Below are 109,884 nucleotides of genomic sequence, written 5' to 3'. Positions count from 1 at the left end.
GTCGATCTGCTGTCGACGACACCCGCGGTGGTGGTGGGTTTCGCATCGACGGTCTCGACCGTGGCCGGGACGGGACAACTGGTGACCGCGACGAGCATCTCCCACCCGGGGTTGGTGGCGGCCTGCGCCTGCGTGCTGGGCGCCACGTTCGGTATCGCCTCGGAGTACCTGGCCAATGTGATGACACGTACGGCCCCGGCCAGCCGTACCGGAACAGAAGGTGCACCGGCATGAAACTGCAGCATTATCTGGGTGGTCTGGAGGGCCTGCCCGAACCGCTCAATTTGGAGAAGCGGGTGTTCGTCGAAGAGTGGGAAAAGCGCATCTTCGGCATCCACGTCGCCATGATGGGCCTGAGCGCGCACCTGGGCTCGGCGCTGCCGGAGTACCCGATCGCCGAGGTGCCCACCGAGTTCCGCGACGAGTGGACGTGGGCTTCGCTGCGCACCGGCGCCGAGGCGATGAATCCGTTCGACTATTTCAAGTTCCGCTACTACGAGAAGTGGCTCGGCGGAATCAGCCAGTTCTTCATCGACCAGGGGTACGTGTCTGAGGAGGAGATCAGTGCCCTGATCGCGGCCCCGGCGACGGTCCCGAGCGGCGGTGATCCGGCGATCGATGACCAGGTGATCGATTACCTGCGCCGCGGCGACAGCCCGCGCCGTGACACCGCGCACCCGAAGTTCGCTGTGGGAGAACAGGTCCGCATCGGAAACCTGCCCGCCGGTGCCCACACCCGGCTGCCGGGGTACCTGCGGACCCGGGTGGGCACCGTCACCAGGATCTTCGAGGGCGACTACGGCTACTTCGTCCACACCGGCGACGGAATCGGTGACCCGATGCCGATCTACATCGTCGAGTTCGCCCCCGCGGAACTCTGGGGCGTCCGGGCGGAACCGGGCGCCAACACCCTGTACGCCGAACTGTTCGAGGCCTATCTGCAACCCGTCGAGGAGGACAAGTGACCGAGCAGTTTTCGTACCCGTCCGATCGTGAGCAATCCAGCGCCGATCGGGTCGGGGCCCTGGAGCGGCTGCTGATCGAGAAGGGGGTCATCACCGGCGAGACGGTCGACAAGGTGCTCGCCTACTTCGAGTCCGAGATGACACCGCTGAACGGTCAGAAGATCGTCGTGAAAGCCTGGACGGACCCTGATTTCGCGGCCCGGGTGGTCGTGGACACCCCGGCGGCGCTGGCCGAACTGGACCTGCCCGAGGGGATGGCCGGCGCGGAAGGCGAGCACCTACAGGCGGTGGCCAACGAGCCCGGGGTGCACAACCTTGTCATCTGCACGCTGTGCTCCTGTTTTCCCTGGCCGGTGCTGGGATTGCCCCCGTACTGGTACAAGGACCCGGTGTTCCGGGCACGTGCCGCCCGGGAACCCCGCACGGTGCTGACCGAGGTCGGAGTGGACCTGGCCGAGGACACCGAAATCAAGGTGTGGGATTCCAGCGGGCATTCGCGGTGGTTCGTCATCCCCGAACGGCCCGCGGGAACCGAGGGTTTCACCGAGGAGCAACTCATGGGACTGGTCACCACCGAGTCGATGATGGGCGTCGCACTGGCAGGGCAGCCGGCATGAAACTGCACCAGACCTGCACGACGGATCAGGCCGCGCCGTCGTTCGACCACGATTGGCAACGACGGGCCTTCGGCCTGGCGCTTGCCTTGTCCGAGTTCGGTCACTACCCGTGGGCTGAATTTCAGCAGAGCCTGATCGACACGATCGGCGCGTGGGAGTCGGCGCCCGCACCCGCCCGGGGTGAATGGGAGTACTACGACCACTGGGTCGCAGCACTGGAACACGTTGTGGACCATCGGAAAATCCTCACCGCCCCACTGATCACCGACGACGGCGACCACGTCGTCCACGACGACCACCACTGACCCTCGCGAAAGGAAGCGCAGATGCACATCGAACCAGGAATCGTGGACGGCGCAAAGATCGTCCTGAGTTATGCCACCGCGGGCGGCGCCGGCGCCTACGCGCTGACGATGGCGTGGAAACACCTCAAGGAGCGAGGCCCGGGGTCAATGCTGCTCGGCACGTCCGTGACCACCGCGCTGGTCCTGGTGTTCTTCGAGATCCTCCCGCACTTCCCGGTGGGCGTCTCCGAGGTGCACCTGATCCTCGGCTCGACGCTGTTCCTGCTGTTCGGCGCCGCGCCCGCGGCCTTCGGTCTGGCGCTGGGCCTGCTGATCCAGGGCATGTTCCTGGCCCCCTTCGATCTTCCGCAGTACGGCATGAACCTGACCACGCTGTTGGTGCCGCTGTTCGCGTTGCAGTACGTGGCGGGCCGGACGATCGCACCACAGACGCCCTATACCGCCCTGAAATACCGTCAGGCCCTGACCCTCTCGATGACCTACCAGGCGGGCATCGTGTCGTGGGTGGGGTTCTGGGCGCTCTACGGTGAGGGCCTCAGCGGGCAGACGGTCGCCAGCATCGCGACATTCGGTGCCGCGTACATGCTGGTGATCGTCGTCGAACCACTGGCGGATGTGGCCGTGCTGGCCGGTGCGAAGGCCCTCGAGCGGTACAAGAACGACGCCTGGCTGGAGCCACGCCTGTTCAACCCGGCCTGACCGGTGGTGTGAAGATGGGTCCATGACCGCAACGCTCGTCGCCAAGGATGTGGCCGGCGGACACGCCCATCGCACACTGTTCGAGCACGTCGACCTGACCGTGGCGCCCGGCGATGTCATCGGCGTCGTCGGCGCCAACGGGGCAGGCAAGAGCACCCTGTTGCGCATCCTGGCCGGCGATCTCGACCCGCTCGGCGGCACGGTCAGCGTCGCCCCGGCCGATGCCTTCGTCGGGTGGCTGCCACAGGAGCACGAACGGATCCCGGGGGAAACCGTCGCCGGCTACATCGCCCGGCGCACCGGATGCGCGGCGGCAACATCGGCGATGGAAGCCGCGGCCGAGGGCCTGTCCGATTCCAGTGCCACCGCGGACGCGTACTCGGTGGCACTGGATCACTGGCTGGCCACCGGCGCGGCGGACCTGGAGGAGCGGCTGCCCGCGGTGCTCGCCGACCTGGGTCTGGACTCCGGGTTGGTACCGGACTCGACGCCGATGACCGCGTTGTCGGGTGGGCAGGCGGCACGGGTTGGTCTGGCCGCACTTCTGTTGTCCCGCTTCGATATTGTGCTGCTGGACGAGCCGACCAACGATCTGGACCTGGATGGGCTGGCCCGCCTGGAGCGTTTTGTCGGCGAACTGCGGGGCGGTGTGGTGCTGGTCAGCCATGACCGGGAGTTCCTCGCGCGCTGCGTGACCCGGGTGCTCGAACTGGATCTGGCGCAGAACACCACCACGGTCTTCGGCGGCGGCTACGACAGCTATCTGGAGGAGCGCGCGGTCAACCGGCGGCACAAGCGCGAACAGTACGAGGAGTTCGCCGACAAGAAGGCGGATCTGGTGGCGCGCGCCCGTACCCAACGCGAATGGTCCAGCCAGGGCGTGCGCAACGCGATGCGCAAGGCCCCCGACAACGACAAGAACCGGCGCCGCGCCCAGACCGAATCCAGCGAGAAGCAGGCGCAGAAGGTGCGTCAGATGGAGAGCCGGATCGCCCGCCTGGAGGAGGTCGAGGAGCCCCGCAAGGAATGGTCGCTGCAGTTCACCATCGGATCGGCCCCGCGGTCGAGTTCGGTGGTGGCGACCCTTGACAACGCCGTTGTGCGCCAAGGTGAATTCGTGCTGGGCCCGGTCTCACTACAGGTCGACGCCGGCGAGCGGATCGGCATCACCGGCCCGAACGGCGCGGGCAAGTCGACACTGCTGGGGTTACTGCTGGGCCGCACGCCACCCGACGAGGGCCGGGCCGGTCTGGGCGCGAACATCGCCGTCGGCGAGATCGACCAGACCCGTGCCGAATTCGACGGGCCGGGGCGGCTGATCGATCGTTTCGAACAGCACGTGCCGGACTGGCCGACCGCCGAGGTGCGCACGTTGTTGGCGAAGTTCGGTCTGGGCGCCGACCATGTGGAGCGCGCCGCGCACGAGCTGTCACCCGGTGAGCGCACCCGGGCCGGCCTGGCGCTGCTGCAGGCCCGCGGCGTGAACGTGCTGGTGCTCGACGAACCGACCAATCATCTGGATCTGCCCGCGATCGAGCAACTCGAGCAGGCCCTGGAGAGCTATGATGGTGCGCTGCTGCTGGTCACACACGATCGCCGGATGCTGCAGAATGTGCGGCTGGATCGGACGTGGCGCGTCGACGGTGGCCGGGTTCACGGCGTGTAGCGCGTCACCTTGTCCGGGTGGATGACCAGACGCAACAGGTCGGCGCCCAGCATCTGCTGCAGTTCGGCTGCCCGACCCTCGTCGGTGAGGTCCCAGTACCGATTGGCCAACCGGGTGGCAAGTTGTTGCGCTCCTTCGCTTTCCAGCGTCGTGGCACCGGCGACCGACACCCAGCGCTCACGTTCGCCCACCGGGGCGGCGACCACCAGAGACGCGCGAGGGTCGGTGCGCAGGCGCCGGACCTTCGCCGCGTCGGTGAGGGTGAACAGTTCGATGGTTCCGTGTTCGGTGGCCTCGAACCACACCGGACGGGGCTGCGGCGGGTCGGCGCCGGTGGCCACGGTGAAGAACCCGAACAGCGGGCGGCGCAGGAACTCCAGGTCTCCAGGCGTCAGCTTCACCGCGACCACGCCCCACTGGCCGCTGTCCGCAGCACGTAGTCCTCGAAGGTCCGGGGCTCTCTGCCCAGCACGGATGCCACCCCGCCCGTGGTCGTGGCGAGCGGGCCGCCGTCCATCATCACGAACATCTCGGTGACGTGTTCGGCATCGGGCTCGCCGACGCCCTGTTCCACCAGTAGCGCGGTGTACTCGGCCGGGGTGATCTGCTTGTAGGTGATGGGCTGCCCCGATGCGCGAGAGATCATCTCGACAGCCTCGGCGAAGGTCAGCGAGTCCGGGCCGGTCAGCTCGTAGACCTGCCCGGCGTGACGGCCGGGCTCGGTCAGGACCTTGGCCGCGACATCGGCGACGTCCTCGATGTCGATGAAGGGTTCGGGGGTGTCGCCGGCAGGCAACGCGAGCTCCCCGGCGACCAGCGGCGCGTGGAACAGGTCCTCGTCGAAATTCTGCGCGAAGTTGTTGGGCCGCAGGACGGTCCACTCCGAGGCCGAACCGCGGACGGCTTCTTCGGCCGAACGCATGTCCAGCCCGAAACGCGAGTCGCCCCACGTGTCGGCGCCGCGCCCGGACAGCAGCACCAGCCGTTGCACCCCGGCGGCCTGCGCCCTGGCGACGAACTCGGGTGCGGGGCCCACCGTTGCGGGCGCGACCATGTACACCGCGGTGACGCCCTCCAGCGCCGCATCCCAGCCGGCGGGATCGGACCAGTCGAAGGAGGTCTGACTGGATCGGGAGGCGAGCCGGGCGTTGACGCCGCGCAACCGCAGGCGGGCGGCGACGCGGCGACCGGTCTTCCCGGTCGCGGCCAGGACAAGGATTGTGTCTGTACTCATGGTTCCATTCAATGCCGCCGGATCGGACGATTCCATGGTCGTAACGCCGGGTTCCATGTGAATTCGTCTAACCTCGATGCATGGACGTCTTCGGTGACCTGTGCCGTGGGGTGCGTGCCCACGGCTCGCTGTTCGGCAGCTCGCAGCTGTCCGCGCCCTGGTCGCTGCGCTTCGTGGACGGTGCGCCGCTCACGTTGTGCACCGTTCTCGACGGGCAGGGCTGGTTGGTTCCCGAGCACGGCGCTCCCGTGCAGATGCGGGATCGAGACACCGTCGTGGTGAAGGGGCCGGACACCTTCACCTTCGTCGACGATCTCGACACCGCCGCGGAGCCGATCGCGTGCGGGGAGATGTGCGCGAAACCCGAGTACGGCGGCACCCGGCATCGGATCGGGTGGAATGACGACTGCGCTTCCGGTGCGGGAACCACCACCTTGGTGGTCGGCGCCTACCCGGTGCGCGGTGAGATCAGCCGCCGCCTGCTCGACGCGTTGCCCGCGGTGTTGCACCTGTCCAGTGGTGGCAACGGCGACGCGGTGCTGGACCACCTGGCCGTCGAGGCGGCGCTCGACATCCCCGGTCAACAGGTGGTGCTGGACCGATTGCTGGACTGGATGCTGGTGTGCACGTTGCGGACCTGGTTCGACAGCCCCGAGGGTCACCCGCCGGCCTGGTGGACCGCCCAGCGTGATCCGGTGGTCGGTGACGTGCTGAGACTGTTGCACGCCGACCCCACTGCGCCATGGACGGTGTCGTCGCTGGCGGCGCAAGCGGGCGTGTCCCGGTCGACGCTGGCCAAACGTTTCACCGATCTGGTCGGTGAGCCGCCGCTGACCTACCTCACCGGGTGGCGGATGACCCTGGCGATGGACCTGCTGATCGAGCAGCAGACGGCGACGGTCAGGGAGGTCGCCCGAGCCGTCGGCTACACCGATCCCTTCACCTTCAGCGCGGCGTTCAAGCGGGTGCGTGGCGTCAATCCCAGCGAGTTCCGCCGCATCAACATCGCGTAAGGACCGGCCCCGCGGACGTCAGGGTTGCGTTGGGACAGCGGCGGTACCGCACGGCCCGACGTACACCTGGACACATGACCCTCGCGATAGCCGCTCACAGCCTGCCCGCCACGGCGTTGACCGACCCGGCACTGGCTGATTGGGCTCGCGCGCACTGTGTTTCGGTGACCGCGCACGATGGCCGCGACCTCGACCTGGTGCGCCGCTACCGCATTCGGCCCTTCCAGGTCGTGTACCGGTGCGGACCGGACAGCGCCGCCACTCGCCGTGCCGCCGGTCTCGGGGTACGCCGCTTCATCGTGTGCACCGCACATCAGATGGCCCGCCTCGACGAATGCGCAGCCGGTACCAAGTATCTCTACCTCGACGAACGCGCCCCGTTGATGCTGGGGGACCGGCGGTTGAAGGTCATCGGACTGCACGCCGAAGTCGGCGACGGGCCGGTAATGGCGGAATGGGCGACGGCGGCTGTGGGACTGGTGCATCGCGCCGCGGTCCTGCAAGCCTGCGGATCCACCGTGAAGCGGATCGCGCTCAGCGGCGGATCGACCGCGCTGTGGCTGAACGATCATCGGCGCGCGGCGGCCATCGTCGACGTCGTCGATCGGGCGGTGTGCGAGGAGTGCGACCGCAGCCACCTGCCCCGACCGGTGGTGACCCTGGCGGCGCTGACCGCCGGCCGGGGTGACGCAGCTCACCCCGCGTAACGGTGGGCGGTACCACCGGCGATGTAACCAGCATGTTCATTCGTTTGGGGACGGCGGTCGCGGTAGCTGCGACGGCCTTGGTCGGACTGGCCGGCGGCACCGCCGCGGCCGCGCCCGCGTGCGCGGATTTCCACTGGATCGGCGCCGCCGGTTCGGGTCAGCGTGACGGTGCCAATCTGACCGCCAACGGCGGCATGGGCGACGTGGTCTACCAGTCCTACCAGCAGCTGAGCGCCGAACTGGCCGCCGGCGGGCGGACCATCACGGCCGAGGCCGTGCAGTACCCGGCGGCACCGGTCCCGCTCGGTGACGGGCTCGGCGGCTGGATGGACTTCATGGACAGCGTCGAGGACGGCACCGAGGCCGCCGCCGATCAGCTCGAGGCGTTCACCGAGAGGTGCCCGCAGACCAAGGTCGTGCTCGCCGGCTACTCCCAGGGTGCGATGGTGATCCACCGCAATCTGCACGACCTGGCCGAGGCTCCGAACGTGGCGGCCGCCCTGCTGGTCGCCGACGGAGACCGATTGCCTGCTGACACCACCATCAACCTGGGATCGACAGCGGTGCTGCCGGGCGTAGGCAAGGGTGTCGCGCAGGAGCACTCCTTCCTGGCCTCGACCGACACCTCGCCGCTGCCGCCGGCCATCGGTGCACGCACCGTCAGCGTCTGCGATGTGGGCGATCCGGTGTGTGACTACGACGCCGACGCCGAAGAGTTGCCGGCCTCGGCCATCGCCATCCACACCGCCTACGCCCCCGCGGTCAGCGGGCCGCACGCCTGGGGTGGGCCGTTGTACAACCTGGTGATGAGCTCGAGCCCGGTGCCCGCGGTGGCCGACGCCACGGCGTGAACTTCGGCGAACTCGTCGCCGGCATGCTGCCACCCCGATAGGGTCGGAACAGCATGGACACTTCAGATACGTTGCGCCGCTTGAGTAAAGGCCGCTTGAGTAAAGTAGGCGCCCTCGCCGTCAGTGTGCTGGTGTTTGCTGCCTGTGCAGCACCCGGCGATTCCACCACCACGGACTTGTCCGGTACGCCGGCGGCCAATGTGCCGACCACCACCGTGGCGCCCATCGTGAGCCCGGCCCTGCTCGATGCCGGGACCTACCCGACGGCGCCCAGACCACCCCTGGGCAACGCCGCTGATCCGCGCACCGGCGCGATCACGGATGCCCAGCATCTCGCCGATTTCGTGGTCGGTCCGTGGGAGGCCGACGAAGCCCTGGTCACCCCGTACCTGGCCACCTACTACCTGCTTGACTCCTCGGGGTCGCTGATGCAGTTCGCACCCGAGAACGTCGCACAACAGGCCGAACGTCACGGCATCGTCAACGGGTTCGCCTCGGCCCGGCAGGCCACCGACAAGACGGTGATGATGAATGCGGTCTTCCGGTTTCCCGACGCGGCGGCCGCCACCGCCGCGGCCGCCGACATGAACTCCGGCGCCTCCGCACAAGCCATCCGCGGCGCCACACCCACCCCGGCGGTGATCCCCGGCCATCCCGAAGCGGCCGCCTCGACGTACCCGTTCAGTCCGCACGAATCGGACAGGGAGTGGACGGTGATTCGGTCGTTCGCTCCGCACGGCCCCTACGTGTTCATGCAGCTGGTGCAGTCCGTCGACGGTTTCGATCCGGCCGCGGCGCTGGTGCAGAAGGCCATCGATGTGCAGGGCCCGCGGATCGACGAATTTCGGCCGGCCCCCGCCGATGCGTTGGCCGACGTTCCGCTGGACCCCACCGGTCTGCTGGCCAAGACGTTGCCACTGTCGGGCAGCGCCGCCCCGACGAAGAACGCCGTCTATACCCGCCGCGGCGCGGTGCACTTCCAGAGCAACCCGATCGCCTCCAAGACGCTGTTCACCGACACCGGTGTGACGGCGGTGGCGATGGCGTTGACGAACGTCTACGAGGCGAAGAGCCCCGGTCTGGCATCGATGGTGGTCGGCTCCTTCAGCAAGGAGGTCACCGCGCAGGGCGCGGCGCCCGCCGAGCCGGTGCCTGCGTTGCCCGACAGCCACTGCTCGGAGCGCGGAAAGGCGTTCTACTGCGTCGCCGCGGCGGGTCGCTACGCCGTTGAGGTGAACGCCGAATCGCTGCCGCAAGCCCATCAGCAGATGGCGGCGCAGTACATCCTGCTCACCGCGGGCTGAGCCTTCCCCCGACCGGGGGACATCGTGTTCACCCGTTGTGAGGGCCGGTCGCCCGACAGACGGTGGCCTGCTGCCGGCGGCATGCTGGAGTCATCAAAGCTCCCGCCACACAGAGGATTACGACATGAACGCCCTGACCCGCCGCATCGCCACCGGATTCGCCGTCGCCGCCGCCCCGGCGATCATTGCGGTGGGCGCCGCCACCACCTGCCACGCGCAGGCCACCGCGGCGAACACCTACGGGCTGACCACCAGCCAGGCCGCCGCTGATTACCCCCGTGCGGCTTCGGGTACAGGGTTCGGACAAGGTGACCACCAATCGTGAGGAGCGCGCAATGACAGCTCAGGACCCGAAGCCGGCCGAAGTTCAGGCCGACGAAGAAGAGGTGCTCGCCCCGGCCACACCCGGTGCCCAAGCCCTGCCGACCGAGGACACCGACGCGTCCGACTAGCACCCGGCCCACCCGAAAACCCGTAGTCCCTCCGCGAGAGGGACTACGGGTTTTCCGTGATTCTGGGACCCCTTGCCCGGCTCCTCGGCGGCGGTGTTCCCCCGATCGGGGGACACGTGATTCCCCCGGTGCGGGGGCCGGTCGGCCGACAGACTCCCAGCACGCTGCGGCGCATTGTTGAGTCATCGAAAGCCCAGCAGCAGAGGAGATTACGACATGAAGAGCATCGGCCATCAGTTCGCCACCGGATTCGCACTGCTCGGAGCCGCAGCCATCCTGGCGGTCGGCGCCATGACGACCAACCAGGCCATGGCCGCCACCGCCGTCACCCCCGATGCGAGCACCGTGCACACGGTGTCGACTCACGCCACCGGCGAGCACAACTTCCTCTACGGACGGTGACAGCCACCGTTCAATTCTGGTGCGGCAGAGGCTCGCTGACGTCGAATCTCAGGGTGCGTGCTGGTCTGCCTGCCGGCAGATCTGCAACATGCGCCCGACGTGGGCGCCGGGCACGAGGTTGAACTCGATATCGGCCAATACGCAGCGTGAATCGAGGGTCTTCAACATCCAGTAGCCGTCGCTGGCGAAGAAGCCGACCTGCGAGAGGTCGAGGATCATCCGCCGGCACAGCAGAACCTTGTTCAAGGTGTAGTCGAGCAACCGTTGGGTGTTCGCGGCGTCGATGTCGCCGACCACGGTGATCACCGCCAGATCGATATCGCGCCATTCGGTCGTGAATTCCAGCCCCGCGGATCCGGGACGCGCCTGCGCGCTGTTGGTGAGCATTTCCGTCATGGCAGCCTCCGCTGGGGGTGACGTGATGGCTGCTGCTGAACCAGTACCAACGGTACGCCCGGCGTGGGTCCACAATCCGATTTTTGTGGTCCACTGAACGCATGCTGCACGGGTACTCAGCGGCGCAGCGTTTCGTGTGGGCTTTCGCCGAAGGTGCGCCGGTACAGGACCGCGAAGCGACCCGTGTGGGCAAACCCCCAGCGCGCCGCGGTGGCGGCCACGGTGGTGACGCTGCGATCGCTGGCGATGAGTTCTTCGCGTGCCCGGGCGAGCCTGACTTCGCGCAGATAGGCCGTGGGCGTGGTGTCGAGGTGCCGGCGGAACATGTACTGCACCGTGCGCGGTGACAGGTACAGCGCCGAGGCCACATCCCCGACCCCGATGTCATGGGCGGCGTTGTCCTGGATGAAGTCGATCGCCTGGCGCAGCAGCGCGGGGTGGGCGTTGCCGGAGGTGTCGGCCGTGCCGTCGGCGGGCAGGTCGTTCGGGAATGCGGTGAGGATCGCGCTGGCCAGCATCCGGCCCGCCGAGGCCAACAGGACGCGACTCTCGAGCGGTTCTGGAACGGTGAGTATGCGGTGGAGGAAGCGTTCGGTGGCCTCAAGGGTGCGCCCGGCGGTCCCGGTCGTCGGGGTGAGGCCGGTGAAGCGCGGCACCGAAGCCGCATCGGTATCGATGGCCGCGACCTCGGTCAACAGCGAGCGGGACAGCACCACCGCACGCAGCTCGGCGCCAACGAGGCGGACCTGGACACCACCGACACCGGTGGAGGCGAGCACCCATTCGCCGGGGCCTGCAGTACCGGCGAGCCGGCCGTGCACCACGTCGGCGCGGCCGCTGCGCACGAACAGAGCGACCACCGAGGGCACGCGGTCGGCCCGCAGCGTGACGTCGCCGTCATGCCGGATCTCTTCGATCGCGTAGCTACCGATGTCCATCCGTGAGTGCGTGCACGAACAACCGATGGAGGGGCCACCTGCGCGGGTGATGGTGAAACGGGCGGAATACGCCTGATCGAGATGCTTGTGGATCAGGTCTGAATCGTTGGAGTCGATGTCGGTACGCTCAGGGCGGACATCAACACGGTCGGCTTTCATCACGGCTCCATAAAAGAAAACAGCACCGGATGGGCATCGACCTGAACCCACGTACGCACGATCCTAACCCGTCGGTGCGGGCAAACGAAATTATCGGTCACCTCCTCGGGTGTGGTTCATTCGCCGCAGGTTGGGTAATTCACCCGAACACAGCCAGGTTTCGCAGGAAGGAATGCCGATGGCGCACTCCGACGAGGTCGACAGCGCACTGACCGTGACGCGGGAGACCGCTGCCTCGCGTGAACAGGTATGGGCTGTGATCGCCGACGGCTGGACCTACTCACAGTGGGTGGTGGGCAACAGTCGGATGCGTGCGGTCGATCCACGGTGGCCGGAGGTGTCCAGCACGATCGATCATTCGATCGGGGTGTGGCCGCTGCTGGTGGATGACCAGACGGTGGTCGAGGACTGTGAGCCGCGGCGACAGATTGTTCTCTTGGCGAAGGGCCGTCCGTTCGGCAAGGCGCGGGTCACGCTCCGGCTCTCGGACACCGCTGAGGGCGGGTGCCGTATCGAGATGGCCGAGGTGCCGGTGGGATTCCCGATGGGATGGATACCTGAGCGGCTCGCGCTCGCCGCCGCCGTCCCCCGAAATCGAGAGTGCACTCAGCGCCTCGCCGCCATCGCCGAACGTCGGTCGCCTGAGCGCTGAGTCAGCGCCCCAGGAACTCAAGAATCGCCGGAGCGGCCAGCACCCACGTATCGAAACCGTTGTACCGCGCGACCTTTCCCGATGCGCGCAGCTCGCTGGCACGCTCCCAGGCATCCTCGGGCCACGGCGGGTCGATGAGTTGAGATCCCTTGATGAGGCAGTGAATCTCCAGTGACGTCCGCTTGGGATGGTCCCAGTCGTTCTCGCCGCCACGAATGATCAGGGTGGGAATGGTGATGGCGTCGAACATCTCGTCGTCGACGCCGGGAATGGTCTGCCCAGGCTTCGGCACGAATGCGTTGAGCCAGCAGCGCATGACCCGCAGGAAGTCTCCTGCATCGAGTTCGGTCAGGCGCCGCCGGTTCGCCGGGTTGGCGTCGATGCGGTCCCGCCATTCGGGAACCGTCAGCAGTCCGTCGATTCCCAGGCCCCTGACCGCGAGAATGCTCGGCACCACGTAGTAATGCCCGAGAACGAACCCGCCGTACACGCCACCGACGATGTTCCACACCACCAGTTTGGTGAACTGCTCCGGGTAGAGCATCGCCGCCAGCATCGAATCGCGGGCACCTCCGGAGCCGCCGGCGATAATGCACGGACCGGTGCCCAACGCGGTCAACAGGCGGTGCAGTGTCTCGGCACGCATGTGCGATTCGCTCTGGCCGTAGAACTGAACATCGGAGTGCCCGCAGTTCGGCCGATCCCAGAGCAGCACTCGGTACCCGCCGTCGACCAGTGCTTCGGCTAGCGGCCGCAGGCCTGGGATGTCTTTGCCGAACCGGCCGCCCGGTGTCAGAACGATGAGATCTCCGCTCGCACCGAGGATCTCGTAGACGACGTCACCGCCGTTGATCGCCAGTGCAGCCACCGGCTCACTGTAGGTCAGTGAGCGTGCGCGTGGGCCGTGACGGTGCGCGTCGCGGTGGCGGCGGGTGCGGTGATTCGGCGCAGTTGGCGTTCGACACGTTGGATGCGCCGGTGCAGGCAACGGTCGTCGCGTTTGGTCAGTGTGCGACTGCGCGCTGCGAGCAGATCGAGTTGCTGCCAGCTGAGCCCGTCGAGGTCACCATCGGAATCGTGGGTGGCGACGACGACAGCGCCGCGCAGCAGCGGGACCGTCTTCGCATCCAAATTCGTGGTGGCGAGCAGCAGTTCGGTGGCATTGCGGTTGACCCGGCGTTGGCAGCCGCGGTTGGAGGGGCTGAACCAGAAATCGAACTGCCGGTCGGCACTGGTCAGTGACTGCAGTCCCTGATTGCGCACCAGACGGGTGATGTCGACGGTGCTATATGCGCGGGTTTCGTATGCGGCGCCATTGGCGCTGAAATACAGGACGGTATTCATTCAGATGATCCATTCGGCTCTCTTGTCGCTTACCGGTCACGTGGATCGCACTCCACGCTGTGACCAGAGTTACCCGTGTGACAATCGGGGTAAACCTCGATAACGATTCAGCGTCGAGGAAGATCGCCGGACAACCGCGACGGGCGGCACAAGAGCGCCACCGAGAGCGTGAGCACCGCGGCCACCGCGAACGCCACCTGGACATTTGTGAGATCAGCTGTCCCACCGAGCAGTGCCGCGGCGATGGGTCGCGACCCCAGGAAGCCGACCAGCCACAGGGCCATGATCCGGCCCCGCAACTCCTGGGGTGCGCGTTCCTGGACCACCGTGCTCAGGCCGGTGAGTGCCCAGCCGAATCCCAGACCGGCCAGGGCGAAACCGGCCAGCGCGATCCAGGGCACCACACTCGCCGCCAGCAGCGCACATCCCAAACCGAGCCCGGCCAGACCGACGGAGGAGACCTGCGCCGAGGCCATCCGGCCGCGCATCAGTGCGAGCACGATCATGCCCAGCGCCGCACCGAGGCCGAACACCGCCGAGAGCGTGCCGACCATGCGGGTGTCCCCGCCGAGCGCATCGGCCAGCGAGGGCGCCAGCGTGATCGACGGGTCCGCCGCGACGCCGACCGTCGTCACCGCAACCAGAGCCAACAGCAAGGGCCGGTCCCGCCACACGTACTTGAGTGCGGTGCGCACGCGATAGTCGGTGCCGGACACCTTCTCTGACGCGGCGGGCAGACGGATCACGACCAGGAACAAGGCGAACACCAGATGCAGGCCGGCGCTGACGGCGAATCCGGTGGCGGCGCCGAAGTGCGCGGCCAGATAGGCGCCGGCGGCGGGGCCCAGGATTCGGCCGATCGTCATCGGAATGCTGTTGAGCGCCATCGCCGTCGAGAGTTCACCCTCGCGAATGATGTCCGGCACGATCGACTGCATGGCCGGTCCGCCGACGACGAAGCCGAATCCGACCAGTGTGGAACCGAGCAGCACCGGGACGGCGGCTGAGCTGCCCTGCAGCCCGGGTTCGATGAACATCCATACCGCGACCAAGCCTGACCCGGCCATGCACAGCACGCGGCCGAGCAGGATCTGCCGGCCCGGATCGCCGCTGTCGGCCCACTTGCCGCTGATCGGGCTGAGGATGAGTTGGGGTCCGAACTGCACGACGCCCACCAGGCCGACCATCAGAGCCGAACCGGTCGCGTCGTACATCACGACCGCCGCGATGATGCTGTGCGTCCATACCGCGACGACGGAGAACATCTTGCCCCAGAACAGGGCCCCGAAAACGGGGTCGAACATCAGCGCCAGGGCGCCGCGGGGCCGCGTCAGGACGGTGCTCACCGGCTGGCCGCCGCTTCGATCCGCTCGGTCAGGCGCTCAAGCAGGGTGAGGAGCCGGTCGATATCCGCGGTGTCCCAGTCGGCGACGGTCTCGGCGACCAGATCGCGCCGCCGGTCCGTCACGGTGGCCAGCGCCTTCACCCCGATGTCGGTGAGTACCAGGACGCTACGACGCTGGTCGTCGTCGGCCGGAGATTTGGTGAGCAACCCGGCCGCGACCACCGCCGACACGGTCCTGCTGGCAGTCGAGTGCTCGACGGCCAGGTACTCGGCGACATCGCCGATCGACGCGCCGCCGCCATGGCGCTGGTGGTGCTCGACCGCGCGCAGCGTCCGCAGTGTCGAGACGTTGGTCACCGGATCCGCGCCGTCGAGCAGGCGCCGCCGCCACGAGGGCCGCTGCCGTGCCACATGGATGCGGGTGAGCAGGTCATCCAGGTGGTCGAAGGGCGTCGTGGGCATTAAATATGTTTAGCACATACAAATTTACTCGGTGAGTGCGCCGCCCGCTCCGCGCCAGTGGATGAGCCCGCCGGACATGTTGACTGCCTCGAATCCGTTCTCCACCAATAGATTTGCAGCACCAGCCGAGCGCAGACCGCCGGTACAGAAGGCGATGAGCAGCCGATTCTCGGGAAGCTCCAGACAGCGTTCGGGCAACTGTTCGAGTGGGATGTGGACGGCGCCGGGGATGTGGACCCGATTCCACTCGAATCCGCGGCGGACATCGACGACGAGCGCGCCCTCGGAGACGAGGCGCACTGCCTCGGCCGCGGTGACGGCGGGCGGCCGATGCAGGTAGTGGCGGATTTTCACGCGTAGCTCGATCCGGGCCGGACGATCATCAGTACCACCACGACCGCCCAGAGCAGGTTGAAGGCGCCGGTCAGCATGCCGAGCTGCCGCAATCCGGCGGTGCTGCCGGGAGCCTCGAGAACAGCACGCTGGCGCGGGGTGATCTGCAAGGCGAGCAGGCCCCCAGCGATGGCGGTCAACAGCATGGCCACCAGCACCCACACCTCCGTCGTGCGTCCCTGCGCGAACGCGAGAGCCAGGCCGGCCACCGGCACGATCACGGCAAGCAGTCCGTATACCCGGGTAATGCGGTGTAGCGCCTGCGCCACCTCCCTCTCGTCGGCGGCGTAACGGGGAAACAAACTGGTAGACACGGCGACCGGGCCGACGAACAGGATGCCGGCAACAACGTGCACCGACAGCAGCAGGGCTTCCATAACCTTCAGTCTAACTGAAGGTTATGGAAGCCGGTCCATCATCAGTGCGCGAAGTGCCGTGGTCAGCCCGGGGTGCTGCGCGGAAAAGGCGGCATCAAGGCGCGTCACCTCGTCGGCCGCCTGCGCCAACAGGGACTCACCCTTCTCGGTGACCCGCAGACTGGACGCCGAGCCGGCGTGCGCGGTTCCGTCGTCGACCAGGCCGGCCTCGGCGAACGCCGACACCGCGGCATGCGCACTCTGCACCGTGATCCGCGAGCGTCGGGCCAGTTCACTGAAGGAGATTCCCGGCATACCGCGGATGTGGCCGAGCAGTCCGTACTTCCGTGTCGTCAGGCCGAGCGGCTTCAGCGCGTCGGCGAGTGCGGCGTCCCATATCCGGCTCACCGTCAGCAGCCCGATCGTCGGGCTGAACGGCGGCGGGTCGGACATGCAGGCAGGTTACCCGGCGCCTGCTGCTTTGCTTCAGCAAAATCTGGGTACCCGATCCGGTCAGTGAAATGAACCGGAAGGACCCATGACCGCACCTCGCCTGCACGCCGATCAGGCCACCGGAGCCGACATCAGAGATGTCGTCGGCGCGGTGGCCACCGCGTTCTCCGCCAAGGTGGTCGGTCAGACGCCCCTGCGCGAGTCCATGCTGCTCGTTCTGCTCTCGGGCGGTCACCTGCTCATCGAGAGTGTCCCCGGCCTGGCCAAGACCACGGCGGCGCGCGTCGTCGCCGAGGCCATCGACGGCAGCTTCCGCCGCATCCAGTGCACACCGGATCTGCTGCCCAGTGACATCATCGGCACGCAGATCTACGAGGCGGCCAGCAACACCTTCGCCACTCAGCTCGGGCCGGTGCACGCCAATATCGTGCTCCTCGACGAGATCAACCGCTCGAGCGCCAAAACCCAGAGCGCGATGCTGGAGGCGATGGAGGAACGCCAGACCACCATCGCCGGCGTCGAATACCCGATCCCCGAACCGTTCCTGGTCATCGCCACCCAAAACCCCGTGGACCAGGAGGGCACCTACCCGCTGTCGGAAGCGCAGACCGACCGCTTCATGCTCAAGGACCTCGTGCAATACCCCTCCGTCGAGGAGGAGGTCGAGATCATCGACCGGATGGACGCCGGCCTGTACGACCGTGACCACCGCTCCGCCCCCGTCGTCACGCTTGCCGACGTGCGCCGGGCACGGGCCGCCGTCGGGTCCGTGCACATGGATCGGGCGCTGGTCGAGTACGCCAGCCGACTGGTCGGGGTGACACGCGACCCCGAACGCCACCTGCCCGCCAATCTCGCCCGCCTCATCGAGTACGGGGCGAGCCCGCGCGCGACCATCGCCCTGTGCCGCACCGCACGGGCTTTGGCGGTGCTGCGGGGACGCAACCACGTGCTGCCCGACGACATCGCGCGACTCGCACACCGCGTATTGCGTCACCGACTGGTCCTCGGTTTCGAGGCCGCCAGCGCACGGATCACACCCGACGCCGTGATCGACGCTGTGCTGCACACAGTTCCGGTGCCGTGAGGCCGGTATGGGCAAACACCTCGACGCCGCGAAGGCGCACGTTTCCCGCGATGCCGCGCGACTTCTGGCCGGCGGGCGCTATGCGCTCGTGCACACCCGCAGCCTGGAATTCGACGAACTGCGCCCCTACGTTCCCGGCGATGACGTGCGCGATATCGACTGGAAAGCCTCCGCCCGCTCCGGGCACACGCTGATCAAGCAGTTCGTCTCCGAGAAGCACCACAAGATCCTGATCGTGGCCGATACCGGCCGCAACACGGCCGCCCTCACGCCCACCGGTCAGCCGAAAAGTGAAGTCGCGGCGCACATCATCGGCGCGGTCGGGCTCATCACCCTGCCACGCTCCGACGAGATCGGCATGGTCGCCGGTGACCGCCGGGGCAGCATCGACATCCGGCTGCGCCGGGGCGAAACCCATATCGAGCGCATCCTGCACCGCTTTCTCCAGCAGACGGACGCGAACCCTGACCGCAGCGATATCGTCACCCAGCTCGAATGGGTCGCCCGCCACTACCGGCACCCGATGCTCATCGTGGTCGTCTCGGACGAACCCGAGCTCGACCAACGTCTGCGGGAAGTGTTGCTGCCGTTGACCGGCCGCCACGACGTGCTCTGGGCCATGGTGACCGACATGCCCGCGATCGGCACCGAGGACTCGGGGCTGGGGTACGACGTCGCCGACGGGCGGACGCTGCTGGGCGCGGACATCCTGGGGGAACGGGTCATCATGGCCTACCGGCAGGCCGAAGAGCAGCGCCGCCGGGAGCTGTCGGAGTTCCTGACCGCACGGCGTATTCCGCACGCGCGCATCGCCTCCAGTAGCGGCATCATGCCCGCGCTGGTGGCAATGACGGGGGTGTACGCGCGTGCCGGATGACCTGCTGGGCGGTCTCATCGGCCCGACGCCGTACTCGTCGATCTGGTTGTGGCTCGCGGTGGCGCTGGCCGTGCTGACGGTGCTCTGGTACATCGGGGTGTTCTGGTGGACCGCGCCGGGACGCACCCACAGTGAGCCGTCGGTGATCGGTTCGGCGCGCGTAGCGCTGCAGCGTCGCCGCGCCTTGCGGGCCATACAAGCCATCCAAAACCGTTACCGCACAGGTGAAATAACGGCAACCGCCGCTGCAGCCGCACTCGGTGAGCAAGTCCGCCGTTTTCTGCACGACACCACCGGCGTGCGCGCCGAGTACGTACAGGTTCCGGACATCGCGGCGGTATCCGGGGGTGTGCTGGCGCCTGCCGCGCCGGTGCTGGCAGACCTGGAGGACGCGCAGTTCAATGCAGGTTCACGCGTCGATATCGGTGCCACCGGGCAGGCCGCCGAGGAGTTGGTGCGGCAATGGACGTGATCTATTGGGGCGTGGCGATCGTCGGCTGCGTCGCCCTGGCTGCCTGCATCGCCGCTGCACTGCTGCCGCCCCGGCGCGACCAGCCCGAACGGTTGCGGGCCCTGGCCAACACCACAAGGCTGACCGGACTGCCCCAGTATGCCCGGGCCGTGCGCCGTCACACCGTCATCGCCACCGCGGCCGTTGCCGTACTGGCGTTGTCCTTCGTCGCCGCGGCCCTCGCGGCCGCGAGACCGGCCGGACTACCCGCGTTGAACCGGGCGGCAGACACCGAGCAGCCCGAGGACATCATGGTGTGCGTCGGCGCGCCGGCCGAGGATCCGGCCGTCAACGGCACCCTGCGGTACTTCGCCGAGGCGGTCCGCGGATTCGGCACCGAACGCGTCGGCCTCACGTCGCCGGACCGCAGGCTGATACCGCTGACGCGCGACTACCAGTATGCGGCGGGCCGGTTCGCCGGGTATGCCCAGCCGCAGCCGTTGGTGTCCTCGGTGGCCTACACCGACTACACCGCCACCATCGAAGACGTCCTTGCCATGTGCCTGACCGGGTTTCCCGAGTTCGACACCGAAGCCCCGGTGCGTCGTTCGCTGATCTACGTCGGCCCCGGCACCCTGGGCGGCGACGGCGGGCCTTCGCTGTTCACCGCGCAGCAGGTGCGCGATATGGTCGCCACAGCCGGGGTGCAGGTCAATGCCGTCTCCGACGATGACGGCCTCCCCGCCGAACTCGCACGTCAGACCGGCGGCCGAGTGACCGCCGACGTCGGCGATATCCGCAGTCACCCGCCGGCGCCGCAACCGGGCACCGACGATGCGTCCGTGCAATCACCGGAGACGCCGGATCTGCTGCTGATCGTGGCCCTGCTGGGAGTCGCCACGATGCTGGCCTGGCCGCTGGTGGTGCGCCGATGACGCTCCGCAGATCCGGTTTGGTCGTGGCCGCCGTGCTGCTGCTCATCGCGATGTTCCGTCCCACTCTCGGCGACGGGGAACCATCGGTGACCAGAATCGCCGGCGAGCGGGAGCCCAATGTTTTCCTGATCGTGGACCGCTCTGCCGAAATGTCCGCTCACATGGCGTTGGCGCGCGCCGATGTCAATGCCGTGATCGACCGGTATCCCGACGCCCGGTTCTCGTTGATCACCTTCGATGCGCGTCCATCGCTGGACTGGCCGCTGTCGGCCGACTCGTGGAGCCTGCGTCCGATCATCGCGGCGGCCGACCCTTACCCGCGAGGCGTCGATGTCATGACCAACGCCGGCGCGGCGAGCACCGTGTTGCGATATCAGCTGATCGGCGCGCTGCAACAGTTCCCGAAGGCTGAGAACCTGGTCTTCTACTTCGGTGCCGGGGCGACGGATTCGACGGTGCCACAACGGGAGTTCCAGATCCCGGAGAACGCGGTCGACGGCGGGGCGGTCTTCGGATACCGCCCGGACGGTGCCCCGGTCCTGCAGGCCGTCGCGGATCAACTCGGTGTGGACCGCCTGGAGCGCGAGCAGATCCGGTCGGTGGCCGAGGTGATTCCCGAGGTCGCGGACGTCGAACCGACACCGGAGAATGACTCGGCCTCATCGGGATTCGAGCTGTACTGGGCGCTGGCCGGCATCGCCGCGCTGTTGATCCTTTCCGAGCTCTACCACGCGTTGCGGCACCTGCGCCGCACCCGCCTCGACCGGATAGCGGTGGGACGATGACGCTGCGACGACGGTTGTTGCTCTACTCCGCACCGGTGGTGCTCGTGGCGCTGATCCTGGTGGCCAAGCTGGCGTCGGTGGTGGTGGCGGGAAACGCTGCACTGAACCACTTCTCCGAATCGGATGCGACCGCCTTGGCCGACGATGCCACCACCTTGCAAACCCTCAACATCATCGAACCCGAGAAGGCCCCGTTCGCCGCGGGGACGGCGGCGGTCCTGCGGAACCGGCTGGACGAGGCCGACCGTCAGTTCTCGCTGGCACTCGACCGCACCGACCACGATGAGTCATGCGCCGTGCGAATCAACCTCGAACTGGTCCGGGAGACACGCGGAGACTCGGCGGCGGCGATGTTCCAGGCACAAGCCGCGGCCGCGCACTACCTCGGTGCCAAAGAGGTCATCGCGGGGGCGCCCGCGGACTGTTTCGACGCCGCCGCCGCGGCTCGTCTGGACGCCAAGATCGCCGCGGTGGCGGCACCACCGCCTCCGCCGCCACCGAGCCCGCCACCGGTATCGGCCCCAAACGCACCCGCACCGGGTAGCTCACCGACCGCCGAGCAGGAGATCGTCCTCAATCCCGGCCAGGGTGACCCGCTGGAAAAACTGCAACAGATCCTGCGCGACGCCGCCACCCGCTGACGATTGCTAGATAGGCTTCGTATACCGTCGGACCATGAGTCCAGTGACGGTAATCACAGGCGGTGCCGGCGGAATGGGCGTGGAAACGGCCAAGATCGTCGGCCGGGACCACGCGGTGGTGTTATGCGACGTCCGGCAGGACCGTCTGGACCGGGCGGTCGCGACGCTGAGCGAGCTCGGAATCGCCGCGACGCCGGTGCACTGCGATGTCACCGAACGCGCCGCCGTCAGCGCATTGTTCGACACCGCAGCCGGTCTCGGCGCCGTCCGAGCGGTCGTGCACACCGCGGGGGTGAGCCCTGCCATGGGGGACGCCGAATACGTGATCCGGACGAACGCGCTCGGCACGGTCAACGTCAACGAGGCCTTCTGCGACACGGTCGGCGAGGGCGGCGCCATTGTCAACGTGGCGTCGATGGCCGCCCACATCCTGCCCGAGGAACTGATCCCGGTGGCGGCGTTCCCGCTGGCCCTCACCGACGAAGCGGCCTTTTTGGCGGCCACCTTGGCCGGCTGCGATATCGCCGGTGAGCAGCAGCGCTCGGGTATCGCGTATGCGATCAGCAAGAACTTCGTCAAGTGGTACAGCAGCGCACAGGCCGAGCGTTTCAATGGCCGCGGACTGCGGATCGTTTCGGTGTCGCCGGGCTCGGTGGACACCGAGATGGGCCGACTGGAGGAGGCCGGCGGCGCCGGCGCACTGGTCGCCGATGCCGCGGTACCGCGCTGGGGCAGGCCCGAGGAGATGGCCGAACTGTTTGCCTTCTGCGTCAGCGACAAGGCGGGCTACCTCACCGGGACCGACATCCTCAACGATGGCGGCGTGGTCGCCTCCATCCGAGAACGGGCCAGGTCGGGTTCGAAACCCTAGCCAGCGGGCATAGATACCGGCATGACCGCCACGGTGGCCGAGGTGGGTGGTGTCGCCGACCTCGCACGGTTCTACGCCGATCCGCCCCTCGGCGTGCGCGCCAACATGACCTTCAGCGCCGACGGTGCCGCCGCATTCGCGGGCCGCGCCGGGCCGCCGTCGAATCCCGTCGACCAGGAACTACTGCAGGTGCTGCGGGGCTTCGCCGATGTGGTGCTGATCGGCGCGGGCACCGCGCGTGCCGAGAACTACGGACCGGTCCGCCTCTCCCAGACACAGCAGGCCGAACGCGACGCAGAGGGCAGGCCCGACCCGCCGCCGGTGGCGGTCGTCAGCCGCTCCGGCAAGCTACCGCCCACGCTGTCGAGTGACCCGTACCAACCGCCGATCCTGGTGACCACCGAGCGGGCCGCCCCGCCCCGCCACGGACCCGCCGACCGGCTGTCCCGGGTATTCGCCGCCGGCGCCGACACGGTGGATCTGGTGCGCGTGGTCGCCATGCTGGGCGAGGCCGGGATGCCTCGCATCCTGTGTGAAGGTGGACCGACGCTGCTCGACGAGTTGGTCGAAGCCGGTGCCGTCGACGAGATCTGCGTGACGCTGGCGCCGAAACTCGTTGCGGGTCAACAGATTCGTGCCGACATGCCGCCTTCCCAGTCGACGGTCCCGGTCGGCATGCAACTGGACCACGCGCTTATGCACCAGGACTACGTGTTCTTGAAGTACCGGCGGTGACCGTGCGGTTGCGGCGCAGTGATCTTCACGGTCCCGGCATCACCCGGCGGCGGAACGGAAAGGGGTTCTCCTACCGGGCCGTCGACGGCACCCGCCTCGATGATGCGGATGCCCTGGCACGCATCAAGGATCTGGTCATCCCGCCGGCGTGGCGCAAGGTATGGATCAGCCCGCACGCGAACGCGCACATCCAGGCCGTGGGCACGGATGTCGCAGGGCGCCGCCAGTACATCTATCACCAGGCCTGGCAGGACGACCGCGCAGAAGAGAAGTTCGACCGGGTGCTCGAACTGTCGACAAGGCTGCCCGCTTGGCGGGAGCGTATCGCCGAGGATCTGGAGGGACGCGGACTCACCCGGGACCGGGTCCTGGCGCTGGCCCTGCACCTACTGGACCTCGGGTACTTCCGCGCGGGAGGCGAGCAGTACGCCGACGAACACGAGTCCTACGGGCTGGCCACCCTGCAGTGCGAGCATGTGACGCTGCGCGACGGTGTGGCGGCCTTCGATTACCCCGCGAAGAGCGGTGTCCGTCGAACGATCGAGATCGAGAACCCCGAAGTGGTGCGCGCGGTTCGGGCGCTGCTCCGACGCGATGGCCGAACAGATCGCCTATTGGTGTGCCGCAACGGTTCCGACTGGGCCGACATTCATGCCTCGGATCTGAATGCGCGGTTCAAGGAACTGGTCGGCGCGGAATTCAGCGTCAAGGATCTGCGGACCTGGCATGGCACCGTGCTGGCGGCTGCCGCGTTCGCCGAGGCCGATCCGCCTGAGACAGAGGGCAAGTCCGCACGCGCCGTGTCGGACGTGATGAAACGGGTGTCGGGGGAATTGGGCAACACACCGGCCGTGGCGCGGAACTCATATGTGGACCCTCGGGTTGTCGCCGGTTACCAGCAAGGAATCACCATCGCCGCGGCGGTCAAGCGGGCCGCCAAACAGAAGGACCCTTCGACCGCCGTCGGCACCCTGGAAAAGGCCACGCGGTCGCTGGTCCGCAGGATCGCCAAGGGCTGATCGGGTTTCGACGGCGATCCACCCGGGCACACGATTACCGGAGGTGATGGCGATGCCGAATTCGTCGATCAAGAACGAAAAGATGTACGAGGACCTGCGTGAGGAGGGCGCCTCAAAGGAGAAGGCGGCACGTATCTCCAACGCAGCCGCGGCACGCGGCAAGTCCGCGGTGGGTCGCAAGGGCGGCGAGTCGGGGTCCTACGAGGATTGGAACGTCTCGGACCTCAAGAAACGCGCCAAGGAACTCGGGATGACGGGCTACTCCAACCTGACCAAGGACAAGCTGGTCAACAAGTTGCGCAATCACTGATGCCCAGCCTGTCCGCGAGCACCAGGAAGGCGACAGCGTAATCGTTGTCGGCAGTGGCCCGGCGGACCGCAGCCCAGTCGACTTTCTCACGCACCGCCCGGGCGGCCGGCAGTAGCGAGGTGAAGTCGCAGTAGTGCTCGCCCAGGGCCCGTAGCTTCTGGATGAGCACGAAAGTCACGGGCAGCACCGGCATCCGGATGGCAAGGACATCGTGCTCCTCGGCGCACTCGAGGGTCTCGGGCGTCACGGGAGTGCCGTTGAGCCGATGCAGCACGTCGACGAGTACATCGTCGGCGTGCGCCTTGAACAACCAGTCCTCGGGTGGACGCTCGATCCGGAACCCGGCCTTGCAGAGCGTAGCGGCGGCTGCCTCGGTATCCGCTTCCGCAACCACGAAATCGACATCGTGGATCGGTTCCGGCCCGCCGGACACCCAGATCGCGTAGCTGCCGGCGAGGGCAAACCTCGGTCCGTGCTCCTTGAGCGCCGACGCCGCGGTGCGGAGCGCCACTCCTAGTTCCTCATGTGTCGACATCGCGGCCTCTCCGGTTGTTGCCGTGGCCCGAGTTGGGTACCCAATGAGAATGCGTATTGCGACGTTCAACATTCTGCACGGCCGCACCGTGGGTGACGGTGTGCATCCTGAGCGCTTGGCGGACTGCGTGCGCGAACTCGATCCCGACGTGCTCGCGCTGCAGGAGGTCGATCTCGAACAGCAGCGATCGGGACGGGCGGACCTGACCGCCGTCGCCGCCGAGGCGATGGGTGCGGTGTCGCACCGGTTCGTCGCGGCGATCTCCGGAACTCCCGGGGCGACGTGGATGGCCGCCACCGGTGAGGAACAGCCCGGCACCGCCGCCTACGGGATCGCATTGCTGTCGCGTTATCCGGCCGTCAGCTGGCAGGTCGTGCGGCTGCCCCGGATACCGACGCGCTTCCCCATGTACCTGCCCGGACCGAAGCGGCTGATGATCGTCGATGAGGAGCCGAGGGCCGCCATCATCGCTCAGCTGGACACACCACTGGGCGAGATCTCCGTCGCGAATACCCATCTGTCCTTCGTCCCCGGCTGGAATCGACGCCAGCTGCGCCGGTTGATGAAAGACCTCGACGGACTGCCCGGGCCACACATCCTGGCCGGTGACCTCAACCTGACGCCGTCCGCGGCGGCCCGATGGTCGAAGATGCGGGCGCTGGCCAGCGGCCCGACTTTTCCCGCTACGGAGCCGACGCGGCAGCTCGACCACATCCTCACCGACGATCCGGGCTTGCGGGCCCGGCACTGGGCGGTGCCTGTCGCGGGATTGTCGGATCATCGGCCACTCGTCGTCGATATCGAGCGCGACTAATCGTTCCGTTGTCGTGCTTCGGCACCCGTCTCGCCGGCATCGAAGTCGTCATCGGAGCCCGTGCGGCCGACGTAGGAGCCGCCGTCGTCATCATCCGCGCGAGAACTCGCCACCTTGGGGTCGTCCTCCACGTCGGATTCGCTGGTCTCGGAGTCATGCTTCTCGGAATCTGGCTTGCTCATCCGGGTGGGGTACCCAGGCATGACGCTGTCGACTCCCGATTCTTCGACAGCAGCCGGCTCCCGGCGGCCTTGACCGTGTCCGGCAGCACTCTGTTCACGGTGCCCAACACCTTCGACAAGACGGATCCACCGACGACCTTCTGGTCTCCCTGCATCATTGCCTGGAAACCCTGGCGTGCGACCTCGGCGGGGTCGTCCTTGGGCATCCGGCCTACCGGTGTGTCGGCCAGTCCGGCGCGGCGGAAGAAGTTCGTATCGGTCGGACCGGGCATCAGCGCGGTCACGGTGATCGGCGTGTCACGAAGTTCGTCGCGCACCGCCTCGCTGAACGATTGGATGAACGATTTCGAGGCGTTGTACACGCTCTGATATGACCCTGGCATCATCGACGCCACCGACGAGGTGAACAGCAACTTGCCCGCATCCTGGTTGGCCATGTCGCGCAACACGAGCTTGGCCAGATGCACCGTCGAACGGACATTGAGGTCGATCACCGACATGTCATCGTCGAGATCGGTCTTGAGGAACATGTCGCCGGTTCCGATGCCGGCGTTGAGGGCGGCGGCCGAGATCGTCCGTCCGCCGTCGATCGTTGTGTTGTAGAGGTGTTCGACCTCGGCGGGTATGCGCAAGTCCACCTGCACTGGCTGAACCTGGACACCGTATTCGGCCAATTGCTCTGGCACCCAGTGTATTCCGTCGCCATCGGCAGCCACCACGAGGTCATAGCCATCTTCGGCGAACAGTCTGGCCAACTCGAGGCCGATTCCCTTCGAGGCACCGGTGATCAATGCCAGTTTTGTCTCTGTGTTTGTCATGGAAATGGGCTACCCACGATTAACCGGCGTACACAACGGGAAAGCAGAACCTATGGCTACTTATCGAGTTTTGAATCCGCACGGTGACGTCGTCGACACCAAAGACATCGAGAGCGCCGGCGATGCGCACGCCTGGTTCGTCGACGCGAAGGCCGACAATTCGGAACTCGGCTGGCGTATGGAAGTCAAGTCCGATGATGGGTGGGCGTTCTTCGACGACAGCGAGGGCTCGCCGGATTAGGCGGTCATGTCCACGATCAAACCGACCGCGGCGGCCGCGAATATGAGGATGAAGAACGCCAGCGCGATCAGCGTGACGATCTGAGTGCGCGTGTACCGGTGCCGGGGCCGCGGTTGGGGCTCGGACACCCCCGATGTCTGTGCCGAATCCGGCGGGGTGCTGCCGGGGTTCACTCCACCGCCAGGTTCCAGGTCGGGTGTGTCGATCGGGTCGGGATCAGGCGGTTGAGCTGTCATGCAATCTTGAGTGCCCGTGCCGCAGGGGCGTAAACCCGGGCGACCACGTCCGATTTGCGACGTTTGAGCGGGCCTCCGGCGGGTATCGCCCCGGTATGAAGGCAATCACGTGGCACGGTAAGCGCGACGTCCGGGTAGAGCGGGTGCCCGATCCGAAGATCGAAGAGAGCACCGATGCGATCATCGAGGTGACCTCGACCAACATCTGCGGTTCGGATCTGCATCTCTATGAGGTGCTGGGAGCGTTCATGAACCCGGGCGACATCCTCGGCCACGAGCCCATGGGCATCGTGCGCGAAGTTGGTTCCGGTGTCAGCAATTTGGCAGTGGGGGACCGGGTGGTGATCCCGTTCCAGATTTCGTGCGGCAGCTGCTTCATGTGTGATCACGAGCTGTACACCCAGTGTGAGACCACCCAGGTCCGTGAACAGGGCATAGGTGCAGCACTTTTCGGTTACTCGGAGCTCTATGGCAGCGTGCCGGGCGGGCAGGCGGAGCTGTTGCGAGTACCGCAGGCCCAGTTCACCCACATCAAGGTGCCCGACGGCCCACCCGACTCCCGCTTCGTCTACCTCTCCGATGTACTGCCCACCGCCTGGCAGGCGGTGGCCTACGCAGACATCCCCGACGGCGGATCGGTCACCGTACTGGGGCTGGGCCCCATCGGTGACATGGCCGCCCGCATCGCCGCCCATCTCGGCTATGAGGTCATCGCGGTCGACCGGGTACCCGAGCGCCTCAAGCGGGCGCAGGACCGCGGAATACGCACCATCGACCTCGGCATCCAGGAGAACCCCATCGGGGATGTCATCCGCGAGCTGACCGGCGGCCGCGGCACCGATTCGGTGATCGACGCGGTCGGCATGGAAGCCCACGGATCACCGGTCACCAAGACGGCACAGCAACTCACCGGGTTGCTCCCGGATTTTCTGGCCAAGCCGTTCATGGAAAAGGCGGGGCTGGATCGCCTCGACGCGCTGTACTCGGCCATCGATATCGTGCGGCGCGGCGGCACAATATCCCTGATCGGTGTCTACGGTGGGATGGCGGACCCCTTGCCGATGCTCACCCTGTTCGACAAGCAGGTGCAGATCCGGATGGGCCAGGCGAACGTCAAGAAGTGGGTGCCCGACATCCTGCCCCTGCTGACCGATGAGGACCCGCTCGGGGTGGACGGCTTCGCCACCCACACGCTGCCTCTGGACGAGGCGCCGCTCGCCTATGACATCTTCCAGCGCAAGGCCGATGGAGCGGTGAAGATCGTCCTCACCCCGTAGCGCTGAGCTGGGGGTTCTGTAGCCGTCGCCCGACGCGGGTACCGTGACGAATGTCCGGGGGGTCGATGTCGATGACGTCTACGAATTCGAGGACAACTTGGTACGTGATCTGGGACACGCCAATGGAATTGACCACAAACAATCGGTGCGCCGCAGAACACTTCTCAAACTTCCGCTCCTTGCGCCGCCTGCCGTCGCCGCGCTGTCATTGACCAACGCACCGCGGGCGTCCGCCGCGCCGGGCCGCTGGTCCAATGACCGCGCGCATCGCTGGTTCCGCGGGCAGGGGTGGCTGGTCGGCGCGAACTACATCACGTCGAACGCGGTCAATCAGCTGGAGATGTTTCAGCAGGGTACCTTCGACCCGCAGCGCATCGACGGCGAGCTGCGGATGGCACGATCCATGGGACTGAACACCGTGCGGGTCTTCCTGCACGATCAACTGTGGACCCAGGACCGCGTCGGTTTTCAGCGGCGGCTCGCGCACTTCGTCGACATCGCGGCGCGGCATGACATCAAACCGCTGCTCGTGCTTTTCGATTCGTGCTGGGATCCGCTGCCCAGAAGCGGCCTGCAGCGTGCGCCCCGGCCGGGCATCCACAACTCCGGGTGGGTGCAGAGCCCGGGCGCCGAGCGGCTCGACGACCGGCGCTACCGCCAGGTCCTCCAGGAATACGTGGTGCGCATCCTGACCCAGTTCCGCAACGACCAACGCGTCCTGGGCTGGGACCTGTGGAACGAACCCGACAATCCGGCGGCGGTCTACAAGGCGGTGGAGCGTGACGACAAACCCCAACTCGTCGCCGACCTGTTGCCTCAGGTCTTTCGCTGGGCGCGGACGGTGGACCCGGTCCAGCCGTTGACCACCGGTGTCTGGGAGGGGGAATGGAGGGATGCGTCGCGGCGCAGTGAGATGGCGAGCATTCAGCTCGATCTCGCCGACGTGCTCTCCTTCCACAGCTACGACAACCCGGCCGGCTTCGAGGCCCGCGTCGACGAACTCCAGCCGTGGGGTCGGCCCATCATGTGCACCGAGTACCTGGCCCGCACCGAGGGAAGCACCATCGAAGGGGTGCTACCGGTGGCCAAACGTCGTCACGTCGGCGCCTACACGTGGGGTCTGTTCGCCGGCAAGACGCAGACCTGGCTGCCGTGGGATTCTTGGGACAAGCCCTACCTGAAGCCCCCGAAGGAGTGGTTCCACGATCTGGCGTTCGCCGACGGGCGGCCCTACCGGCCGCACGAGGTCGACATGATCAGGAGGCTGACTGGATCTGGATGAGGTTGCCGCAGGTGTCATCGAACACCGCGGTCACCACCGGACCCATCTCGGTGGGCTGCTGGGTGAACCGCACGCCCAGCCCGCTCAGTCGATCGAATTCGGCGCGCACATCGTCGACCTCGAAGGCAGTGAACGGGATTCCGTCCTGCACCAAGGCGTCCTTGAATGGTTTTGCCGCCGGATGACCGTCGGGTTCCAGCACCAGCTCGGTGCCTTCGGGGCTGTCGGGGGACACCACGGTGATCCAGCGCGCCTCCCCCATCGGGATGTCGTGCTTGGGTCGGAAGCCGAGCGTCTCGGTATAGAAGCGCAGCGCCTTGTCCTGGTCATCGACCATCACGCTGGTCAGGCTGATTCGCATGGTGTTGCCTTCCCGGGCTGCTTGAGCCATCGTGCGATGGCGGGTTCCAGCGGCGCGGTGTCGATGTGGTGGAACTTGTACCGTCCCTCGCGCCGCGTCTGCACAAGACCGGCCGATTCGAGCACGTCCAGGTGCTGCGAGATCGCCTGCCGCGATGAGTTCAGCCCGTGCCTGGTCGTGAGCCGGCCGCAGATCTCGAAGAGTGTCTGTCCATCGCGTTCGGTGAGCTCATCGAGGATGGTGCGGCGCGTGGCATCTGCCAGCGCTTTGAAGACATCACCCACTGGCGCCACGATAGGCAAGTGAACTCTTGCCTGTCAATGCTGGAGGGCGGTCGTCCGGCTCTCAGTCCAGCAGACCGGCATCGACCAACCTGATGACCGCAGCACCCTCTTCATCGGAGGCCTCCAAGTCGACTTCGGCCACGAACGCCCAGTCGTGATCACCGGCGGGGTCGTCCAAGATCTGGCGCACCCGCCATACGCCGGGATCCCGATCGATGATCAGCAGTGCCGGACCCCGCGCGTCGGCCCCGATACCCACATCGTCGTGTTCGGCGAAGTAGTCCTCGCCGATCTCCTGCCAGCGTTCGGACGTCCACCCTGAGGCAGCGTCCAATTCGCCCAGGTCGTACCAGCGCCGGCGGGCGAACAACTCCACCCTGCGGAAGAGTGCGTTGCGCACCATGGCCATGAAGGCCCGCTCGTTACCGGTCAGGGGGCGCGGACGGGCCGGTACCGCCACCGGGACATCGTGTGGCTGGTCGGGGCTGGTCAGCTGCTCCCACTCGTCGAGCAGACTCGAATCAACCTGCCGCACAAGCTCACCGATCCACTCGACGATATCGTTGAGTTCCTCGGTGCGGGCCGCGGCGGGCACCCCCGAGCGCAGCGCCTTGAACGCGTCGGACAGGTAGCGCAGCACCGCGCCTTCGGAGCGGGTCAGGCCGTACTGGCTGACGTACTCGCGGAAGGTCATGGCGCGCTCCCACATCTCGCGCACCACCGATTTCGGTGACAGCTGCCCGTCCGCCGCCCACGGGTTGGTCTGCAGATACACCGCGAACGCGTGACCGAGCAGTTCCTGCAGCGGTTTGGGGTAGGTCACCTCGTCGAGCAGTTCCATCCGCTCGTCGTACTCGATGCCCTCGGCCTTCATCGCCGCCACGGCCTCGCCGCGGGCCTTCTTCAGCTGGGCGGCCATGATCTGCCGGGGATCCTCCAGCGTCGCCTCGATGACCGAAACCACGTCCAGGGCATAGGTTTCCGATGTGGTGTCGAGGGTGTCGACGGCGGCCAGCGCGAATGTGGACAGCGGCTGGTTCAGGGCGAAATCCCGCGGTAGATCCACCGTCAGTTGGTAACGCCGTCCGTCGGCCTCCGGCTCGGACAACCGCTCCAGCACGCCGGCCTGCAGCAGCGAGCGGGCGATGCCGACCGCCTCGCGGATCAGCCGGAGCTGTTTCTTGCGAGGCTCGTGATTCTCGGTGAGCAGCCGCCGCATGGCGATGAAGGGGTCGCCCGGCCGGTCGACGACGTCGAGGATCATCGCCGTGGTCACCTTCATGTTGCTGTGCAGCGGCTCCGGGGTTGCCTCGACCAACCGGGTCATGGTCTTCTCGCTCCAGGGCACCATGCCCTCGGGAACCTTGCGCCGCACCAGTTTCCGCCGCTTCTTCGGATCGTCGGCCACCTTGGCGAACTGCTTGAGATTCTCCACCTCATGGTCGGGGGCCTGCACCACCACGGTGCCTGCGGTGTCATACCCGGCCCGCCCGGCCCGTCCGGCGATCTGATGGAACTCACGGGCATTGAGCAGACGGGTCCGGACGCCGTCGTACTTGGACAGCGCCGAGAACACCACGGTGCGAATCGGCACGTTGATGCCGACGCCGAGGGTGTCGGTGCCGCAGATGACCTTCAGCAGGCCGGCCTGGGCGAGCTGCTCGACGAGCCGCCGGTACTTGGGCAGCATCCCGGCGTGGTGTACGCCGATGCCGTGGCGGACCAGCCGTGACAGGGTGGCGCCGAAGGCCGTGGAGAAGCGGAAGGAACCGATCATGTCGGCGATCGCGGCCTTCTCCTCCTTGGTGCTGACGTTCACACTCATCAGGGCCTGGGCCCGTTCCAGCGCGGAGGCCTGAGTGAAGTGCACGACGTAGATCGGTGCCTGCCTGGTGTTCAGCAGATCGCCGATCGTCTCGTGCATGGCGGTGGTGGCGTAGGAGTAGAACAGCGGCACCGGCCGTTCGGCGCCGGTCACCAGCGCGGTCTCCCGACCGGTCCGGCGGGTCAGATCCGCACGGAGGAACGTCACGTCGCCGAGCGTGGCCGACATCAACAGGAACTGGGCGCGGGGCAGTTCGAGCAGCGGCACCTGCCAGGCCCAGCCGCGGTCCGGGTCGCCGTAGAAGTGGAACTCGTCCATGACCACCAGGCCGATATCGGCGTCCGCGCCTTCGCGCAGCGCGATGTTGGCGAGGATCTCGGCGGTGCAGGCGATGATCGGCGCGTCGGCGTTCACCGCGGCATCTCCGGTGAGCATGCCGACGTTGGCGGCGCCGAACACCTCGCACAGCGCGAAGAACTTCTCGCTGACCAGCGCCTTGATCGGCGCGGTGTAGAAGCTGGTGCGGTCCGCTCCGAGCGCCGCGTAGATGGCGCCGGTGGCCACCAGTGATTTCCCGGAGCCGGTGGGCGTGGCGAGGATGACGTTGGCCCCACTGACCAGCTCGATCAGCGCCTCTTCCTGCGCCGGGTAGAGCACCGTGCCGCCGGCGGCCGCCCATTCGCCGAACGCGGTCAACAACCCGTCGGGGTCGGACCCGACAGCGGGGAGAGGTAAGGCGTCCATGGTGACCTTCAGCCTGCCCGACGCCGCGGGTGCATGCCACGGCGGGCAGTATCAACTACTTGTCATTCACCCCGCGCGGCGATACCGTCGTGGCATGGCGCGTTTCCCGAAACCGGCAGAGGGCAGTTGGACCGAGCACTACCCGGAGCTGGGCACCGGCCCGGTCTCCTACGAGGATTCGATCAACCCGGAGATCTACGAACTGGAACGTCAGGCGATCTTCAAACGGGCCTGGCTGAATGTCGGGCGGGTCGAGTTGCTGCCACGCAAGGGCAGCTACTTCACCAAGGAGGTGAAGGCCGCCAACACCTCGATCATCCTGTGCCGCACCACGAAAGGTGAGGTCAAGGCCTACCACAACGTCTGCAGGCACCGCGGTAACAAGCTCGTCTGGAATGACAAGCCACTGGAGGAAACCAGTGGGACCTGCCGGCAGTTCATCTGCAAGTACCACGCCTGGCGGTATGACCTGGAAGGCACACTGACCTACGTCCAGCAGGAGGAGGAATTCTTCGATCTGGACAAGGAGAGCTACGGCCTGGTGCCGGTGCATTGCGAAGTGTGGGAAGGCTTCATCTTCGTCAACTTCGCCGCTGAGCCGGCACAGACGCTGACCGACTTCCTCGGCCCGATGATCACCGATCTGGCCGGCTACCCGTTCGACAAGATGACCTCGCGGTTCACCTATCGCTCCGAGGTGAAGGCCAACTGGAAGCTCTACATGGACGCCTTCCAGGAGTTCTATCACGCACCGGTGCTGCATGCGAACCAGACACCCACCGCGTACTCCAAGGCCGCCGCACAAGCCGGGTTCGAGGCGCCGCACTACCGCATCGATGGACCGCACCGTCTGGTGAGCACGTCCGGTGTGCGGCCCTGGGAGATGGCCGACGAATTGCGCAAGCCGATCGAGGACATCTGCAAGAGCGGGCTGTTCGGGCCGTGGGACGCTCCCGATCTCGGTGCGATGCCGGTGGGCCTGAATCCTGCCAAATGCGAACCGTGGGGCCTGGATTCGTTCCAGTTGTTCCCCAACTTCGTCATCCTGTTCTGGGGTCAGGGTTGGTACCTGACCTATCACTACTGGCCGACTTCGTACAACACCCACACCTTCGAGTGCACGCTGTACTTCCCGCAGCCACGCACGCCGCGGGAACGTCTGGGCCAGGAACTGGCGGCGGCGACGTTCAAGGAATACGGGCTCCAAGATGCCAACACCCTGGAGGCGACCCAGACCAGCATCGAATCCCGTGCGGTGGAGGAGTTCCTGTACTGCGATCAGGAGATACTGCTGCGGCACCTGCACAAGGAGACCGCATCGTGGATCGACGCCTACCAGCGGGAGAGTGAGCACCGTGCTACCAGTGGAATTCGCTGATCTGGAACAGTTCTCGGACTGGTGCCTGGCCACCGAGGCGCAGCGCTACAGCAAGCGGTTGGGCAGCTCCATGGTCGAGATGCAGCCCTTCTACGACGCGATCACCGCGCGTGCCGAGGAGGCCATCTCCTACTGCGACAAGTTCAGCCTCGACGATATGCCCGAGGATGTACTCAACTTGATGCGCATGTTGTATTCCATGGTGACGGTGTCGTTCCCGGTGGAGTGCTGGAAGCAGCCCCGGGTGCCGGATTCCGGTGCCACCCGGCTGGACTGTGTGTACGAGCCCGTCCCATGAGTGTGACCGTGCTGCGCGCGGCCCGCTGGGCCGATGTCGTCTCCGGTGAGATCCACGCGCCGGCAGTGGTGGTGATCGAGGGTAACCGCATCACCGACGTCAATCCCGAAGGCCCGCTGCCGGATTCGGCAACCGAGATCGATCTGGGCGACGTGACGTTGTTGCCGGGGCTGATGGACATGGAGCTGAACCTACTCATCGGGGGACCCGGAAGCCCCGAGGGTCTGCCGACACCCATGCACGGCGTGCAGGACGACCCGGCGTATCGCACCCTGCGCGGCGCGGTCAATGCGGCCACCACGTTGAACGCGGGGTTCACCACGGTCCGCAATCTGGGCCTCATGGTGAAGACCGGTGGCTATCTGCTCGACGTCGCCTTGCAGCGGGCCATCGACCAGGGCTGGCACCCCGGCCCGCGCATCTGGCCGGCCGGACATGCCGTCACACCCTATGGCGGGCACCTCGATCCGACCGTGTTTCAGCGACTCGCGCCGGGTGTGATGCCGCTGTCGGTGGCCGAGGGCATCGCCAACGGCGTGCCGGACGTCATCGCCTGCGTGCGCTACCAGATCAGGCACGGCGCAAAGCTGATCAAGGTGTCCGCCTCCGGTGGGGTGATGTCGCACAGCACATCGCCGGGTGCGCAACAGTACTCGGATGCCGAGTTCGAAGCCATCGCGGACGAGGCACACCGAGCCGGTGTCCGAGTGGCCGCGCATGCGGTGGGCGACAAAGCAATTCAGGCGTGTATCCGCGCCGGCATCGACTGTATCGAACACGGGTTCCTCGCCAGCGACGAGACGATCCAGATGATGGTCGACCACGGGACTTTTCTGGTGTCGACGACCTACCTCACCGACGCGATGGCGATCGACCGCATCGCGCCGGAGTTGCGCAAGAAGGCCCTTGAGGTGTTCCCGCAGGCGAAGGCGATGCTGCCCAAGGCGATCGCCGCCGGGGTGCGCATCGCGTGCGGCACCGACGCGCCGGCGATCCCGCACGGTCAGAATGCCAAGGAACTCGGTGCGCTGGTGGAACGCGGCATGACCCCGATGCAGGCGATCAGGGCGGCGACCGTGGTCAGCGCCGAACTCATCGACGCCGAGCACGAACTGGGACGGCTCGCCGCGGGCTACCTGGCCGATATCATCGCGGTACCGGGCGACGTGTCCCGGGATATCGCGGCCACGCTGGACGTCCGGTTCGTCATGAAGGACGGTGTGGTGGTCCGGAGCTAGAGGGTGGAGCGGATCATGGGGATCAGATGAGCATCGAACTCACCGACAACATCCTTTGGCTGCTCAAGCAGGCCTTCTACTTCTCGCTCACCTCCGTGAACGACGCGGTCAAGCCGCACGGTGTCAGCACTGCGCAGATCGGCGTGCTGCGTCAGCTCACCAACCAGCCCGGCCTGTCGGGGGCCGAACTCGCGCGCCGGCTCTTGATCACCCCGCAGGGCGTGCAGCTGGCGCTCACCGCTCTGGAGAAGCGCGGCCTCGTGGAGCGCAAGCAGGATCCCCAACACGGTCGCATCCTGCAGGTGTTCCTGTCCGATGAGGGGCGTGCGGTCGCCGCGGCGGTGGTCAGCGACGCCGTCGAGGCGCACGACAAGGTGTTCGGCGTGCTCAACCGCGAGGAGCAGGAACAGCTGCGTGCGCTACTCGGGAAAGTGGTGGAGCAGGGCACCGGTCACACCCTGTACGCCGATCACGTCGATCCCGATGTCTAGTACTTGAGATCTATGACAAGTACTTGATAACCTGGTCGGGATGATCTCCCCGACCGAAGCTGCCGCCGAGACCGCTGACGCGGACGGTTTCACGTCGCTGCGGGTCAAGGAGGTGGTGCGGGAGACCGACGATGCGATCTCGATCGTCTTCGATGTACCCCCACAGCTGGCCGAGCACTTCGCCTATCGCGCCGGGCAGTACCTCGCGCTCCGCGTCGAGGTGGGCGGGCAGGAGTACCGCCGCTGCTATTCCATGTCGTCCTCACCGGTGAAGCACCAGGATCTTCGGGTCACGGTCAAGCGTGACCGTGACGGTGTGGTGTCCAACTGGCTCAATGACCATGCCTCACCGGGAGATCGGATCAGTGTCGCGGCACCCGAAGGTCGCTTCGTCCGCTCCGGCAACGGGCGTGAGCTGGTGGCGTTCGCCGGCGGAAGCGGTATCACGCCGGTGTTCTCGCTGATTCAGACCGAGTTGGCGGAGTCCGCCGGCCGGGCGCGGTTGTTGTACGCCAATCGTGAGGTGAAGTCGGTCATCTTCCGGGAGGCCCTCGACGGCCTCGTCGACGAGCACGGTGACCGCTTCGGACTTCAGCACCACCTCGACGTCGAGCAGGGTGTGGTGACCGCGGACAAGATCGCCGCCTTCATCGCCGAGACCGGCACCGACGCGGACTGTTTCATCTGCGGCCCTGGCCCCTTCATGGATACCGTCGAGCAGGCACTGCTGGCCGCCGGCGTCCCGGCGGAGCAGGTGCATCTGGAGCGTTTCACTGTGGCGCCGGTACCGACCGCGTCGCCCGGCGCCCCGGTGACCGAGACCGTGACGATCGAACTGGACCGGGAAACGGTCACCGTGGACTATCGCGCCGGGCACACCTTGTTGCAGATGGCCCGGATGGCCGGACTCAAGGCGCCCTCATCCTGCGAAACAGGTTCGTGCGGGACGTGTATCGCGCAGGTGACCGAGGGCGAGGCCCGGCTGCTGAACAACGATGCCCTCGACGAGGACGAAGTCGCCGAGGGTCTGGTGGTCACCTGCCAGGCGATCCCCACCAGTCCGACCATTCGGTTCGTCTATGAGTGACAACAGGAGGATGCGATGAGTCGCGTTGCAGTGGTGACCGGCGGAGCATCCGGGATGGGTGAGGCCACCTGTCACGAGCTGGGCAGGCGCGGCCACCAGGTCGCCGTCTTCGATGTGAATGCGCGAGCGGCCCAACGTGTCACCGAAGAGCTGCGTGCCGAGGGAATCACCGCGGTGGCCGTGGCCGGTGACGTCTCCGACCGGGCCGCCGTCGACGACGCCTACGCCAAGATCCGCAGTGAACTGGGCCCGATCGAGATCCTGGTCACCAGTGCGGGGCTGTTCGGATTTGCGCCGTTCGAGGAGATCACTGCCGATTCGTGGACGCGGATCATCGAGGTGAACCTCACCGGCACGTTCCACTGTTGTCAGGCCGCGCTGCCGGACATGGTGGCGGCCAGCTGGGGTCGCATCGTGATGATCTCGTCGTCGAGCGCACAGCGGGGTTCGCCGTTCGCCGCTCACTATGCGGCCTCGAAGGGCGCGCTGCTGACGCTGACCAAGTCGTTGGCCCGCGAGTACGCAGCCCGCGGCATCACGGTCAACAACATCCCCCCTTCGGGCATCGAAACCCCCATGCAGCATGCGGGTCAGGCCGCCGGATACCTCAAGAGCAACGAGGAGATCGCGGCGAACATCCCGGTCGGCCACCTCGGCACCGGGGACGATATCGCCGCGGCGGTGGCCTTCCTGTGCTCCGAGGAGGCCAAGTTCATCACCGGCCAGACGCTCGGTGTCAACGGTGGAGCAGTGATGTGATGAGGAGGAGATTCGCATGACGCAATGGCCGAAACCGGTTGAAGGATCCTGGACCGAGCACTACCCGGAACTCGGGACCGGACCGATATCGTTCAGGGACTCCACGTCGCCCGAGTTCTACGAGCTGGAGAAGGAAGCCGTCTTCAAACGGGCCTGGCTGAACCTGGCCCGCGTCGAAGAGCTGCCGCGGGCGGGCAGTTTCCTCGCCAAGGAGATCGAGGTCGTCAACGCGTCGCTGATCCTGGTGCGCGGCGAGGATGACACGGTGCGGGCCTTCCACAACGTATGCCGGCATCGGGGCAACCGGCTGGTCGGTGAAAAGTCCGGTCAGAGCACGGAATTGATCTGCGCGCAGTGCGGTTGGCGATACTCCCTGGACGGCACCCTGGTGCACGTACCCAACCCCGAGGCGTTCGTCGACTTCGACACCGAGGACTACGGACTGCTCAAGGTGCACTGCGACGTGTGGGCCGGATTCATCTTCGTCAATCTGGATGTCGAACCCCGGCAGAGCCTGCGGGAGTTTTTGGGCCCCATGGTCACCGGGCTTGACGACTACCCCTTCGGGAAGCTGACCGAGACCTACGAATGGGTTGCCCACAACAACAGCAACTGGAAGATCTTCGCCGACGCCTTCCAGGAGTACTACCACGTGCCGTCCCTGCACACCCAGCAGGTTCCCGCCGAAGTGCGTAATCCCAGTGCCGGCTTCACCTGCGGGCACTTCCAACTCGACGGACCGCACCGACTGGTCTCCACGGCCGGGACGCGGCGCTGGCTGCTCGCCGACGAGTACATGTACCCGATCGAGCGGGCCACCCAGAGCGGATTGGTGGGGCCTTGGCGCACACCGGATATCGGCGAGCTACCCGCCGGCCTCAATCCCGGTGGTATCCAACCCTGGGGCATCAGCAATTTTCAGATCTTCCCCAACCTGGAGATCCTGATCTATGGCGGCTGGTACCTGCTCTACCGGTACTGGCCGACCTCGCACAACACCCACCGCTTCGAGGCCTTCACCTATTTCCACCCGGCGCGGTCGGTGCGCGAACGCATCGAGCACGAAGTCGCCGCGGTGGTGCTCAAGGAGTTCGCGCTGCAGGATGCGGGCATGCTGGGCGGGACCCAGGCGGCGTTGGAGTACGACGTCATCGATGAGTTCCCGGTCAACGATCAGGAGATTCTGGTTCGCCACCTGCACAAGGTGGCCGTTGACTGGGTCGAGCGGTACCAGCGCGACTCCGAGCCGGCGAGGGTCTGACCATGGCGAACAAGCAGCTACCGGCCCAATTCGAAGAGCTGGAACCCTTCACCGAAACCTGGTGTCTGGCAACCGAGACGGAGCGTTGGGAGCAGCGGCTGTCGAGCTCCATGCCGACGATGCAGGAGTTCTACGATGCGTTCTTCCCGCGACTGGAAGAGGCCATCGACTACTGCGACAAGTTCCCCCTCGACGATCTGCCCGAGGATGCGACCAATCTGCTGCACCTCATCTACTCCCTGGTGATGGTTGCCATGGCGATCGAGATCATGCACCAACCCGCCCCTGTGGACGCCGCTGACGCGGTGATGATCCGCACCGGCGAACCCACACCCTGAGAGAGGACGCACCATGAGTGTGCTCACCATCAACAAGCTCACCGCTTCGGTGGGAGCCGAAGTAAGCGGTGTCGACCCGGATCGGTTGGCCACCGATGACGGTCTGGCATCGGCGGTGCTGGATGCGTTGGAGGACAACGGGGTCTTGGTCTTCCACAATCTGCATCTCGACGAGGATCCGCAGGCGCAGGTGGCGTTCTGCGAGCGCCTCGGCGAGATCGACCGGACCGCAGATGGCCATCACCCGGTGTCGGGCATCTATCCGATCACGCTGGACAAGAGCAAGAACAAGGCGGCCGAGTACCTGAAGGCGACCTTCGATTGGCATATCGACGGGTGCACGCCGACAGCCGGTGAGTGCCCGCAGAAGGCCACGGTGCTGTCGGCTATCCAGGTTGCCGCCCGCGGCGGGGAGACGGAATTCGCGAACTCCTATGCTGCCTACGAGACGCTCAGCGACGGCGAGAAGGAGCGGTACGCCGCGCTGCGTGTCGTGCATTCCCTGGAGGCCTCGCAGCGCCGGGTGTATCCCGATCCCACGCCGGAGCAGGTGCAGCGGTGGAAATCTCGCCCCACACACGAGAATCCGTTGATCTGGACGCACCGCAGCGGCCGTAAGTCACTGGTGCTCGGCGCGTCCGCGGACTACATCGTGGGCATGGATCGCGATGAGGGCCGCGCGCTGCTCACCGAGTTGCTGGAGCATTCCACGACGCCCGACAAGGTGTACAGCCACAAATGGTCGGTGGGCGACACGGTGATCTGGGACAACCAGGGCGTGCTGCACCGTGCCGCGCCGTACGAGCCGAACTCCCCCCGAGAGATGTTGCGCACCACGGTGCTCGGGGACGAACCCATCGTTTAGAAGGGTGCGGGTTCGTCGTGGGCGGCGAGCCAGGCCTGGTGGTCCTGTTCTTGTTGGTGCAGACGTCGATGGTTGGCGTGGCGCTCGGCGGTGACGCGTCGGCGGGTGTCCTCGTGGCGCGGCCGTTCGCGGGCGGGCATCTTCATGCACCGTTGGGCGAGGGTCGGCACGATAGCCTGCAGGGTGGGTTCGCCGGTGGGGTCTCCGAGACCGGCGAACCATTGTGCGCCTTCGGGTTCGGTGGTGTACACATGACCGGTCGGCGAGGTCCATACGACGGTGCCGTTGGCCAGCTGCACGTCGTTCCAGCCGTCGAAGAACGTCTTCAGAAGATGATGCGTTCGGCATAGGCATTTGAGGTTCGACGGATGGGTGGGACCGGCGGGCCAGGCCACGGTGTGGTCGATATCGGTGTCCCAGGCCGGGACGTCGCAGCCGGGGAAGCGGCAGGTGAGATCGCGGGAGCGGATGAATTCGGCGAGCTTGGCGGACGGGAATCGGCCCTGCTCCACGGTGACGGGACCGGGGTCGACCTCGCGCACAGTGGCGTGTTCGACGGCGGCCGCGAGGGCTTCGGCGTCGATCTGGTCGAGGCTGCCCGTCAGGGCGGTGGTGCCGGCACGGTCGGCGATGAGGTGCACCCCCCGACCTCGCGGTCGCGACGGATCTGTTCGCGGATGCGCACCGCTTCGGGATCTTGCGCGGCGATGACGGCGTTGATCCGGGCCTCGATCTTCGGTTCGGACAGCCGTGCCCATTTCGGCGCTCTCTCGGCCAACCGGTCATCGACACGTTCCAGCACGTCCCCATCGACGATCAGCTCGGTGCGCCACACGATGGCTGCGAGCATGCGGTAGTCCAACCAGCCGCTCTTCGCGGTGCGCAGGACCCGTGGGAGCTTCGTATACAGAGCGATTGCCATCTTGACCTGAGCGGCGGCCCGACAGCGGCTTACCCCCAGTGCGGTGGCGACTTCAGCCACCAGGCTGGTGTGCCCGTCGATGGCCCAGCACAGCTTCTCGGTGTCGTCGTCCGGAGCGCGCGCCTCGTAGAGTTGGCCGATCGCGAACAACCGGCGGGCTCCGCAGGCGTTTTCCTCGCGGGCTTCGGCGCCGATATTGTCGACCGCCAGGGCCGCGCGACGTTCCTCTTCTTCGTATGCCAGTTCTTCGTCCACCATGATTCGAACACTAGTGCGACAGACTGACATGTTCTGGGGCGCCGAGACGTGGTGGCGCCGTCCCCGTCGATTAGTGCGACTAACCGAAAGGGGTTGCGGGGGAGAGATTTTGGTAGGTCACCTAATCGACGACGACTACGTCCGCGCCGGCCCGCCCCGGATCGTGAACGACCCGGCGTCATCGATGGCGTCGATCTCCGCGGCGAAGGCCTCCGCGGTCGGAGCCTCCAGATCCACACCGGCCGTCTCGGCGATGAACACCCGCGACACGTGCTTGCCCCCGACCCGGTAGATGTTGGCGGTCCGCTCGCAACTCTCGTGGGCCAGGTACACGACCACGGGGGTGACGTCCTCGGGATCGAGATCCTTCACCAACTCGGTCATGGTGTTCTCCGTCATCCGCGTCCTGGCGATGGGGGAGATGGCGTTGACCCGAATGTTGTTGCGCTGCCCTTCGATCGCCAGCACATTCATCAACCCGACCAGACCGGTCTTGGCCGCCCCGTAGTTCGACTGCCCGAACGTGCCGAACAGGCCGGACCCGGAGGTGGTCATGACGATGCGTCCGTAGTCCTGCTCCCGGAACACCGGCCATACGGCGCGGGTGACATTGAAGGCGCCCCGCAGGTGCACATCGAGGACGGCATCCACCTGATCGGCGGTCATGTTCTTGAACGCGGCGTCCCGCAGGATGCCGGCATTATTGATCAGCACATCCACCCGGCCGAAGGCCTCGGTCGCGGTGCCGATGATGGCTTTGCCGCCCTCATCGGTGGCCACCGAATCGGTGTTCGCGACCGCCGAGCCGCCGGCGGAGGTGATCTCGTCGACCACGGCCTGCGCCGCCGACGTCGCCGGCCCGGTGCCGTCCACCGCCGCGCCTACGTCGTTGACCACCACATGGGCACCGCGGCGGGCGAACTCCAGCGCGTGACAACGCCCGAGGCCGCCGCCAGCACCGGTCACGACGACAACCCGACCATCGAAATTCAAGGGGGACAAACGATCACGCTCCTGCCGCGACGGCGATTGATTTGGTATCGAGGTAGCCTTCCAGACCCTCGCGGCCGAGCTCGCGGCCGTACCCACTGTCCTTGACGCCACCGAACGGTGCGAAGGGGTCCATCGTGTAGCCCTGGTTGACGCCGAAGGTGCCGGTTTTGATCTGCGCGGCGATGCCCAGCCCACGGTCGGTGTCCGCCGTCCACACCGAGCCCGCGAGGCCGTAGCCGGAGTCGTTGGACAGTGCCACGGCCTCCTGTTCGTCGCGGTAGCCGATGACCGTCAGGACCGGCCCGAAGATCTCCTCCTGCGCGATCCGCATCGAGTTCTGCGCATCGGCGAACAACGTCGGGCGCACATACCAGCCGCGGTCGATACCGGCGGGAGCGTCGGTGCCGCCGATGACCAGCCGAGCACCCTCATCCTGGCCGATCCGGATGTAGTCGAGCACCCGCTGCTGCTGACGCCGATTCACCAGCGGCCCGAGCTGGGTCTGCGGATCGGTCGGATCGCCGACGGTGATCGCGGCGATCTCCGCGGCGAGCGCGTCGACGAACTCCTGCTGCCGGGGCGCCGGCACGAGGATGCGGGTCAGCGCATTGCAGATCTGGCCGCTGTTGGACAGGCTGGCCGAGCGCACCCCGGCCGCGACCGTGGCGGGGTCGGCATCGTCGAGGATGATGGCCGCGGACTTGCCGCCGAGTTCCAGGCTCACCTTGGTGAGGTTGGCCGCACACGCGGCGGCGACCGCCTTGCCGACCGCGGTGGACCCGGTGAAGGAGACCTTGTCGACCCCGGGATGGCCGACCAGGTGCGCGCCCACGGTGTGGTCACCCGGCAGCACCGTCACCACCCCGGGCGGCAGTCCCACCTCCTCGAACAGCTTCACCAGAAAAAGCGCGTCCAATGAGGTTTCCGGCGCCGGCTTCACGATGACCGCGCACCCGGCCAGCAGCGCTGGCACCAGCTTGGCCATGGTCAGGAACTGCGGCATGTTCCACGGCACGATCGCGGCCACCACACCGACGGGTTCCTTGCGGACGTGGATATCGGCGCCGAAGAAGCCGGGCCGGACCTCCTGCCAGTCGTAACCCTGCGCGGTATCGCAGAACGCGCCGATCATCATCGACGGCAGGCCGACCTGGGCGCGCTGCGCGAAGGTGATCGGCGCGCCGATCTCGGCCGTGATCAGCTGGGCGATCTCCTTGCCGTGCGCGCGATAGACATCGGCGAACCGGCGCAGCACCTCGACACGCTCACCCGGTGGCATCCGTGGCCAGGGTCCGGAGTCGACGGCGGCGCGTGCCGCGCGCACGGCGGCGTCGATATCTGCGGGGGTGGAGATCGGGACCTCGGCGAGCAGTTCCTCGGTGTGCGGAGAAACCAGTTCGAGCACGCCAGCCCCCTCGGGTATCAACTACTTGGCATTGACGGCCCCGAGCATACGTCAGCCCAGTTTGATGGCCGACATGTACATCTCCACGATGGGCCGGTACAGGTCGACATCGTCGAGCTGGCTGCCGAGGACCACCGAATCGCTGGTCGCCACCAACACCTGAGCGAAGGTCAGCGGCGGGATGAGCAGCGTGGCGCCCAACCGTTCCATGCCTTCGCTGATGAACGTACTCAGCGCCTCGACGACTTCGGATCGTTTACCGGCGACCCGTTCCCGGGCCTCGGGGTTGCGCAGCAGGTAGAGGGTGAACTCGTGACCCAATGCGCTGTGTTCGGCCCCGCGGTCCAGGCTCAGCTGGCGCCACCGCGCCGCGATGGCGTCGAGTTCGGACGCGCCGACCTCGGTCGCCGAGGACAGCACCTCGGCGAAATTGTCGAAATACCGCCGCCAGTACCGGTCGCTGACCGCGAAGAACAGATCTTCCTTGGTGTCGAAGTGCTTGTAGATCGCGCCCTTCGTGTACCCGGCCGTCCGCGCGATGTCGTCGAGACTTGCCGGCGCGAAGCCCTTGTCCGCGAAGACTTCTTCGGCGGCGTCGAGCAGCAGGGAGCGGGTGCGCTCCAGGCGCTTCTCGCGCGTCCACTGCTCGACCATGCGGACCAGTCTGGCACAGAATCCAAGAAACCCTTGAGTTGCTCAGATACTCATGGGTATCTTGTCGTGGTGAGTACCGAATCGATCAGCGACGCAGCAATACCCAAGGAGCCAGGTCCGCGGACGTCGAACCGGGTCAAGGTTCTGGCGGGTATCGGCGCCGCCATCCTGGCCCTACAGCTGTACGTGTGGATCCGGTGGATCACCGGGCCCTATTTCGAGCGGGTGCCACAGGGGCCGAGCGAGCCTCCGCTCTACATGAAGATCCCGCTCATCGCGAATGCGGTGGTTCTCTGGCTCGCTTTGCCGTTCGCGCTCTATTACTTCTTCATCAAGCCATGGCGGCAAGAGCGCAGGATCACCCTGGACGGCATGCTGCTCATCTCGATGGGCCTGATGTTCTTCCAGGACCCGTTCCTGAACTACTTCAACACCTGGTGTACCTACAACACCTGGCTGTTCAACATGGGCTCGTGGGCGCCGTACCTGCCCGGCACGACGAATGTCGAGAAACCCGGTGCGATGGTCGCCGAGCCGCTGCTCACCAACGCCCCGGGTTATGCCTACGGGGTCCTGCTCATCACCATCATCGGCTGCGTGATCATGCGCAAGATCAAGGCCCGCTGGCCGAGCATCAGCAATTTCCGGCTGATCATGGTGACCTATGCGATCGCCTTCGTCTTCGATTTCGTCATGGAAGCCTTGGTCCTGCTGCCCACCGGGCTGTACACCTATCCCGGTGCCATCCAGGCGGTTTCGTTCAATGCCGGCACCTACTATCAGTGGCCGGTCTACGAAGGTCTGATGTGGGGCGCGGTGCAGACCGCATTGTGCTGTCTGCGCTACTTCACCGATGACCGCGGCCGCACCATCATGGAACGCGGATTGGACAGTGTGCGAGGCGGTTTCGTCCGGCAACAGTTCACCCGGTTCCTGGCCATCTTCGCCGGCGTCAGTGCCTGCTTCTTCTTCTTCTACAACGTGCCGGCGATCTACCTCGGCATGCACGCCGACCCCTGGCCAGAAGACCACCAGAAGCGTTCGTACTTCAACGGCGGGATCTGCGGTGAGGGCACCGACAAACCCTGTCCGCACCCGGACCTCCCGATGCACAAGAACGACTCCGGATACATCAACACCGACGGTGAACTCGTGCTGCCCGAGGGTGCGACCATGCCGCCGGTGGTTCCCTTCGAACGGCCCGGGCAGTGATCGACACCGTCATGCCCGCAACGTTCTACCGATCGGTCGGCGAAGAGCGCGATGTTTTCCGGGCTGCGGCGCGGCGAGGATCGCCGATCCTGTTGAAGGGGCCGACAGGCTGCGGGAAGACCCGCTTCGTCGAAGCCATGGCCCAGGATCTCGGCCGGGAACTGATCACCGTCGCCGGACATGAAGACATGACATCGGCCGATCTGGTCGGCAGATTCCTGCTCAAGGGCGGCGACACCGTCTGGGTGGACGGGCCGCTGACTCGGGCGGTACGTACGGGCGCGGTGTTCTATCTCGACGAGATCGTGGAGGCTCGCCAGGACACCACGGTGGTGATCCACCCGCTGGCCGACCACCGGCGTGAGCTCCCCGTCGACCGGCTCGGCGTGACATTGCCTGCGGCACCGGGCTTTCAGCTGGTGATCTCCTACAACCCGGGCTACCAGAGTGTGCTGAAGAGTCTCAAGGAGTCGACCCGCCAGCGCTTCGTCGCCATCGAGCTCGGTTTCCCGCCGCCGGAGATCGAGACCGAGGTTGTCGCCCACGAGGCCGACATCGATCAGGAGACCGCCCGCACGCTCGTGCGCCTCGCGAACGCCATCCGCAACCTGGACGGCTCACCGCTGCGGGAGGCATCGTCGACCCGGATGTTGATCCTCACCGGCGGACTGATCGCCGAGGGGCTCACTGTGCGCAGCGCGGTGCAGTCGGCGATGGTCCAGGTGTTGACCGATGACGCCGATATCGCGCGCGGGCTGGGCGAACTCGTCGATGCGATGTTGCCCCGGGCGTGACGGAGCCCGACCGGCTCCGGCTGCTCGCCACCTTTGTGGCAGGCGTGTCGCTCGATGTTGCGGAGGCCCCCGGTGGGCAACCGGCCTACACCGACGGGCGCACGGTCTATGTGACGGCGGGCGCTTCCCTCGACCAGATCCGCCGCGAGATGCTGCTGCAGAGTGCACTTCTCGGCGCCGGGAGCCTGGCGCCCGGATACCTGAAGGCGATACGGGCGAGACCGTCGACCGCGCGCCGCTATCTGGCGCTGGAGGGTCGGCGGGTGATCGCCGACCTGGCCGAGCGCCTGCCGATCGCGGCCACGCTGCTGTCCGACGGCGGCCCGCACACCGCCGGTTGCGCCGAGTCGCTGGTGCTGGCACGGAGCAGAGGGCCGGTGCCCGACCCGCCGGACTGGTTCGGTGTCATCAGAGCGCGGACGGTGCTCCCGAATGCGGTCGGTCCGGGTTCTGCTGCCGGCGAGAATGATTCGTCTGCACTGTCCACCGATGACGAGGATTCCGGGGACGAGGACGAACCGGGCGGCAAGAGCAAGATCCTCAAACTGTTCGAGGCGCCGGTCAACTCACAAGCACTGTCGGACTTTCTGCGCAAGCTGTTCGGTGGCGCGAAGTCGAACGACGACGATGCCGCCGGCGGTGATCTGCGGGTGTGCTCGGTTCGCCAGGTGCAGCGGCTGGGGATCAACGCACGCCCGGCCCCGACCCACATCCGCTTCACCGGCACGGAGAAGCCCGGGTCTGCTGTGGGTGTGCGCGGTGCCCTGTTCCCGGAGTGGGACGTGCACCACAACCGGTACCGCCCCGACTGGTGCCGGGTCATCGATTTCCCGCTCGTCAGCGATGTCGACGTCGCGGCCGCCGAGGTACCTCAGGATGCGGTGTTGCGACAGCGGCTCGCGCGAGTAGGGCTGGGGCTGAAAAGGTTACGGGCCCGCGCCGACGGCGATGAGCTCGACACCGAAGCGCTCATCGCGATGTGTGTGGATCTGCGTGCCGGCTTCTCACCGCCGGACAACGTCTACCTCGAACGCCGAAAGCTCGAACGCAACCTGGGCGTCCTGATCCTGGTCGATGCCTCCGGGTCGGCCACCGACGCCGACCCGGACGGCCTGGCCGTGCACGATCACCAGCGCCGGGCCGCTGCGACCATGGCGGCGACGCTGGAGGAACTCGGAGACCGGGTGGCGGTCTACGCCTTTCGATCGCAGGGACGCAACGCCGTGCACCTGCCGGCCATCAAGACGTTCGAGCAGCGGTTCGGTGCGGCCGAACGTGCCCGGTTGAACCAGCTGCAACCGTCCGGGTACACCCGCCTCGGAGCCGCCATCCGAGGTGCCGGGGACATCCTGCAGAACACCGCCGGTACCCCGAACCGGCTGTTGGTCGTCCTGTCGGACGGCTACCCCTACGACAACGGCTACGAGGGGCGATACGCAGAGGCCGATGCGCACACCGCACTCGCCGAGCTCCGGGCCGTCGGGGTGGCCTGTCTGTGTCTGTCGATCGGAGCAGGTAGCGGCGGCGAGGAGTTCCAGCGGGTCTTCGGATCGGCCTGCAATGCGGTCGGCGCGTCGCTGTCCGAGCTGAGTCCCCGGATGGACGAGCTGTTCCTGTCCGCGCTACGGGAGCTCGCCGCACCACGCTGACTACGGACTTTCACGGGTGTGCGCACCGGGCGTGATCGGCTCGAAGGTCCCGGCGGCACCCTACTTCGGAGCCGTCATCGACGACCACAGCATCGTGCCCGCCGGCCCGGCAACCCTGTTCGAGACCGCCTTCGCGGACTGGCTGTCACCCTCGCCGCCGATCAGCAGCAGTTCGTCACCGGTGGCGAAGATGTCCCCGGGTTTCGGGATCAACACGGTGTCACCGCGCAGCAATGTCACCAGCGCGGTGTTGGGTGGCAGCTCCAACTGATCCACCCGCTGTCCGACCAGCGAATTGTCCATGGGCAGAGTCAGTTTGGTGAGACTGGCGCGGCCCTCACGCAGGCCCATCAATCGGATGAGGTGACCGACGTCGATGGCGCCCTCGATGCTGGCGGCCAGGGCGCCCGGCGTCGACACCGCCACGTCGATACCCCAGGCCTGACTGAACAGCCACTGGTTGTCGACATCGTTGATGCGCGCGACCACCCGCCGCACCCCGAACTCGGTCTTGGCGAGCAGCCCGACGACCAGATTGGCCTTGTCGTCACCCGTCGCGGCGATCACCACATCACAGGTCTGCGCCCCCGCCTCCTGCAACGCGGACAGCTCGCAGGCATCGGCGAGCAACCAGTCGGCGCCGGCAACGGTGTGCGGTTCGAATCGCCGCCGCTCGCGTTCGATCAGCAGCACCTTGTGGCCGTATTCGAGCAGTTCGCGCGCGACGGAGCGGCCGACGTTACCGGCGCCCGCTATCCCGATCCGCATCTTGCGTACTGCCACCGGGCTATCTTGACTTAACTCTATGACGTTGCACCAGCTGTACCTGGCGATGCTGATCGGCGGCCTCGTGCTGCTCGCGAGCATCATCGGTACCCGGGTGGCGACGCGGGTCGGCTTTCCCGCCCTGCTGTTCTTCCTGCTGGTCGGGGTGGTACTCGGCGAGGACGGGCTGGGCCTGGACTTCGACAGTGTGGAGCTCGCGCGCAACGTGTGCACCGCTGCGCTGGCGGTGATTCTGGTCGAAGGTGGTCTGACAACCCGGTTTTCCGATATCCGCAAGGTGCTGGCGCCGGCGGCCGCACTGGCCATCGTCGGCGTCGTGGTGAGCACGCTGATCACCGCTGCCGCAGCGCACTTCCTGCTCGGCTTCAACTGGCAGCTGGCGTTGCTGCTGGGTGCGATCGTGTCCTCGACCGACGCGGCGGCGGTGTTCTCGGTGCTGCGGGTGCTACCGCTGCCGCGGCGGCTGGCCGGTCTACTGGAGGCCGAGTCCGGATTCAACGACGCACCCGCGGTGATCCTGGTGCTGATGTTCAGTGTGGTGCCGTTCGTGTTCGAACCGGCCGGAGCCCTCGGCGAGATCGTCTTCGAATTGGTGGCCGGAGCCGTGATCGGTTTGGCCGTCGGGTTTCTCGGCGCGCTCACCTTGCGGCGCATCGCGCTGCCGGCATCGGGTCTGTACCCGATCGCCACCTTCGGGTTGGGGGTGGTGGCGTTCGCCGCCGCGGGCAGCGTGCACGGCAGCGGATTCCTGGCCGCCTACCTCTCGGCGGTGGTGCTCGCCAACTCGGGTCTGCCGCACCGCTCGGCGACCCGGTCCTTCGCCGAAGGGCTCGGCTGGCTTGCCCAGATCGGGCTGTTCGTGCTGCTCGGTCTGCTCGTCGACCCGAGTGAACTGGCCCGTGACGTCGTGCCGGCGATCGTCGTGGGGACGATCCTGCTGTTGGTCGCGCGGCCGGTGTCGGTGGCGGCGTCGCTTGTCGGGTTCGGGATCCCGTTCCGGGAGCAGCTTTTCCTGTCCTGGGCCGGCCTGCGCGGTGCGGTGCCGATCGTGCTGGCGACCTTCCCGATCGTCGCCGGGATCGCGGGCAGCTCGCGGTTGCTCAACATCGTCTTCATCCTGGTGGTGATCTTCACGGTGATCCAGGCGCCGAGCCTGCACCTGATGGCGCGCCTGTTGGGTCTCACCGATGGTGAGGTCACCCGCGAGATCCAGGTGGAGGCCGCACCGTTGGATGTGCTCGACGCCGAGCTGTTGACCATGAAGGTGCAGTCCCCGTCGCGGCTGCACAACGTGACGATCCTGGAGCTGCGGCTGCCCGACCCCGCGGTGATCACGCTGATCATCCGGGACGGGCACACCTTCGTCCCGCTGCCCGATACCCGGCTCGCCACCGGTGACGAGTTGCTGATCGTCACCACCAGCACGATGCGCGCCGCCGCCGAGGCTCGGCTGCGGGCCGTCAGCCGGCGGGGCAAGCTGGCCTACTGGTTCGACGAATACGGCGACGCGGAATAGCGTTGTTGCTCAGTCCAATCCATTGGACAACGTCAGGGTGTCACCGGAGCGCAGGCGGCCCTGGTCGGACACCAGGTAGAGCACCGCGTTGGCGACGTCCTCGGGCTCCAGCAGACCGGGCCGGGGGCGGCCCTTGGCGAAGATCTCCTCGACATCGGCGCGCCCCGCGTCGACCAGGTCGGGCCGGATGGTCCGGTAGGTCATCGGATTGTGGATCATCGGGGTGTCCACGCCGGAGGGCAGCAGGGCATTGACGGTGATGCCGTGCTCGGCAACCTCGAAGGAGAGTGAGCGCACCAACGCCACCACACCGGCCTTGGCGGCCGCGTAATGCGCGGCGTCACGGGCCCCGGTGGTCGCGACGCTGGAGGCCGTGGCGATGAGCCGCCCACCGGTGCCCTGCTCGATCAGCCGCGGCAGCACAGCGCGGAAGGTGTTGAAGACACCGGTGAGGTTGACGTCGATCATGGTGCGCCAGCGCTGTTCGGACATGGTCGTGAGCGGGGAACCGCTGGCGATCCCGGCGTTTGCGATGACGATGTCGAGGCGCCCGAACGCGTCATACGCGGCGTCGGCGACCGACTGCATGGCGTTCAGGTCCCGGACGTCGGCGGTGAGCGCGACACATCGCCCGCCTGCCGCTTCGACGGCCCGAACCGTCTCCTGCATGTCTGCGGGGGTGGGCAGTTCGTAATCCACCTCTTCGATCGGGGCTGCGATATCGCAGAACACGATGTCGGTGCCCGCCTGTGCGAGGGCGATCGCGTGCGCGCGGCCCTGCCCACGCGCCCCGCCGGTGATGAGTGCTGTGCGTCCGGTCATGACGTACAGACTGCGCGACGGGCGCGAAATCATCACGGGTCGGCATCAGCGGTGGCAGAAATGTGCCGTTCCGTGGTCAGCTGAAAGCGATGTCTGCTCCCGAATCTCCCACCGCCCACCCGTCGCGTCGGCTGGTGGTCGGCTTGGCCGTGGCTGCGGTGGCGGGCGCCACCGTGCTGGTGATGTCGGCTTCTGCCGACGCCGCTCCGGAGTCGGACAGCCAGGGCTACCTGGAGTCGACCGCGCGCTGCGCCTCGCCGGCCACCGCCGTCATCTTCGGCAGCACCGAGACATCGCGGGTCGCGATCTGCGAACAGTCCGACGGCAGCTACCAATACCGCGGTGTGCGGGTGCGCGACGGGGCTCGGCTGGTGCTGCCGGCCACCGCCACCGGTGACGGGTATGTCGCCGAGAACGACGGGCTGTCCTACACGGTCACCACCGAATCGCTCGTGGTGAGCTCGGGCGACGAGGTGATCCGGGACGAGTCGCTGCTCGATGTGCACACGCCCGAGGAGTTCAGTGTGGTCACCACGCCGACGTCCTCGGCGACGCGGACCTCGACGACTCAGACCTCGACGACGCCGCTACCGCCGCCGCTACCCGCCGAGGCGGGCGCCGGCTGAGTCCGGTGACCGCAACAGGCTCTGCGCGCAGTCGAGCAGCACACGGTGCAGGTCACTGTCTTCGACGTCCTGCAGATGCGGCTCGGCGGTGCTTCCGAAGACCCCCGCGGTGATCATGGCGATGGCGACGCGGGTCCCGATGTCGTGGGTGGCGCCGATCAGCAGTTCCCGCAGGTTGTTGGCGATGTCCTCGAACTCCTGATGCGACTGCACCAGCGATATCACCGCGGGATCGCCGTAGAACAGCGACCCGATCCGGCGATGACGCACCGCGAGCTCGACGAAACCGCTGATCGTCGCGTCGCGACGGGAATCGGGGGAGGCAATCGACTCGGCGATGCGGACCAGCCGCGCCATATCGTCGAAGACCGGCCGAACCACCGCCAGCACGATGTCGTCCTTGGTGTGGAATTGGTAATAGATGGCGGCCTTGCGGACGCCAAGGTGGTCGGCGATCATCTGCAGCGACGTGCCGTTGACGCCGCGTTCGGCGAAGAGGGACAGCGAGGCCTCGATCACCCGTTCGCGCGCGAACCCGCGCTGCGATACCGGCTTGGCCATCGTCGCCGCTCCTTCCTGAGGTTCTGTGCTCACCGACATGACATCCCGGACACTTTGACATGTCGGGGGCCGCGATGCGGTCGATAAGTTGTCCGCGTCACATTTTCTAGCCGTGCGACTTGTACTAGCTTAGCCGTGTGGCTAACCTGACCGCAGTCGGTTAGCAAGGCTATGCGAAAGGCCCAATAGGCGAATGGCGTCCCAGCGGTGAACGTGCTGAAGCGGATCTGGATCCCCCTGGTCATCGTGGCGGTGGTCCTGGTGGCGACGTTCACCGTGATGCGGGTGCGCACATTTTTCGGGACCGGGCCCGGCTACATCTCGACCGAGAACAGCGCCTCCGATGACACCGAGCCGTTCGACCCGAAGGTCGTCAAGTACGAGGTGTGGGGTGAGCCCGGGGCGACGGCCAATGTGAACTACATGGATCTCGATGCTCGCCCGGTGCGCGCCGACAATGTGACGCTGCCGTGGGAGATCACGCTGAGCACCACCGCGCCGTCGGTGTTCCCGACCATTTCCGGGCAGGGCGATGGCAGCACGCTGTCGTGCCGGATCACCGTCGATGACGAGGTGAAGGATGAGCGCACCGTCGACGGCGTCGGCGCCCACACCTACTGCCTGGTGAAATCGGCATGACCTTCAGCAACGAGCCCCGCACCGACGCCATTGCGGTGGCCACGCCCCAACATCGTGGCGGCATCGCCAAGTGGGTTCGCACGCTGGCCCTGCCGATCATCATCGGCTGGGTGGTGGTGATCGGATTCCTGAACGTCTCCGTCCCGCAGCTCGAAGAGGTCGGGCAGATGCGCTCGGTCTCGATGAGTCCGTCGAATGCGCCGTCGGTGATCGCCACCAAGCGGGTCGGCACCGTATTCGAGGAGTTCACCTCCGACAGCTCGATCATGATCGTGCTGGAGGCCGACCACAAACTCGACGAAGCCGACCGCGATTTCTACAAAGAGATGATCGCGAAGCTCGAGCAGGACCCGATACACGTCCAGCACATCCAGGATTTCTGGGGTGACCCGCTGACGGCCTCGGGCGCGCAGAGTGCCGACGGCCAGTCCACCTACGTGCAGGTCTACACCGCGGGTAACCAGGGCGAGGCGCTGGCCAACGAGTCCATCGATGCCGTCCAGGACATCGTCTACAACATGCAGGCACCGCCGGGCCTGAAGGTCTTCGTCACCGGACCCGCTGCCCTGCAAGCGGATCAGCAGATCGCCAGTGACCGTAGCCTGCGGATCATCGAGGCGCTGACCTTCGCCGTCATCATCGTGATGCTGCTGCTGATCTACCGATCGTTCGTCACGATGCTCATCACCATCGTGATGGTGGTGCTGTGCCTGATGTCCGCGCGCGGTGTGGTGGCCTTCCTGGGCTATCACGAGATCATCGGGCTGTCGGTGTTCGCCACCGGATTGTTGGTGACGCTGGCCATCGCCGCGTCCACGGACTACGCGATCTTCCTCCTGGGCCGATATCAGGAGGCCCGTTCCGAGGGTGAGGACCGAGAGTCCGCGTACTACACCATGTTCCACGGCACCGCGCACGTCGTGCTCGGCTCGGGTCTGACGATCGCGGGTGCGACGTTCTGCCTGCACTTCACGAACATGCCGTACTTCGTGACCTTGGGTATCCCCCTGGCCGTCGGCATGACGGTCGTGGTGCTCGTCGCATTGACGCTGGGTCCGGCGATCATCACCGTGGCCACCCGGTTCGGCAAGATCCTGGAGCCCAAGCGCGCCATGCGCACCCGCGGCTGGCGCAAGATCGGTGCGGCCGTGGTCCGTTGGCCCGGGCCCATCCTGGTCAGCACCATCGCGATCACCATGGTCGGACTTCTCGCATTGCCCGGCTATCACACCAACTACAACGACCGTGAGTACATGCCGGCAGATCTGCCGGCGAACGAGGGTTACGCGGCCGCGGACCGGCACTTCTCGCAGGCCCGGATGAATCCCGAGCTGCTGCTGGTGGAAAGCGACCACGATCTGCGCAACTCCGCGGACTTCCTGGTGATCGACAAGATCGCCAAGGCGATCTTCCGGACCGAAGGTGTGGGCCGCGTGCAGGCCATCACCCGCCCGCAGGGAACCCCGATCGAGCACACCTCGATACCGTTCCAGATCAGCATGCAGGGCACCACGCAGAAAATGAACGAGAAGTACCAGCAGGACATGATGGCCGACATGCTCAAGCAGGCCGACGACATGCTGACGACCATCACCAATATGGAAAAGATGAGCGCCATCACCGTGCAGATGGCCGCGGTGACGAATTCCATGGTCGGCAAGATGAAGACGATGACGCTCGACATCGCCGAATTGCGGGACAACATCTCCAATTTCGACGATTTCTTCCGTCCGATCCGCAACTACTTCTACTGGGAACCGCACTGCTTCAACATTCCCGGCTGCTGGGCGCTGCGCTCGATCTTCGACACCCTCGACGGCATCGACGTGATGACCGACGGTATCCAGGACATCATTCCGGACATGGAGCGGCTCAACGCGCTGATGCCGCAGATGGTCGCGCTGATGCCGTCGATGATCGCGACGATGAAGAACATGCGCACCTACATGCTGACCATGTATCAGACCCAGAAGGGCATCCAGGATCAGATGTCGGCGATGCAGGACAACTCGTCGGCCATGGGTGAGGCGTTCGACGCCGCGCAGAACGACGACTCCTTCTACCTGCCGCCGGAGACGTTCGAGAACGAAGACTTCAAGCGCGGGATGAAGAACTTCCTGTCCCCCAACGGACACGCGGTGCGCTTCATCATCAGTCATGACGGTGATCCGTTGAGCCCGGCCGGCATCGAGCGCATCGATGCGATCAAGTTGGCGGCCAAGGAGGCCATCAAGGGCACCCCGCTGGAGGGTTCCAAGATCTACCTCGGTGGTACCGCGGCAACCTTCAAGGACATGCAGGACGGCGCCAACTGGGATCTGATCATCGCCGGAATCGCCTCCATCGGACTGATTTTCATCATCATGCTGATCATCACCCGCAGTATTGTGGCGGCCGCGGTCATCGTCGGCACGGTGGTGATCTCGCTGGGGTCGGCGTTCGGTATCTCGGTGCTGCTGTGGCAACACCTGATCGGTATCCCGCTGCACTGGATGGTGCTACCGATGGCGGTGATCATCCTGCTGGCCGTCGGCGCGGACTACAACCTGTTGTTGGTCGCGCGCTTGAAGGAAGAGATCCACGCGGGACTGAACACCGGCATCATCCGGGCCATGGGTGGTAGCGGTTCGGTGGTGACCGCCGCGGGTCTGGTGTTCGCGTTCACCATGATCTCGATGGCGGTCAGCGAGCTCACCGTGATGGCACAGGTGGGCACCACGATCGGTCTGGGTCTGCTGTTCGACACCCTGGTGATCCGGGCGTTCATGACACCGTCCATCGCGGCGCTGCTGGGCAAGTGGTTCTGGTGGCCGACGCGGGTGCGTCAGCGCCCGGTCGCGCAGCCGTGGCCCCAGCAGCCGGTCGCCGCCGGAAGCTCCTCGCAGGAAACGAGTTGATGATGTTCAAGAAGACATGTGCCGTGTTGTTCGCCGGGGCGGCTGCCCTCGTCTTCGCGGCGCCGGCCCAGGCCGATCCGGACAGTGACTTCGCCAAGGAGTTGCACACCTACGGGATCTATGGGCAGAAGGACTTCAACGCCTGGATCGGCAAGATCGCCTGCAAACGCCTCGACCGCGGCGTCGACGTCACCGCACAGGACTCGGCGAAGTTCGTCTCCGACCAACTGCTGCGCGGCTCCAGCACCGAACAGGCATACCAATTCCTCGGCGCGGCAATGAATTACTACTGCCCCGACAAACGCGTCCTGCTCACCGCGCAGTAAAGGATCACCGCCATGAAGATCAAGAAGTTCAGCCTGGCCACCCTTGCCGCGGCCGCCGCCCTGACCCTGGCCCCCACCGCGGCGGCCGACGCCACCGAGGACTACCCGATCCCGCGCAAGATCCTGCACACCCCGTGCACCGCCGAGCAGATCCTGGCAGCCACCCGCGACACCAACCCGGTGTACTACGAGCGCTACATGATCGACTACAACAACAAATCCCCCGAGGTGCACCGCGCCGTCCAGGACCGCATCCACTGGTTCTTCGCCATGGACTACGCCGGCCGGCGCCAGTACTCCGAAGACACCGCCACCAACGCCTTCTACGAACAGCTGGCCTGGAACTGGCCCAACTGGGCCAAGATCTTCTTCAACAACAAGGGCGTCGTCGCCGCATCCACCGCGGTCTGCATGAACTACCCACCCGACGACATGTCGGTCTGGGTCTGGTGACGCTATAGATTGACCCGGTGCAGAAGCATCGGAGCGCCGCTCTCGTCCTGACCATCGTCGGCGCCCTGCTGTGTGCTCTGGCCATCGGCGGGATCGTGGGATACCGCTTCTATCTGTTGCGCCCGTGGCTTTTTCACCCGCTGCTGTTCGCCGCGATCGGTGGTGTGGCACTGGGGCTGGCCTGCGTGCTGGGTCTGCGGAAGCCACTGATCCGCTGGGGTGGCGCCGCGGTCTGCGTGCTGGGTGCGGCGTCGGTGGCATTCGCCGGGTGGCTCGCGACGGCTTTCCAGTCCGACCTGACCGTCGAATCGCGGCAGGCGTCGCCCGGCGCCTCACTGGAACTTGTCGTCCTCAGCGGCAGCGCCACCCTCGCGCCGGATCCGGTGTGGGAACTGCGGGTACGCACCCACCAGGGTCTGCTGTCCCGCGAATACGACCTTGGCTGCGTCAACGGCGATCTGTTGTCGCTGAACACCATTGGCTGGAGCGGTCCGACATCGATCCGGGCCGTGCTGTCCAGCGGTGTCGTCGACATCGCCGTCGACGGTGACGGCCGACCGGACCGCACCGTCGACGGCGGCTGCTAGCTGAGGTGGTGTACTTCCTGCAGCCCGTACACCGGCGTCGGCAGACCCTCGTAGCGGGCCTTCAACTGCAGCGCCAGATAGAGCGAATAGTGCCGCGACTGATGGAGATTGCCGCCGTGGAACCACAGATTGGGTTGCTGGGTGGGCTTCCACATGTTGCGCTGCTCGCCCTCCCACGGTCCGGGATCCTTGGTTGTCTCACTGCCCAGGCCCCACACCTTGCCGACCTTGTCGGCGACATCCTGACCGATCAGATCGGCCGCCCAGCCGTTCATCGAACCGAACCCGGTGGCGTACACCACCACATCGGCGGGCAGCTCCGTACCGTCGGCCAGCACGACGCTGTCGGCGGTCAGGTGTGACACATCGCCGTGCGCGAGCTTGATGCTGCCGTCGGCGATCAGATCACACGCGCCGACGTCGATGTAGTAGCCGGAGCCGCGGCGCAGGTACTTCATGAACAACCCCGAGCCGTCATCGCCCCAGTCCAGGTCGAAGCCGGCAGCTTCCAGCCGGTCATAAAAGTCTTTGTCCCGCTCGCGAATCGCGTCGTAGATCGGGATCTGGAACTGGTGCATGATCCGGTACGGCAGGGATGCGAACGTCAGATCGGCCTTCTCGGTGGTCATTCCGGCCGCCAGCGCGCGCTCGGAGTACAGGTCGCCGAGCCCGAGATCCATCAGCGAATCCGATTTCACGATGTGGGTGGATGAGCGCTGCACCATCGTGACGTCGACCCCGTTCTCGACCAGTGCCTTGCAGATGTCGTGCGCGGAGTTGTTGGATCCGATGACCACGGCGCGCTTACCGGCGTACTGATCCGGGCCGGGGTGGTGGCTCGAATGGTGTTGCTCCCCGGTGAATTCGTCCTGTCCGGGGAACGTCGGCACATGCGGCTTCCCCGACATCCCGGTGGCCAGCACGAGCTGCGTCGGGTGCAGGGTGAGCCGCTCGCCGTCACGGTCCACCTCGACGGTCCAGCGCTGTTCGGATTCATCGAAGGATGCGGACAGGCAGGTGGTCTTGGACCAGTAGGGTACCTCCATGACCCGGGTGTAGAACTCCAGCCAGTCACCGATCTTGTCCTTCGGCGCGAACACCGGCCAGTTCTGCGGGAACGGCAGGTAGGGCAGGTGGTCGTACCAGACCGGGTCGTGCAGGCACAGCGACTTGTAGCGTTTGCGCCACTGATCGCCGGGCCGTTCGTGTTTGTCGACCACGATCGCGGGTACGCCGAGCTGACGCAGCCTGGCGCCCAAAGCGATTCCGCCCTGCCCGCCGCCGATGACCAGGATGTAGGGCTGCTCGGAGTAGCCGAGCGCGCGGTCCTCGTCGAGCTTGCGTTCCGCCCAGGACCGGGTGTCCGGGTCGGACCCGTGCACCGCGCCGAGCACCCGGGTGGGGCCCTTGCGCTCCTCATGGTCCTTGAGTTCCTGCAATGCGGTCAGCAGGGTCCACGCTGTATCCGCCCCGTCGTCGCTTGCTTTCAAGCGCAGGTGCCCGGTGCCGCGGCCCACCGCGGTCTCGAAGTCGATGAACGCCGACACGACGCCCTCACCGTCGTCGGTGGCCGGTTCCCGGGTGCGGAACCGGGACGGATCCGTACCGGTGAGTCGGCTCTGCAGCATCTCGCCGATCGCGTCGCGGCCCTCCATCGTCTTCAGGTTCCAGGTGAACGACACCAGGTCGCGCCAGAAGCTGTCGACGGCGAACATCGCGGTGGCCCGCGCGATATCGCGGGTGGCCAGGGCCGTCTCGAACTGGGACAGCCAGGCGTCGACACGTTCTTGCGGCGAAGTGCGGGGGGCGGGGGCAACGTGAAGATCAGCGATCTGTGTCATGTGAGCCAGCACACACCCGGTCTCGACGCGAACGCAAGGGCTGCAACCCCCTGCAACTCTTTCGCGATGTGCGCCAGGTCACATAGAACTGCATGCATGAGAGCAGCTGTGTACTACGGGCCGAACAAAGTCGATGTGACCGATGTACCGGAGCCCGAGCCGAGGCCGGGGACCGTCAAGGTGCAGGTCGGATTCAACGGCATCTGCGGCACGGACCTGCACGAATACTATGCCGGGCCGATCTTCGTGCCGACCACACCGCACCCGCTGACCGGCCGGCAACTTCCCTTGGTGATGGGCCACGAATTCTCCGGCACCATCACCGCGCTCGGCGCCGACGTCCAGGGTTGGGCCGAGGGTGACCGGGTGGCGATCGAGCCGATCTACCGGTGTGGGAAGTGCGGGCCGTGTCAGGCCGGCACCTACAACATCTGCGCCCAGATCGGCTTCCACGGGCTGATGTCCGACGGCGGGATGGCCGAATACACCGTCGTGCCCACCGACATGCTGCACAAGCTTCCCGACAATGTGTCGCTGGAACTGGGCGCCCTGGTGGAGCCGATGTCGGTGGCCTATCACGCGGCCACACTGGGCGATGCGCACCCCGGTGACACCGCGATGGTGTTCGGCGCGGGTCCCATCGGCATCGGACTGTGGTTCGCCCTGCGCGGCAAGGGCATCGAGGACACCTTCGTCGTCGAGCCGTCCGGCACGCGGCGCGCCGCCATCGAGTCGCTCGGCGCCCGAACCCTGGATCCGGCAGCCGTCGACGTACCGTCCTTCATCGCCGACCACACCGGCGGCCGGGGCGCCGGCGCGGTGTATGACGCGGCCGGGGTGGCGCCCGCCGTCGAGACCGCGCTGGCCTGCATCGGTGCGCGCAAGGCCATGGTCAGCGTGGCGATCTATGAGAAACCGCTGACCACCCCGCTGCTGAACCTCGTGATGAACGAATCCCGCATCCAGGGCTCGCTCTGCTACACGGCAGCCGATTTCGAGGCCGTCATCGATCTGATGTCGCGCGGGGCCTATGACACCACCGGCTGGGTGACCGCCATCGGTATCGAGGACGTCATCGACGAGGGCTTCGAGGCCCTACATGCCGGAACCAAGATGAAGGTTCTGGTCGATCCCGCCAACCCGAAGGACCCGTCATGACACGCACGATCCCCGCCCCGCTGCTCGGCAAGGTGGCACTGGTGACCGGTGCCGGCCGCGGTATCGGCCGCGGCATCGCCCATGAGCTGGCCGGCCAGGGCGCCGACCTCGCGCTGGTCGATGTCAGCGCCGATACGCTGGCCGACGTCGCCGACGAGATCACCGAGATCGGCTCCAAGGTCACCACATTCGTCGCCGATGTCTCGGACCGCGCGGCGGTCTTCGAGGCCGTGGAGCACGCGGCGAGCTCGCTCGGCGGGTTCGACATCATGGTGAACAACGCCGGGATCGCCCTGGTGGGTCCGATTGCCGAGGTGACACCGGAACAGTTGTCCCGGCTGTGGGCGATCAACGTCGACGGTGTGCTGTGGGGCATCCAGGCCGCGGTCGCCAAGTTCACCCAGCTCGGCACGAGGGGCAAGGTGATCAACGCCTCGTCCATCGCGGGCCACGAGGGGTTCGCGATGCTCGGCCCCTACAGCGCCACCAAATTCGCGGTCCGGGCACTCACCCAGGCCGCGGCCAAGGAGCACGCCGCGGACGGCATCACCGTCAACGCGTACTGCCCGGGGGTCGTCGGCACCGACATGTGGGTCGAGATCGACAAGCGGTTCGCCGAACTGACCGGCGCCGCCGAGGGGGAGACCTTCGAGAAGTTCTCCGCCACCATCGCACTCGGCAGGCCGGAGACACCGGAGGATGTCGCCGGATTCGTCGCCTACCTGGCCGGGCCTGGCGCGGACTACATGACCGGACAGGCCGGCCTGATCGACGGGGGCATGGTCTACCGGTGACCTGCCCGTGACAGCCCGTGTGACGGGGAGCACAATCGGGACCATGGCCGGCTCCTCGATCCCCGAGCCCGCGGTCGCCGTCGGTGACGACCCGCGTCGGTACGCCATGCTGCTCTCCGAGGTGTACGACGCGACGATGGCCGGATCCCGGTCGCCCGCAAGGCCACGCTCGGTCATCGCGGATTCCTGGAACAGGCTGCTGGGCAGTGGAATTGACCCCGAGCATCACGACCCGCCGGATGTGGACCGCAGCGGGCTGGATCTGCTGCGGCAGTCCTCGGGTCTGACGGCGGTGCTCGAGGACATCTCGCGCGGACTGGAGTCGGTGATCGCCGACGGCAACAACATCCTGGTGGTGGCGGACGCCCGTGGCCGGGTGCTGTGGCGGTCGGGCACGCCGAGGGTGCTGTCGCAGGCCGACCGGCTGGGCTTCGTCGAAGGAGCCAACTGGGGGGAACCCGCGGTGGGGACCAACGCGATCGGCACCGCGCTGGTCTCCCGGCGAGCGGTGCAGATCTTCTCCGCCGAGCACTTCCTGCGCAGCCACCACGCCTGGACGTGCGCCGGCGCGCCCATCCGCGACCCCCGCACCGGGCACGTGATCGGCGCCGTCGACGTGTCCGGACCCGCGTCCACGGTGCACCCCACCACCGTGGCACTGGTGGATCTGGTGGCGCGTCTGGCGGAATCGCGGCTGCGCGAAGCCCACGAACGCACGCTGAACCAGTTGCGGGCGGTCGCCGCTCCGATGCTGGCCCGGATGGGCTCGCCGGCGCTGGCGGTCGACCCGGAGGGCTGGGTGGCGGCAGTGGATTCGCTGCCGCCGCACAACCGGATCCTGTTGCCGCACAATGCCGGAGCTGGCCGGGCATGGATACCGGCCTTGGGTGCCTGTGAGCTGGAGCCGCTGTCGGGCGGCTGGCTGGTGCGCCCGGTCGAGGAAATGGCGGCCGACGGCCCGGCCGGGCGTGCCACGCTGGACCTGCGCAACCACAGCGCGCCGACGCTGTCGATGGTGGGCCAGTCGGGCACCTGGTGCCGCGACATCTCTCCGCGGCACGCCGAGATACTGCTGGTGCTCGCCACCCGCCCCGAAGGGCGCAGCGCACCCGAGCTGGCCGCCGACCTGTACGGCGACCGCTCCCGGGTGGTCACCGTCCGTGCCGAGATGTCCCGGCTGCGACGGCAACTGGTCGGTCTGATCGCCGGCCAGCCGTATCGCTTCACCGATGGCGTCGTGGTGGACGTGTGCCGGCCGGCGGATCCGGGCGCGCTGCTGCCGGGGTCGTCGGCGCCCGCGGTGTGCGCGATCCGCAATCAGAGCCTGTGACCGGGATCTCTGAGGGAAAGTCTTGCGGTACGCGCGTACCAAGTTAGGGTCACCTTACTTACAGTTGAGTGAGGTGCTCATGCGAAAGATTCGGGTTGCTGTCATCGGGGCCGGTCCGGCCGGTATCTATGCGTCCGACATCCTGACCAGCGAATACAAGGATGCTCGCGTCGACCTGTTCGACCGGTTGCCGGCCCCGTACGGGCTGGTTCGGTACGGGGTCGCGCCCGATCATCCACGGATCAAGGAGATCATCAAGGCGCTGCGCCGGGTGCTCTCGCGGGACGAGATCCGCTTCATCGGCAACGTGCACTACGGCACCGACATCACGCTGACCGATCTGCGCCGCCACTACGACGCCGTCATCTTCTCCACCGGCGCGCGTCGCGACCGCCCACTGGATATCCCGGGTATCGACCTGCCCGGCAGCTACGGCGCCGCGGACTTCGTGTCCTGGTACGACGGACATCCCGACGTGCCGCGCACCTGGCCGTTGGAGGCCCGCGAGGTCGCCGTCCTTGGCGCGGGCAATGTGGCCCTCGACATCGCTCGGATGCTGGCCAAACCCGCCGATGAACAGCTCGGCACCGAGATCCCCGGCAATGTCTATCAGGGGCTCGCCCTGAACAAGGCGACCGACATTCATGTCTTCGCCCGCCGCGGCCCGGCCCAGATCAAGTTCTCGCCCATGGAGTTTCGTGAACTGTCGCACTCGCCGAGTGTGGACGTCATCGTGCACCCGGAGGGATTCGAGATCGACGAGGCCAGCCAGAAGGCCATCAACTCGACCAAGTCGATCAAGCTCGTCGTCGACACCATGATGAAGTACATGGACCGTGAGGCGACCGACGCGCCGCACCGGATCCACATCCACCTCTGCCAGTCGCCCGTCGCGGTGCTCGGCACCGATGCGGTGGAGGGGCTGCGCGCCGAACGCACCGAGCTGATCGGCGACGGAACCGTGCGGGGTACCGGGGAATTCACCGACTGGCCGGTGCAGGCCGTCTACCGCGCGGTCGGCTACCTGTCCTCGCATCTGGCCGATCTGCCGTTCGACCACCACGGTGGTGTGGTCCCCAACGACGCGGGACGGGTGCTCGACGCGGACTGGATGGTGGTGGACGCGACCTACGTCACGGGCTGGATCAAGCGCGGACCGATCGGCCTGATCGGTCACACCAAATCCGATGCGGCCGAGACGATTGCCAGCCTGCTGGCGGACCTGCCGGGCCTGCGCGCGCCCGAGGTCGATGATCCGGACGCCATCCTGGGCCACCTGTCCGGCAACGGGGTCGACTACACCACCTGGGCCGAATGGGAACGACTCGATGCCCACGAGGTCGCCCTCGGTGCCGAGCAGGGCCGTGAACGGGTCAAGCTGGTGCCGCGGGCGGACATGATCACCGCAGGTAGGCGTCCGCCCACGCACCGATGATGCGGCCGGCCCGCTTGGCCTGACCGGGCCCGGTGAGCAGGTGCTCGGAACCCTCCAGCGAGACGAAGCTGCGGGGGTGGCGGGCCATCCGGAAGATATCGCTGGCGTTCTCGATGCCGACGGTGTTGTCGGTCGGCGAGTGCAGGATCAGCAGCGGCAACCGGAGACCCTTGATCTTGTCGTCCAGCTTGGCGCGCCGCACGTCCTCGACGAAGGCGCGCTTGAGCGTCAGGGTCTTGCCGCCCGCCATCCACTGCCCGCTGCCCTCGGCGAACACCTGATCCAGACAGGCGTCGTACTGGTGCTCGACATGGGTGGGGTCGAACGGCGCGCCGACGGTGACCACGGCGCGCACCCCGTCGCAGTCACGCGCGCAGGCCAGCACCGCCGCGCCGCCCCACGAATGGCCCACCAGCAGATCGGCGGGGGTACCGCGCGCGGTCATGAAATGGCATGCCGCGATGACATCGTCGACCTTGCAGGTGAACGATCCGTCACCCCAGTCGCCCTCGGAGCCGCCGAGGCCGAGCGCATCGAAGCGGAGCATGCCGATCCCGTCGGCGGCCAACTGCTTACAGATCCGTGCCGCGGCGGGCGAGTCCTTGCCGAGGGTGAATCCGTGCGAGAAGACCCCCCAACCGCGCACCGGACCCTCGGGGAGGTCGATGAGACCGGCCAGGGCGGGTCCGGTCGCGCTGGGGAAGGTGACGCGTTCAGCCATGCCCAGGGTTTACCACGGCGATGCCCCGCACCTTAGGGTGGCGTTCGTGCCGCTCAATACCGTCGCGCTCGAACTCGTCCCACCGAACGTGGAACGGGGTGCGCAGTACGCCGTCGAAGAGGCGATCAAGGTCCGCACGTTGTCGCAGGAGAGGGGCGTCGGGATCGGGCACGTCATGATCCCCGGGATGATCGACGAGGACGACGACCGCCCGATCGAGATGAAGCCCAAGATGGACGTGCTGGAGTACTGGTCGCTGATCCAGCCCGAACTGCCCGGATCCCGCGGACTGTGCACGCAGGTCACGTCCTTCCTGGACGAGCCGGCGCTGCGCGGCAGGCTCACCGAGCTGAACGGGGCGAACTTCGACGGCATCGCCTTCGTCGGGGTGCCGCGCACGCTCAGCGACGGCGAGGGCGGCGGTGTCGCCCCCACCGATGCGCTGTCCACGTTCGAGAGCCTGGTGCCCAACCGCGGGGTCATCCTGATCCCGACCCGCGACGGTGAGCAGGGCCGCTTCAACTTCAAGTGCAACCAGGGCGCCACCTACGGGATGACCCAGCTGCTGTACTCGGACGCCATCGTCGGTTTCCTCACCGAGTTCGCCCGCACCACCGAACACCGTCCGGAGATCCTGCTGTCCTTCGGTTTCGTGCCGAAGCTGGAAACCAAGATCGGCCTGATCAACTGGCTCATCCAGGATGCCGGTAACGCGGCCGTGGCCGCCGAACAGGAGTTCGTCAGCAGGCTGGCGCCGCTGGACCCCGACGCCAAGCGCCGGGAGATGCTGGACCTGTACAAGCGGGTGGTCGACGGTGTCGGCGGGCTCGGCTTCCCGCTGAGCGTGCACTTCGAGGCGGCCTACGGTCCGTCGGCGCCGGCCTTCGACACCTTCGCCGCGATGCTCGACTACTGGGCGCCGGAAAGCTCCAGCTCGAACGCCGGATAGTCGGCCAGCATCCTGCGCAGCGCGGCCTCGAACTGCCACATCGAGGTCAGGTCATGGTCGAGGCGACAGTCCACCGCCGCGACCGCCCCGCTCGCCGGCGGCGCGTCGTGCACCCGGTCGGCGATCCGGTCGAACAGCGTGTGCGGCACGGCCAGGTAATGCCACGGGTCGTGGTGCGGGGCAGTCAGCATCGCCGCATACAGCAGACCGTGCTCGGTGGCCACGATGTGGGTGGCGGTGACTTTCACCGGGGCATGCGCCTCGGTGTGGCCCCATTCGGCGGCGGCCACCCGGCCGGCCAGCACGTGCAGCCGGACGTCGTCGGTGATGAGCTCCGGGAACTGCGAGCGGGTGATCTGCGGACTGGAGCGGCTCCCGACATCGAGGCAGTCGCGAAGCATGGTGCCGAAGTAGTCGTTCATGGACACCTCCCAGACCTCGAGCGTGCACCCGGGCGGGGGTGATGGTCAACCGCCTATCCTGGCGCGAGTGTCCGATCCCTCTGTGCGTGCGCTGCGCACCAAGCTCGACGATCTGACATTCCGGGACGCCTCGCGCCTCGGGCGGCGGCTCAAGGGGTTGCACGGTGACGCCCCGGAAGCGCTGATCAAGCAGTTCGCCGCCGCCGAAGCGCTGGTGCTCACCCGACAGGCAGCCGTCCCGCAGATCACCTACCCGGACCTGCCGGTGACCGACAGCCGCGCCGAGCTGGCCGAAGCCATCAGTGACAACCAGGTGGTGATCGTCGCCGGGGCGACCGGTTCGGGCAAGACCACCCAGCTGCCCAAGATCTGTCTGGAGCTGGGCCGGGGTATCCGCGGCACCATCGGTCACACCCAGCCGCGCCGGCTGGCCGCCCGCACGGTGGCCCAGCGCATCGCCGACGAGCTCGGGACCCCGCTCGGTTCCACGGTCGGCTACACCGTCCGGTTCACCGATCAGGCCAGCGACTCGACGTTGATCAAACTGATGACCGACGGCATTCTGCTGGCCGAGATCCAGCGTGACCGCCGGCTGCTGCGCTATGACACCCTGATCCTCGACGAGGCGCACGAGCGCAGCCTCAACATCGACTTCCTGCTCGGCTACCTGCGTGAGCTGTTACCGCGCCGCCCCGACCTCAAGGTGATCGTCACCTCGGCGACCATCGAGCCGCAGCGCTTCGCCGAGCACTTCAACGGGGCGCCCATCGTGGAGGTGTCGGGGCGGACCTACCCGGTGGAGATCCGGTACCGGCCACTTGAGGTGCCGGTGGCCACCGAGGCGGGTGACGATCCCGACGACCCGGACCACGAGATCGTGCGTACCGAGGCACGCGATCCGACCGAGGCCATCGTCGACGCCATCGGCGAATTGGAGGCCGAGCCGCCCGGCGACGTGCTGGTGTTCCTGTCCGGGGAACGCGAGATCCGCGACACCGCGGACGCCCTGCGTGGTCTGGTGGATCAGGGCACCGAGGTGCTGCCGCTGTATGCCCGGTTATCCACCGCAGAGCAGCAGAAGGTGTTCACTCCCAGCACCGCCCGCCGGCGAATCGTGCTGGCCACCAACGTCGCCGAGACCTCGCTGACGGTGCCGGGCATCCGCTACGTCGTCGACCCGGGTACCGCGCGCATCTCCCGCTACAGCCGGCGCACCAAGGTGCAGCGACTGCCCATCGAACCGATCTCGCAGGCCTCGGCCGCACAGCGCGCCGGCCGGTCGGGCCGCACCGCACCCGGTGTCTGCATCCGGCTGTACGCGGAGTCCGATTTCGAATCCCGGCCTCGCTACACCGATCCGGAGATCCTGCGCACCAACCTGGCCGCGGTGATCCTGCAGATGGCCGCCCTGAAACTCGGTGACATCGCGGACTTTCCGTTCCTGGACCCACCGGACGCGCGCAGCATCCGCGACGGTGTGCAGTTGCTGCAGGAACTCGGCGCGTTCGACGGCACCGGCGCACTGACCGAGGTGGGAAGCCGGCTGGCCCGGCTGCCGCTGGATCCACGCATCGGGCGGATGATCCTGGCCGCCGACACCGAGAACTGTGTGCGGGAAGTGCTGGTGCTCGCCGCGGCGCTGTCCATCCCGGACCCGCGGGAGCGCCCGGTGGACCGGGAGGAGGCCGCGCGCCAGAAGCACGCCCGGTTCGCCGACGAGCACTCCGACTTCGTGTCCTACCTGAACCTGTGGCGCTATCTGCGGGAGCAACGAAAGGAGCGTTCCGGCAGCGCCTTTCGCCGCATGTGCCGGGACGAGTTCCTGCACTACCTGCGGATCCGGGAGTGGCAGGATCTTGCCGGCCAGCTGCGTAGCATCGCGGGCGATCTGGGCATCCGGGAATCCGACGAAGACGCCGATCCGGCCCGGATCCACGCCGCGCTGACCGCCGGCCTGCTGTCCCACATCGGCCTACGGGAGGGCGAGACCCGCGACTACATCGGCGCGCGCAACACCAAGTTCGTGCTGGCGCCGGGGTCGGTGCTCTCCAAGAAGCCACCGCGCTGGATCGTCGTCGCCGATCTGGTGGAGACCAGCCGGCTGTTCGGTCGCACCGCCGCACGGGTGGATCCAGATTCCATCGAGCGGGTAGCCGGGGATCTGGTGCAGCGCAGCTACAGCGAGCCGCACTGGAACGCGCAGCGCGGCGCGGTGATGGCCTTCGAGCGGGTGACGCTCTACGGGCTGCCATTGGTGCCACGCCGAACCGTCGGCTACGCGCAGGTCGACCCGGCGGTCTCGCGCGACCTGTTCATCCAGCATGCGCTGGTCGAGGGTGACTGGCAGACCCGGCACCACTTCTTCCGGGACAACGCCGCACTGCGCGCGGAGCTGGAGGAGATGGAGGAGCGGGCCCGCCGCCGTGACCTGGTGATCGATGACCAGGAGCTGTTCGCCCTCTACGATGCCAGGATTCCGCCGGAGGCGGTGTCGGCCAGGCACTTCGACGCATGGTGGAAGAAGCAGCGGCACAAGACACCCGAGCTGCTCACCTTCACCCGCGCCGAACTGCTGCGCTCCGATGACGCCGACGAGCACCCCGATACCTGGCGTACCGAGGATCTGGCGCTGCCGCTCACCTACCGGTTCGAACCGGGCGCCGCCGATGACGGGGTCACGGTGCATGTTCCGGTCGAGGTGCTCACCCGCATCGGAGGCGATGGGTTCCCCTGGCAGGTACCCGCATTGCGGGAGGAATTGGTGACCGCGCTGATCAAATCGCTGCCCAAGGATCTGCGCCGTAACTTCGTACCCGCCCCGGACACCGCACGGGCCATCCTCGATGACCTGAACCCCGGAACCGGGTCCCTGCTGACCGAGATGGCCCGTGAGTTGCGCAGGCGCAGCGGTGTGGTGGTGCCGATCGAGGCGTTCGACCTGAGCAAGATCCCCGACCATCTGAGGGTCACCTTCGCGGTGGAGACCGCCGACGGTGCCGAGGTGGCGCGGGGCAAGGACCTTGCCGGGCTGCAGGATCGGCTGGCGGCCCCGGTGCAACGCGCGGTGGCCCAGGCCGTAGCCGGCGAGTGGCAGCGCACCGGTCTGACATCGTGGCCGGCCGATCTGGCCGAATTGCCGCGCACGGTGGAACAACTCAGCGGCGGACATACCGTTCGCGGGTTTCCGGCCTTCGTGGATACCGGCGCCGGGGTGGATGTGCGGGTCTTCGCGACCAAGGCCGAACAGATCGCCACCATGCGGCCGGGTCTGCGCCGGCTGCTGCGGCTGACGGCGCCGTCGCCGGTCAAGGCGGTGGAACGCGGACTCGACACCCGGGCCAGACTCGCGCTGAACGCCAACCCGGACGGCTCGCTGACCGCTCTGCTGGAGGATTGCGCCGACGCCGCCGTCGATGCATTGGCCCGGGAAATGGTCTGGACCAAAGCCGATTTCGACGCCCTGACAGCGCAGGTGGGCAAGCGGCTGGCAGCGACGACCTCCGATGTCGCCGCGCGGGTCGGCAAGGTGCTGGCCGCTGCCCACGAGGCGCAGGTGGCCATTCCTGACCGGCCGCCGACGGCACAGGCCGACGCCGTCGCCGATATCCGGGCGCAGCTGGATCGGCTGCTGCCCAAGGGTTTCGTCACGATCACCGGTGTCACCCGGTTGGCCGATCTGACCCGTTACCTGTTGGCGATCGGCCGGCGGCTGGAACGGCTGCCGCACGCGCTCGGCGCCGACCGGGAGCGGATGGACCGGGTGCACGCCGTGGAGGACGCCTACGACGACCTGGTGCGGACACTGTCCCCGGCCCGCGCCGCCGGCGTGGATGTCACCGATATCGGTTGGCAGATCGAGGAATTACGGGTCAGTCTGTGGGCCCAGCAGCTGGGCACCCCGCGCCCGGTCAGCGAGCAACGGATCTACAAGGCGATAGCGGCGATCAGCTAGCGGATGTCGTGCTCGATCTGACCGATTCCGTCGAGTGTCAGCGTCAGCGTGTCACCGGGGCGCAGCCAGTGCCCGGTCTCCATGCCGGAGCCGCCTGTCAACGTCCCGGTGGCGAACAGCTCTCCGGCGCAGAGCTGTTCGCTACGGGAAGCGTGCGCCAGCACATCGCCGATGCTGTGCTGCATATCGGCGCTGGACACGGAGCTGACCGGGCTGCCGTTGATGGCGACCGAGCCGGTGAGGCTGCCGATCCGCGGCAACACCTCATCGGCGGTCACGGCGATCTCCGACATCGAGCTCAGGAAGTGTTTGGATTTCTGCGGGCCGAATCCGCTGTCCATCTCCGGTCGTTGCACATCGCGGGCGCTGAAATCGTTGACCACCACAAACGCTCCGATCGCGTCGAGCGCTTCGGCGGGCGTCGCGTCGAACAGGGGCGCCGCGAGCACGAATCCGAGTTCCAGTTCGAAGTCCAGTGCGTGTGAGTATTCCGGCGCCGCGACCGGTGTTCCGGTCGGTACGAACGTCTGGGCGTTGCCCATGTAGTAGATGGGTTGACGGTAGAACAGTGGCTTCGGCTTGAACTGCGGGACGGGTCTGCCCAGGACCCGCTCGTAGGTGGCGGTCACCCGGTGCAACACGGGGTGGAAGCGCTCGATCAGCCCGCGAGCGGCGTCGATGTTGTGCTGCTCGAAGAGCATGAAATCGCGGAACGACAGTGGCTGGAAGGGCAACAGGCGGTCGCTGCGCTGCAGATGTCGGTCGGCGGTCGCGGCTTCCCAGTGCGCGTCGAAGATCTGCCCGCCGAGCATCAAGGCGTCAGCGGTGGGTTCCCAATTACCGTCGGCAGCAAGCATTTCCAGTTGCAGACCAGCTTCGGTGCGGACGCGGCGCAGCTTCATGGGGCCAATACTACGGACGGCGGCGTACCAGTTGGGCCTGTTGGATGGCGGCGATCGGCCCGGTCTCGTCGAACAGCGTGCCCACCGAGGTGCCGACACCGTCGGGGCCATAGCTGGTCTGGGCGCGGATGCCGAACCAGTCACCCACCGGCAGTCGGTGCAGATGCACGGTGAGGTCGGTGTTGAGGAACGTCCACTGGCGGACGTCCATCCGCGAACCCATGCCATTGGCGATGTCGGCGATGCAGAACAGCCGCTCCAGAGGCGTGGCCGCCTCTCCCTTGACCAGGTCGACCTTCGAACGCACCCAGCATTCGGCGGGCACGCTGTGGAGCACGTCGTTGAGCCAATGCCAGTCCAGCGTGTCGATGAAGGTCGGGCCCAGGTCCGGGTTGCCACTTCGTGGCGTCGCCTCGGCGCGGGGCCGCAGCGGCGGATCCGGCGTGAACACCAGTTCGGTGGTGTCGTGTTCCTGGAACCGCCAGGCGCGGGCCTCGGCCACCGGGCGCGGCGAGCCGTCGGGCCCCGTCGCGAGCATCTCCGCGCTGAGCAGTTCGATCTTGGTGCCCGCCCGGCGGCGTTCGGCGCGCATCCACAGCGGACCGGTCACCGGGACCGGCCCGAGCAGGTCGACCACCACCCGGCTGAGCCGGGTGTCCGGGCGCGGATTGCAACGCGCCAGGGCGCGGGCCAGTAGCGCCGAGACCGGCGCGGCGCCCTGCATATCGGGCGACCAGGTGCTGACGACATGGGCGGAGGCCTCGAACCGCTCGCCGAGCGGGTCGTCGGCGTCGAGCAATTCGTAATAGGCGCCCTTCATCGCCTGAGGTTAGCTCAGCTATCGAAAGCGCAACCGAACGAGTTACCGCCGGTTACCGTGTCGGGGTGCAGCGTGTTGTCATCGCCGGGCTCGGCGACACCGGAGTCCTGACCGCGCTCAAGCTGGCCAAGCGCTTCGAGGTCACTGGTATCTCCGCCAAACCCGGCCTGCTCAGCGGGCAGGAACTCGGGGTGCGGGTGGCCCGCCCGCACGAATGGGCGCGCGACTACTGGACCGGATTCGACCGGTTCCGCGGACTGGACCGGGTGCGCACCGTGCACGGCACCCTGACCGGGCTCGATCTGGCCGCCCGGACCGTCGGCGTCGACCGTGCCGGCACCCCCGAGCAGGTGCCCTACGACATCCTGGTCATCTCCACCGGTGTCACGAACGGATTCTGGCGCCGGCCGCACCTGCAGTCCGCCGACGAGATCGACGCGGACCTGCAGGAGGTGCACCGGCGGCTGGCCGGAGCGAACTCCATCGCGGTGATCGGGGGCGGCGCCGCGGCGGTGAGCGCCGCGGCCAACCTGGCGGTCGCGCTGCCCGGCGCCGCGATCGGTCTGTATTACCCCGGCGAACATGCGCTGCCACAGCATCATCGCCGCGTGTGGCAGCGGATCGAATCACGGCTCACCGCCTCCGGAGTGGCGCTCAATCCGGGGCACCGTGCCGTCATCCCCGAGCATCATGACGAGATCACCGGCGAACCGGTGCACTGGAGCACCGGGCAGCCCGCGGTCACCGCCGATGCGGTGCTGTGGGCGATCGGTCGGGTCAGCCCGAACACCGGCTGGCTGCCCGCCGACCTGCTCGACGACGGCGGATTCGTCCGCGTCACACCGCAATTGCAGGTACCCGGCCACCCGGAGGTCTTCGCGATAGGCGATGTCGCGGCCACCGATCCGCTGCGCGCGTCGGCACGCAGCCGCGCCGACGGTCTGCTCGCCCGCAATATCGCCGCCCACGCCGCGGGGAAGCCGCTGCGTGCCTACACGCCGCCGAAGGCCCGCTGGGGATCGGTGCTCGGCGCCCAGGCCGACGGCCTGGAGGTCTTCGCCCCGTCCGGTCAGGCGATCCGGTTCCCGGCCTGGTCGGTGCGCAACGTGCTGCAGCCGTGGATCGTCAAGCGGGGGATATACCGAGGCGTGCGGTCAGACTGATCAACTGATCCAGCAGCGTGTCGAGTTCACCGGCGCGGCGCTCCTGCGGGGTGAATCCGTCCGCGCCGAACTCCTGGAACAGGGACAGCGCGACCTGGGCCCGGACATCCAACATCTGAAAGTTCGCCACGATCTGGCGCCACTGCTCCACGGCGCGCACACCGCCGTCCGCCCCGTAGGACACGAACCCGACCGCCTTGCCGGTCCATTCGGGTCCCAGGCTGTCGACCGCATTCTTCAGCGCACCGGGCACGCCGTGGTTGTACTCGGGGGTGACGAAGACGAATCCCTCGCAGGCATCGATCGCCTGGCTCCACCGTCGTACGTTCTCCGAGTCGTACTCACGGTTCGCCGCGGCGGGCGGCACCGGCGCGGTCAGCAGCGGGACATCGAACTCCTTGAGGTCGATGACCTCGAATTCGGTGGCGTCCCGGCGTGCCGCCCGTTCGGCGACCCACTGCGCGACGGAGGCGCCGGCGCGGCCCTCCCGTATCGATCCGATGATGATGCCGATGGTCATGTTCACTTGCTCCCTTCGGTAGGTGCATCGCCTGCCAACGGCTCAAGTCTTCCCGAATCACAACGGTATATACCGTCGCAATTACGGTACGGTCGGCGGTATGAGCAAGGTCATGGAGGGCGTTCGCGTCCTGGAGGTCGCACAGTTCACCTTCGTCCCCGCCGCCGGCGCAATCCTCGCCGACTGGGGCGCCGATGTCATCAAGGTCGAGCACCCGGTGCGTGGTGACACCCAGCGCGGGTTCATCAACATGGGCGGTTTCGCGCTCGACCCCAACAGGCATCCCTTGATCGAGCATCCCAACCGTGGCAAGCGCAGCGTCGGCATCGACGTCTCCACCCCGGGCGGCCAGGAGGTGCTCTACGAGATCGCCAAGACCGCCGACGTCTTCCTCACCAACTACCTGCCCGCCCAGCGGCAGAAGAACAAGTTCGATATCGAGCACATCCGGGCGGTCAACCCGAACATCATCTACGCCCGCGGCAGCGCCTACGGCGACAAGGGCGCCGAACGCGACACCGGCGGCTTCGATGGCACCGCGTTCTGGACCCGCAGCGGTGTCGGGCACGCACTGACCCCCGAAGAGCTCGGCGGTGCACTGTCGCAGGGCATCCCGGCCTTCGGTGACTCGATCGGCGGGATGAACATCGCCGGCGGTATCTCCGCGGCACTGTTCCACCGCGAGCGCACCGGCGAGACCTCCGAGATCGACGTGTCCCTGCTGAGCACGGCGTGGTGGGCGGCAGGCGCGAGCGTCACCCAGGGCATGGAGACCGGGGAGACCATGCGCTCGGTGATGCCGAATTCGGTTGGCCCCACGGTGAACCCTTTCCTGGGCAACTACCTGACCTCCGACGGTGGCACCATCAACCTGTGCATCGTCAGCCCGACCGGCTATATCCGTGACGCCTTCGAGCATCTCGGGCTGCCCGAGTTGGCCGATGATCCGCGTTTCTCCGATGTGCTGCCGCTGATCGAAAATGCCGCGGCCGCCGTCGAACTGATCACCGCAGCGATCCGCAGCCGACCGTTCGACTACTGGCGCACGCACCTCAAGACGATGAGAGGCCAGTGGGCACCGTTCCAGAGCCTGGTGGACCTGGGCAGCGACGAGCAGGCGCTGGCCAATGACATGGTCACCGAGGTCGAAGGCGCCGACGGCACACCGTTCAAGGTGGTGCGCGGCCCGGTGCAGTTCAACCACGAACCGCTACAGACCACCCGCGCGCCGCAGGCCTCCGAACACACCGAGCTGGTGCTGATGGAGATCGGCCTGGATTGGGATCGCATCGAGGAGCTCAAGGATGCCGGCGCGATAGCCTGACCATGTGCACTCCCTCCTGCTCCGGAGCGCGCCGCTGCTGTTGACGCCGGTGCTCCTAGCGGTGAGTACGTTTCCCGGCGAATTCCGGGTATCGGCCGGCTACTGGGTACTGGCCTGCACGGCGGCCGTGGTCTTCCTGGCCGGCGGCCGGTGGCCGTTTCCGGTGTCGCTCGCGCTGTCTGCACTCGCGGTGCCGATGTTCGCCGCCCAGGCATGGGGGCTGTCCGGTCTGGTGCCCTATATCGGTGCGCTCGCGCTGGCCGAACTTGCGGCACGCACCGACCGGGACCCGGTCATCGGCATCGCCGCCACCGGCTGGCTGCTCGCCCTGGTAGCCGGGGTGCAACTCGACGATCACGCCGCGCGGTGGAGCGCCGCCGATATCACCACCGTGGTGGCGGCGTTCGGGCTGCCGCTGCTGCTCGGCTTGTACCTGCGCGGTCAGCGACGGTTCCGGGCACTCGCGGAATCGGAGGTTCGCGCCGCCGAGCGGGGCGCCATGGCGCGTGAGCTGCACGATCTCGTTGCCCACCACATGGCCTCCATCGCGCTGCGCACCGGTGTCGCCGAACATGTGATCGGCAAGGAGGATCCGCGGGTCGCCGAGGTGCTCGACGACGTGCACCGCACCGCGGCCGACGCACTGGCCGATATCCGGCGCTGGCAGGCTGCCCTGCGTGACCCGGCCCTGCACGAGGTGGCCATGGTGGAACCCGAGGCGCTGTGGGGCGAGATCGATGCCGCCGTGCACCGCACCCGCGCAGCGGGTTTCACCGTCGAAGCGGATATCGACGCGACGATCACCGGGCTGGACGCGATGGCGCGGTTGACCGTGCTGCGGGTGACGCAGGAGGCGCTCACCAACGTGATGAAACATGCCGATCCGGAAGGTCCTGTGCAGCTGTCCATCGCGCGACGCGATGGCGGTGTGGAGATCGGCGTCGACAGTGTCGGGGTCGACGAGCAGCAGGGTGGCCTGGGCATCATCGGCATGTCGGAGCGGATGGAGCTCTGCGGCGGCACGTTCGCCGCCGGCCGCAGCGAGCAGGGATGGAAAGTACGGGCATGGCTACCCGCGTCCTGATCGCCGATGACCAACGCCTGGTCCGGGCCGGACTGCGCATGCTGTGCGAATCGACGGACGGTGTGCACGTGGTCGGTGAGGCCGCCGACGGTGCGCAGGCGGTGCGGTTGGCCGCCGAGCTGACGCCGGATGTGATCCTGATGGATCTCCGGATGCCAGGGGTCGACGGTATCACCGCCATCGGACAGGTGCTCTCCGGACGTCCTGAGGCAAAGATACTGGTGCTCACCACCTTTGACGACGACGACCATCTGTATCCCGCGCTGGCCGCCGGGGCTGCGGGCTTCCTGGTCAAGGACACCAACCCCGCCGAACTGATTGCCGCGGTGCATCGGGTGGCCGCCGGTGACTTCGTGCTGTCACCGCATCTTTTGCAGCGGTTGGTATCCCGTGCGGTCGACGCGCGCGTGCCCGATGGCCCCACCGCGGTACCGCTGACCGCACGTGAAGAAGATGTGCTGCCCCTGGTCATCGAGGGACTGTCCAATCAGGAGATCGCCGATCGGCTGCATCTCGGAGTCACGACCGTCAAGACGCACGTGGCGAACCTGATGGACAAGCTCGGTGCGCAAAACAGGGTGCAACTCGCGGTGTTCGGATATCAACGCATGGCGTGAGGCATGTCCATGGCCATCGGCTCGGCCTGCTGCCCGGGATCGAGCACCAGGAACTGACCCATCATGCCCTGGTCCTCATGCAGGGCCAGATGGCAGTGATACATGTATGGGAAGGTGGGATCGGTGTAGTCGGAGAAGCGGACCGCAAGCCGTATCCGTTGCCCCGGTGGGGTATACACCGTGTCCTTGTAACCTGCCAGCTGCGGCGGTGGTGGCATGCCGTCGATGTCGATGACCCGGAACTGGGTGTCGTGCACGTGGAAATTGTGCGGCCAGTTGTCCACGTTGCGCACCGTCCAGATCTCGTCGGTGTCCACGGTCGCCTGGAAGTCGATGCGGTTCATGTCCATCCGGTTCCGGTTGATCATGAACCACTGCAGTTCGAACTCGCGGTGCACCGAGCGCGCCGGATCCGGCAGCGCCGGCAATGCGGCGAGCGCTGCGGGGAGCGCGGCGCTCGGGCGCAGGGTGGGCTCCGGTTGCAGCCGCAGTATGGTGAACGAGTCACCGACGCCGAAGCGTGCGGCCTCCTCGGCGTCCAGTCCGGCCCGGCCATCGATCGGGAATGATTGCAGCACAGCGGAGTTGCCAGTCGAGCAGTCGACGATGATCTCGGCCCGCTCGCCCGGACTCAGCTGCACCCGGGTCACCGGAACGGGGGCGGTGAGCAGTCCGCCGTCGCCGGCGACGATGTGAAAGGCCCGGCCGTCGGAGAAACCCAGGTTGTACAACCGGCCACCGGAACCATTGAGAATGCGCAGCCGGACCTGCTCGGTGCGCACCGTGAGATGTGCTCCGGCAATACCGTTGGTGACGATGGTGTCGCCGAGCAGGCCGATGTCCGTCGGATCGGATTCATCGAGGGCACCGGCGGGCGTGAACCGGCGGTCCTGGATGATCAGCGGGATGTCGTCGACGCCGTAGTCGCGCGGAAGACCCACAGTGCCGTCGGCGTCATCGTCGATGAGGAACATGCCGGCCAGTCCCCGGTAGATGTGCTTCTCGGTGACGCCGTGCGGATGCGGGTGATACCAGAGCGTGGCCGCGGGCTGGCGCACCTGCCAGCGGGGCTCCCATCGCCCGCCGGCCGGCACCGTCTGGTGCGGACCGCCATCGCACTGGGCCGGTACGTGCATACCGTGCCAGTGCACGGTGGTCGGCTCGGTCAGCGCATTCTCGACCTGGACCGCCACCGATTCACCGCGTCGGGCGCGCAGCGTCGGCCCCAGAATCGAGCCGTTGAATCCCCAGGTGGCGGTGCGCACCCCGGGCAGCATGTCGGTCTCGCCGGCCATCGCCCGCAGCCTGAAGACGCGAGTGCCATCGGGGCCGACGGTCGAGTCGGCGAGTGGCGGGATCGGCAGCGGACGGGTCAGTGCCTGCGCACGGCGCTCGGGCTGGGGGCCCGAGCAGGCCAGAGTCAAGGCCAGCGGGGTTGCGGTGAGGCCGACGAGGAGCTGTCGGCGGGACAAGAGGGGCACACATCGAGTCTTCGGCGCGCGGCGACGGCAGGAATCGGCCCGCAGGCCCGAGAATCCCGCCCCGCCGGCCCTTGTGCGACCCGCGTGGTGTCTGCTACACGCCGGTCGCCACCCGTGGCGCCCGGTCCGCCGGCGCGGTGTCCAGGACCAGCTCGGCCACTCGGTTGCGGTGCGCTTCGGCACTGCCCAGCAGCGCCGCATCGGTGGTGGCCCGCTTGAAGTACAGGTGCGCCTGGTGCTCCCAGGTGAAGCCGATCCCGCCGTGCACCTGGATGGTGTCGGTGGCGATGCGGGAGAACGCCGCCGACGCCAAGGCCTGCGCGATGGCGGCCGACAGGGCCGGGTCGTCGGAGCCGTCGCTGAGCGCCCACACCGCGTGATAGGTGGCCGAGCGGGCATGTTCCAGATCCACCATGCCCTCGGCCAGCCGGTGCTTGACGGCCTGGAAGGACCCGATCGGACGGCCGAACTGCAGCCGGGACTTCGCGTACTCGACCGAGAGGTTCAGCAGATGCGCTGCGGCACCGATCTGTTCGGCCGCCAGCAGCGCCGAACCGACCTGCAGCGCGTGGGTGATCACCCGGTCGGCCTCATCCGGTCCGGCCAGCAGCCGGGCCGGCGCATCGGACAGCTCGATGGTCGCCTGCGGCCGGGTCAGGTCGAGGGTGACCAGCTGGGTGCGCTGCACACCGGGGCCGTTCGCGTCGACGGCATAGAGCGCCACGCCCCCGGGACCCGTTGCGGCAACCAGGAGTTCGTCGGCGGCATCGGCGTCGACGACGCGTTCAACCCGTCCGGTCAGCCGCTCGGTTCCGGTGACAGTGATGGCGGCGGGGTCGAAGGCGCCGGCCCGGTCCGGGACCGCGAAGGCCGCGGTGCGGGTGCCCTCGACCAGGGCGCCGAGCAGCTCGTCACGGTCCGGACCGGCGGATGTGGCGACCAGCGCCGGGATGGCCAGGAACACGGTGCCGAAGAGCGGCCCGGTTGCCAGCGCCGCGCCGAGTTCCTCCACCGCGATGGCCTGATCGACCAGCGTGCCGCCGACGCCACCGTCGGCCTCGGGCACGGACAGCCCGAGCACGCCGAGCTCGGATCCCAACCGCTGCCAGACTTTCCGGTCGAAGCGCGGCTCGGATTCCATCTGGATGCGGGCCTCTGCCTCGCCGAAGTTGTCGGTGCTGAACTTGCGCACCGCATCCCGGAGTTGGGCCTGCTCGCCGGTGAACACGAACTCGCCCTCAGCCACGTTGTCGGGCTGATCCGTAAACTTCTCAGCCACGCGGCACCTCTTTCCAGGGCATACCGGCGTCGGCCCGCAGATCGCCGGGCAGCCCCAGGATCCGTTCGGCCAGGATGTTGCGCATCACTTCCGATGTCCCGCCTTCGATGGTGTTGGCCTTGCTGCGCAGGAAGCGCTGCTGAATGGGACCCCGCCAATCTGATTCGTCGTCACTGTCATGGAGTCCGTACCCGTGGTACAGAATGCCCTCGGCGCCAAGCAGATCCATGCACCAGGTGTAGATGTGCTGGTTGAGTTCGGCGCCGACCAGCTTGCCGATGGAGCCCTCCGGCCCCGGGCCGCCGACGGTGGCGGTGGCCCGGGAACGCTGCGCGGTCAGCCGCTGGGCCTCCGAACGCAGCCACAGCTGGGTGAGCCGGTCGCGCAGCACCGGGGTCTGCAGATCCGGCCGTGCGGCCCACAGCCCGACGGCCTCGGCGATGGTGCCCGCGCCGCGCTTGGCGCCGCTACCGCCGAGCGCACTGCGCTCGTTCATCAGCGTCGTCATCGCCACACCCCAGCCGTTGCCGACATCGCCGAGCCGGTGCGCATCGGGGATGCGGGCGTCGGTGATGTAGACCTCGTTGAATTCGGCCTGCCCGGTGAGCTGGCGCAGCGGCCGTGTCTCGACACCGGGGGCGTGCATGTCCAGCACGAAATAGGTCAGTCCCTTGTGCTTGGCCACATCGGGATTCGTGCGCGCCAGCAGCAGCCCCCACCGCGCCCGATGCGCCAGGCTGGTCCACACCTTCTGCCCGTTGATGACCCAGTCGTCACCGTCGCGGACGGCGGAGGTCGCCAACCCGGCCAGATCGGAGCCGGCGCCGGGCTCGGAGAACAGCTGACACCAGATGTCCTCGGTGCTGGCCAGCGGCCGCAGCCAGAACCTCTTGAGGTCCTCGGACTGTGCGTGCTCGCGCACCGTCGGCGCGGCCATCCCGTATCCCATCGGGTTGAGCCCCAGCGGCATCGGACCGCCGGCGCCCTGCAGGATGCCGTCCGCGACGGCCTGCAGCCCGCGGGAGACTCCCAATCCGCCGAGTCCCTCCGGGAAGTGCACCCAGGACAGCCCGGCGTCATAGCTCGCCGTCAGGAACTCCGGGATCGGGACCTTCTTCGGGTCGTGGTCTGCCACGACCTGCCGGGCCAGGTCAGCGACCCGGTCCGCATCGGCTTTCGCGCTCATCCAGCCACCCTAGGCAAGAGTGATCGACGTCACGTAGGCGGGTCTACCAACCGGTGGGGCAGGATGTGGTTCATGCACGTCACAGCGAACGCCACCGTCAACGTCCCGATCGACACGGTGTGGGCCACCCTGACCGACCACGTCGGCATGGCCGGCTGGGGGCCGGGTGTCAAGGTCACCCTCGGCAAGCCCGGCACACCCGATCCGAACGGGTTGGGTGCGGTCCGCCGGATCAGCACCCCGGGCCCGGGTCCGGACATCGTCGAAGAGGTGGTGACCTTCGACGCGCCACACGTGTTCGGCTACAAGGCGCTCTCGGGCACCCCGTTCCCCGGCTACACCGGCGAAGTGCGGCTGACCGAGTCCGGCACGAGCACCCACATCGAATACACCATCGGCTCGACCGCCACGTTCCCGCTGGTGAAGGTCCCGCTCGCCGGAATCGGGCAGGTCCTGCTGCGGCTGCTGGTGCGGGCCTCCTCGCGGGCGGCGGGCTAGCACCCGACCACCAATTCATGTGTTTTCGGGCGTTCTGAAGCGGGCATTTCCTTATAAGGAAGCGGAAAACCGACTTTCAGGAGACGAACGCCATGAACGCCAGGAAATTCGCGGCGTTGGCGGCCTGCGCCGCCGTCGTCGCAGCGGGGGCAACCAACGGCCCACTCGCATCCGCCGATCCCACCGTTGCCGGATTCGGAACTCAGTTGCGCGCCGCCGATATCGACGGCGCGGGGCTCGGTGGCTACACCGTTCACGATCTGCAGCCCAGCGGCATCGACGTGTTGAGTGTGCCGGTCATCGGCGATGTGCCGCTCGCGGGCGTGCTGTGGGAGGCGCGCACCGATGTCGACGCCGTCGCGGGCTCGGTGGTACCCGCAATGCAGTACTTCAGCGCGCGCACCTCCGACGGCCAGAGCTACCGCGTTCTCGTGCAGGCGTTGGCGCCAGATCTCAGCGTCTCGCCACTGGGGGAGGGCGGGGCATCCGACGGGAAGATCTATTTCGACGTCACCGGGCCCGCTCCGACCGAGGTGAGCTACGACGACGGCCGCAGCCGGCTTGTCTGGTCCGGCTGAGACCCGATGGACCGGTCCGCTCCCGTGTTTTCGGATGCCTCTGGACGGGCAACCCCGAGCGGAGATGATCCGACGGGAGGAAATGATGGCCGTGTCCGCCGCGCATGAGCGCATCCGTGCGTGTCTGGTCGACGTCGAGTTCCCGGCGAGCAAGGACTCGCTGGTCGACGCCGCCATCCGCCACGACAGCCCCGATATCGCGCGGGCGTTGTTGGCCATCGCCTCCGACACCTATGCCAACCGCGCGGAGGTCATGGCCTCGGTGACGCTGGCGGACCTCTAGCCCAGTGCCGCGACCTGGGCGACCGTCAGGGCCGAGGTGAGCCGCAGCAGATCCCGCGGCCGCGACAACTGCAGCCCGGTCAGTACCTGCTGCACGATATCGAGAACGTCGGCGACACCGAATTGGTCTTCATCACGGTGGCACACCTCGACTCGGCGAACGCAGCGTTGGAGATCTGACAACAGCGGCGGGCCGGATGGCCCGCCGCTGCATCAGATCAGTTGGTGTCAGTTGGTGAACTTGTCCTTGATGTTCTCGCCGACCTTCTTGACACCCGAGACACCCTGATCCTTCTTGCCTTCGGCCTTGAGTTCGTCGTTGTTGGTGACGTCTCCGACGACCTCCTTGGCCTTACCGATGGCGTCCTCGGCTGCGTTCTTGGCCTTGTCCACAATTCCCATTGTCATTTCCTTTCTGGGGGTGACGTCTATTGGTCGTGACCGGACATCGGAACCGCACGCCGTAGCCGGCGTGAGGCTGCTCACAGGACATCGCTCAGGTGATGCGTGGGATCTCCGCGTTGATCGCGTTCAGCAGCGCCGGATAGCGCTTGGCCTCCGGATGTCCGCTCGGTTTACCGCTGCTGACCACCGCCACCGAGAGAGCACGCTGCGGGTCTGCCCACATCGCGATATCGGTCAGCCCGGTGTGCCCAAAGGCTCCGTCGGCGTCGCGGCCGAACGGGCCGAACCGCTTGGACCCGAGCATGTACCCGGTACCCCAACGCATGGGTGCCAGTCCGGTCGCAAGGTCCGGGCGCAGCCGACGGGCCTGCGTGGTCGCGGCTTGCAGCGTCTCGGGCGAGAGCACCCGGACACCGTCGAGTTCACCGCCGCGGCAAAGGATCTCGGCAAATCGGGACAGCTCGTGGGCGTTGGATACGGTGTTCGACGACGGGACGACGCCGGTGAGGAACTCCGGTGTGTTCGAGAAAGGGATGATCTGCTGCGGGGTGCCGCCGACCGCGGTCTTGAACGCCTTGGCGATCGGCGCGGGTAGCGGTTTGCCGGTGACATGGCTCGGGGCCACCAGCGGAACATCCTGCGCGGCAACACCATAATTCGTCCAGCGAAACCCCAGCGGGTCGAGGATCTGCTCGGCGAGGATGTCGCGGATGCTGCGCCCGGTTGCCGCGGAGATGATCTCGCGCATCAGCGGGCCCCAGGTCACACCGTGGTAGATGTGCACCAGGCCGGGCCGGTACACCGGTTTCATCCGGCCCAGCATGTCGCGGGCGTACTCGCTGTCGTCCATCCGTTTGAGATCCGGTTTGGGGCCGGTCGCGAACGGGATGCCCGCACTGTGGGTGACCACGTGGCGGATGGTGGTGCGGTCCTTGCCGTGGCTGGTGTAGTTGGGCAGATAATCGCACACCCGGTCCTCCAGGGAGAACTCGCCGCGCTCGACCAGCATGTGGGTGACGGTGGTGGTGATCGCCTTGGCGGTCGAGTACACGCAGAACGGGGTGCTGGTGGCGACCGGAATCTGTTCGGCGTCAACGGAATCGCCTGGCCCGTTGCCCCAGCCGTGACCGATGGCCCGGTCGAGGATCACCTTGCCGTTGCGGCGCAGGCACACCTGGATCGCCGGATGCATTCCGGCGGAGTACCAGTGCCGAGCCGCGCCCCAGATCCGTTCCACCGCAGCGGAATCGACCTCGGAATGGTCCTCCTCGGCGCGGTCGGTGACGGCGTCGAGGTCGGCGGGAACCCGGATTCGTCGGTCGTCGGTCACGGTTGTTCCTTTCGCAGCACGGCGGCGAGATGGTGCTGCAGCGGTTGGCCGACCGCGGCCATCCGCACCGTGTAGCTCAGATGGTCACCACGCAGGGTGAGGGTGCGCGACAGCGCGGTGACCTCCTTGGCGGACGCGGAGCGCCCGATGCTGGAGGTGAGTTGCATCGTCACGGTCCCGTCGGCGGCGATGTCCAACGGGCCCTCCAGCACCTCCACGATGCCGGTGGGGTGAGCCAGCAGCCATTCCACCCGCCCCGGTGCGGGGACCCGGACGTATCCGGTCTCGGCGTGCAGCGGCCGGTCGTCATCGACGGCCTTGGTGCGCTGGGTGTAGGCCAGGAACGGCTTGCCGATGTGGCCGAAGGTGACGGTCTCCGAATATCCGAACGTCTCGATGGTGGGGTATTCGCCGGTGCCGGACCCGGTCCAGGTGCCGACCAGGGGAGCGAGTACCGCCACCGCGGGGTGCAGGTCGACCATGCTGGCCAATGTACTTCGTGGTGTACTGGCGCCGTTATGACCTCTGAAATCGCCCTCGTTCCGGCCGTGGAGCGCCCGCATCCGACCCGACTGTCCAAGGCGCTGTACCCGGTGACCGGGGTTGCGCTCGCACGCTACGGCGACATGGACGCCAACGGGCATGTGAACAATCTGGCGCTGGAGTCGATGCACGAGAACGCCCGTGCGGAGTTCAACGAGCGGATTTTTCCCGGCATCTACGACCCGGCGACCCGCACGATCCGGCTGGTGACCGCCAACAACGTGGTGCATTTCCTGGCGGAGGTGCACTGGCCGTCGACCATCGAGACCGGCCTGGGCATCGGACGGCTGGGCCGGACCTCGTATGTGGTGTCGACGGCATTGTTCGTCGGCGAGGACTGCGTCGGTTTGTGCGACACCGTCCTGGTGATGCTCGGCGATGACGGCCCGATGCCGATCCCGCAGCAGGCGCGCGAACTACTCGGCGCGCACCTGCTGCGGGCGTAGCTCTACAGGGTGGCGTCGGCGGCGCCCAGCGCGGAGTCCAGGATCGCCAGACCCTCGCGCACCTCGTCGTCGGTGATGTTGCAGGCCGGCACGGCGTGGATGCGGTTGAAGTTCGCGAACGGCAACAGCCCGCCGGATTTGCACGCGGCGATGACCGCATTCATCGCGGGACTCGAGCCGCCGTAGGGCGCCAACGGTTCACGCGTCTGCTGATCGGCCACCAGCTCGATCGCCCAGAACACCCCGAGGCCGCGGACCTCGCCCACGCAACGATGCTTGCCGGCCAGCTCGCGCAGACCGGGGCCGAGCACGTCGGAGCCGATGCGCTTGGCATTGGCCACCATGCCCTCGTCCTCCATCGCGTTGATGGTGGCCACGGCCGCCGCACAGGCCAGCGGGTGACCGGAGTAGGTCAGGCCGCCCGGGTAGGCGCGGTCGGCGAAGGTGGCAGCGATCTCGTCGCTGATCGCCACCCCGCCCAGCGGGACGTAACCGGACGTGACGCCCTTGGCGAACGTGATGAGATCCGGCGTCACGCCGAAGTTCTGGATCGCGAACCATTCTCCGGTGCGCCCGAATCCGGCCATCACCTCGTCGGCGATCATCACGATGCCGTACTTGTCGCAAATCTCCCGCACGCCCGCCATGTAACCGGGCGGCGGCACCATGATGCCCGCGGTGCCGGGCACCGACTCGAGGATGATCGCGGCGAACGACGACGCGCCCTCGTGCTGGATGAGGCGGTCGAGGTACTCCAACGCGCGCTCGGACTCCTGCTGCTCGTTCTCGGCATGGAACGAACTGCGGTACAGGAACGGGCCGTTGAAGTGCACGACGCCGCCGCTGGCGTAGTCATTCGGGTAGCGGCGCGGGTCGCCGGTCAGGTTGATCGCGGTGTCGGTGCCACCGTGGTAGGAGCGGTACCGGCTCAGCACCTTGTAGCGGCCGGTGTGCAGCCGTGCCATCCGGACCGCGTGCTCGACGGCGTCAGCGCCGCCGTTGGTGAAGAACACCTTGTTCAGATTGCCCGGGGTGCGCTCGGCGATCAGGCGGGCCGCCTCCGAGCGGGCGTCGTTGGCGTGCTGCGGCGCCACCGTGCAGAGCTTGGCGGCCTGGGCCTGGATGGCCGCGACCACCTTCGGGTGCTGATGCCCGATATTGGTGAAGACCAACTGGCCGGAGAAGTCGAGCAGCTTGTTGCCCTCGCCGTCCCACACGTAGGAGCCGTCCGACGCCACGATGGTCATCGGCTTGATCTGCGCCTGCGCGGACCAGGAGTGGAAGACGTGCGCGCGGTCCAGTTCGTAGGTGCGGGCGGCTTCGGTGCGCGCGTCGTCGACCGACAAGCCGTTGGGCAGGGTCGCGGTGTCATGGGTGGTCGTCATTCGTCCATCTTTCACTGTATTTGTCGGCGGCAGGCAACGGTTCTCTCGGCGAGCGTGCGTGAACTCCGGCGGGAGCACGGCGTGTCGGCCAGCAGACACGCACGCTCGCGGGAGATTAGTTGGTGGGGAAGCCGAGGTTGATGCCGCCGTGGCTGGGGTCCAGCCAGCGGCTGGTGATGGCCTTTTGGCGGGTGAAGAAGTGGACGCCGTCCATGCCGTGGGCGTGGCTGTCGCCGAACAGGGAGGCTTTCCAGCCGCCGAAGCTGTAGTAGGCCATCGGGACGGGGATGGGGACGTTGATGCCGACCATGCCGACCTCGACTTCGTTTTGGAAGCGTCGGGCCGCGCCGCCGTCGTTGGTGAAGATGGCGGTGCCGTTGCCGTAGGGGTTGGTGTTGATGAGTTCGAGTGCCTGGTCGTAGGTGTCGACGCGCAGGACGGACAGGACGGGGCCGAAAATCTCGTCGGTGTAGACGCTCATCTCGGGGGTGACGTTGTCGAGCAGGGTGGGTCCGAGCCAGAAGCCCGCCGGGTCCATTTCCGAGCCGACCTCGGCTGCTACGTTGCGGCCGTCGACGACGACCTTGGCGCCGTCGGCTTCACCGGCGTCGATGTAGGAGGCGACCTTGTCGCGGTGTGCCTTGGTGACCAGTGGGCCCATATCGGAATCCTTGGTGCCGTCGCCGATCTTGAGGCCGACGGTGCGTTCGGTGATTTTGGCGATGAGGTCGTCGGCGACGGGGCCGACGGCCACGCACGCCGAGATGGCCATGCAGCGTTCGCCCGCGGAGCCGAAGCCGGCGTTGACCATGGCGTCGGCGGCCAGGTCGAGGTCGGCGTCGGGCAGGATCACGGCGTGGTTTTTGGCCCCGCCGAGGGCTTGGACGCGTTTGCCCGCGGCGGTGCCGGTGGCGTACACGTACTGGGCGATGGGGGTGGAGCCGACGAAGGACACCGATTTGACCTTGGGGTTGGTGAGCAGTTCGTCGACGACGGTTTTGTCGCCTTGCAGGACGTTGAACACGCCGTCGGGCAGGCCGGCTTCTTTCCACAGCGCGGCCAGCCACAGCGAGGCGGAGGGGTCTTTTTCGGAGGGTTTGAGGATGACGGTGTTGCCGCAGGCGATGGCGACGGGGAAGAACCACATGGGCACCATGGCGGGGAAGTTGAACGGGGAGATGATCCCGACGGGGCCCAGGGCTTGGCGGATGGAGTAGACGTCGACCTTGGTGGAGGCGTTCTCGGTGAATCCGCCCTTGAGCAGGTGCGGGATTCCGCAGGCGAACTCGACGACTTCCTGGCCGCGGGCGACTTCGCCGAGGGCGTCGGAGACGACCTTGCCGTGCTCGCTGGTGATGATCTCTGCCAGCTCGCCCTTGCGTTCGTTGAGCAGCTCGCGGAATGCGAAGAGCACCTGGGTGCGTTTGGCCAGGCTGGTGTCGCGCCAGGCCGGGAAGGCGGCCGCGGCGGCATCGATAACCACGCGGGCATCCTCGACGCTGCCCAGGGCCACCTGGCCGGTGACCTGCCCGGTCGCCGGATTCGTGACCGGAGCGGTCTTGCCGGCGGTCCCTTCGAAGAACGTGCCGTTACTCCAGTGCTGAACGGTGGCCTGCATCGCGATGAGCTCACTTTCTGTCGGGTTGCTTCCCAGTGTGGGGTCTGACTCAGCGCCCGAACGGTGACGTAATGTCTGCAAATCAGCCCTCAGGATTACACTGTGTAAATGCAGCTGACGGTCGCGGAGGTGATTGCGCTGCCGGTCATCCAGGCCGGTGATCCCGAGGTGCTCAGCGCGCACCGCTTCACCGAAACCATCCGCTGGGTACATGTCAGCGACGTTCCCGACCTGTCGGCGCTGGTACAGGGTGGTGAGCTGGTGCTGACAACCGGTGCGGCGCTGCGGGATTCGCCGCGCCGGTATCTCAGCGGTATGGCCGAGGCCGGCGTGCTCGGGGTGGTTGTCGAGATCGGCGACGCAGACCTGGACCCCGGGATGGGGGTCATCGCCGCGGAGTTCGATCTGGCGCTGGTGGCGCTGCACCGGCAGGTGCGGTTCGTCGAGGTGACCGAGGCCGTGCACCGCCTGATCGTCGCCGACCAGTACGAACGGGTGGACTTCGATCGCCGGGTACACGAGACCTTCACCGAACTCAGCCTGAAGCGTCCGTCGGCGGCAGGCGTCGTCGAGGCCGCCGCCGCGATCCTGGATGAACCCGTCGTGCTCGAGGACCTGACCCACCGGGCGCTGGCGGTCTCGCTGCGGGGACGCCCCGCGGACCTGCTGCGGGACTGGGAGCGGCGCTCGCGGTTGCGGGCGACGACCGAAGGGTGGGCGGTGACCGCGGTGGGTCCGCGAGCCGAACAGTGGGGCCGGCTGATCGTCCCGCAACCGTCTGCCGATCCGGACCGCACCCAAATGGTGCTGGAGCGCGCCGCGGTGGCGTTGGCGCTGCAGCGGATGATCGAACGCGACCGGACCGGGCTGCACCACCAGGCGCAGAGCGGACTGATCGACGATGTCTCGCGTGGCCGCATCGCCGACGAACGGGAAGTGGCGGCGCGCGCCCACGCGCTCGGCCTGCGATCCGCCGCCCGCTACCTGCCGGTGGTGGTGCGGGTGGACCGCACGCCGACATCGGATCCCGTTGCCGGGCAGCGGCGTAACGTGCTGTTGGTCGACACGGTGCTACACACCGTGAACGCCTCGGGCCACACCGGGCTGTGTGCGCTCAGGCGCGACGGCGAGGTCGGCGCGGTGCTCGCTCTCGGCGTGACCAGGCCCCCCGAGGAGGCGCTGGCGGCGCTGGGCACGGCGCTGCGGACCGAGATCGCCCGGGTGGACGGCACCGCAGGTGCGGTGCTCGCCGTGGGGCCCGCGGCCGACGGCGTGGTCGACGCCGTCACCGGCCTCGGTGAAGCCGCCCACATCGCCGAGGTGGCGCTGGCCATGCGCGGCGCCGGATCCGCCGCGGATGAGGGGGCTCCGTTCTACCGGGCCGCCGATGTGCGCTTGCACGGGCTGATCTCGCTGCTGCGCGACGACCCACGGGTGCAGACCTTCGCCGAGACCGAACTGCGGGCCCTGCTGGCCGGCGACCCGGCACACCTCGACCTGCTGCGCGAGTATCTGAAACTGGCGGGGAACAAGGCCGCGGTCGCCGCCCGGCTGCACATCAGCCGACCTGCCCTGTACAAGAGGCTCGCCGCGGTGCGGTCCGCGCTCGGGGTGGACCTCGACGACGGCGAGTCGATGACCTCGCTGCATGTTGCGCTTATGGTGCTGGATGCGCAGGGGCGCGCGGTACTGTCCTGAGATGGCGGGTGGGGGGACAACCGTGCTGGAGACCGTGCGCAGGGTTTTGGGTTACGAGATGGCGATCTCGGAGTGGATCGGCTTGGCGATTCTGCTTGCCGTCCCCTATCTGGTGATCGGAACGGTCTGGGCCTTCACACATTCCGGTCCGTTCCTCGGTTCGGTGCTGGCCTGGCCCCTGCTGCTGCTCTACAGCTTCTGCGGGTTATGACCGGCCTGCTGAGCCGGCGGGTCAAGGTCGAGGCGATGATCGAGACCCTGATGTGGCTGGCGCTGCCCTATATTGTCATCGGCCTGGTCTTCACCATCACCCATCCCGACGATGTACGCGCGCTGGAGAAGCAGGTGCAGACCCAGCAGCCGGCCGGCGCGGATGTGGCCTCCTTCGGCGCGACCACCCTACTGTGGCCGATGATGCTGGTCACCGGACCCGTAGAGGAGCACTGTCATGTCGGATGACGATCTGTCCGATTTCGAACGGACCGAGTTCACCCACGACGGGAAGACCCGCTCGGTGTACCGCAAGGGCACCGGTCCCGCGGTCATCGTGATCGCCGAGATGCCCGGTATCACCCCGAAGGTACTTGCCTTCGCGCGCCAGGTCGCCGGCATCGGCTGCACCGCGGTGCTCCCGCATCTGTTCGGGGTGCCGGGCCGGGATCCCAACGCCAGCACGCAGGTTGCGCTCAAGACGCTGGCGTCGGCAATGGTGCCGGCCTGCGTCAGCAAGGAATTCGTGGTGCTGGCCACCGGGCGCACCTCGCCGGTCATCGACTGGCTGCGGGCACTGGCCCGCTCCGAGCACGCCCGGTGCGGCGGGCCCGGTGTGGGGGCTGTCGGGATGTGCTTCACCGGCGGGTACGCGCTGGCGATGGCGACCGATGACGTGTTGCTGGCGCCGGTGCTGTCCCAGCCGTCGATGCCGGTCGGCCTGACGAAGAAGCAACGGCGGTCCATCGACATCTCCCCGGCGGACCTGGAGATCGTCAAGGGGCGCTGCGCCCGCGGGCTGACCGTACTCGGATTGCGGTTCGACTCCGACAAATTCGTTCCGCCGGAGCGTTTCGAGTTCCTGCGGGAGCAACTCGGCGACGCCTTCGTGGCGGTGGAGCTGAGCGGCGCGGACGCCAATCCGGAGGGGGCGATGCCCCCACATTCGGTGCTCACCGAGCACCTGATCGACGAGCCGGGGCAGCCGACCAGGGCGGCGCTCGATCGGGTGCTGGACCTGTTCCGCGACCGTCTGCTGGTCACCGCCTGATTCGGCCGCGCCCGGCCGTTGCGTACGGGATGAGACTGCGGTCGCGAGGTGTTGTCACCTACATGCTCACCACAAGACGATTCGTGCAGTCGGTCGTCGCGTCCGCGGTCGCCCTGGCGGCCATCGCCATCCCGACTGTCGCGCTGTTACAGGACGGACCGGTGCAGTTCCCGATCCAGATCACCATCGCCGACCCGCTGCCCTAAGCGGACCGGCCGATGTCGGGACCGTCCTCGGGTCCGTCGTCCTCGACGGTGGCCAGCGCGGGTGACAGCAGCAGTCGCATCTGGTTGCCGCCGGCTTTTCGCGCCTCGTACATCGCGTTGGTCCCGATGGTGACGAGTTCGTCGAGCACATCGTGGGATCCCTGGCCGGTCAACGGTTTCAGCGGGGTACTGATCACGCCCAGGCTCGCCGTCAAGCGGTACGGCGCGGATTTGATGGTGCCCAGAATTCGTTCGGCCAGCGGCGTCGGGTCCGGCGTGGTGAACACATCGGCGACCAGGTACTCGGCCTCACCGAGAGCGCCGATCACGGCGTCGCCGCGTACCGTCTCGCGCAGCCGCTGACCGATTGCGACGCGGGCCTTGTTGCCGCCGGCCTTGCCCGACATGGCGGTCAGCAGGGAGAAACTGTCCAGGTTCACCACGATGAGGATGAGGTAACGATCGTCGCGGCGACTGCGTGAGCCGATCAGGGTGGCCACGCTGTCATAGAAACTCTGCCGGTTGGGCAGGCCGGTCAGCGGTTCGATCTCACCGTGCGGCTTCTCCGATCCGATGATCCGCAGCACCAGCTCGCACGCGAACGCGACGAAGGAATTGATCAGCGCGATGAAGACGACGCCGGCCAGCGCGAGCGCATAGTCGATCTCCACCAGCCGCCAGCCCAGCACCAACAGGGTGACGGTCTGCACCGCCCAGATCGGAACGAGCCACGTGCGGGAGTGGAAGAACATCGCATACGACGTGGTGACCGTGAACGCCGCGGAGATCAGCAACCCCAGAATCGGGTCCGGCTCCAACAGGCACACCGCGGAGATGAGGAGGGTGCCCAGGATCAGGCAGGACTGAGACTGCCGCCGGGAGGGCCAGTCCGAGCGCAACCAGAGGACGGCCATCACCGCGCACGCGACGAACAGCAGAGCCGCGACGGCCGGTCGGTACGACTGCCCGGAACCGGCGGAGGCGACGATCACCAGAACGGAGAGGGAACCAAGGCTCCCGATGATCCAGGCGACCACCCTGCAGGTCGCGACCTGCAGATCGCGGGCGGCCAGAAACGCGGTCAACCACTCGTAGTGGTCACCACCGTGTCGCCACCGCGCAGGAATCACCACGGGCCGGCGCACCCGGAAGCGAGCCGTGCACAACTTGGCCCCCACAGCATCAGCGAACGGTACCAGCATCGCCGCCGCTAGCCTGGCCCTATGGCATCCCGATGGACGACAGCGCGACTTGGCGATATGACCGGCCAGACGGTCATCGTGACCGGAGCGACCAACGGAGTCGGACTGGCGACGGCGGCCGCACTGACGCGGGCCGGCGCGCACGTGGTGATGGCGGTGCGCAACATCGAACTCGGGGCGCAGCGGGCGGCCGAGATCGGCGGGCGCACCTCGGTGCTGCGACTCGATCTGGCGGACCTCTCCTCGGTGCGGGCATTCCCCGGGTTGCTCGACGATCACGGCATCGAGGCGGTGGACATCCTCGTCAACAACGCCGGAACCCTGGCCGAGAAGCGGGCCGAGACCGTCGACGGTTTCGAGACGACCATCGGCACCAACCTGCTCGGCCCGTTCGCGTTGACCAACCTTCTCGTGGACCGGGTGCGTGCACAGATCGTCACCGTCGGTTCCCAGGCTCACGAGTCGGCCACGCTGCACCTGGACGACCTGCATCTGCGGACCCACAAGTGGACGGTGATGGGCGCCTACGCGCAGTCGAAGCTCGCGGTCATGCTGTGGGGACTGGAACTGGACCGGCGCCTGCGGGCCGCCAAGTCGCCGATCATCAGCCACCTCACCCACCCGGGATGGGTGGACTCGAATCTGCCGCAGCTGTCGGACGCCCCGCTGATGGGCGTGGTGCAGCGCGGCGTCAAACTGGTGGCCGGCGCGCTGGCCAACGACCCGGCGGCCGGCGCCGCCACCACGCTGTACTGCATCACCGAGCCGATCCCGCCGGGCAGCTACGTCGGGGTGGAGGGCAGGTTCGGTCTGCGTGGGGGTCCGGTGCTGATCGGGCGATCGGCGCTGGCATGTGACTACGCGACGGCGGCCCGGGTCTTCCAGTTCGCCGAGCACGAAACGGGCACCACGCTTCCTGTCGGTTAGCCGGGTCCTGTCGGTCACACCCAACCGTTGGTCGGGGCATAACCGGGCCGTCACCTGCCGGTGGGACAGTCACATCGTGACCGACGACCTCGATCACCTGGAGTCGGTACCGACGATTGTCGAACGGTTCCACCTGTTCTGCACGCGGGTGGTAGCGCGACTGCCATTCGGCCTGAATTCCGTTGTCGCCCCGACGTTCCTAGGCTTCGCCCTGATCAACAGCTTCACCTTCGGGGTGGACATGGTGTTGTTGACGGTGCTGCACAGCGGATTTGCGGTGCCGCTGCCGGTGGCCCTCACGGTGGGCTACGTATGCGCGTTCACGCTGGCGTTCTTCCTGAACCGGACCCTGAACTTCCGCTCGCACGCCACCGTCGGCCCGCAACTGGTCGTCTACGTGGTGGTGGTCGCGGTCAACTACGCGGCATTCATCGTCGTGCTGCCGACCTCGCTGGCCGCGGCGGGCCTGCAGTATCACCTGGCCCGGCTGCTGGCCGGCTGTTGCGAGGCGGTCTACATGTACACCGCTATGCGGCTGGTGGTGTTCCGGCGCTGAAACACCGACAATGGCGGCATGGCCCCGCCGCTGAATCGCAGGCACGTGATCGTCGGCGCGAGTGCCGTGGTGGGGGCCGGGGCGCTGGTCTCCTGCGCGGGCGCCGCGGATGAACCCGCGCCGGCCCAGGGGGAACCCGCGCCGGCCCAGGGGGAACCCGCGCCGGCCCAGGGGGAATCGGGCGTCCTCGCGACCACCTCGCGGGTGCCCGTCGGATCGGCGCTCATCGTGGACGGCATCGTGCTGACCCAGCCGGCGGCCGGTGAGTTCACCGGGTTCTCCGCGGTCTGCCCGCACGCCGGGTGCGCGGTGTCCAAGGTCGACGGCGCCCAGGTCATCTGTCCGTGCCACGGCAGCACCTTCGGATTGGACGGGGCGGTGGTCTCCGGCCCGGCGCGCGAGCCGCTGGCCCCGGCTCCGATCACAGTCCGGGGCGATTCGATCGTGGCGGGCTGAAAGCTCGTTACGATCATCGGCTGTGGTGGACGACCAGCGCGGTGAACCGGCGCCGATCCCGTGGTACGAGGAATCGTGGGCGGTGGTCACCGCCGGGGCGGCCGGGGTGCTGGCGGTCGGTGTACTGATCTACGCCGTCGTGCAGACCGCCGAGAGTTCGGTGGAACCGTCCTACGGCCCGCAGCACTACACCGACTATTCCGCGTCGACCACCAGCGCCACATCCACGTCCACGACCACATCGCGGACCACCAGAACCACGACCACGGCGACCACCGAGTCGACCACCACGACGACGGAGTCGACCACCACGACCACCACCCCGTCGCTGGATGACGAGAACCCGTTCATCCTGAACCCGTTCGCCACCACCACGACGGAACCAGGATGAGCGTTTAGCCAGCCGATTCGCTGGGGATGTGATCGTCTGACAGAATCAGCCCCGAGGGGAGTACTCCTGCGCTGCGGTGTCGTCATCACGTCGTCCGTCATCGGACGACCGGTGCTGCAGGTCCACGCGATGTCTGCGCGGGCGGAAGAGACCTCGGCCGTTGATCGACGACCGGAGGCTCCAACCATATGAACGTGTCCGCACTCGAGTGGGGGATCACCCTCGCCGTCACCCTGGGCGTCCTGCTCGTGGATGTACTGGTGTTCGGCCGACGGCCGCATGAGCCGTCCACCCGGGAGACCTCCATCGCGCTGACCTTCTACGTCAGCCTTGCCATCGCCTTCGGCATCTGGACCTGGACCTTCCACGGCAGCCAGTACGGCGTGGAGTTCTTCGCAGGCTGGCTCACCGAGTACAGCCTCTCGGTCGACAACCTGTTCATCTTCTTGATCATCATGGCCAGCTTCAAGGTGCCCAGGATCTACCAGCAGCAGGCACTGCTGGTGGGCATCATCCTGGCGCTGATCTTCCGCGGCATCTTCATCGCCCTCGGCGCGGTGGCCATCGAGCAGTTCTCCTGGATCTTCTACATTTTCGGTGCGTTCCTGATCTACACCGCGATCAAGCTGGCCAAGGACACCGATCACGACGACGACGCCGAGAACGGTGTCGTCCGGTTCGCGCGCAACTACCTGAACACCACCGACAAGTGGCACGGTCTGAAGCTCACGGTCGTCGAGGGTTCCAAGCGCGTCATGACGCCGATGTTCCTGGTGATCGTTGCGCTGGGCACCACCGACCTGCTGTTCGCCCTGGATTCGATCCCGGCCATCTACGGGCTCACCCAGGAGCCCTACCTGGTGTTCACCGCCAACGTGTTCGCCCTGATGGGTCTGCGCCAGCTGTACTTCCTGCTCGGTGACCTGCTCAAGCGCCTGGTCTACCTGTCCCAGGGACTGTCCTTCATCCTCGGGTTCATCGGCATCAAGCTGGTGCTGCACGCCCTGCACGAGAACGAACTGCCGTTCATCAACGGTGGTGAGCCGCTGCACGTCCCGACGATCCCGACGCTGGCCAGCCTGGGCGTCATCATCGTCACGCTGGTCATCACCACCGTCGCCAGCCTGTACAAGACCCGTGTCGTCGACAAGAAGGCCGACGACGCCGCCGCCGCCGCCGACACGGCCGACGGGGAAGCGCCGGTCAAGCCGGCCGAGTAGTGGTCGAGCGGGGCGCTGCTGTAAGCGCCCCGCTCAAACCCGTTATCCCGCGGGTCAATTCGTTAACGTAGGTCGGCATGCTGTCCGCCCGCGCTCGCCCTGAACCTGCAGCCGTCCGCAAAGCCGTCATCGGCGCGTCCATCGGCAATGCCGTGGAATGGTTCGACTTCGCCATCTACGGGTTCCTGGCCACCTACATCGCCGCCAACTTCTTCCCGTCGGACGACGAGACGGCGGCGTTGCTGAACACGTTCGCGATCTTTGCGGCCGCGTTCTTCATGCGTCCGCTCGGCGGGTTCGTCTTCGGGCCGCTCGGTGACCGCATCGGCCGGCAGAAGGTGCTGGCCGTGGTCATCCTGCTGATGTCGGCGGCCACCCTGCTGATCGGACTGCTGCCGACCTATTCGGCCATCGGAGTGGCGGCCCCGCTGTTGCTGTTGGTGCTGCGCTGTGTGCAGGGCTTCTCGGCGGGCGGCGAATACGGGGGCGGCGCGGTGTATCTGGCCGAATACGCCACCGACAGGCGGCGCGGATTCGTCGTCACCTTCATGGTGTGGTCGGGGGTGCTCGGCTTCCTGATCGGGTCGATCACCGTCACCCTGCTGCAGGCGGGGCTGTCCGCCGCCGCGATGGACAGCTATGGCTGGCGCATCCCGTTCCTGCTCGCCGCGCCGCTGGGGCTGGTCGGCCTCTACATCCGGCTGCGGCTGGACGACACCCCGGAGTTCACCGACCTGAGCAGCCGCGACAAGGTCGCCGACCGCCCGCTGCGGGAGGCCTTCAGCACCTCGTGGCGACCGATCCTGCAAGTGATCGGGCTGTTCTTGATCTTCAACGTCGGCTACTACGTGGTGTTCACCTTTCTGCCGACCTACCTGATCAAGACCCTCGAGTTCTCCAAGACCGCATCGTTTCTCTCCATCACGCTGGCCAGCCTGGTGGCACTCGTGCTGACGCTGCCGTTCGCTGTGCTGTCGGACCGGATCGGGCGCAAGCCGATGCTGATCGCCGGTGCGCTCGCCTTCGCGGTACTGAGCTATCCGCTCTTCCTGCTGCTGACCTCCGGGTCGCTGGTGGCGGCCATCACCGCGCACTGCGTGCTGGCCGCGATCGAATCGATCTACATCTCCACCGCGGTCACCGCGGGCGTCGAGCTGTTCGCCACCCGGGTGCGCTACAGCGGCTTCGCCGTCGGCTACAACATCTGCGTCGCGGTGTTCGGCGGCACCACCCCGTATGCGGTGACCTGGCTGACGGCCGAGACCGGCAACCCGCGGGCGGCCGCGTTCTATCTGGTGATCGCCGCGGTGCTGTCGCTGGGCACGGTGCTGACCCTGCGGGAATCGGCGGGCAAACCGCTGGCTGCCACGTGAGGGTGGGTCAGCCTGCGATGATGTCGGGATGAGACCGGGCACCAGGCCGACCAAAGCGGATGTGGCGCGGCTGGCCAAAGTCTCACCGGCGACCGTCAGCTACGTGCTCAACAACGTCAAGGGCCAGACCATCTCGGCGCAGACCCGTGCGGCCGTGCAGGACGCGGCCAAATCTCTCGGCTACCGGCCAAACCTGGCCGCCCGCAATCTCGCCCGCGGCGGCAGCGGCGTGGTGCTCTATATCGTCCCGCGAATTTCGTTGGGCGAGTTGCTCCTTGAGGTCGGCAGCCGGCTGACCACAGAGCTGGCCCGCCACGGCGTGGTGTTGTCACTGCAATTCGAGACCGACGACGGGCGCAACGTCGTCGACGCGGTGGCCGACCTCAACCCGATCGCGGTCACCAGCGTGTTCCCGCTCGGCGGTGCCGCGCTGGAGGCGGTGACCGCCGCGGGTATCCCGCAGATCTACCTCGGCAGCGCCCAACTGCACGCCATGGGCGAGCTACACCTGTCGATAGGGCGGATGCGGGTCGAGCACCTGGTGGCCCGGGGCCATCGCCGCCTGGCGTTCGCCTTCGCCGGGGACGAGACGCTGCGGCCACTCGGCGACTACTGGCTCAGTGGGCTGCAGGCGGCCGCCACGGAGTTGCCCGAGATCGTCACCGCGACCGTCGCTCCCGACGGGTCCGATGCCGCGGCGGTGGTGCGGAACTGGGTGGAGGCCGGCGTGACGGCGGTGTGCGCGCAGAGTGACGAGACCGCGCTGGTGGTGCTGCACGGCATCAGGGAGGCCGGGCTGCGCTGCCCGCAGGATCTGGCGGTGATGGGGGTTGACGCGATTCCCCTGGGCGCGGTGAGCGGGCCGCCGCTGACCTCGGTGGGACTGGACGCCAAGACCATCGTCGCGGTGTCGGTGGCGGCCATGATGACCGAGCTCGGATTTCCCAGCGTCCGGGAACCCAGTAGCGAGAACGTCGCGCACCTGATCCAGCGCGCCTCCACCTGAGGCCGCACGTCCACGCTTGCCCTCGGGGGAGTGACCCGCGTAACTTACGCGAGTAAGTAGCAGCCCCGGGAGAGGTGTGATCAAGTGACCGTCGATGCAAGCCCAGGACAGACTGACGGCACCGCCGTCGGCGACGTGTATTTCGACCCGTACAACGTCGAGATCAACGCCAACCCGTATCCGGCGTTCGCCCGGCTGCGGGAGGAGGCGCCGCTCTACTACAACGCCGAGTTCGACTTCTACGCGCTGAGCCGCTTCGCCGATGTGAACAAGGCGCTCATCGACCACGAGACGTTCAGCTCGGCCCGCGGCGCGATCATCGAACTGATCAAGGCCAATATCGAGATCCCGTCGGGCGCGCTGATCTTCGAGGATCCGCCGATCCACACCACGCACCGCAAGCTGCTCGCCCGGATGTTCACCCCGCGCAAGATCGCCGCGTTGGAACCCAAGATCCGCGAGTACTGCGCGGCGGCGCTCGACCCGCTGGTGGGCACGGGGAACCTCGATTTCATCACCGACTTCGGCGCCATCATGCCGATGCAGGTGATCAGCACCCTGCTCGGCATCCCCGAGGACGACCAGGAGATGATCCGCGATCACGGCAACGACCAGATGCGCACCGAGGCCGGCAAGCCGATGAAGGCCGCCTCGGAAGGGATGATCGACGGTTCGATCTTCGAGACCTATATCGACTGGCGCAAGGACAACCCGTCCGACGACATCATGACCGACCTGCTCAACGTCGAGTTCACCGACGAGCAGGGCGTGACCCGCAAGCTCACCCGCGAAGAGCTGCTCATCTACATCAACGTGGTCGCCGGCGCCGGTAACGAGACCACCACCCGGCTGATCGGCTGGGCGGCCAAGGTGCTTGCCGAGCATCCCGACCAGCGCCGCCAGCTCGTCGAGAACCCGGCGCTGATCCCCCAGGCGATCGAGGAACTGCTGCGCTTCGAACCGCCGGCCCCGCACGTGGCGCGCTACGTCACCCGCGATGTCGAGTACTACGGCCAGACGGTGCCCGCGGGCGCGTCGATGATGATGCTGATCGGCTCGGCCGTCCGCGACAGCCGCCAGTTCCCGCCCGACGGTGAGGTGTTCGACATCCACCGCGAACAGCGCCAGCACCTGGCGTTCAGCGTCGGCACGCATTTCTGCCTGGGCTCGGCACTGGCGCGCCTGGAAGGCCGGATCGCGCTGGAGGAGATGCTCAAGCGGTTCCCCGAGTGGGAGGTCGATCTGCCGAACGCCAAGCTGTCGCCGACGTCGACGGTGCGCGGCTGGGATTCGATGCCGGTCTTCATCCCGTGAGCGACGCCTGCCTGACGGTCCCCGCTTCGTGGGAGGACGTCACCCCCGCGTGGCTCACCGCGGCGCTGGCCCGCGACTTCCCGGGTGCGGTGGTCGCCGACGTGACCGTGCAGATGCGCGATGACGGCACCAACCGGCGGGCCCGCCTCGGTGTCCGCTACGCCGAAGGGACAGGACCGGCCGCGGTGTTCGTCAAGGCCGTCGACCCGGGCCACAAGGAGATGATCAAGTACACCAGCGGGCTGCTGCACGAGCCCCGGCTCTTCACCTCCGATGTCGGGTTACCGCTGGAGCACCCGGCGGTGTACGCCGCGCCGATCGACGAGGCCGCCGAGGACTTCATGCTGGTCATGGAGGACCTGACCGCCCGCGGTGCCGATCCCCGCGATGCCACCCGGCCGCTGACTCCCGAGCAGGCGGCCAGCGGGGTGCGCGGCCTGGCCCGCCTGCACGGCGCATTCTGGGGTGAGCGGCTGGCGCGGCCCGGGCTGGAGTGGCTGGAACCGTTCGTGGCCTGGGACGGCATGCAGTACGCCCCGCTGCCCGCGGCGCTGGAGCGGCTCGGCGACGACGCGCCGGCCTCGGTGCAGGCACTGACCATCGACCAACTGGTGGAAGGCATCTGGAAACCGTTCATCCGGACGCTGTCGGCACCGGGTGTGCCCACCACCCTGCTGCACGGTGACCCGCACATCGGGAACACCTACCTGACCCCCGGCGGAGAGATCGGCTTCCTGGACTGGCAGGTGGCCCGACGCGGGAACTTCTCCGTCGACCTGGGTTACTTCCTGCAGGGCGCGCTGATCACCGAGGACCGGCGCGTCCACGAGCGCGATCTGCTCGGTGTGTACCGGCACGGCTTGGGCCTGCCCGCCGACGAACTGCCGTCGGCGGAGGAGATCTGGCTGCGCTACCGGGCGTCGGTCGCGCACGGCCTGACCACCTGGCTGGCCACGGCCAGCGCGGGCGAGTTGTGGCAGCGCCCCGACATCGCGCTGGCATTGGCGCAGCGGTACAGCGCCGCCTACCAGGACCTGAACACCGCGGAGGCTCTGGCGGAATTGACCACCTAGTCTTGGTGGCGTGACGAGAGCGCTGCGACGGTGATCGATCAGCTGCTCGTCGTCGTCTTCGCCCTGTGCGCAGCCATTTTCGCGGCCGTCGGCATCGTGGTGCGCCAGCGCGCGACGATCGATGTGCCGGAGGAGTACGGGGTCAGCACGGTCATGCTGGCCACCCTGCTGCGTCGTCCGCTGTGGTGGGCCGGTACCGCCGCGGCGGTGGCCGGCTTCGTGTTCCAGGCCCTGGCTCTGGACAACGGATCTCTGATCGTGGTGCAGCCACTGCTGGTGTCGGCGCTGCTGTTCGCGCTGCCGCTGAGCGCCCGGTTGGCGCACCGCCGGGTCAGCAGGGGCGCCTGGTTGTGGGCGCTGCTACTGACGGTGTCGCTGGCGATCTTCATCCTGCTCGCCCATCCGCGGGTGAGCGACCAGGTGGCCCCGGTGCCCACCATCGCGGTGGTGGCCGCGGTGTGCTCGGTGGTGGTGCTCGGTGCTGTGGTGATCGCGGTGCGCCGGAAGGGCTGGCAGCGCGCGGTGCCGCTGGCCGTCGCCGTCGGTGTGTTGTTCGGCCTGGTCGCGGTGCTCACCAAGATGCTCATGCACGAGCTGGACCGGCATTCGGTCGCCGAGGTGTTGTCGACTCCGCTGCCGTACGCGCTGGTTTTGCTCGGCGTGCTCGCGACCCTGCTGCAGCAGTCCGCGTTCCACGCCGGATCGCTGCAGACCTCGGTGCCCACCATGCTGGTGATCGAACCGATGGCCGCCGTGCTGCTGGGGGTGTTCCTGCTCGGCGAGACGCTCACCGCGAACCGGTGGGAGTCGGTGGTGCTGACCGTCGCGGTGTTCGCCATGACCGCGGCCACCATCGCGCTCGGGCGTGACGAAGGCGCCTATGAGGCCGAGTTGGAAGCCACGTCACGCACCGCCTGAGCGTCGTTTTCACAGGAAATCGGCAGGTCGCGAGCCCTCGGGCATATCTTTAGTTTTGCTAACGTTGTTCCGGGGGCCGGTGTGGACGACGAGGTCCGCTGAGCGATTTGCCGTCGCTCCGGCCTACGAACAGCGATAGAGAACCGAAGGATTGCTCATGTCCGAAGAGAACTTTGACGACCGCCTTGCGCGGCTCTACGCCACCGACCCGGAGTTCGCCGCCGCCACGCCGAGCGCATCGGTCAATGCCGCCGTCAACGCGCCCGGGCTGACGCTGCCCGATGTCGTGCGTACCGTCCTGACCGGTTACGCCGACCGGCCCGCGCTGGGCGCCCGTGCCGTCGAGTTCGTCACCGACGAAACCGGCCGCACCGTCGCCGAGTTGCAGCCGCGGTTCGAGACCATCACCCATGGACAGCTATGGGAGCGCGTGCGCGCCCTCGCCGACGCGTGGCGCGGTGATCCCGTCAACCCCGGCGACCGGGTCGCCCTGCTCGGCTTCACCAGTGTCGACTACACCGTCGCCGATATCGCACTGACCCAGCTCGGCGCCGTCTCGGTCCCGCTGCAGAGCAGCGCGTCGGCGGCCGCCCTCGCCCCGATCATCGCCGAGACCGAACCGGTGCTCATCGCGTCGAGCATCGACTACCTCGATGACGCCGTGGAACTCGCGCTCGGATCGAGTGCCACCCGGCTCGCGGTGTTCGACTACCGGCCCCAGGTCGACGACCAGCGCGACGCGCTGGTGGTGGCGGCCGCAAGGCTCGGTGACCGAATCACCCTCGAGACCCTCGACGATGTGCTGGCCCGACCGGCCTCCACGGTGGAACCCGTTGCTGCGCAGGAGGAATCGGATCCACTGTCGCTGCTGATCTACACCTCCGGGAGCACCGGAGCGCCCAAGGGTGCGATGTACCCGGCGAGCAAGGTTGCCGACATCTGGCGGCCCGCGGCCAACGCACACTGGGACGATAGCCAGGGCGTGGTGCCGTCGATCGTGCTGAGCTTCATGCCGATGAGCCACGTGATGGGGCGCGGCATCCTTTATAGCGCGCTGGCCAGCGGCGGCTCGGTGAACTTCGCCGCCCGCGCCGACCTGTCCACCTTCCTGGACGACCTGGCTCTGACCCGGCCCACCCAGATGAACTTCGTGCCCCGCATCTGGGACATGTTGTTCGGTGAGTACCAGAGCCGGATCGCCCACGGCGGCAACGAGACCGAGGTGCTCGCGGATATGCGGCAGAACCTGCTCGGCGGGCGATTCGTCAGCGCACTGACCGGCTCGGCGCCCATTTCACCCGAACTCAAGGCGTGGGTGGAGAAGCTGCTCGACATGCACCTGCTGGAGGGCTACGGCTCCACCGAGGCGGGCGCGGTGTTCGTGGACGGCAAGATCGCCCGGCCGCCGGTGTTGGAGTACAAGCTTGTCGACGTGCCGGAGCTCGGCTATCACCTGACCGACCGGCCGCATCCGCGCGGCGAGTTGCTGGTGCGCTCCGAGCAACTGTTCCCCGGCTATTACAAGCGTCCCGAGGTCACCGCGCAGGTCTTCGACGAGGACGGCTTCTACCGGACCGGCGATATCGTCGCCGAACTCGGACCCGATCAGGTCGCCTATGTCGACCGGCGCAACAATGTGCTCAAGCTGTCCCAGGGCGAATTCGTCACGGTCTCGAAACTGGAGGCCGCCTTCAACACCGCGCCGCTGGTGCACCAGATCTACATCTACGGCAACAGCGCCAGGCCCTACCTGCTGGCCGTGGTGGTGCCCACCGACAGCGGCGTCACCAAGGCGGACATTGCCGCCTCGCTGAAGGACGCGGCCCGTGTCGCCGATCTGCAGTCCTATGAGCTGCCAAGGGATTTCCTGGTCGAGACGACGCCGTTCACGGTGGAGAACGGCCTGCTCACCGGTATCCGTAAGCTGGCCTGGCCCAAGCTCAAGGAGCGTTACGGCGCCGAGCTGGAGCAGCTCTACACCGACCTGGCCGACGGCCAGGTCCAGGAGCTGCAGGCGCTGCGCGCCGCGGGCGCCACCGGGCCGGTGCTCGACACCGTCAGCCGCGCCGCCGTCGCGCTGCTGGGGGCGGCCAGCTCCGATATCGCGCCCGATGTGCACTTCACCGATCTGGGTGGAGACTCGTTGTCGGCGTTGACCTTCGGCAACCTGCTGGCCGACATCTTCGACGTCGAGGTCCCGGTCTCGGTGATCGTGAGCCCGGCCTCGGATCTGCAGGCCATCGCCGATCACATCGAAACCCAGCGTGCCGGGGGCACCGGCCGCCCGACGTTCTCCTTCGTGCACGGCGCCGGCGCGACCGAGGTGCACGCCGCCGATCTCACCCTGGACAAGTTCATCGACGCCGCGACTCTGGCTGCGGCGTCCACCCTTCCGGGTCCCGTGAGCGAGATCCGGACCGTGCTGCTGACCGGCGCCACCGGCTTCCTGGGCCGCTATCTGGCTTTGGAGTGGCTGGAGCGGATGGACCTGGTGGACGGCAAGGTGATCTGCCTGGTCCGCGCCAAGTCCGACGACGAGGCCCGGGCACGGTTGGACAAGACCTTCCAGACCGGTGACCCGAAGCTGGTCGCGCACTACCGCGAACTGGCCGACCGCCATCTCGAGGTCATCGCCGGCGACAAGGGTGAGGCCGACCTCGGGCTGGACCCGGCGGTCTGGCAGCGCCTTGCCGACACTGTGGACCTCATCGTGGATCCGGCCGCACTGGTCAACCACGTGCTGCCCTACAGCGAGTTGTTCGGCCCCAACGCCCTCGGCACCGCCGAACTGATCCGGATCGCCCTCACCACCAGGATCAAGCCGTTCGCCTACGTGTCCACCATCGGCGTCGGGTGGGGCATCGAGCCCGGCAACTTCGTCGAGGACGCCGATATCCGGACCATCTCCGCCTCCCGGCGCGTCGATGACACCTACGCCAACGGGTACGGCACCAGTAAATGGGCCGGCGAGGTGCTGCTGCGCGAGGCGCACGACCTGACCGGTCTGCCGGTGTCGGTTTTCCGGTGCGACATGATCCTGGCTGACACCACCTACGCCGGCCAGCTGAACCTGCCCGACATGTTCACCCGGATGATGCTCAGTCTGGTCGCCGCCGGTATCGCCCCCGGATCGTTCAATGAGCTTGACGCCGAGGGCAACCCGCAGCGCAGCCACTACGACGGGCTGCCGGTGGAGTTCATCGCCGAGGCGATCTCGACGCTGGGCACCCAGGTGGCTCTGGAGCCCGGTGCGGCCTTCGAGACCTATCACGTGATGAACCCGTACGACGACGGCATCGGCATGGACACCTTCGTGGACTGGCTGGTCGAGGCCGGCTACCCGATCGAGCGGGTCGGCGACTACGCCGAATGGCTGGCCCGGTTCGAGACCGCACTGCGCGCCCTGCCGGACAAGCAGCGCCAAGCCTCGCTGCTGCCGTTGCTGCACAACTACAGCGCACCGGGTGTGCCGGTGAACGGGGCGATGGCGCCGACCGAGGTGTTCCGTACCGCGGTGCAGGACGCAAAGATCGGGCCGGACAAGGACATTCCGCACGTCAGCCGGGAGGTCATCGTCAAGTATGCGACCGATCTGGAGCTGCTCGGCCTGCTCTGAACCGCCGCGGTATCAGTTCACGTCGACGTACACGGTCTGCCCGGCCAGCGCGTTGTACACGTAGTCGCGGTCCTCGTCGTCGACGATCCAGTTCTGGCGGAAGTTCTGACCCTGCCGGATGCCGACCACATTCGCCTCGGAAAGAGGCCTGCTGCTCAGCCTGCTGACGATCACCCGGTATCCCTGGGCCCGCAGTCCGTCGATGGTCTGCTGGGCAGTGCCCGATATCTCGTCGGGTGTCGCGGCTGCCGGCGCGGCGAATCCCAGTATGCCCGCGGCCAGGCCGGCGGCGGTCATCGATGCCAGTTGCTTCATGGTGGCGCCCCTTTTCTGACCTCCGATCCTATAGATCGGCGTCAGGCGTGCCAGGACGACCAGTTCGTGACGGCGATCGCCACCACCGGGCCGTCCAGAGCGGTGCGCGCGTACTGCACGTACTTGGCGCGCAGCAGCCCGTAGCCGATGGCCATCTGCTCGCCGTCGTGATGCACGCTGGCCAGGCCGTCGGCCCGCACCCACCACAGTTGGTCCCAGTCCTCGCTGTAGTGGTCGACCAGCAGGCTCACCCGCGGGTTGGCCTCGATATTGGCCAGCCGGCGCAGGCGTTGGGTGGACTTACGTTTCGCGTCGACGGCGGTGTAGACGGTGTCGCCCTCGACGGCGAAGACGACCGGGACCAGGTGCGGTGCGGCATCGGTTCCCGCCGTGGCGAGCGCGGCGACGGTGCCGCCGGTGAACAGTTCGACGGCATCATGGTCGGGCACACCCCGATGTTAGGCCGCCCGGTCGACAGGATTGCCGGTAGCGTCGGATCCCGTTCACTGCGATGTCACCGACAGGTCACCAGCTGGCCGCCTGTCCATCGGAAGGTTCGGCAATGAAGAATTCGCTCCTCGGTCTGGCTGCCACCGCACTGCTGACCGCCGGTCTCGTCGCCTGCGCCCCACCGGCGAAGGACGAGCAGCCCGATGAGGGCGACGCACGCACCGCCACCTCGGCCGCCGACTTCGGCGGTATGGAAGGTCTGATCGAGGCCGCCAAGGCCGAAGGCGAACTCAACGTCATCGCCCTGCCACCGGACTGGGCGAATTACGGTCAGATCATCGAGAAGTTCACCGAGAAGTACGGCATCACGGTGAATTCGGCGCAGCCGGGCGCCAGCAGCCAGGAGGAGATCAACGCCGCGATCCAGCAGAAGGGCCGCAGCACCGCACCCGACGTCTTCGATCTGGGACAGTCCGTCGCGCTGGCCAACACCGAGATGTTCGCCCCGTACAAGGTGGAACACTTCGCCGAGATCTCGGACTCGTTCAAGGACCCGGACGGCACCTGGGTCAACGACTATGGCGGCTACATGTCCATCGGCTACGACTCCACCAAGGTGCCGACGGTCGCGGGCGTCGATGATCTGCTGAAACCCGAGTTCGCGGGCAAGATCGCACTCAACGGTGACCCGACGCAGTCCGGGTCGGCGTTCTCCGGGGTGATGATGGCGTCGATCGCCCAGGGCGGCTCACCCGATGACATCGCGCCGGGCGTGGAGTTCTTCGCCAAACTCAACGAGGCCGGCAACTTTTTGCCGGTCGACCCGACACCGGCCACCATCGCCTCCGGCCAGACCCCGGTGGTCATCGACTGGGACTACCTGAATGTCGAACAATCCAAGAAGGTTCCGGGCTGGAAGGTGGTCATACCGCACAACGCCGCCGTCGCCGGTTACTACTTCCAGGCCATCAACAAGGATGCTCCGCATCCGGCAGCCGCCCGGCTGTGGCAGGAGTTCCTCTACAGCGATGAGGGGCAGAACCTGTACCTGGGCGGTGGCGCCCGTCCGGTGCGGGCCGATTCGATGGTGACCCGGGGCAGCATCGACCGCGTGGTCTACGGTGGGTTGCCGCCGGTGGACGGCGCGGCGACATTCGTTTCGGTGGAGCAGAACGAGGCCGCGACCAAGTATCTGGAAGCCAACTGGGCCAAGGCCATCGGCTGACCGTGCGGTACCTCCGGCAGGCCGTGGCGCTGCTGCCGTTTCTGGCAGTGGTGCTGGTCTTCCTCATCATCCCGACCGGCACCGTGATCGTGAACGCCTTCGTGGTGGACGGCCGGTTCTCGCTGGACCTGGTCGCGGCGCTGTTCACCGAGGCGCCGCTGGCCGCTCTGGTGCGCAGCGTGGCGCTCTCGGCGAGCAGCGCGGTGATCGGTGCGGTGCTCGGCGCCGTCTTGGCCTGGCTGATCCTGAGCAGCCCACCGGACTCACTGCTGCGCCGGGCGGTGCTGTCGCTGGCCAGCGTGCTGGCCCAGTTCGGCGGTGTGGCACTGGCTTTCGCCTTCCTGGCGACAGTGGGGCTCAACGGCGTGCTGACGCTGTGGCTGCAACAGTGGCTCGGCATCGACGTCGCCGCCGGTGGCTGGCTGTACAGCGTGGGCGGACTGGTGCTGGTGTACACCTACTTTCAGATCCCGCTCATGGTCATCGTGTTCCTGCCCGCGCTGGACGGGCTGCGCACGCAATGGCGGGAGGCGGCGGTGAGCCTCGGTGCGAGCACCTGGCAGTACTGGCGCGAGGTGGCGGTGCCGCTGCTGACACCGGCCTTCCTGGGCTCGCTGCTGCTGTTGTTCGCCAACGCTTTTGCCGCCTACGCGACCGCGGCGGCGCTGGTCAGTCAGGGCAGTCCCATTGTGCCGCTGCTCATCCGGTCGGCGCTGACCAGCGAGGTGGTGCTGGGGCGGGCCGGGTTGGCCTATGCACTGGCGCTGGAGATGATCGTCGTGGTGGCCGTGGTGATGATCGCCTACAACCTGCTGGTGCGCCGGACCGCCCGGTGGTTGCGATGAAGCCGCTACGGATCATGCTGTGGCTCTTGTTCGGAGTCTTCTTCCTCTTTCCGCTCTACGCCATGGGCGATTTCGCCACCCGCGATCTGCAATCGGGTGGGCGCACCATGGCGGCGTGGGTCAATCTGTTCGCCCACGACGCCTTGTTCGCCGCGATCCTGACATCGCTGTCGCTCGCGGTGCTGACGGTGACGGCCATGCTGGCGCTGCTGGTGCCGACGATGATCTGGGTCCGGTTGCGTGCGCCGTGGGCGAGCAGGTTCATCGAGTTTCTCTGCCTGCTGCCATTGACGATCCCGGCGCTGGTGGTCGTCGTCGGCCTGCGCAACGTCTATCTGTGGGTGACCTATCTGCTCGGCGAGTCGGCGCTGACGCTGACCTTTGTCTACGTGGTGTTGGTGCTGCCGTTCGCCTACCGGGCCCTGGACGCCGCGTTGTCCGCGATCGATCTGCAGACCCTGGCCGAGGCGGCACGGTCGCTGGGCGCCGGCTGGGCATCGACGATCGTGACGGTGATCGTGCCGAACATCCGCGCGAGCATCCTGTCGGCGGCGTTCATCTCGATCGCGGTGGTGCTCGGCGAGTACACGGTGGCGTCGTTGTCCGGTTTCCAGACGCTGCCGGTGCAGATCGTGGAGATCGGGAAGAGCGACGGACCGACATCGGTGGCGGCCTCGCTGGCCACCCTGATCTTCGGGTTCGTCCTGCTGTTGGTGCTGTCCTTGGTGACCAGGTCCACGATGACCAGACGGAGGCGTCGCGCATGACTCGGGCGAGCGTAACGACGGGGGATGGGCCAGGGGGCGTAGCGGTCGAGTTCGTCGACCTGACCCGCAGCTATGGTGCGGTGCGCGCCCTGGACGGACTGACCCTGCGGATCCAGCCGGGCGAGCTGGTGGCCCTGCTGGGCCCCTCGGGGTGCGGCAAGACCACCGCGCTGCGCATCCTGGCCGGTCTGGACGAGGCCGACGCGGGATCGGTGGCCATCGACGGGCGCGATATCAGCCGGGTGCCCGCCAACAAGCGCGATATCGGGCTGGTGTTTCAGGCCTACAGCCTGTTCCCGCACCTGACGGTCCTCGACAATGTCGCCTTCGGACTCAAGATGCGTGGTGTCGGTGCACGGGAGCGTGCCGGGCGGGCCGCCGAGATGCTGGACCTGGTCGGCCTGGCCGCGCAGTCGGGGCGGTATGCCGACGAGCTGTCCGGCGGGCAGCAGCAGCGGGTGGCGCTGGCCCGCGCGCTGGCCATCCGGCCGCGGGTGTTGCTGCTCGACGAGCCGCTGTCGGCGCTGGACGCTCAGGTGCGCGGCCAGTTGCGCGATGAGATCCGCCGGGTGCAGCTGGAGGTGGGCACCACGACCCTGTTCGTGACCCACGACCAGGAGGAGGCGCTGGCGGTGGCCGACCGGGTCGGGGTGATGAACGCCGGACGCCTGGAGCAGTTGGCGGCACCGGCCGAGCTGTACAGCCGGCCGGCAACACCGTTCGTGGCCGAATTCGTCGGCCTGCACAACCGGCTGCCCGCCCGGGTGGTCGACGGCCGGGTACAGCTATGGGGTCATCCGGTCGCGGCGCTGCCCGGATCGGTGACCGAGGGTAGCGCCCTGGTCCGGCCGGAGGCGATCCGGCTGACGGCGGATCCGGCCGGCGCGGCCACCGTGCAGTCGGTGGCCTTCCTCGGCGCGGTCTCGCGCGTCACTGTGGCACTCGATGACGGCTCGTCGGTCATCGCCCAAGTCAGCGGGCAGAGCTTCGGGCCGGGGGACCGGGTCACGCTCTCGGCGCACGCCGACGGCGTACTGGTGGTCTAGACGGCCTTCACCGGTTCGATGCCCAGGTCCTTGTAGGTCACCAGCGCGACGAACGGCACGCCCATCCCGCCAAACAACTCAGCGGCGACATCGCCGCGGTCGACCATCGGGATCACCC

125 protein-coding genes (2 of these 125 cut by a window edge) are annotated in these 109,884 nt (G+C 67.2%); 80 read left to right on the top strand and 45 right to left on the bottom strand.

Annotation, left to right across the window (positions count from 1 at the left end; genetic code table 11):
- The 6 genes in view from C6A86_RS28235 to C6A86_RS28210 are tightly spaced (at most 22 nt apart) and all read left to right on the top strand, a layout consistent with a single transcriptional unit that may run on beyond the window.
- On the top strand, positions 1–234 hold the 3' portion of the coding sequence (locus tag C6A86_RS28235; RefSeq protein ID WP_105362224.1) for a DUF1097 domain-containing protein. 291 nt of this gene lie to the left of the window's left edge; the window shows 234 of its 525 coding nt (coding positions 292–525); its start codon lies off the left edge, out of view; it ends in the stop codon at positions 232–234.
- Positions 231–965, top strand: a complete 735-nt coding sequence (nthB, locus tag C6A86_RS28230; protein WP_105362225.1) for a nitrile hydratase subunit beta — start codon at positions 231–233, stop codon at positions 963–965. The genes C6A86_RS28235 and nthB overlap by 4 nt, the downstream gene beginning before the upstream one ends.
- Positions 962–1,582, top strand: coding sequence for a nitrile hydratase subunit alpha (gene nthA, locus C6A86_RS28225; protein WP_105362226.1), 621 nt, complete (start codon positions 962–964; stop codon positions 1,580–1,582). The genes nthB and nthA overlap by 4 nt, the downstream gene beginning before the upstream one ends.
- A complete protein-coding gene (locus C6A86_RS28220) occupies positions 1,579–1,887 on the top strand; it encodes a nitrile hydratase accessory protein (protein WP_105362227.1) in 309 nt (102 codons plus the stop codon). The genes nthA and C6A86_RS28220 overlap by 4 nt, the downstream gene beginning before the upstream one ends.
- A 21-nt stretch (positions 1,888–1,908) precedes the next feature.
- Positions 1,909–2,586 carry an energy-coupling factor ABC transporter permease gene (locus C6A86_RS28215; protein WP_311100963.1) on the top strand — a complete coding sequence of 226 codons (678 nt, stop codon included), beginning with the start codon at positions 1,909–1,911 and terminating at the stop codon, positions 2,584–2,586.
- Positions 2,587–2,608: 22 nt separating this feature from the next.
- Entirely contained in the window at positions 2,609–4,252 is a 1,644-nt protein-coding gene (locus C6A86_RS28210; protein ID WP_311100962.1) for an ABC-F family ATP-binding cassette domain-containing protein, read from the top strand.
- Here the strand turns inward: C6A86_RS28210 and C6A86_RS28205 are convergent.
- Positions 4,240–4,653, bottom strand: coding sequence for a pyridoxamine 5'-phosphate oxidase family protein (locus tag C6A86_RS28205; protein WP_233212913.1), 414 nt, complete (start codon positions 4,651–4,653; stop codon positions 4,240–4,242). The genes C6A86_RS28210 and C6A86_RS28205 overlap by 13 nt on opposite strands.
- Complete coding sequence (locus C6A86_RS28200; RefSeq protein WP_105362306.1) at positions 4,650–5,486, bottom strand: NAD(P)H-binding protein; 837 nt, start codon at positions 5,484–5,486, stop codon at positions 4,650–4,652. The genes C6A86_RS28205 and C6A86_RS28200 overlap by 4 nt, the downstream gene beginning before the upstream one ends.
- An 80-nt stretch (positions 5,487–5,566) precedes the next feature.
- Between C6A86_RS28200 and C6A86_RS28195 the strand changes: the two genes are divergently transcribed.
- From C6A86_RS28195 to C6A86_RS28170, 6 genes are all read left to right on the top strand, one after another.
- The gene (locus tag C6A86_RS28195) at positions 5,567–6,499 is read left to right on the top strand and encodes an AraC family transcriptional regulator (RefSeq protein WP_105362294.1); all 933 of its coding nucleotides are present in this window, start codon (positions 5,567–5,569) and stop codon (positions 6,497–6,499) included.
- Positions 6,500–6,573: 74 nt separating this feature from the next.
- Complete coding sequence (locus C6A86_RS28190; protein ID WP_142406915.1) at positions 6,574–7,206, top strand: hypothetical protein; 633 nt, start codon at positions 6,574–6,576, stop codon at positions 7,204–7,206.
- 32 nt (positions 7,207–7,238) lie between these two features.
- Positions 7,239–8,057 carry a cutinase family protein gene (locus C6A86_RS28185; RefSeq protein ID WP_105362307.1) on the top strand — a complete coding sequence of 273 codons (819 nt, stop codon included), beginning with the start codon at positions 7,239–7,241 and terminating at the stop codon, positions 8,055–8,057.
- A 95-nt stretch (positions 8,058–8,152) separates the two neighbouring features.
- Positions 8,153–9,361, top strand: coding sequence for a hypothetical protein (locus C6A86_RS28180; protein ID WP_142406916.1), 1,209 nt, complete (start codon positions 8,153–8,155; stop codon positions 9,359–9,361).
- 124 nt (positions 9,362–9,485) lie between these two features.
- The gene (locus C6A86_RS28175; protein WP_105362297.1) at positions 9,486–9,686 is read left to right on the top strand and encodes a hypothetical protein; all 201 of its coding nucleotides are present in this window, start codon (positions 9,486–9,488) and stop codon (positions 9,684–9,686) included.
- Positions 9,687–10,029: 343 nt separating this feature from the next.
- Positions 10,030–10,215 carry a hypothetical protein gene (locus C6A86_RS28170; RefSeq protein WP_105362298.1) on the top strand — a complete coding sequence of 62 codons (186 nt, stop codon included), beginning with the start codon at positions 10,030–10,032 and terminating at the stop codon, positions 10,213–10,215.
- 48 nt (positions 10,216–10,263) lie between these two features.
- Here C6A86_RS28170 and C6A86_RS28165 read toward each other — a convergent pair whose 3' ends face one another.
- A complete protein-coding gene (locus tag C6A86_RS28165; protein WP_142406917.1) occupies positions 10,264–10,611 on the bottom strand; it encodes an STAS domain-containing protein in 348 nt (115 codons plus the stop codon).
- A gap of 116 nt (positions 10,612–10,727) precedes the next feature.
- Complete coding sequence (locus tag C6A86_RS28160) at positions 10,728–11,708, bottom strand: helix-turn-helix transcriptional regulator (protein WP_142406918.1); 981 nt, start codon at positions 11,706–11,708, stop codon at positions 10,728–10,730.
- 178 nt (positions 11,709–11,886) lie between these two features.
- Here C6A86_RS28160 and C6A86_RS28155 point away from each other — a divergent pair, with 178 nt between their 5' ends.
- Positions 11,887–12,360: an SRPBCC family protein gene (locus C6A86_RS28155; RefSeq protein WP_105362308.1), complete on the top strand. Its 474-nt coding sequence runs from the start codon at positions 11,887–11,889 to the stop codon at positions 12,358–12,360.
- 1 nt (position 12,361) lies between these two features.
- Here the strand turns inward: C6A86_RS28155 and C6A86_RS28150 are convergent, their stop codons facing one another.
- The 7 genes from C6A86_RS28150 to C6A86_RS28120 form a co-directional block, all read right to left on the bottom strand.
- Positions 12,362–13,228 carry an alpha/beta fold hydrolase gene (locus tag C6A86_RS28150; protein ID WP_142406919.1) on the bottom strand — a complete coding sequence of 289 codons (867 nt, stop codon included), beginning with the start codon at positions 13,226–13,228 and terminating at the stop codon, positions 12,362–12,364.
- A gap of 14 nt (positions 13,229–13,242) precedes the next feature.
- Complete coding sequence (locus C6A86_RS28145) at positions 13,243–13,704, bottom strand: hypothetical protein (protein ID WP_105362301.1); 462 nt, start codon at positions 13,702–13,704, stop codon at positions 13,243–13,245.
- A 107-nt stretch (positions 13,705–13,811) separates the two neighbouring features.
- Positions 13,812–15,008, bottom strand: coding sequence for an MFS transporter (locus tag C6A86_RS28140; protein WP_105362310.1), 1,197 nt, complete (start codon positions 15,006–15,008; stop codon positions 13,812–13,814).
- Between the two features lie 38 nt (positions 15,009–15,046).
- A complete protein-coding gene (locus C6A86_RS28135) occupies positions 15,047–15,511 on the bottom strand; it encodes a MarR family winged helix-turn-helix transcriptional regulator (RefSeq protein WP_105362302.1) in 465 nt (154 codons plus the stop codon).
- A 24-nt stretch (positions 15,512–15,535) separates the two neighbouring features.
- On the bottom strand, positions 15,536–15,865 hold the full coding sequence (locus tag C6A86_RS28130) for a rhodanese-like domain-containing protein (RefSeq protein ID WP_105362303.1): 330 nt from the start codon (positions 15,863–15,865) through the stop codon (positions 15,536–15,538).
- A complete protein-coding gene (locus C6A86_RS28125; RefSeq protein WP_105362304.1) occupies positions 15,862–16,281 on the bottom strand; it encodes a hypothetical protein in 420 nt (139 codons plus the stop codon). The genes C6A86_RS28130 and C6A86_RS28125 overlap by 4 nt, the downstream gene beginning before the upstream one ends.
- A gap of 21 nt (positions 16,282–16,302) precedes the next feature.
- A complete protein-coding gene (locus C6A86_RS28120) occupies positions 16,303–16,713 on the bottom strand; it encodes a MarR family winged helix-turn-helix transcriptional regulator (RefSeq protein WP_105362305.1) in 411 nt (136 codons plus the stop codon).
- Between the two features lie 85 nt (positions 16,714–16,798).
- On the opposite strand from C6A86_RS28120, the gene C6A86_RS28115 reads away from it, so the two are divergent.
- The 10 genes from C6A86_RS28115 to C6A86_RS28070 are packed head-to-tail and all read left to right on the top strand — an operon-like array spanning position 16,799 to position 24,424.
- Positions 16,799–17,800 carry an AAA family ATPase gene (locus C6A86_RS28115; protein WP_311100961.1) on the top strand — a complete coding sequence of 334 codons (1,002 nt, stop codon included), beginning with the start codon at positions 16,799–16,801 and terminating at the stop codon, positions 17,798–17,800.
- A gap of 7 nt (positions 17,801–17,807) precedes the next feature.
- On the top strand, positions 17,808–18,677 hold the full coding sequence (locus C6A86_RS28110; RefSeq protein ID WP_105362849.1) for a DUF58 domain-containing protein: 870 nt from the start codon (positions 17,808–17,810) through the stop codon (positions 18,675–18,677).
- Complete coding sequence (locus C6A86_RS28105; RefSeq protein WP_105362848.1) at positions 18,667–19,149, top strand: hypothetical protein; 483 nt, start codon at positions 18,667–18,669, stop codon at positions 19,147–19,149. Before C6A86_RS28110 ends, C6A86_RS28105 begins: the two co-directional genes overlap by 11 nt.
- Positions 19,140–20,063 (top strand): hypothetical protein, encoded by a 924-nt coding sequence (locus tag C6A86_RS28100; RefSeq protein ID WP_105362847.1) that lies wholly within the window; start codon positions 19,140–19,142, stop codon positions 20,061–20,063. Before C6A86_RS28105 ends, C6A86_RS28100 begins: the two co-directional genes overlap by 10 nt.
- On the top strand, positions 20,060–20,848 hold the full coding sequence (locus tag C6A86_RS28095; RefSeq protein WP_105362846.1) for a VWA domain-containing protein: 789 nt from the start codon (positions 20,060–20,062) through the stop codon (positions 20,846–20,848). Before C6A86_RS28100 ends, C6A86_RS28095 begins: the two co-directional genes overlap by 4 nt.
- Positions 20,845–21,489 carry a hypothetical protein gene (locus C6A86_RS28090; RefSeq protein WP_105362845.1) on the top strand — a complete coding sequence of 215 codons (645 nt, stop codon included), beginning with the start codon at positions 20,845–20,847 and terminating at the stop codon, positions 21,487–21,489. The genes C6A86_RS28095 and C6A86_RS28090 overlap by 4 nt, the downstream gene beginning before the upstream one ends.
- A gap of 34 nt (positions 21,490–21,523) precedes the next feature.
- Positions 21,524–22,360: an SDR family oxidoreductase gene (locus tag C6A86_RS28085; protein ID WP_105362844.1), complete on the top strand. Its 837-nt coding sequence runs from the start codon at positions 21,524–21,526 to the stop codon at positions 22,358–22,360.
- A gap of 21 nt (positions 22,361–22,381) precedes the next feature.
- Positions 22,382–23,095 (top strand): pyrimidine reductase family protein, encoded by a 714-nt coding sequence (locus C6A86_RS28080; protein ID WP_105362843.1) that lies wholly within the window; start codon positions 22,382–22,384, stop codon positions 23,093–23,095.
- Positions 23,096–23,097: 2 nt separating this feature from the next.
- The gene (locus C6A86_RS28075) at positions 23,098–24,114 is read left to right on the top strand and encodes a DNA topoisomerase IB (protein ID WP_105362853.1); all 1,017 of its coding nucleotides are present in this window, start codon (positions 23,098–23,100) and stop codon (positions 24,112–24,114) included.
- 52 nt (positions 24,115–24,166) lie between these two features.
- Positions 24,167–24,424: a Rho termination factor gene (locus C6A86_RS28070; protein ID WP_105362852.1), complete on the top strand. Its 258-nt coding sequence runs from the start codon at positions 24,167–24,169 to the stop codon at positions 24,422–24,424.
- Here the strand turns inward: C6A86_RS28070 and C6A86_RS28065 are convergent.
- Positions 24,402–24,959: a hypothetical protein gene (locus C6A86_RS28065; RefSeq protein ID WP_105362842.1), complete on the bottom strand. Its 558-nt coding sequence runs from the start codon at positions 24,957–24,959 to the stop codon at positions 24,402–24,404. The two genes, C6A86_RS28070 and C6A86_RS28065, sit on opposite strands and share 23 nt — an antisense overlap.
- Before the next feature lie 49 nt (positions 24,960–25,008).
- Here C6A86_RS28065 and C6A86_RS28060 point away from each other — a divergent pair, with 49 nt between their 5' ends.
- Positions 25,009–25,773, top strand: a complete 765-nt coding sequence (locus C6A86_RS28060; RefSeq protein ID WP_105362841.1) for an endonuclease/exonuclease/phosphatase family protein — start codon at positions 25,009–25,011, stop codon at positions 25,771–25,773.
- Here the strand turns inward: C6A86_RS28060 and C6A86_RS28055 are convergent.
- Together C6A86_RS28055 and C6A86_RS28050 are read right to left on the bottom strand one after the other, a co-directional pair.
- Positions 25,770–25,955, bottom strand: a complete 186-nt coding sequence (locus tag C6A86_RS28055; protein WP_105362840.1) for a hypothetical protein — start codon at positions 25,953–25,955, stop codon at positions 25,770–25,772. The genes C6A86_RS28060 and C6A86_RS28055 overlap by 4 nt on opposite strands.
- On the bottom strand, positions 25,952–26,773 hold the full coding sequence (locus C6A86_RS28050) for an SDR family oxidoreductase (protein WP_105362839.1): 822 nt from the start codon (positions 26,771–26,773) through the stop codon (positions 25,952–25,954). The genes C6A86_RS28055 and C6A86_RS28050 overlap by 4 nt, the downstream gene beginning before the upstream one ends.
- Before the next feature lie 52 nt (positions 26,774–26,825).
- On the opposite strand from C6A86_RS28050, the gene C6A86_RS28045 reads away from it, so the two are divergent.
- On the top strand, positions 26,826–27,014 hold the full coding sequence (locus C6A86_RS28045) for a hypothetical protein (protein ID WP_105362838.1): 189 nt from the start codon (positions 26,826–26,828) through the stop codon (positions 27,012–27,014).
- Here C6A86_RS28045 and C6A86_RS28040 read toward each other — a convergent pair.
- Positions 27,011–27,250 (bottom strand): DUF6480 family protein, encoded by a 240-nt coding sequence (locus C6A86_RS28040; RefSeq protein ID WP_105362837.1) that lies wholly within the window; start codon positions 27,248–27,250, stop codon positions 27,011–27,013. The genes C6A86_RS28045 and C6A86_RS28040 overlap by 4 nt on opposite strands.
- 95 nt (positions 27,251–27,345) lie before the next feature.
- On the opposite strand from C6A86_RS28040, the gene C6A86_RS28035 reads away from it, so the two are divergent.
- The gene (locus tag C6A86_RS28035) at positions 27,346–28,527 is read left to right on the top strand and encodes a zinc-dependent alcohol dehydrogenase (RefSeq protein WP_105362836.1); all 1,182 of its coding nucleotides are present in this window, start codon (positions 27,346–27,348) and stop codon (positions 28,525–28,527) included.
- A 145-nt stretch (positions 28,528–28,672) separates the two neighbouring features.
- Positions 28,673–29,809, top strand: a complete 1,137-nt coding sequence (locus C6A86_RS28030; RefSeq protein WP_105362851.1) for a cellulase family glycosylhydrolase — start codon at positions 28,673–28,675, stop codon at positions 29,807–29,809.
- Here the strand turns inward: C6A86_RS28030 and C6A86_RS28025 are convergent.
- From C6A86_RS28025 to C6A86_RS28015, 3 genes are all read right to left on the bottom strand, one after another.
- The gene (locus C6A86_RS28025) at positions 29,784–30,170 is read right to left on the bottom strand and encodes a VOC family protein (RefSeq protein ID WP_105362835.1); all 387 of its coding nucleotides are present in this window, start codon (positions 30,168–30,170) and stop codon (positions 29,784–29,786) included. The two genes, C6A86_RS28030 and C6A86_RS28025, sit on opposite strands and share 26 nt — an antisense overlap.
- Positions 30,155–30,454: a helix-turn-helix transcriptional regulator gene (locus tag C6A86_RS28020; RefSeq protein WP_105362834.1), complete on the bottom strand. Its 300-nt coding sequence runs from the start codon at positions 30,452–30,454 to the stop codon at positions 30,155–30,157. The genes C6A86_RS28025 and C6A86_RS28020 overlap by 16 nt, the downstream gene beginning before the upstream one ends.
- Positions 30,455–30,515: 61 nt before the next feature.
- Entirely contained in the window at positions 30,516–33,023 is a 2,508-nt protein-coding gene (locus C6A86_RS28015; protein ID WP_105362833.1) for an RNA helicase, read from the bottom strand.
- Positions 33,024–33,117: 94 nt separating this feature from the next.
- On the opposite strand from C6A86_RS28015, the gene C6A86_RS28010 reads away from it, so the two are divergent.
- From C6A86_RS28010 to C6A86_RS27970, 9 genes are read left to right on the top strand one after another with little or no spacing between them, the layout of a single operon-like run.
- Entirely contained in the window at positions 33,118–34,401 is a 1,284-nt protein-coding gene (locus tag C6A86_RS28010) for an aromatic ring-hydroxylating dioxygenase subunit alpha (RefSeq protein WP_311100960.1), read from the top strand.
- On the top strand, positions 34,370–34,699 hold the full coding sequence (locus tag C6A86_RS28005; RefSeq protein ID WP_105361948.1) for a hypothetical protein: 330 nt from the start codon (positions 34,370–34,372) through the stop codon (positions 34,697–34,699). Before C6A86_RS28010 ends, C6A86_RS28005 begins: the two co-directional genes overlap by 32 nt.
- Entirely contained in the window at positions 34,696–35,937 is a 1,242-nt protein-coding gene (locus C6A86_RS28000; protein ID WP_105361949.1) for an amidohydrolase family protein, read from the top strand. Before C6A86_RS28005 ends, C6A86_RS28000 begins: the two co-directional genes overlap by 4 nt.
- A gap of 32 nt (positions 35,938–35,969) precedes the next feature.
- A complete protein-coding gene (locus C6A86_RS27995) occupies positions 35,970–36,428 on the top strand; it encodes a MarR family winged helix-turn-helix transcriptional regulator (protein WP_105361957.1) in 459 nt (152 codons plus the stop codon).
- Between the two features lie 40 nt (positions 36,429–36,468).
- Positions 36,469–37,515: a ferredoxin--NADP reductase gene (locus C6A86_RS27990; protein ID WP_105361950.1), complete on the top strand. Its 1,047-nt coding sequence runs from the start codon at positions 36,469–36,471 to the stop codon at positions 37,513–37,515.
- 15 nt (positions 37,516–37,530) lie between these two features.
- Entirely contained in the window at positions 37,531–38,274 is a 744-nt protein-coding gene (locus C6A86_RS27985; protein WP_105361951.1) for an SDR family NAD(P)-dependent oxidoreductase, read from the top strand.
- 16 nt (positions 38,275–38,290) lie between these two features.
- A complete protein-coding gene (locus C6A86_RS27980; RefSeq protein ID WP_311100959.1) occupies positions 38,291–39,535 on the top strand; it encodes an aromatic ring-hydroxylating dioxygenase subunit alpha in 1,245 nt (414 codons plus the stop codon).
- Positions 39,532–39,873 (top strand): hypothetical protein, encoded by a 342-nt coding sequence (locus C6A86_RS27975; protein ID WP_199196065.1) that lies wholly within the window; start codon positions 39,532–39,534, stop codon positions 39,871–39,873. The genes C6A86_RS27980 and C6A86_RS27975 overlap by 4 nt, the downstream gene beginning before the upstream one ends.
- Positions 39,874–39,886: 13 nt before the next feature.
- Entirely contained in the window at positions 39,887–40,738 is an 852-nt protein-coding gene (locus C6A86_RS27970; RefSeq protein WP_105361954.1) for a TauD/TfdA family dioxygenase, read from the top strand.
- On the opposite strand, the gene C6A86_RS27965 is transcribed toward C6A86_RS27970, so the two are convergent.
- The 5 genes from C6A86_RS27965 to C6A86_RS27945 form a co-directional block, all read right to left on the bottom strand.
- Positions 40,735–41,379, bottom strand: a complete 645-nt coding sequence (locus tag C6A86_RS27965; protein ID WP_158263231.1) for an HNH endonuclease signature motif containing protein — start codon at positions 41,377–41,379, stop codon at positions 40,735–40,737. The two genes, C6A86_RS27970 and C6A86_RS27965, sit on opposite strands and share 4 nt — an antisense overlap.
- A complete protein-coding gene (locus C6A86_RS27960) occupies positions 41,340–41,918 on the bottom strand; it encodes a DUF222 domain-containing protein (protein WP_158263232.1) in 579 nt (192 codons plus the stop codon). The genes C6A86_RS27965 and C6A86_RS27960 overlap by 40 nt, the downstream gene beginning before the upstream one ends.
- A 135-nt stretch (positions 41,919–42,053) precedes the next feature.
- On the bottom strand, positions 42,054–42,911 hold the full coding sequence (locus C6A86_RS27955; RefSeq protein WP_396834412.1) for an SDR family NAD(P)-dependent oxidoreductase: 858 nt from the start codon (positions 42,909–42,911) through the stop codon (positions 42,054–42,056).
- Positions 42,912–42,924: 13 nt separating this feature from the next.
- On the bottom strand, positions 42,925–44,316 hold the full coding sequence (locus C6A86_RS27950) for an aldehyde dehydrogenase (RefSeq protein WP_396834410.1): 1,392 nt from the start codon (positions 44,314–44,316) through the stop codon (positions 42,925–42,927).
- Positions 44,317–44,367: 51 nt separating this feature from the next.
- Positions 44,368–44,970, bottom strand: a complete 603-nt coding sequence (locus C6A86_RS27945) for a TetR/AcrR family transcriptional regulator (protein ID WP_105361394.1) — start codon at positions 44,968–44,970, stop codon at positions 44,368–44,370.
- 99 nt (positions 44,971–45,069) lie between these two features.
- Between C6A86_RS27945 and C6A86_RS27940 the strand changes: the two genes are divergently transcribed.
- Genes C6A86_RS27940 through C6A86_RS27930 form a run of 3 tightly spaced genes read left to right on the top strand, consistent with a single transcriptional unit; the run spans position 45,070 to position 48,625 of the window.
- The gene (locus C6A86_RS27940; RefSeq protein ID WP_396835413.1) at positions 45,070–46,182 is read left to right on the top strand and encodes a spirocyclase AveC family protein; all 1,113 of its coding nucleotides are present in this window, start codon (positions 45,070–45,072) and stop codon (positions 46,180–46,182) included.
- An 11-nt stretch (positions 46,183–46,193) separates the two neighbouring features.
- Positions 46,194–46,976 (top strand): CbbQ/NirQ/NorQ/GpvN family protein, encoded by a 783-nt coding sequence (locus C6A86_RS27935; protein WP_105361412.1) that lies wholly within the window; start codon positions 46,194–46,196, stop codon positions 46,974–46,976.
- Positions 46,973–48,625 (top strand): VWA domain-containing protein, encoded by a 1,653-nt coding sequence (locus tag C6A86_RS27930; RefSeq protein WP_311100957.1) that lies wholly within the window; start codon positions 46,973–46,975, stop codon positions 48,623–48,625. The genes C6A86_RS27935 and C6A86_RS27930 overlap by 4 nt, the downstream gene beginning before the upstream one ends.
- A gap of 60 nt (positions 48,626–48,685) precedes the next feature.
- Here C6A86_RS27930 and C6A86_RS27925 read toward each other — a convergent pair whose 3' ends face one another.
- The gene (locus tag C6A86_RS27925) at positions 48,686–49,393 is read right to left on the bottom strand and encodes a TrkA family potassium uptake protein (RefSeq protein ID WP_199196047.1); all 708 of its coding nucleotides are present in this window, start codon (positions 49,391–49,393) and stop codon (positions 48,686–48,688) included.
- Positions 49,394–49,430: 37 nt separating this feature from the next.
- Between C6A86_RS27925 and C6A86_RS27920 the strand changes: the two genes are divergently transcribed.
- On the top strand, positions 49,431–50,927 hold the full coding sequence (locus tag C6A86_RS27920) for a potassium/proton antiporter (RefSeq protein ID WP_105361584.1): 1,497 nt from the start codon (positions 49,431–49,433) through the stop codon (positions 50,925–50,927).
- Between the two features lie 9 nt (positions 50,928–50,936).
- Here C6A86_RS27920 and C6A86_RS27915 read toward each other — a convergent pair whose 3' ends face one another.
- Positions 50,937–51,749, bottom strand: a complete 813-nt coding sequence (locus tag C6A86_RS27915) for a mycofactocin-coupled SDR family oxidoreductase (protein WP_105361587.1) — start codon at positions 51,747–51,749, stop codon at positions 50,937–50,939.
- 89 nt (positions 51,750–51,838) lie between these two features.
- Here C6A86_RS27915 and C6A86_RS27910 point away from each other — a divergent pair, with 89 nt between their 5' ends.
- A complete protein-coding gene (locus tag C6A86_RS27910; RefSeq protein WP_105361586.1) occupies positions 51,839–52,375 on the top strand; it encodes a hypothetical protein in 537 nt (178 codons plus the stop codon).
- On the opposite strand, the gene C6A86_RS27905 is transcribed toward C6A86_RS27910, so the two are convergent.
- Complete coding sequence (locus C6A86_RS27905) at positions 52,349–52,936, bottom strand: TetR/AcrR family transcriptional regulator (protein WP_105361583.1); 588 nt, start codon at positions 52,934–52,936, stop codon at positions 52,349–52,351. The genes C6A86_RS27910 and C6A86_RS27905 overlap by 27 nt on opposite strands.
- Positions 52,937–53,143: 207 nt before the next feature.
- On the opposite strand from C6A86_RS27905, the gene C6A86_RS27900 reads away from it, so the two are divergent.
- The 5 genes from C6A86_RS27900 to C6A86_RS27880 are packed head-to-tail and all read left to right on the top strand — an operon-like array spanning position 53,144 to position 57,838.
- Positions 53,144–53,575, top strand: coding sequence for an MmpS family transport accessory protein (locus tag C6A86_RS27900; RefSeq protein WP_057169356.1), 432 nt, complete (start codon positions 53,144–53,146; stop codon positions 53,573–53,575).
- Complete coding sequence (locus tag C6A86_RS27895) at positions 53,572–56,472, top strand: MMPL family transporter (RefSeq protein ID WP_311100956.1); 2,901 nt, start codon at positions 53,572–53,574, stop codon at positions 56,470–56,472. Before C6A86_RS27900 ends, C6A86_RS27895 begins: the two co-directional genes overlap by 4 nt.
- Positions 56,472–56,798: a DUF732 domain-containing protein gene (locus C6A86_RS27890; RefSeq protein ID WP_311100955.1), complete on the top strand. Its 327-nt coding sequence runs from the start codon at positions 56,472–56,474 to the stop codon at positions 56,796–56,798. The genes C6A86_RS27895 and C6A86_RS27890 overlap by 1 nt, the downstream gene beginning before the upstream one ends.
- 12 nt (positions 56,799–56,810) lie before the next feature.
- Positions 56,811–57,251, top strand: coding sequence for a DUF5078 domain-containing protein (locus tag C6A86_RS27885; RefSeq protein ID WP_311100954.1), 441 nt, complete (start codon positions 56,811–56,813; stop codon positions 57,249–57,251).
- A gap of 17 nt (positions 57,252–57,268) precedes the next feature.
- A complete protein-coding gene (locus tag C6A86_RS27880; RefSeq protein ID WP_105363110.1) occupies positions 57,269–57,838 on the top strand; it encodes a hypothetical protein in 570 nt (189 codons plus the stop codon).
- On the opposite strand, the gene C6A86_RS27875 is transcribed toward C6A86_RS27880, so the two are convergent.
- Positions 57,835–59,679 (bottom strand): NAD(P)/FAD-dependent oxidoreductase, encoded by a 1,845-nt coding sequence (locus tag C6A86_RS27875; protein WP_105363109.1) that lies wholly within the window; start codon positions 59,677–59,679, stop codon positions 57,835–57,837. The genes C6A86_RS27880 and C6A86_RS27875 overlap by 4 nt on opposite strands.
- Before the next feature lie 96 nt (positions 59,680–59,775).
- On the opposite strand from C6A86_RS27875, the gene C6A86_RS27870 reads away from it, so the two are divergent.
- The 4 genes from C6A86_RS27870 (at position 59,776) to C6A86_RS27855 (ending at position 64,396) form a co-directional block, all read left to right on the top strand.
- A complete protein-coding gene (locus C6A86_RS27870; protein WP_105363108.1) occupies positions 59,776–60,837 on the top strand; it encodes a 2,3-butanediol dehydrogenase in 1,062 nt (353 codons plus the stop codon).
- Entirely contained in the window at positions 60,834–61,631 is a 798-nt protein-coding gene (locus C6A86_RS27865; RefSeq protein WP_105363107.1) for an acetoin reductase, read from the top strand. The genes C6A86_RS27870 and C6A86_RS27865 overlap by 4 nt, the downstream gene beginning before the upstream one ends.
- Positions 61,632–61,674: 43 nt before the next feature.
- On the top strand, positions 61,675–62,961 hold the full coding sequence (locus C6A86_RS27860; protein WP_105363106.1) for a helix-turn-helix domain-containing protein: 1,287 nt from the start codon (positions 61,675–61,677) through the stop codon (positions 62,959–62,961).
- A 79-nt stretch (positions 62,962–63,040) separates the two neighbouring features.
- Complete coding sequence (locus C6A86_RS27855; RefSeq protein ID WP_105363105.1) at positions 63,041–64,396, top strand: FAD-dependent oxidoreductase; 1,356 nt, start codon at positions 63,041–63,043, stop codon at positions 64,394–64,396.
- Here C6A86_RS27855 and C6A86_RS27850 read toward each other — a convergent pair.
- Positions 64,362–65,117, bottom strand: coding sequence for a S9 family peptidase (locus C6A86_RS27850; RefSeq protein WP_105363104.1), 756 nt, complete (start codon positions 65,115–65,117; stop codon positions 64,362–64,364). The two genes, C6A86_RS27855 and C6A86_RS27850, sit on opposite strands and share 35 nt — an antisense overlap.
- 46 nt (positions 65,118–65,163) lie before the next feature.
- On the opposite strand from C6A86_RS27850, the gene C6A86_RS27845 reads away from it, so the two are divergent.
- Entirely contained in the window at positions 65,164–66,066 is a 903-nt protein-coding gene (locus C6A86_RS27845) for a mycobacterial-type methylenetetrahydrofolate reductase (RefSeq protein WP_199196168.1), read from the top strand.
- On the opposite strand, the gene C6A86_RS27840 is transcribed toward C6A86_RS27845, so the two are convergent.
- On the bottom strand, positions 66,027–66,488 hold the full coding sequence (locus C6A86_RS27840) for a hypothetical protein (RefSeq protein ID WP_105363102.1): 462 nt from the start codon (positions 66,486–66,488) through the stop codon (positions 66,027–66,029). The genes C6A86_RS27845 and C6A86_RS27840 overlap by 40 nt on opposite strands.
- Positions 66,489–66,555: 67 nt before the next feature.
- Here C6A86_RS27840 and hrpA point away from each other — a divergent pair, with 67 nt between their 5' ends.
- Positions 66,556–70,440: an ATP-dependent RNA helicase HrpA gene (gene hrpA / locus C6A86_RS27835; protein ID WP_105363112.1), complete on the top strand. Its 3,885-nt coding sequence runs from the start codon at positions 66,556–66,558 to the stop codon at positions 70,438–70,440.
- Here the strand turns inward: hrpA and C6A86_RS27830 are convergent.
- Together C6A86_RS27830 and C6A86_RS27825 are read right to left on the bottom strand one after the other, a co-directional pair.
- Positions 70,437–71,342, bottom strand: a complete 906-nt coding sequence (locus C6A86_RS27830) for a fumarylacetoacetate hydrolase family protein (RefSeq protein ID WP_105363101.1) — start codon at positions 71,340–71,342, stop codon at positions 70,437–70,439. The genes hrpA and C6A86_RS27830 overlap by 4 nt on opposite strands.
- Before the next feature lie 10 nt (positions 71,343–71,352).
- Positions 71,353–72,162, bottom strand: a complete 810-nt coding sequence (locus C6A86_RS27825; protein ID WP_105363100.1) for a thioesterase family protein — start codon at positions 72,160–72,162, stop codon at positions 71,353–71,355.
- A gap of 65 nt (positions 72,163–72,227) precedes the next feature.
- Here C6A86_RS27825 and C6A86_RS27820 point away from each other — a divergent pair, with 65 nt between their 5' ends.
- A complete protein-coding gene (locus C6A86_RS27820) occupies positions 72,228–73,325 on the top strand; it encodes an FAD-dependent oxidoreductase (protein WP_105363099.1) in 1,098 nt (365 codons plus the stop codon).
- On the opposite strand, the gene C6A86_RS27815 is transcribed toward C6A86_RS27820, so the two are convergent.
- Positions 73,288–73,845 (bottom strand): NADPH-dependent FMN reductase, encoded by a 558-nt coding sequence (locus C6A86_RS27815; protein WP_105363111.1) that lies wholly within the window; start codon positions 73,843–73,845, stop codon positions 73,288–73,290. The two genes, C6A86_RS27820 and C6A86_RS27815, sit on opposite strands and share 38 nt — an antisense overlap.
- Before the next feature lie 112 nt (positions 73,846–73,957).
- On the opposite strand from C6A86_RS27815, the gene C6A86_RS27810 reads away from it, so the two are divergent.
- The 3 genes from C6A86_RS27810 (at position 73,958) to C6A86_RS27800 (ending at position 76,870) form a co-directional block, all read left to right on the top strand.
- Positions 73,958–75,169, top strand: coding sequence for a CaiB/BaiF CoA-transferase family protein (locus C6A86_RS27810; RefSeq protein ID WP_199196169.1), 1,212 nt, complete (start codon positions 73,958–73,960; stop codon positions 75,167–75,169).
- 61 nt (positions 75,170–75,230) lie between these two features.
- Positions 75,231–76,253, top strand: a complete 1,023-nt coding sequence (locus tag C6A86_RS27805; protein ID WP_311100953.1) for a histidine kinase — start codon at positions 75,231–75,233, stop codon at positions 76,251–76,253.
- Positions 76,235–76,870 (top strand): response regulator transcription factor, encoded by a 636-nt coding sequence (locus C6A86_RS27800; protein WP_311100952.1) that lies wholly within the window; start codon positions 76,235–76,237, stop codon positions 76,868–76,870. The genes C6A86_RS27805 and C6A86_RS27800 overlap by 19 nt, the downstream gene beginning before the upstream one ends.
- Here C6A86_RS27800 and C6A86_RS27795 read toward each other — a convergent pair.
- The 3 genes from C6A86_RS27795 to C6A86_RS27785 form a co-directional block, all read right to left on the bottom strand.
- Positions 76,855–78,351, bottom strand: a complete 1,497-nt coding sequence (locus C6A86_RS27795) for a multicopper oxidase family protein (protein WP_105366051.1) — start codon at positions 78,349–78,351, stop codon at positions 76,855–76,857. The genes C6A86_RS27800 and C6A86_RS27795 overlap by 16 nt on opposite strands.
- A gap of 94 nt (positions 78,352–78,445) precedes the next feature.
- Positions 78,446–79,630, bottom strand: a complete 1,185-nt coding sequence (locus C6A86_RS27790; RefSeq protein WP_199196423.1) for an acyl-CoA dehydrogenase family protein — start codon at positions 79,628–79,630, stop codon at positions 78,446–78,448.
- Positions 79,623–80,816: an acyl-CoA dehydrogenase family protein gene (locus tag C6A86_RS27785; protein WP_105366049.1), complete on the bottom strand. Its 1,194-nt coding sequence runs from the start codon at positions 80,814–80,816 to the stop codon at positions 79,623–79,625. Before C6A86_RS27785 ends, C6A86_RS27790 begins: the two co-directional genes overlap by 8 nt.
- 72 nt (positions 80,817–80,888) lie before the next feature.
- Between C6A86_RS27785 and C6A86_RS27780 the strand changes: the two genes are divergently transcribed.
- The 3 genes from C6A86_RS27780 (at position 80,889) to C6A86_RS27770 (ending at position 82,175) form a co-directional block, all read left to right on the top strand.
- Positions 80,889–81,314 carry an SRPBCC family protein gene (locus tag C6A86_RS27780; protein ID WP_233213241.1) on the top strand — a complete coding sequence of 142 codons (426 nt, stop codon included), beginning with the start codon at positions 80,889–80,891 and terminating at the stop codon, positions 81,312–81,314.
- 92 nt (positions 81,315–81,406) lie between these two features.
- Entirely contained in the window at positions 81,407–81,892 is a 486-nt protein-coding gene (locus C6A86_RS27775; RefSeq protein WP_105366047.1) for a DUF1942 domain-containing protein, read from the top strand.
- 91 nt (positions 81,893–81,983) lie between these two features.
- Positions 81,984–82,175 carry a DUF2795 domain-containing protein gene (locus C6A86_RS27770; protein WP_311100951.1) on the top strand — a complete coding sequence of 64 codons (192 nt, stop codon included), beginning with the start codon at positions 81,984–81,986 and terminating at the stop codon, positions 82,173–82,175.
- Here C6A86_RS27770 and C6A86_RS27765 read toward each other — a convergent pair.
- From C6A86_RS27765 to C6A86_RS27750, 4 genes are all read right to left on the bottom strand, one after another.
- Positions 82,172–82,321, bottom strand: a complete 150-nt coding sequence (locus C6A86_RS27765) for a hypothetical protein (protein WP_158263336.1) — start codon at positions 82,319–82,321, stop codon at positions 82,172–82,174. The genes C6A86_RS27770 and C6A86_RS27765 overlap by 4 nt on opposite strands.
- Positions 82,322–82,402: 81 nt before the next feature.
- A complete protein-coding gene (locus C6A86_RS27760; RefSeq protein ID WP_105366045.1) occupies positions 82,403–82,576 on the bottom strand; it encodes a CsbD family protein in 174 nt (57 codons plus the stop codon).
- 94 nt (positions 82,577–82,670) lie between these two features.
- Positions 82,671–83,909 (bottom strand): lipase LipE, encoded by a 1,239-nt coding sequence (gene lipE / locus C6A86_RS27755; RefSeq protein ID WP_105366044.1) that lies wholly within the window; start codon positions 83,907–83,909, stop codon positions 82,671–82,673.
- Positions 83,906–84,391, bottom strand: a complete 486-nt coding sequence (locus C6A86_RS27750) for a peroxynitrite isomerase (protein ID WP_105366043.1) — start codon at positions 84,389–84,391, stop codon at positions 83,906–83,908. The genes lipE and C6A86_RS27750 overlap by 4 nt, the downstream gene beginning before the upstream one ends.
- 36 nt (positions 84,392–84,427) lie before the next feature.
- Between C6A86_RS27750 and C6A86_RS27745 the strand changes: the two genes are divergently transcribed.
- The gene (locus C6A86_RS27745; RefSeq protein ID WP_105366042.1) at positions 84,428–84,898 is read left to right on the top strand and encodes a thioesterase family protein; all 471 of its coding nucleotides are present in this window, start codon (positions 84,428–84,430) and stop codon (positions 84,896–84,898) included.
- A 2-nt stretch (positions 84,899–84,900) separates the two neighbouring features.
- Here the strand turns inward: C6A86_RS27745 and C6A86_RS27740 are convergent, their stop codons facing one another.
- Both C6A86_RS27740 and C6A86_RS27735 read right to left on the bottom strand, forming a co-directional pair.
- Positions 84,901–86,283 (bottom strand): aspartate aminotransferase family protein, encoded by a 1,383-nt coding sequence (locus C6A86_RS27740; RefSeq protein ID WP_105366041.1) that lies wholly within the window; start codon positions 86,281–86,283, stop codon positions 84,901–84,903.
- A 115-nt stretch (positions 86,284–86,398) separates the two neighbouring features.
- Positions 86,399–87,901, bottom strand: a complete 1,503-nt coding sequence (locus tag C6A86_RS27735; RefSeq protein ID WP_105366040.1) for a CoA-acylating methylmalonate-semialdehyde dehydrogenase — start codon at positions 87,899–87,901, stop codon at positions 86,399–86,401.
- Positions 87,902–88,009: 108 nt separating this feature from the next.
- Between C6A86_RS27735 and C6A86_RS27730 the strand changes: the two genes are divergently transcribed.
- The 5 genes from C6A86_RS27730 (at position 88,010) to C6A86_RS27710 (ending at position 91,066) form a co-directional block, all read left to right on the top strand.
- Positions 88,010–89,599 (top strand): PucR family transcriptional regulator ligand-binding domain-containing protein, encoded by a 1,590-nt coding sequence (locus C6A86_RS27730; protein ID WP_105366039.1) that lies wholly within the window; start codon positions 88,010–88,012, stop codon positions 89,597–89,599.
- A 1-nt stretch (position 89,600) separates the two neighbouring features.
- The gene (locus C6A86_RS27725) at positions 89,601–89,810 is read left to right on the top strand and encodes a hypothetical protein (RefSeq protein WP_105366038.1); all 210 of its coding nucleotides are present in this window, start codon (positions 89,601–89,603) and stop codon (positions 89,808–89,810) included.
- Positions 89,807–90,058, top strand: coding sequence for a hypothetical protein (locus C6A86_RS27720; protein WP_105366037.1), 252 nt, complete (start codon positions 89,807–89,809; stop codon positions 90,056–90,058). The genes C6A86_RS27725 and C6A86_RS27720 overlap by 4 nt, the downstream gene beginning before the upstream one ends.
- Positions 90,048–90,860 carry a dienelactone hydrolase family protein gene (locus tag C6A86_RS27715; protein ID WP_105366036.1) on the top strand — a complete coding sequence of 271 codons (813 nt, stop codon included), beginning with the start codon at positions 90,048–90,050 and terminating at the stop codon, positions 90,858–90,860. The genes C6A86_RS27720 and C6A86_RS27715 overlap by 11 nt, the downstream gene beginning before the upstream one ends.
- Before the next feature lie 62 nt (positions 90,861–90,922).
- Complete coding sequence (locus C6A86_RS27710) at positions 90,923–91,066, top strand: hypothetical protein (protein WP_158263335.1); 144 nt, start codon at positions 90,923–90,925, stop codon at positions 91,064–91,066.
- Here the strand turns inward: C6A86_RS27710 and C6A86_RS27705 are convergent.
- Entirely contained in the window at positions 91,063–92,244 is a 1,182-nt protein-coding gene (locus C6A86_RS27705; RefSeq protein ID WP_158263334.1) for a diguanylate cyclase, read from the bottom strand. The two genes, C6A86_RS27710 and C6A86_RS27705, sit on opposite strands and share 4 nt — an antisense overlap.
- Positions 92,245–92,289: 45 nt before the next feature.
- Between C6A86_RS27705 and C6A86_RS27700 the strand changes: the two genes are divergently transcribed.
- From C6A86_RS27700 to car, 11 genes are all read left to right on the top strand, one after another.
- Positions 92,290–93,195: an SDR family NAD(P)-dependent oxidoreductase gene (locus C6A86_RS27700; RefSeq protein ID WP_105366034.1), complete on the top strand. Its 906-nt coding sequence runs from the start codon at positions 92,290–92,292 to the stop codon at positions 93,193–93,195.
- A gap of 76 nt (positions 93,196–93,271) precedes the next feature.
- Positions 93,272–93,751, top strand: coding sequence for a GtrA family protein (locus C6A86_RS27695; protein ID WP_233213240.1), 480 nt, complete (start codon positions 93,272–93,274; stop codon positions 93,749–93,751).
- Between the two features lie 18 nt (positions 93,752–93,769).
- Positions 93,770–94,207: a Rieske (2Fe-2S) protein gene (locus tag C6A86_RS27690; protein WP_105366033.1), complete on the top strand. Its 438-nt coding sequence runs from the start codon at positions 93,770–93,772 to the stop codon at positions 94,205–94,207.
- Between the two features lie 22 nt (positions 94,208–94,229).
- Positions 94,230–94,598: a hypothetical protein gene (locus C6A86_RS27685; protein ID WP_105366032.1), complete on the top strand. Its 369-nt coding sequence runs from the start codon at positions 94,230–94,232 to the stop codon at positions 94,596–94,598.
- Positions 94,599–94,786: 188 nt separating this feature from the next.
- Positions 94,787–95,818, top strand: a complete 1,032-nt coding sequence (locus tag C6A86_RS27680) for a TerC family protein (protein ID WP_105366031.1) — start codon at positions 94,787–94,789, stop codon at positions 95,816–95,818.
- A gap of 77 nt (positions 95,819–95,895) precedes the next feature.
- A complete protein-coding gene (locus C6A86_RS27675) occupies positions 95,896–97,191 on the top strand; it encodes an MFS transporter (RefSeq protein ID WP_105366030.1) in 1,296 nt (431 codons plus the stop codon).
- 28 nt (positions 97,192–97,219) lie between these two features.
- Complete coding sequence (locus C6A86_RS27670) at positions 97,220–98,197, top strand: LacI family DNA-binding transcriptional regulator (RefSeq protein ID WP_105366029.1); 978 nt, start codon at positions 97,220–97,222, stop codon at positions 98,195–98,197.
- A gap of 84 nt (positions 98,198–98,281) precedes the next feature.
- Entirely contained in the window at positions 98,282–99,511 is a 1,230-nt protein-coding gene (locus C6A86_RS27665; RefSeq protein WP_105366028.1) for a cytochrome P450, read from the top strand.
- Positions 99,508–100,584, top strand: a complete 1,077-nt coding sequence (locus C6A86_RS27660) for a phosphotransferase (protein ID WP_105366027.1) — start codon at positions 99,508–99,510, stop codon at positions 100,582–100,584. The genes C6A86_RS27665 and C6A86_RS27660 overlap by 4 nt, the downstream gene beginning before the upstream one ends.
- Before the next feature lie 30 nt (positions 100,585–100,614).
- On the top strand, positions 100,615–101,502 hold the full coding sequence (locus C6A86_RS27655; RefSeq protein WP_105366026.1) for a DMT family transporter: 888 nt from the start codon (positions 100,615–100,617) through the stop codon (positions 101,500–101,502).
- 157 nt (positions 101,503–101,659) lie between these two features.
- Positions 101,660–105,118, top strand: coding sequence for a carboxylic acid reductase (gene car, locus C6A86_RS27650; protein ID WP_105366025.1), 3,459 nt, complete (start codon positions 101,660–101,662; stop codon positions 105,116–105,118).
- A 12-nt stretch (positions 105,119–105,130) separates the two neighbouring features.
- Here car and C6A86_RS27645 read toward each other — a convergent pair whose 3' ends face one another.
- Positions 105,131–105,433, bottom strand: coding sequence for a hypothetical protein (locus C6A86_RS27645; protein ID WP_105366024.1), 303 nt, complete (start codon positions 105,431–105,433; stop codon positions 105,131–105,133).
- 41 nt (positions 105,434–105,474) lie between these two features.
- Positions 105,475–105,882 carry a TIGR03668 family PPOX class F420-dependent oxidoreductase gene (locus C6A86_RS27640; protein ID WP_105366023.1) on the bottom strand — a complete coding sequence of 136 codons (408 nt, stop codon included), beginning with the start codon at positions 105,880–105,882 and terminating at the stop codon, positions 105,475–105,477.
- A 113-nt stretch (positions 105,883–105,995) separates the two neighbouring features.
- Between C6A86_RS27640 and C6A86_RS27635 the strand changes: the two genes are divergently transcribed.
- Genes C6A86_RS27635 through C6A86_RS27620 form a run of 4 tightly spaced genes read left to right on the top strand, consistent with a single transcriptional unit; the run spans position 105,996 to position 109,766 of the window.
- Positions 105,996–107,108 (top strand): ABC transporter substrate-binding protein, encoded by a 1,113-nt coding sequence (locus C6A86_RS27635; RefSeq protein WP_105366022.1) that lies wholly within the window; start codon positions 105,996–105,998, stop codon positions 107,106–107,108.
- Between the two features lie 2 nt (positions 107,109–107,110).
- Positions 107,111–107,953, top strand: coding sequence for an ABC transporter permease subunit (locus C6A86_RS27630; RefSeq protein ID WP_105366021.1), 843 nt, complete (start codon positions 107,111–107,113; stop codon positions 107,951–107,953).
- Positions 107,950–108,720: an ABC transporter permease gene (locus tag C6A86_RS27625; RefSeq protein ID WP_105366020.1), complete on the top strand. Its 771-nt coding sequence runs from the start codon at positions 107,950–107,952 to the stop codon at positions 108,718–108,720. The genes C6A86_RS27630 and C6A86_RS27625 overlap by 4 nt, the downstream gene beginning before the upstream one ends.
- The gene (locus C6A86_RS27620) at positions 108,717–109,766 is read left to right on the top strand and encodes an ABC transporter ATP-binding protein (protein WP_105366019.1); all 1,050 of its coding nucleotides are present in this window, start codon (positions 108,717–108,719) and stop codon (positions 109,764–109,766) included. Before C6A86_RS27625 ends, C6A86_RS27620 begins: the two co-directional genes overlap by 4 nt.
- Here C6A86_RS27620 and C6A86_RS27615 read toward each other — a convergent pair.
- Positions 109,763–109,884, bottom strand: the 3' portion of a protein-coding gene (locus C6A86_RS27615; RefSeq protein WP_199196422.1) for an orotate phosphoribosyltransferase. It continues 445 nt past the right edge of the window; 122 of the gene's 567 nt are visible here — the last part of the coding sequence; its start codon lies beyond the right edge, outside the window; it ends in the stop codon at positions 109,763–109,765. The two genes, C6A86_RS27620 and C6A86_RS27615, sit on opposite strands and share 4 nt — an antisense overlap.

Source organism: Mycobacterium sp. ITM-2016-00316 (genome assembly GCF_002968335.2).
Lineage (GTDB): Bacteria > Actinomycetota > Actinomycetes > Mycobacteriales > Mycobacteriaceae > Mycobacterium.
Note: the sequence above shows the minus strand (reverse complement) of the source record. Positions and strands in the feature narration are given on the sequence as shown.

What these genes read in the sequence shown, in the direction of transcription:
- C6A86_RS27910 (WP_105361586.1), top strand. Translation starts at nt 51,839, where the DNA reads ATGTCTGCTCCCGAATCTCCCACCGCCCACCCGTCGCGTCGGCTGGTG.
- C6A86_RS28060 (WP_105362841.1), top strand. Translation starts at nt 25,009, where the DNA reads ATGCGTATTGCGACGTTCAACATTCTGCACGGCCGCACCGTGGGTGAC.
- C6A86_RS28045 (WP_105362838.1), top strand. Translation starts at nt 26,826, where the DNA reads ATGGCTACTTATCGAGTTTTGAATCCGCACGGTGACGTCGTCGACACC.
- C6A86_RS27625 (WP_105366020.1), top strand. Translation starts at nt 107,950, where the DNA reads ATGAAGCCGCTACGGATCATGCTGTGGCTCTTGTTCGGAGTCTTCTTC.
- C6A86_RS28120 (WP_105362305.1), bottom strand. Translation starts at nt 16,713, where the DNA reads ATGTCCGACCCGCCGCCGTTCAGCCCGACGATCGGGCTGCTGACGGTG.
- C6A86_RS27620 (WP_105366019.1), top strand. Translation starts at nt 108,717, where the DNA reads ATGACTCGGGCGAGCGTAACGACGGGGGATGGGCCAGGGGGCGTAGCG.
- C6A86_RS27870 (WP_105363108.1), top strand. Translation starts at nt 59,776, where the DNA reads ATGAGAGCAGCTGTGTACTACGGGCCGAACAAAGTCGATGTGACCGAT.
- C6A86_RS28015 (WP_105362833.1), bottom strand. Translation starts at nt 33,023, where the DNA reads ATGGACGCCTTACCTCTCCCCGCTGTCGGGTCCGACCCCGACGGGTTG.
- C6A86_RS27850 (WP_105363104.1), bottom strand. Translation starts at nt 65,117, where the DNA reads ATGGCTGAACGCGTCACCTTCCCCAGCGCGACCGGACCCGCCCTGGCC.
- C6A86_RS27925 (WP_199196047.1), bottom strand. Translation starts at nt 49,393, where the DNA reads ATGCGGATCGGGATAGCGGGCGCCGGTAACGTCGGCCGCTCCGTCGCG.
- C6A86_RS27635 (WP_105366022.1), top strand. Translation starts at nt 105,996, where the DNA reads ATGAAGAATTCGCTCCTCGGTCTGGCTGCCACCGCACTGCTGACCGCC.
- C6A86_RS27700 (WP_105366034.1), top strand. Translation starts at nt 92,290, where the DNA reads ATGGCATCCCGATGGACGACAGCGCGACTTGGCGATATGACCGGCCAG.
- C6A86_RS27855 (WP_105363105.1), top strand. Translation starts at nt 63,041, where the DNA reads ATGCGAAAGATTCGGGTTGCTGTCATCGGGGCCGGTCCGGCCGGTATC.
- C6A86_RS27670 (WP_105366029.1), top strand. Translation starts at nt 97,220, where the DNA reads ATGAGACCGGGCACCAGGCCGACCAAAGCGGATGTGGCGCGGCTGGCC.
- C6A86_RS28160 (WP_142406918.1), bottom strand. Translation starts at nt 11,708, where the DNA reads ATGAAAGCCGACCGTGTTGATGTCCGCCCTGAGCGTACCGACATCGAC.
- C6A86_RS27740 (WP_105366041.1), bottom strand. Translation starts at nt 86,283, where the DNA reads ATGACGACCACCCATGACACCGCGACCCTGCCCAACGGCTTGTCGGTC.
- C6A86_RS28215 (WP_311100963.1), top strand. Translation starts at nt 1,909, where the DNA reads ATGCACATCGAACCAGGAATCGTGGACGGCGCAAAGATCGTCCTGAGT.
- C6A86_RS27645 (WP_105366024.1), bottom strand. Translation starts at nt 105,433, where the DNA reads ATGAAGCAACTGGCATCGATGACCGCCGCCGGCCTGGCCGCGGGCATA.
- C6A86_RS28200 (WP_105362306.1), bottom strand. Translation starts at nt 5,486, where the DNA reads ATGAGTACAGACACAATCCTTGTCCTGGCCGCGACCGGGAAGACCGGT.
- C6A86_RS27960 (WP_158263232.1), bottom strand. Translation starts at nt 41,918, where the DNA reads ATGGTGGACGAAGAACTGGCATACGAAGAAGAGGAACGTCGCGCGGCC.
- C6A86_RS28185 (WP_105362307.1), top strand. Translation starts at nt 7,239, where the DNA reads ATGTTCATTCGTTTGGGGACGGCGGTCGCGGTAGCTGCGACGGCCTTG.
- C6A86_RS27980 (WP_311100959.1), top strand. Translation starts at nt 38,291, where the DNA reads ATGACGCAATGGCCGAAACCGGTTGAAGGATCCTGGACCGAGCACTAC.
- C6A86_RS27690 (WP_105366033.1), top strand. Translation starts at nt 93,770, where the DNA reads ATGGCCCCGCCGCTGAATCGCAGGCACGTGATCGTCGGCGCGAGTGCC.
- C6A86_RS27830 (WP_105363101.1), bottom strand. Translation starts at nt 71,342, where the DNA reads ATGAAGCTGCGCCGCGTCCGCACCGAAGCTGGTCTGCAACTGGAAATG.
- C6A86_RS27860 (WP_105363106.1), top strand. Translation starts at nt 61,675, where the DNA reads ATGGCCGGCTCCTCGATCCCCGAGCCCGCGGTCGCCGTCGGTGACGAC.
- C6A86_RS28115 (WP_311100961.1), top strand. Translation starts at nt 16,799, where the DNA reads ATGACCGCACCTCGCCTGCACGCCGATCAGGCCACCGGAGCCGACATC.
- C6A86_RS27920 (WP_105361584.1), top strand. Translation starts at nt 49,431, where the DNA reads ATGACGTTGCACCAGCTGTACCTGGCGATGCTGATCGGCGGCCTCGTG.
- C6A86_RS27745 (WP_105366042.1), top strand. Translation starts at nt 84,428, where the DNA reads ATGACCTCTGAAATCGCCCTCGTTCCGGCCGTGGAGCGCCCGCATCCG.
- C6A86_RS27710 (WP_158263335.1), top strand. Translation starts at nt 90,923, where the DNA reads ATGCTCACCACAAGACGATTCGTGCAGTCGGTCGTCGCGTCCGCGGTC.
- C6A86_RS27720 (WP_105366037.1), top strand. Translation starts at nt 89,807, where the DNA reads ATGACCGGCCTGCTGAGCCGGCGGGTCAAGGTCGAGGCGATGATCGAG.
- C6A86_RS27735 (WP_105366040.1), bottom strand. Translation starts at nt 87,901, where the DNA reads ATGCAGGCCACCGTTCAGCACTGGAGTAACGGCACGTTCTTCGAAGGG.
- C6A86_RS28070 (WP_105362852.1), top strand. Translation starts at nt 24,167, where the DNA reads ATGCCGAATTCGTCGATCAAGAACGAAAAGATGTACGAGGACCTGCGT.
- C6A86_RS28170 (WP_105362298.1), top strand. Translation starts at nt 10,030, where the DNA reads ATGAAGAGCATCGGCCATCAGTTCGCCACCGGATTCGCACTGCTCGGA.
- C6A86_RS28155 (WP_105362308.1), top strand. Translation starts at nt 11,887, where the DNA reads ATGGCGCACTCCGACGAGGTCGACAGCGCACTGACCGTGACGCGGGAG.
- C6A86_RS27715 (WP_105366036.1), top strand. Translation starts at nt 90,048, where the DNA reads ATGTCGGATGACGATCTGTCCGATTTCGAACGGACCGAGTTCACCCAC.
- C6A86_RS28040 (WP_105362837.1), bottom strand. Translation starts at nt 27,250, where the DNA reads ATGACAGCTCAACCGCCTGATCCCGACCCGATCGACACACCCGACCTG.
- C6A86_RS28055 (WP_105362840.1), bottom strand. Translation starts at nt 25,955, where the DNA reads ATGAGCAAGCCAGATTCCGAGAAGCATGACTCCGAGACCAGCGAATCC.
- C6A86_RS28095 (WP_105362846.1), top strand. Translation starts at nt 20,060, where the DNA reads ATGACGCTCCGCAGATCCGGTTTGGTCGTGGCCGCCGTGCTGCTGCTC.
- C6A86_RS28080 (WP_105362843.1), top strand. Translation starts at nt 22,382, where the DNA reads ATGACCGCCACGGTGGCCGAGGTGGGTGGTGTCGCCGACCTCGCACGG.
- C6A86_RS27785 (WP_105366049.1), bottom strand. Translation starts at nt 80,816, where the DNA reads ATGAGCGCGAAAGCCGATGCGGACCGGGTCGCTGACCTGGCCCGGCAG.
- C6A86_RS27725 (WP_105366038.1), top strand. Translation starts at nt 89,601, where the DNA reads ATGGCGGGTGGGGGGACAACCGTGCTGGAGACCGTGCGCAGGGTTTTG.
- C6A86_RS27680 (WP_105366031.1), top strand. Translation starts at nt 94,787, where the DNA reads ATGAACGTGTCCGCACTCGAGTGGGGGATCACCCTCGCCGTCACCCTG.
- C6A86_RS27825 (WP_105363100.1), bottom strand. Translation starts at nt 72,162, where the DNA reads ATGAAGGGCGCCTATTACGAATTGCTCGACGCCGACGACCCGCTCGGC.
- C6A86_RS28090 (WP_105362845.1), top strand. Translation starts at nt 20,845, where the DNA reads ATGACGCTGCGACGACGGTTGTTGCTCTACTCCGCACCGGTGGTGCTC.
- C6A86_RS28165 (WP_142406917.1), bottom strand. Translation starts at nt 10,611, where the DNA reads ATGACGGAAATGCTCACCAACAGCGCGCAGGCGCGTCCCGGATCCGCG.
- C6A86_RS27865 (WP_105363107.1), top strand. Translation starts at nt 60,834, where the DNA reads ATGACACGCACGATCCCCGCCCCGCTGCTCGGCAAGGTGGCACTGGTG.
- C6A86_RS28125 (WP_105362304.1), bottom strand. Translation starts at nt 16,281, where the DNA reads ATGGAAGCCCTGCTGCTGTCGGTGCACGTTGTTGCCGGCATCCTGTTC.
- C6A86_RS28190 (WP_142406915.1), top strand. Translation starts at nt 6,574, where the DNA reads ATGACCCTCGCGATAGCCGCTCACAGCCTGCCCGCCACGGCGTTGACC.
- C6A86_RS28220 (WP_105362227.1), top strand. Translation starts at nt 1,579, where the DNA reads ATGAAACTGCACCAGACCTGCACGACGGATCAGGCCGCGCCGTCGTTC.
- C6A86_RS28110 (WP_105362849.1), top strand. Translation starts at nt 17,808, where the DNA reads ATGGGCAAACACCTCGACGCCGCGAAGGCGCACGTTTCCCGCGATGCC.
- C6A86_RS27915 (WP_105361587.1), bottom strand. Translation starts at nt 51,749, where the DNA reads ATGACCGGACGCACAGCACTCATCACCGGCGGGGCGCGTGGGCAGGGC.
- C6A86_RS27945 (WP_105361394.1), bottom strand. Translation starts at nt 44,970, where the DNA reads ATGGTCGAGCAGTGGACGCGCGAGAAGCGCCTGGAGCGCACCCGCTCC.
- C6A86_RS28035 (WP_105362836.1), top strand. Translation starts at nt 27,346, where the DNA reads ATGAAGGCAATCACGTGGCACGGTAAGCGCGACGTCCGGGTAGAGCGG.
- C6A86_RS27815 (WP_105363111.1), bottom strand. Translation starts at nt 73,845, where the DNA reads ATGACCATCGGCATCATCATCGGATCGATACGGGAGGGCCGCGCCGGC.
- C6A86_RS27905 (WP_105361583.1), bottom strand. Translation starts at nt 52,936, where the DNA reads ATGGCCAAGCCGGTATCGCAGCGCGGGTTCGCGCGCGAACGGGTGATC.
- C6A86_RS27675 (WP_105366030.1), top strand. Translation starts at nt 95,896, where the DNA reads ATGCTGTCCGCCCGCGCTCGCCCTGAACCTGCAGCCGTCCGCAAAGCC.
- C6A86_RS27730 (WP_105366039.1), top strand. Translation starts at nt 88,010, where the DNA reads ATGCAGCTGACGGTCGCGGAGGTGATTGCGCTGCCGGTCATCCAGGCC.
- C6A86_RS27985 (WP_105361951.1), top strand. Translation starts at nt 37,531, where the DNA reads ATGAGTCGCGTTGCAGTGGTGACCGGCGGAGCATCCGGGATGGGTGAG.
- C6A86_RS27750 (WP_105366043.1), bottom strand. Translation starts at nt 84,391, where the DNA reads ATGGTCGACCTGCACCCCGCGGTGGCGGTACTCGCTCCCCTGGTCGGC.
- C6A86_RS27840 (WP_105363102.1), bottom strand. Translation starts at nt 66,488, where the DNA reads ATGAACGACTACTTCGGCACCATGCTTCGCGACTGCCTCGATGTCGGG.
- C6A86_RS28025 (WP_105362835.1), bottom strand. Translation starts at nt 30,170, where the DNA reads ATGCGAATCAGCCTGACCAGCGTGATGGTCGATGACCAGGACAAGGCG.
- C6A86_RS28000 (WP_105361949.1), top strand. Translation starts at nt 34,696, where the DNA reads ATGAGTGTGACCGTGCTGCGCGCGGCCCGCTGGGCCGATGTCGTCTCC.
- C6A86_RS27895 (WP_311100956.1), top strand. Translation starts at nt 53,572, where the DNA reads ATGACCTTCAGCAACGAGCCCCGCACCGACGCCATTGCGGTGGCCACG.
- C6A86_RS27875 (WP_105363109.1), bottom strand. Translation starts at nt 59,679, where the DNA reads ATGACACAGATCGCTGATCTTCACGTTGCCCCCGCCCCCCGCACTTCG.
- C6A86_RS28140 (WP_105362310.1), bottom strand. Translation starts at nt 15,008, where the DNA reads ATGTTCGACCCCGTTTTCGGGGCCCTGTTCTGGGGCAAGATGTTCTCC.
- C6A86_RS27935 (WP_105361412.1), top strand. Translation starts at nt 46,194, where the DNA reads ATGCCCGCAACGTTCTACCGATCGGTCGGCGAAGAGCGCGATGTTTTC.
- C6A86_RS27760 (WP_105366045.1), bottom strand. Translation starts at nt 82,576, where the DNA reads ATGGGAATTGTGGACAAGGCCAAGAACGCAGCCGAGGACGCCATCGGT.
- car (WP_105366025.1), top strand. Translation starts at nt 101,660, where the DNA reads ATGTCCGAAGAGAACTTTGACGACCGCCTTGCGCGGCTCTACGCCACC.
- C6A86_RS28135 (WP_105362302.1), bottom strand. Translation starts at nt 15,511, where the DNA reads ATGCCCACGACGCCCTTCGACCACCTGGATGACCTGCTCACCCGCATC.
- C6A86_RS27775 (WP_105366047.1), top strand. Translation starts at nt 81,407, where the DNA reads ATGAACGCCAGGAAATTCGCGGCGTTGGCGGCCTGCGCCGCCGTCGTC.
- C6A86_RS28210 (WP_311100962.1), top strand. Translation starts at nt 2,609, where the DNA reads ATGACCGCAACGCTCGTCGCCAAGGATGTGGCCGGCGGACACGCCCAT.
- C6A86_RS28100 (WP_105362847.1), top strand. Translation starts at nt 19,140, where the DNA reads ATGGACGTGATCTATTGGGGCGTGGCGATCGTCGGCTGCGTCGCCCTG.
- C6A86_RS28175 (WP_105362297.1), top strand. Translation starts at nt 9,486, where the DNA reads ATGAACGCCCTGACCCGCCGCATCGCCACCGGATTCGCCGTCGCCGCC.
- C6A86_RS28145 (WP_105362301.1), bottom strand. Translation starts at nt 13,704, where the DNA reads ATGAATACCGTCCTGTATTTCAGCGCCAATGGCGCCGCATACGAAACC.
- C6A86_RS27800 (WP_311100952.1), top strand. Translation starts at nt 76,235, where the DNA reads ATGGCTACCCGCGTCCTGATCGCCGATGACCAACGCCTGGTCCGGGCC.
- C6A86_RS27970 (WP_105361954.1), top strand. Translation starts at nt 39,887, where the DNA reads ATGAGTGTGCTCACCATCAACAAGCTCACCGCTTCGGTGGGAGCCGAA.
- C6A86_RS27810 (WP_199196169.1), top strand. Translation starts at nt 73,958, where the DNA reads ATGGAGGGCGTTCGCGTCCTGGAGGTCGCACAGTTCACCTTCGTCCCC.
- C6A86_RS28050 (WP_105362839.1), bottom strand. Translation starts at nt 26,773, where the DNA reads ATGACAAACACAGAGACAAAACTGGCATTGATCACCGGTGCCTCGAAG.
- C6A86_RS28010 (WP_311100960.1), top strand. Translation starts at nt 33,118, where the DNA reads ATGGCGCGTTTCCCGAAACCGGCAGAGGGCAGTTGGACCGAGCACTAC.
- C6A86_RS28065 (WP_105362842.1), bottom strand. Translation starts at nt 24,959, where the DNA reads ATGTCGACACATGAGGAACTAGGAGTGGCGCTCCGCACCGCGGCGTCG.
- C6A86_RS27885 (WP_311100954.1), top strand. Translation starts at nt 56,811, where the DNA reads ATGAAGATCAAGAAGTTCAGCCTGGCCACCCTTGCCGCGGCCGCCGCC.
- C6A86_RS28195 (WP_105362294.1), top strand. Translation starts at nt 5,567, where the DNA reads ATGGACGTCTTCGGTGACCTGTGCCGTGGGGTGCGTGCCCACGGCTCG.
- C6A86_RS27780 (WP_233213241.1), top strand. Translation starts at nt 80,889, where the DNA reads ATGCACGTCACAGCGAACGCCACCGTCAACGTCCCGATCGACACGGTG.
- C6A86_RS27990 (WP_105361950.1), top strand. Translation starts at nt 36,469, where the DNA reads ATGATCTCCCCGACCGAAGCTGCCGCCGAGACCGCTGACGCGGACGGT.
- C6A86_RS28085 (WP_105362844.1), top strand. Translation starts at nt 21,524, where the DNA reads ATGAGTCCAGTGACGGTAATCACAGGCGGTGCCGGCGGAATGGGCGTG.
- C6A86_RS27890 (WP_311100955.1), top strand. Translation starts at nt 56,472, where the DNA reads ATGATGTTCAAGAAGACATGTGCCGTGTTGTTCGCCGGGGCGGCTGCC.
- nthB (WP_105362225.1), top strand. Translation starts at nt 231, where the DNA reads ATGAAACTGCAGCATTATCTGGGTGGTCTGGAGGGCCTGCCCGAACCG.